The organism is Paenarthrobacter sp. 2TAF44 (assembly GCF_052114885.1).
Classification (GTDB): domain Bacteria; phylum Actinomycetota; class Actinomycetes; order Actinomycetales; family Micrococcaceae; genus Arthrobacter.
Genome location: NZ_JBFRFP010000006.1, coordinates 1 through 115,343 on the forward strand (window position 1 = coordinate 1; position 115,343 = coordinate 115,343).

Below are 115,343 nucleotides of genomic sequence, written 5' to 3' on the forward strand. Positions count from 1 at the left end.
CTTTTGGCCCATCTCCGCAAGGATGATGGGCCAAAAGTGACCCCGCGTTGTTTGTCTTAAAGGCCGATGTCTGCGGTTTGCAAAAGCGCGACGGCGTCCGGTTGGCCTTCGAAGGTGACGAGGGCTTGGCTGGTGCGCCCGTGGGCATGCATCAGCAATTCGCCGGGTTCGCCAACAATCGCTACCGACACCGGAGCGCGCTTGGCCACATGGCGGGGGCCGGAGGGCCGCACCAGAACGATGCCGAGGTCCACGCCGCGGTAAAGGAAAGCGGCCCGCTTGATGAGTTCATCCCACAGGGCGTCCGAGTACGCTTCGTCGAGGGCCCGGGGCGCCCAACGGTCACCCGCGCGGCGGATGTCCTCGGTGTGGACGAAATATTCGATGAGATTCGACGTCTCGTCCAGCGCCTTGATCTTCAAAGGGGAAAGGGCTGGCGGGCCTGCGCGGAACGTCTTGACGAGCTCCGCGTAGTCATCAGTGGTCTTCAGCTTGGCAGCAAGTTTGGCCGTTGCTTTGTCCGAAGCCTTACCGAGGCTGGGAATCAAGAGGCCAATGCCCACGGCTGCTTTACGCTCGCGCAGGTAGAGGTGCGCCGCAAGGTCCCGGGTGAGCCACCCTTGGCAGAGCGTGGGGGAGTCAGGTCCGGCCGCCAACAGGGTTTCGGCCAGTACTTCTCGGGAAGGATCGACGAAATGCATCACTTGTGAAACTAGCACGATCAGGGCAAGGTTGCGCAGTGGAACCGCCGCAGAATCCGGCTCCCATCAAAGGCACTAGACTTGATCTGATGTCAGAGCAGTCCGCCCCCAGTCCAACTCCTGCCGTGGAGCTCTCCAGCGACCCCGCGGACGCCCTGCCGCAGGAGATCGCCAGTGCCCTTAAGCGCGACTCGGCAGGTCTAGTAGCCGCCATCATCCAGCAGCACGATACCCATGAGGTCCTCATGCTTGGCTGGATGGATGACGAGGCACTTCGCCGCACCATGACCACGGGACGCGTGACCTTCTACTCGCGCTCCCGCCAGGAATACTGGCGCAAGGGCGACACTTCGGGACACGTTCAGTTCGTGAAGTCAGTCGCCCTTGACTGCGACGGTGACGCCCTCTTGGTCCGCGTGGACCAGATCGGCGCAGCCTGCCACACCGGTACCCGCACCTGCTTCGACGGGCGCGACTTTTCGGTCGTTACGGGCCACCGCGATTAAGGCATCCCCTAGTTTCCCTGACGCACCACCTAAGACCAAAGGCGGAGAACAATAGCCATGCAGGACCTTGGAATCATCAGCCCGGGCCTGGAAGAGTTCCGCGAACTCGCCGTCCACAGCCGTGTCATCCCTGTCCGACTCAAAGTCCTGGCCGACGCCGAGACCCCCATCGGCCTGTACCGTAAGCTCGCCAAGGGCCAGCCCGGAACGTTCCTCCTTGAGTCGGCTGCCGTTGGCGGTGCCTGGTCGCGCTATTCCTTCATTGGTGCCAAGTCCCGGGCCACGCTGACCACGAAGGACGGCCAGGCACACTGGATTGGCGAGCCGCCCGTCGGCGTTCCCGTGACTGGCAACCCGGTGGAAGCAGTCCGTGACACCATAGCCGCCCTGCAAACGGACCGTTTTGAAGGGCTGCCGCCCTTTACTTCCGGCCTCGTCGGTTTCCTGGGCTGGGAAGCCGTGCGCCATTGGGAGAAGCTGACGGCACCGCCGGAAGATGACCTCCAGCTGCCTGAAATGGCCCTGAACCTGGTCACCGACATGGCAGTGCACGACAATGTGGACGGCACAGTCCTCCTGATCGCCAACGCGATCAACTTCGACAACAGTTCCGAGCGTGTGGATGACGCCTGGCACGACGCCGTGGCGCGGGTTAAAGCGCTGCTGGACCAGGTCAGTACCCCTGTTTCCCAGCCGGTCTCGGTGCTGGAGCCGGCCGCACTGGATTTCGCGTCGAGCGTGCAGGAACGCTGGGACGAGGCCAAGTACTTGGAAGCCATCGATCGCGGCAAGGAAGCGATCGTCGATGGCGAGGTCTTCCAGGTGGTCATCTCGCGCCGCTTCGAAATGGAGTGCAAGGCCGACCCCCTGGATGTCTACCGCGTACTGCGCAACACCAACCCGAGCCCTTACATGTACATCTTCAGCCTCGAAGATGCTGACGGCCGCGAGTACTCGATCGTGGGTTCCTCGCCGGAAGCGTTGGTGACGGTAACCGGCGGCGAAGTCATTACGCACCCCATCGCCGGATCGCGTCCCCGTGGCAAGACTGTTGAAGCTGACAAAGCCCTGGCCACGGAACTTTTGGCCGACCAGAAGGAGCGTGCAGAGCACCTCATGCTGGTTGACCTTTCACGTAACGACCTCTCAAAGGTCTGCGTTGCCGGCACGGTGGACGTCACCCAGTTCATGGAGGTGGAGCGTTTCAGCCACATCATGCACTTGGTGTCCACAGTGGTGGGGGAGTTGGCTCCGCATGCCAAGGCCTACGACGTCCTCAAGGCAACGTTCCCGGCAGGTACCCTTTCCGGTGCCCCGAAACCACGGGCGTTGCGCCTCCTGGACGAGCTCGAACCGCACCGCCGCGGTATCTATGGTGGCGTTGTGGGTTACCTCGACTTTGCCGGTGACATGGACATGGCGATTGCCATCCGTTCTGCGTTGCTGCGGGAAGGCCGTGCCTATGTCCAGGCCGGCGGCGGGATCGTTGCTGACTCACACAAGCCGTCGGAAGCCCTTGAAACCGTGAACAAGGCTGCTGCGCCGCTTCGGGCCGTGCACACGGCCGGATCGCTGCAGAATATTTCCGCCGAGTCAGTGCGGGACGCAGGAACCATCGACGGCGGGACGCCCACCTCATGACCGCTGAAGCACCGGGACCGACGGCGACCCCATCGCCGCGTTGGGCACGGAAGTCAACTCTTGTTCTTGCAACGGCACTCCTGGCACTCGCTGTCTTTGGAACCACCACGCAGACCTGGATCGAGGTCCGTCTTGATCCCACGGCCGCCTCCAGCAGCGACCTCCACGTTCAGGGCAGCAAGGCAGCCACGGCCGTTACCGCACTGGCACTTGTAGCACTTGCCGGTGGGTTGGCGGCCTCCATCGCGGGGCGGATCGCCCGCTGGATCATCGCGGCCCTCCTTGCCCTGTCCGCTGCCGGGATTATCCTCGCAGCCGCCACGGTCCTGTCCGATCCTCTCGGCGCAGCCCAGGGTTCCATCGCTGCGGCAACCGGTATCTCGGGAGGTCAGGCGAGCGTGACCACGACGGTCTTCCCAGTGCTGGCAATCGTGGCGGGTGCCCTGCTGGCAGTCTGTGCAGTGGTCTTGCCGCTGGCCGGACGGCATTGGAAAACCCGCACCAAGTACGACGCCGCTGCCGTCAAAGAACGTGGTAGTGGACCCGTGGACGAGATCGACAGTTGGGACAGTCTTTCCCGCGGCGAAGACCCAACCTAGGCCGTCCAGCAGTCTTTCGGGCCGGTCTGGCGCAACATAAGCGCCGGCGCCGGTCCTGACGTCGGACGATGTCCCGGCCGCCGTCAATAAATGGCAGAATGTAAGCAGTATTCATCCTGAGGAGATTCCACATGAGCAAAACCACAGTGTCCGCAAACCAAGCTACCTCCACCATGGCCAGCCACGCTGATGCCATCGGCCACGGTAACAGCCCGGCTGCCTGGACCTGCGTGATTGTGATGCTGGTCGGCGCCCTGATTTCCTCCATTGCTTTCGTCATTGCCAGCACCCCCATCTTCATCGGCGGTGTCGTGGTCATGGTGGCCGGCCTCATCGTGGGCTGGGCCATGCGCAAGGCCGGCTACGGAGTGGGTGGCAGCAAGCTGCAGAACAACGGCCACTAATCGTGACCGTTCTTGACGACATCATCGTCGGCGTCAAGGAGGACATGGAAGCCCGCCGCCGGCTTGTGTCCCTCGTTGAGCTGAAGGACCGCGTTGCTGGTGCAGCCCCCGCGCGTGACGCTTGGGCTGCCCTGGGTGGTCCCTCCTCAAGCCGTGAGGATCTCAAGGTCATTGCTGAAATCAAGCGTCGAAGCCCTTCCAAGGGCGACCTCGCGCCCATTGATGACCCGGCCTCGCTCGCGGTGCACTACGAACACGGCGGAGCTTCGGTCATCAGCGTCCTTACCGAGAAGCGACGTTTCGGCGGGTCGCTGGCAGATCTCGATGCCGTACGTGCCGCCGTCGATATTCCCTTGCTGCGCAAGGACTTCACGGTGGACGATTACCAGATTTGGGAAGCCCGCGCCCACGGTGCGGACCTTATTCTGCTGATCGTTGCGGCCTTGTCCGACTCGGAGCTGGCTCACTTCAGCGCCCTCAGCCATGAGCTTGGCATGAACGTGCTCGTGGAAACGCACACCGAAGAGGAAATTGAGCGTGCCGTCGCTGCGCAGGCCAAGATCATCGGCATCAACGTTCGCAACCTGAAGACGCTCGACGTCGACCGTTCAGTTTTCGGTTCACTGGCCGGTTTGATTCCGGCTGAGGCAGTGATTGTTGCGGAGTCCGGCGTGCGGACGGCCGAGGACGTCACGCACTATGCCGCGAGCGGCGCCAATGCCATCTTGGTGGGGGAGGCGCTGGTCAGCGACTCAACCCCGCGCGAACGCATCACCGAATTCAAGGCAGCTGGAGCTGCCGCCATCGCCGTCAGGAACTGAGGCAGTACCTGAAACAAGGCGACAGCCATGAGGCAGCCCGGGCATGAGCCTGCGGCTGCCTTGTGGCACGTGGAACTACCCGATGAACTAACTTCGAACAGGACGGTGAGACTGATGGTGGACGCGCCAACAGCCAGCTCGGAAGAGAATGCGGCCGACGCATTCCTGCAAGGTGGCACTTCGCTGCGCAACGCGGCCGGGCCCTACTTCGGTAACTACGGTGGCCGTTGGATGCCGGAGTCACTTATCGCCGCACTCGACGAAGTCCAGGACACGTTCGAAAAAGCCAAGGCCGATCCCGAGTTCCTCGCGGAGTTGAAGGACCTCAACAAAAACTACTCCGGGCGTCCGTCGCTGCTGACAGAGGCCAAGCGCTTCTCCAAGCACGCTGGTGGCGCGAGGATTTTCCTCAAGCGTGAAGACCTCAACCACACCGGTTCGCACAAGATCAACAACGTCCTGGGGCAAGCCCTCCTGGCCAAGCGCATGGGCAAGACCCGGGTCATTGCCGAAACCGGCGCAGGCCAGCACGGCGTTGCCAGCGCGACGGCAGCCGCCCTCCTGGGCCTTGAATGTGTTGTCTACATGGGCGCGGAGGACTGCCGCCGTCAGGCTTTGAACGTTGCCCGCATGCAACTGCTCGGCGCCACTGTGGTTCCCGTGACCAATGGTTCGCAGACCCTCAAGGACGCCATCAACGACGCCCTGCGGGATTGGGTTTCGAACGTGGAGAACACCCACTACCTACTGGGTACCGCGGCCGGAGCTCACCCGTTCCCCGCCATGGTTCGTTTCTTCCACGAAGTGATCGGCGAGGAAGCCCGCGCTCAGATCCTGGACCAGACTGGCAAGCTGCCCGACGCCATCTGTGCCTGCATCGGTGGTGGCTCCAATGCCATCGGCCTGTTCCACAGCTTCCTGGACGACGCATCCGTGAAGATCTACGGCTTTGAGGCAGGTGGCGACGGCGTAGAGACCGGGCGTCACGCTGCAGCAATCTCCCTGGGACGTCCCGGTGTGCTGCACGGTGCCCGTTCCTACCTCATGCAGGACGAAGACGGTCAGACCATCGAATCCCACTCGATCTCTGCCGGACTGGACTACCCCAGCGTGGGACCCGAGCACTCGTACCTCGCGGACATTGGACGCGTGACGTACGAGCCCATCACTGACACCGAAGCCATGGACGCCTTCAGCCTCCTGTGCCGGACTGAGGGGATCATCCCCGCTATCGAGTCTGCGCACGCGCTTGCCGGTGCCATCAAGGTGGGCAAGCGCCTCACCGAGGGTAAAGAGGACCCGTCCGAGATCTCCGTGATCGTGAACCTGTCCGGTCGTGGGGACAAGGACGTGGAAACCGCAGCCGCATGGTTCAACATGTTGGACGAAGAAGGTCACGTCAAGGGCACCACCCTGTCTACCCGCAAGCCCAAAGGTCCTGCAGAGCGCACCTCCGAAGCAGCCGTGGACGTAAACGAGGACCAGAACTGATGACTGAACAATTCGCCAGCAAATCTGCTGCTGCCATCGACCGTGCCAAGGCTGAAGGCCGGGCAGCCCTTGTCGGATACCTTCCGGCGGGCTACCCCACTGTCCAGGACAGCATCGAGGCAGGCATTGCCCTGGCACGGAACGGTGCGGACCTCATCGAGATCGGTATTCCCTACTCCGATCCAGTGATGGACGGACCTGTAATCCAGGCTGCAACCACGGAAGCGATCAACAACGGTTTCCGGGTCGCCAATGTTTTCGATGTCGTTGCAGGGATCACTGCCGTTACGGACGCCGCCGTGTTGGTCATGACCTATTGGAACCCCGTCATGCGCATGGGCGTGGATGAGTTCTCCCGCCGCCTGGCTGAATCCGGGGGAGCGGGCCTCATTACTCCGGACCTTATTCCGGATGAAGCCAGTGAATGGTTCGAGGCCTCGGACAAGTACGGACTGGACAGGGTCTTCCTGGTGGCTCCGTCATCCACGCCCGAACGCCTGGATATGACTGTCAAGGCCAGCCGTGGCTTTGTGTATGCCGTCTCCATCATGGGTGTGACCGGTACACGCCAGTCCGTCAGCAGTACAGCCGAAGACGTCGTGGCACGTGCCCACGCTGCCGGTGCTGAACGGGTTTGCGTTGGCCTTGGTGTTTCCAACCCGGATCATGTCCGCGAGATAGCTGCCTATGCGGACGGCGTGATCGTCGGCACCGCCCTGGTGGCGGCCCTGCGCGACGGCGGCGTTGACGCCGTCGGCCAACTCACCAAGAACCTCAGCGCCGGCTTGGGCCGCGCAGCTGCAGACGCCTAGGAAAAGGAAACAGCGAAGCCCATGCAGACCGTCCTCCACGCAGCGGCAATGGTTCCACTGAGTATCCCGAGCCCGTCGTGGTCCGGTTTCGACATTCCGCTGCCGTGGGGGACGCTGCGTATCCACGCTTACGCCCTCTGCATCTTGGCGGGCATCATCATCGGCCTCTGGCTGACGGCCGCCCGATGGAAGCGCCGTGGAGCCCCGGAGGGCAGCCTGTGGGATATCGCCATTTGGGCGATTCCTTTCGGCATCATCGGTGGCCGGCTTTACCACGTGTTTTCGTCCCCGGATGCTTACTTTGGCCCTGGGTTCGATGGCACAGGTGACCTCTCCCTGATTCCGCAGATACAGCGAGGCGGCCTGGGTATTTGGGGCGCCGTGCTGCTTGGCGCCGTGGGTGCCTGGATCGGTTGCCGTCGGGCGGGCGTCAAGCTCACGGCGTTCCTGGATGCCGCGGCTCCCGGATTGCTGCTTGCCCAGGCGATCGGCCGTTGGGGCAACTGGTTCAACCAGGAACTCTTCGGCGCTCCCACCACGTTGCCGTGGGGACTCCAGATTGACCCTGCAAACGCCAACTTCCCAGCGGGTATGCCGGCAGACACGCTCTTCCACCCGACGTTCCTCTATGAATTCCTGTGGAACATCCTGGGCGTCGCCATTCTGCTCCTGCTGGACCGGAAGTTCCACTTCCGCCGCGGACGCCTGTTCTGGCTCTACGCGATGTATTACACGCTGGGCCGCGTGTGGATCGAAGCGCTCAGGATTGACGACGCCGAGCAAATCAGCCTCTTCGGGATCACCACCAGGCTGAACGTGTGGACGAGTATCTTCGTCTTCATTGCGGCGCTGGTGATCTTCCTTGTTCTCGGCAGGGGAGGACGGCCGCAGCCGGATACCCCTTATTCACCGGGCAAGGAACCTGAAGCCATGCCGGCCAAAGATGAGGCATCCGTGACGAGCGTCACCAGTCATGATGTGGACCCATCTGTCTCGGATAGTGGTTCCCGTGGTAATCTCCCAGATAACCAAAGCGATCCGGGCCACGTTGACGAGCCGCAGGATGCAGCAGGAGATTCGGCAAAGGACTCACCGTCCAAGGCGGAATCGGAATCTGCTGCGACTGCCGCAAGGAAGGCCCCCGGATCCTCGCTGGAAGCTGACGACACCAAGTAGTCGCTTCCGGCAAAGGGGCAACAGAGTCACCGCTCGTAGGGCCCAGTCCACAGCGTCGTGGCACCCCGGAAACCGGATCGCAGCATACCGATGTTCACTGGTCAAGCCGGGGCCAGTGGTCTGCGTAACTGTTCGTTGCGCTTGATTGGCTGGCCTACAATTCCAATAACTAGCGCTTTGTTGTGCCCATCACAAGGGCATGCAAGGTGGGGCCAACGTTGTCCCTTCCATACGCACGATCACGAGGAAGGACGTCTCCCATGACCCATCTTCATAACCCCGGTTGGTCCGAAAATATCGAACCGCAGGGTGCCATGTCTCCATTCAAGCGCTTTGCTGCGCTTCCGGAGGCCCGGGGTCTTTACAACCCGGACAAGGAGAAGGACGCCTGCGGCCTGGCAATTATTGCCACGCTCCGCGGGGAACCGGGATACGACATCGTGGAAGCGGCTCTGACTGCCCTCCGCAATCTCGAACACCGCGGCGCCGTGGGCGCCGATGAAGGTACTGGCGACGGTGCGGGCCTGCTGATGCAGGTTCCGGACGAGTTCTTCAGGGCCGTCACCGAATTCGAACTGCCCGCTCCGGGCCAGTACGTGGTGGGCACCGCCTTCCTTCCTGCTGAATCGCGCGAAGCAGCTACGGCCAAGGCCGGTATCGAAGCGCTTGCGGCAGATGAGGGCCTCACGGTCCTTGGCTGGCGTGAAGTTCCCGTGGTCGCGGACCTCGTGGGTGCCATGGCACGGGCATGTATGCCGTACTTCTCGCAGCCCTTCTTTGCATCTGCAACCGGCGAGCAGCTTGAGCGCAACGAACTTGACTCCCGTGCGTGGCGAATCCGCAAGCGCGCCCAAAACAAGTACGGCGTGTACTTCCCGTCGCTGTCCTCGCGCACCATTGTGTACAAGGGCATGCTGACGACGGCCCAGTTGGAGCCGTTCTACCCGGACCTTTCGGACCAGCGCTTCAAGACGAAGCTGGCCATTGTCCACTCACGCTTTTCCACGAACACGTTCCCGTCGTGGCCTTTGGCGCAGCCGTTCCGCACCATCGCCCACAACGGCGAAATCAACACGGTCAAGGGCAACCGCAATTGGATGCGCGCACGCCAGTCGCAGTTGGCCAGCCCGCTGCTGGGCGATACCCCCGAAGAGCTGTACCCGATCTGCACCCCGGGTGCCTCGGACTCTGCTTCCTTCGATGAAGTAGCCGAGCTCCTTTGGCTGTCCGGCCGGCCGATCACGCACTCGATCATGATGATGATCCCGGAAGCGTGGGAGAACCACGCCACCATGGATCCGGCACGCCGCGCCTTCTACGAGTACCACTCGCTGCTCATGGAGCCGTGGGATGGTCCTGCCGCTGTCTCCTTCACTGACGGCAACCTCGTTGGCGCAACGCTGGACCGTAATGGCCTGCGCCCGGGACGTTACTGGATCACTGAAGACGGCCTGATCATTTTCGCCTCGGAAGTGGGCGTTATCGAGGTCGAACCTTCCAACGTCGTCAAGAAGGGTCGCGTCGCACCGGGCAAGATGTTCCTGGTGGACACAGAAGCCGGGCGCATCATCGACGACGCCGAGGTCAAGGCCGAGGTCGCAGCAGCCAACCCGTGGGCCGAATGGCTCAAGGACAACCTGATCGACATCAACGAGCTCCCCGAGCGCGAGCACGTACGCCACACCGCTGCATCGGTGAACATCCGCCAGCGGACCTTCGGTTACACCACTGAGGAACTGAAGATCCTGCTCGGCCCCATGTCCCGCACGGGCGCCGAGCCCCTGGGTGCCATGGGTTCTGATACCCCGGTTGCCGTGCTGTCCAAGCGCCCGCGCTTGCTGTTTGACTACTTCGTGCAGTCCTTCGCCCAGGTCACCAACCCGCCTTTGGACGCCATCCGGGAAGAGCTGGTGACGTCACTGAAGTGCGCCATCGGACCGAACGGCAACCTTTTGGATGGCAAGCAGGTCCGCCAACCGCAGATCTCCCTGCCGTTCCCCGTGATCAACAACGATCAGCTCGCCAAGATCTCGAACATTGAAAACGCCGACGGCGACCGCATCGCCATGAAGGTACGTGGCCTTTACCGCCCGGAGGGTGGGGAAGCGGCATTGCGTGCCCGCCTGACAGAGATCTGCGAGCAGGTTTCCGGCGCGATCAACCGTGGCGTGCAGTATGTTGTGTTGTCCGACCGTGACTCGAACGCGCAGTGGGCACCTATTCCCTCGCTCCTGCTGGTCAGCGCTGTCCACCACCACTTGCTCCGCAGTGCAAACCGCACCAAGACGGCACTCGTGGTTGAGGCCGGCGACGTCCGCGAGACGCACCATGTCGCCGTACTCATTGGCTATGGCGCATCGGCAGTGAACCCCTACCTCGCCATGGAATCGGTTGAACAGCTGATCTCCAACGGCGACGTTGAGGGCGTGACTCCGGAAGACGGCGTTTACAACCTCATCAAGGGCCTCGGCAAGGGTGTCCTGAAGATCATGTCCAAGATGGGCATCTCCACAGTTGCTTCCTACACCGGCGCCCAGACCTTTGAGGCACTGGGCCTGTCGCAGGAACTCGTGGACGAATTCTTCTCAGGTACGCACTCCCAACTTGGTGGCGTTGGCCTGGACGTCATTGCCGCCGAAGTTTCCGCACGCCACCAGATGGCCTACCCCGAGGGCGGCATCGAGCATCCGCACCAGCCGTTGCTCGGTGGTGGCGAGTACCAATGGCGCCGTGACGGTGAACCGCACCTCTTCAACCCGGAGACTGTGTTCCGCCTGCAGCACGCCACCCGTGAGCGTCGCTACGACATCTTCAAGGCCTACACCAAGGGCGTTGACGATCAGTCCGAGAACCTGATGACCCTGCGTGGGTTGCTCAAGTTCAAGAGTGACGTCCGCCCGGCCGTGCCGCTTGAGGAAGTGGAGTCGGTTTCCAGCATCGTCAAGCGTTTCTCCACCGGCGCCATGAGCTACGGCTCCATCTCCAAGGAAGCGCACGAGACACTCGCCATCGCCATGAACCGTTTGGGCGCCAAGTCCAATACGGGTGAAGGTGGCGAAGACGTTGACCGCCTGCTGGATCCGGAGCGCCGTTCTGCCATCAAGCAGATCGCTTCCGGCCGGTTCGGTGTCACCAGTCTGTACCTGACCAACGCTGACGACATCCAAATCAAGATGGCCCAGGGCGCCAAGCCCGGCGAGGGTGGCCAGTTGATGGCCCAGAAGGTCTACCCCTGGGTAGCCCGGACGCGTCACTCCACGCCCGGCGTCGGACTCATTTCCCCGCCCCCGCACCACGACATCTACTCGATCGAAGACCTCGCGCAGCTCATCTACGATGCCAAGCGCGCCAACCCTTCGGCCCGTGTACACGTGAAACTGGTTTCGGAAGTCGGGATCGGCACTGTGGCCTCCGGCGTGACCAAGGCGAAGGCCGACGTCGTGCTTGTTTCAGGTCACGACGGCGGTACCGGCGCCTCGCCGCTGAACTCGCTGAAGCATGCAGGTGTGCCGTGGGAACTTGGCCTGGCCGAGACCCAGCAAACGCTCATGCTCAACGGTCTCCGCGACCGCGTGGTGGTTCAGGTGGACGGCCAGCTCAAGACAGGCCGTGACGTGGTCATTGCCGCCCTGCTGGGTGGTGAAGAGTTCGGTTTCGCAACGGCTCCGCTGGTTGTCTCCGGCTGCATCATGATGCGCGTCTGCCACTTGGACACGTGCCCCGTTGGTGTTGCTACCCAGAACCCGGAACTGCGTTCAAGGTTCAACGGCAAGCCCGAGTTCGTCGTCAACTTCTTCGAGTTCCTCGCAGAAGAAGTCCGCGAAATCCTGGCAGAGCTCGGATTCCGCAGCCTCGAAGAGGCGATCGGCCACGCCGAGGTACTGGACACCCGTGAAGCCATCGACCACTGGAAGGCCGAAGGGCTGGATCTGGATCCGATCCTGCACGGTCTTGAGTTTGACGACGACGTGCCGCTGCGCAACATGACCACCCAGAACCACGAGCTGGACAAGCACTTCGACCAGCGGCTCATCACCATGGCCGCCGAAGCGCTCAGTGACCGCATGCCTGTCAAGATCACCCTGGACGTCATCAACACGGACCGTTCCGTGGGCACGATGCTCGGCCACGTGGTGACCAAGACGTTCGGCACCGATGTGCTGGCGACGGACACCATCGACATCACGCTCAACGGCACCGCCGGCCAGTCTCTTGGCGCCTTCCTGCCTGCCGGCATCACGCTGCGTATGTACGGAGACTCCAACGACTACGTTGGCAAGGGCCTCTCGGGTGGACGCATCATCGTCCGCCCGGACCGCACCAACGTGTTCCAGGCCGAGCGCAACGTCATTGCCGGCAACGTCATCGGTTACGGCGCAACGAGCGGTGAGATGTTCCTGCGTGGCCAGGTTGGTGAACGATTCCTGGTGCGTAACTCGGGTGCGACCGCCGTCGTAGAAGGTATTGGCGATCACGGATGCGAGTACATGACCGGTGGTCAAACACTGATCATTGGCCGTACCGGACGCAACTTCGGTGCGGGTATGTCCGGTGGTACTGCTTACGTGCTGGACCTGCAGCATGAGCGCGTCAACAAGGATGCACTGGACTCCGGCGAACTTCAGCTCCTTGAGCTGGACGCCGAAGACCGCGACATCGTCCACGGCCTGCTCACCAAGCACGCCGAGGAAACCGAATCCGTCCTGGCCGGCCGTCTGCTCGAGAACTTCGACGACACCGCCGCCCGCATCACCAAAGTACTGCCGCGCGACTACGCCGCAGTCCTGCAAACCCGTCTCGACGCCATCGAAGAGGGCCTTGACCCCGACGGCGAAGAAGTATGGTCTCGAATCCTGGAGGTAACCGGTGGCTGATCCACGCGGATTTCTGAAAGTCCGGCAGCGCGAGACGCAGCCACGCCGTCCCGTTCCGGTCCGCATCATGGACTGGAAAGAAGTGTATGAAGCCCAGGAAAAGGGTGTCCTGAAGAGCCAGGCAGGCCGCTGCATGGACTGTGGCGTACCGTTCTGCCACCAGGGCTGCCCGCTGGGCAACCTCATTCCTGAGTGGAACGACCTCGTGTGGCGGGACAAGGGTGAGGAAGCCATTGAGCGCCTCCACGCCACGAACAACTTCCCCGAGTTCACCGGTCGCTTGTGCCCGGCACCCTGCGAAGCGTCCTGTGTGCTGGGCATCAACCAGCCTGCCGTGACCATCAAGCAGGTTGAGGTTTCCATCATTGACGAAGCCTTCGACAACGACTGGGTCCACCCCCTTCCGCCGACGCGCCTCACTGGCAAGACGGTTGCCGTCGTGGGGTCCGGTCCCGCAGGCCTCGCAGTTGCACAGCAGCTGACGCGCGTTGGTCACACTGTTGCCGTGTACGAGCGTGACGACAAGATCGGCGGCCTGCTCCGCTACGGCATCCCCGACTTCAAAATGGAGAAGGAACAGGTTGACCGCCGCCTGGAGCAGATGAAGGCCGAAGGCACCCGCTTCCGCACCGGCGTCGCAGTCGGTACGGACGTGACCTGGGAACAGCTGCGCCGCCGTTACGACGCCGTGGTGATCGCCACCGGCGCAACGGTTGCGCGCGACCTTCCCATTCCGGGTCGTGACCTTGAAGGTGTCCACTTCGCCATGGATTACCTGGTTCCCTCCAACCGCGTAGTGGCGGGGGAGAGCCCGGAAAATCACATTGACGCCCGTGGCAAGCATGTGGTCATCCTTGGTGGCGGCGATACCGGCGCGGACTGCATCGGTACAGCACACCGTCACCAGGCGGCTTCCGTTACCACGCTCGCGATCGGCAAGCAGCCGCCTCTTGAGCGTGCAGGGCACCAGCCGTGGCCGACGTTCCCCACACTCTTCGAGGTCGCCAGCGCCCACGAAGAAGGCGGCGAGCGTACATACCTGGCATCCACGGTGGAGTTTGTTGGCGAGAACGGCAAGCTCACCGGGGTCAAGGTTGCCGAGACGGAGTTCGTGGATGGCAAGCGCCTCCCGAAGGCCGGTACCGAGCGGATCATTCCCGCTGACCTCGTCTTCCTGAGCCTCGGCTTCACCGGTGCTGAACCGTCCGGTATCACCGAGCAGGTCAGTGCAGAATTCGACGGTCGGGGCAACGTAGCCCGCGACGGCTACTACATGACGAACACCGAGGGCGTGTTTGTTGCCGGTGACGCCGGACGTGGCCAGTCCCTGATTGTGTGGGCCATTGCCGAAGGCCGTGCATGCGCGGCGGCAGTGGACAAGTTCCTTATGGGAAGCACAATCCTTCCGGCACCGGTCGCCCCCACCGACCGGGCAATCGCGGTCTTATAGCGGCGGCAGGAATGATCTTTAACTCAATCAGCAGCACACTACTTAGGGTAGGTATATGAGACGCGCGAAAATTGTGGCAACTTTCGGCCCGGCAATCTCCAGCTACGACAACACTCTCGCAGTGCTGGAAGCCGGCGTTGACGTTGCCCGCATGAATATGAGCCACGGCGACTACTCCGTGCACGACATCACCTACGAGAATGTCCGCAAGGCTGCGGCGCAACTGCACAAGCCCGTGGCGATCATGGCTGACCTCCAGGGTCCCAAGATCCGCCTTGGCCGCTTTGTTGACGGCCCGCACGAGCTTGCTGTTGGCGACATCTTCACCATCACCACCGAAGACGTCCCCGGCACCAAGGACATCTGCTCCACAACGCTTAAGAGCCTCACCGAAGACGTCAATGTGGGCGATGCCCTGTTGATCGACGACGGCAAGGTTGCCCTTCGCGCCATCGAAGTTGACGACGTCAAGGTTGTCGCCACCGTTACGGTCGGCGGCAAGGTGTCCAACAACAAGGGCATCAACCTGCCCGGTGTTGCCGTGAACGTCCCCGCACTGAGCGAAAAGGACGAGGACGACCTCCGTTGGGCCCTCAAGCGTGGCGTGGACCTGGTTGCCTTGTCCTTCGTCCGCGACGCCTCTGACATCAAGCGCGTCCACGAAATCATGGACGAAGAGGGCCGCCGCGTTCCGGTGATCGCCAAGATCGAAAAGCCCCAGGCCGTGGAGCAGCTCCACGAAATCATCGACGCGTTCGACGCCATCATGGTTGCCCGTGGCGACCTCGGCGTTGAGCTCCCGCTCGAAGAGGTGCCGATCGTCCAGAAGCGCGCCATTGAACTGGCACGCCGCTGGGCCAAGCCGGTCATCGTGGCAACGCAGGTCCTGGAATCCATGATCGACAACCCGCGTCCGACGCGTGCCGAGGCTTCCGACTGCGCAAACGCAGTGCTCGACGGCGCCGACGCAGTCATGCTGTCCGGCGAAACTTCGGTGGGTCAATACCCCATCGAAACCGTCAAGGTTATGGCCCGGATCATCGAGTCCACCGAAGAACACGGCCTCGAGCGCGTCCCCCCGCTGGGCACCAAGCCCAAGACCCGCGGTGGCGCCATCACCCGTGCCGCCGTCGAAATCGCAGACCAGCTTGACGCAAAGTACATCTGTACTTTCACCCAGTCCGGTGACTCCGCACGCCGTTTGTCGCGTCTGCGTCCGGTCAAGCCGGTCTTCGCGTTCACGCCTGTTGAGCACGTGTGGAACCAGCTGGCCCTCACCTGGGGTATCCAGCCGGTTCTGGTTCCTTCCGTGGGCCACACCGACGAAATGACCGCACAGGTGGACCGCAGCCTCCTGGACATGAAGATCGTCGATGAAGGCGACCTCGTTGTCATCGCTGCCGGTTCCCCTCCCGGACAGGCCGGTTCCACGAACTCGCTGAAGGTCCACAAGGTGGGCGACCTCGCCGACACGTCCAAGGTTGATGCTTCGCGCAAGGAACCTGTGGGTCCGTGGCCGGAAAAGAAGAGCAAGACCAGGAGCTAAGTTTCTGGGTTTGGTTTGAACAAAGTGGGTTCCGCCGTTTGGCGGGGCCCGCTTTGTTTTTGTGTTGTCTTTTTTGTGTGGCTTCGTGCCTTGAGCGGGCACGACGGCGGCCGGTCACCTATCGCTGAGGTGACCGGCCGCCGTCGTTAATTGCTTGGTGCTAGTTGACCTGGTTGATGATCGTTTCAGCAACCTCACGCATGCTGAGGCGACGGTCCATGGAGGTCTTCTGGATCCAGCGGAAGGCCTCCGGCTCGGTGAGGCCCATCTTGGTGGTCAGGAGGCTCTTGGCGCGCTCCACGAGCTTGCGGGTGGCGAACTGCTCCTGGAGATCGGAAACCTCGTTTTCGAGGGCCTTGATCTCCTCGTGGCGGGACAGGGCGATCTCGATGGCTGGGATGAGGTCAGCGGGCGTAAACGGCTTCACAACGTAAGCCATGGCGCCGGCGTCGCGGGCACGCTCCACAAGTTCCTTCTGACTGAAAGCAGTCAACAGGACTACGGGGGCGATGCGGGCCTTGACGATCTTCTCAGCAGCCGAGATGCCATCCATGACAGGCATCTTCACATCCATGAGGACGAGGTCCGGCTTCAGTTCTTCGGCCAGCTGCACGGCCTTCTCGCCGTTGTCTGCCTCGCCGACGACGTCGTACCCTTCGCCCTTCAGGATCTCAATAATGTCCAAGCGGATGAGGGTCTCATCCTCGGCTACGACGACGCGTCGGGCCAGTTGGGCTGCGGGTGTGGACTCCGTCTGTTCGGTCACGGGATCTCCTTGAAAAGGTTCGGCGGGTTCTAGTCCATCTTAGTGTGGACCGCTGCGGCACATGATTTTGTTGCACTCGCGCGCCCAGTTCTGAAAAACAGCCTATCTGCATGTAGAGTAGTTTCGCGTGCTGGGAAAGGATCGCGTTGCTCACAGCAATGAGAGCAGTCAGCGAGAATTAACTTCCCGGTAATCCGCGCCCGAGTGGCGGAATTGGCAGACGCGCCGCACTCAAAATGCGGTATCGAAAGGTGTGTGGGTTCGAGTCCCACCTCGGGCACGGCATAACCCCTCGTCAGAGGGGTTTTTGCTTTTAAGTGTGTACAAAGCTTGACATGTACCTCTGCCTCAATGTCCCGGATGGTGCCTGGCCGCCGGGTGCGGCCTGTTCAGTTGGGGTGGGGGAGCGGGCTCAGTGCCCTGGCTGGTGGGCGCTCCGCTGGCTCTGAGCTGGGGTCATGTCGATTCCTTCTTTCGGTTCTGTCCGGTAGGTCTGGAGTGGCCTACACATGTTCATGGGCTAATGGATTAGATACGACATGACTTCGATGGATTTTTGTTTCGTCGGTTTCAGCCATGAGATTTCCGTGCCTGTGCCGGTGGCGAAGAGTCGCTTTGTCGGGCCAAAGGGGGTGTGTACAGTGTGCACACTTAAGTCTGTTTTGTTTCTGACCACGGTCTGCTCTCTTTCTTGCCGTCACGTGTTCATTCCGCTCGCCGGATATGACGACATGACCAGGCGAAAACCATGGCGCTGTTCCGGCGCTTCGCTGTCTCGAATCCGTCGGACTGTCAGGATGAGGTCTATGACCTCGGGTGTAGTGCGGCCTGACGCTTGCACCGAATCGTAATAGCCCCTGTGCTGCTATCCATTCACTGGCGGATAGGACAGCCATGCTTGATAGGCAAGCCAGAGGGCGGCGAAGTCGGCCGATGACGACGTATCTCTTCCGGTTGTCTCTTTGATTTTTGACAGTCGGTAAGACAGCGTCTGGCGGTGGATTCCCAGTTCTGCCGCCGTTTCGTTCCATCGGCGGTCATTTTCGAGAAAACTGAAGAGCGTGTTCCGCAGGGCCGTTGTTTTCGGATCGGCGGCTGCCAGTTCTCCGAGCACTTGCTGGATGATGCCAGCCGCTTCTTTCCTTGATCTGGCCAGGAGCGATATCGGTGCCCCTGAAAAGTCTACCCAGTTGTCGTTGGCCCCACCGGAGGATAGGACTTTATAAGCTTCCTCGGCTGCGACTTTTGCATCCCGGACATCCATATATGTCGAGGACGCTGCGGCGCGGATGCCGAGGTCTTCGATGAGTTTGCGCGTGTCGGAAAGAGACGGCTCGGGAGCCATCAGAAAGTATGATTTCCGTCCCGCTCCCGTAAGGACGGGCAGCGCGGCGATAGAAATCGCCCTTGCTGCTTTCGGCCCATCGTCGGTTTTGATGGCGACGATCTTGTACCCTTCAGTCATGGCGCTGGGCTTGAGGACATCATCGATATTCTCAGGAATGCGTCCTTCCAAAATCGCTTCGAGCATGATCCTGTAGCGCTCCGCGCGTTCCCGGATCGAAGTCAACAGTTGGCTCACGGCCACGTCCACGACCTGAAGAATGTGAATCAGCAGAAAACTGCTGATTTCCTCACCAGGGTATTCCCCAACCAGCAGTTTGACGCCACGCTCGCCGGGAAGTGTGTAGGAGCGTTGCCGTGCGGTTGAGGTCAGTGAGGGGAGCGGTGGTCCTTCTAGGATGGTCAGGCCGCTATGGACGTCCTGGACTGTAAGTCGAGACCTGAAAAGGGCTTGCAAGTCGTCTATGAGGCGTTCGGGGTCCGCGTGCGCGTAAGTTGAAAGCTGGTATAGCTTGCTGAGCTTGAGGACTTGAAGTGTTTGTGTGGTGGCTGTGGCAGCCGCGACGGTGCGGCCTATTGCAGCAAACGGTGTTTCCTCGGCTGTCAGAAGGACAGGAAAGCCCAATTTATCGGCTTCATCCAGGAGCTCTTGCGTCAGTGCCGGGAGACTGGGGTGGTCGCCGAGGGCCACGCCCGCAAGACCGGCCTCATGCAGCCTGCGGATGAACTCGCTTTGATCTTCAGCTCCTTGCGGAACGCACAGACCGACGGTCATGAGGAGTTCGTGGGGACCGAGCCACCGCGCCGGGTCGTTGAGTTCACAGCTGTGGGCCCAAAGGACTTGGCGTTCGAGACCGCTCGCGCCGGCGAGTACGCGGGTTCCCAAGCTTTGAGTCTCCACGAGGTCGTTGACCGTCAGCACTGACTGTTCCATCTCTAAAACATTACACCTATACTAATAGGCCTCAAAATTCTTACTTCTGTACGATACATCTCTGATGTTGCGGTCATTACTGTGAGTCACACAACAACAAAACTCATCAAAGGAGATGACTCAGACATGGCCTCAGATATTGCCCCTTCCTCCGCGGTGCGGGCCGCAGCGTGGAGAAGTGGTGTCCGGGCGCGCGTAACCCTGGCCCGTTGGATGGAGGTTGCATCATGAGCGCACTTCGTGAAGGTTCGCGCGTCGCGGTACTGGGCGCCGGACTCGCCGGTCTGGCAGCTGCCACGCAGCTGAAAGCCGATGGATTCGATGTAACCGTTTTCGAGGCTCGGGACCGGTCCGGTGGCCGTGTATGGTCAGAGACAATTACTGCCGGCCACGACCGGCCCTGCGTCATCGAGCGAGGCGCGGAGTTCGTCTTGCATGGCTACACGACGATGCGGCGGTTACTGGATTTGACCGGTCTTTCGCTCGTGGACACCGGCATGAGCTACTACGTTCGAGCGTTGGCGGACACTCCCGAAATCAGCACCCAGGACGTGGTCGAAGCAGGCCGGGCTGCTGCAACCATCGCCCGGACTTACCCATCCCCGCCATCAGCAGAAACCGTCCTGCAACGCTTGGAAGGCAACGACCGGCTCGTTGATGCACTCCGCGGGCGCATCGAAATCTCAACCGCCGTTGCGGCAGATCAAGTCAGCGCTGACACTCTTGAGCACATAGCTTCTTTCGAACCACGCCCGAGCTGGAGAATAAGCGGCGGAAACCAGGAACTCCCAAGGGCCCTGGCCGCACGTCTTGGCACTGCTGTACGCTACCGGGAATCCGTTCACTCCGTGACCGACCTCGGGGACGAAGTACTCGTGGAAACATCGACCGGCAGTGCCGTCTACGATGCAGTTGTTGCAGCCCTTCCGTTATCTATCGTGCGTGACCCGTCCGCGATTGCTATATCGGTTCCCGGGTGGAAGAAAGCTGCACTGAACCGGGTCCTGCAAGGACATGCCGCAAAGCTTCACCTTCCCTTGAAGTCCGTCCCAAAAACCAGTGCGGTTATGTCGACGAACGGTCGGTTCTGGACTTGGACTGCTTTGGATAACACAGGCACGGTCACTCCTGTACTCAATTCTTTCATGGGCTCCCCTGGGGCCTTGGATCGTGCACAAGGCGACGGGGATTTCAACGCCTGGATCACCCATGCCCGGTACATTCGCCCGGAACTGGACTTCAGCGACAGCGAGGCCGTAACCACCGTTTGGCGCAACGACCCTCTCGCACGCGGTGCTTACGGCGCTTTCGCCCCTGGCGGCGGAAAACAGGATTCAGAAGAGCTCGAACGCCCTGTGGGCAGCATTTTCTTCGCAGGTGAATACGCTGATCCGGACTTCACCGGACTGATGGAAGGTGCACTGCGCAGCGGCGAACGCGCAGCGGCCAGGATCCGAACCGCTGTTCGGGGCCCAAAGGCCGAGGCGGTCAGCGCATGACCACGGCAGTAACAACGACGGATGATATCCAGTGGCCGGCACCTGTCGCTATCAGTCCCGAACGCGTTATTTCGGGAGAGCCGGCAGCCAGCACGCTGGTGCTCTATAGCGATCCCACCACGGACTCTGGGCTTTGGAAGGTCGCTCCCGGCGAATTCACCACCAAACTGACCGGCTACCGGGAGTTCATCCACATCATAGAGGGCCATGGGCAACTCATCGAGGACACAGGGCAGGAAATAGAGCTCCGGACCGGGACCGTTGTGGCCCTCCCGGAAGGATGGACGGGCCGGTGGAAGGTACAAAGAGAGCTCGTGAAGTCGTATTCCATCGTCCGGACAAAGTAGGGCTTTCACCAACAAACCAACCATCGACACCAGCTTGGCCTCTCCACTCGCTTTACTTCTTACCTCACCAATGAACAACGTAAGGAATCACTCATGAATGCCAATCTCGAATTCGCTCGAGTCAGCAACACCTTTTTCCATAACGGGGAATACGTCCCCGCAGAGCAGGGCCGAGACGTCGTGGATCCCTCCAACAACAAAGTCATCGGCCAAATGGCCGAGGTCGGCCACGACGACATCGAAGCCGTTGTCGCCACAGCCAACGCCGCCCAGAAAGCCTGGTACGCCCGGACTGCACTTGAGCGCGCGGAGATCCTCCACGAAGTAGCCGCTGAGATCAAGAAGCTCACTCCCGAAATCGCGGAACTTCTCACCCTTGAAACCGGCAAGCCCTACAAGGAAAGCGCCGACGAATTGATGTGGTCGGTCTCGGCAGTGGACTACTACGCAGAACTTGGCCGGCACTCCATTGGCTCGGTTCTTGGCTCTACCGTTCCTGGGCAGACCCACTACACGCTGAAAGAACCCATGGGTACGGTGGTGAGCATCCTGCCCGCGAACTTCCCGATCCTGCTGTTCATCTGGTCCGCTGCCGCCGCCTTGGCAGCGGGTAACTCCGTGATCGTCAAGCCCTCGGAAAACGCCTCACTGACCACTCTTTCCTTCATGCGGGCCTTCCGTCACCTGCCAGCCGGACTGGTCCAGTGCGTCTCCGGTGGAGCCGACACCGCAAAGCAGCTCGTTTCCCACAAAAATACCCACATGATCGCCTTCACCGGCAGCGTCGCCACTGGCCAGGCCGTTTCTCGTGCCTGTGCCGAACACTTCAAGCCGCACCTCATTGAAGCCTCGGGCAGTGACGCTTTCCTGGTGATGCCGTCTGCTCCCATTGACGTCGCCGCCCGCGCGGCAACCTTTGCGTCCTTCTTTAACGCTGGCCAGGTCTGCACCTCTGCCGAGAAGATCCTCGTCCACGAAGACGTCTACGAGCAGTTCATGGAAGCCTTCATCGCCAACGTCAAGCAGCTGCGCATCGGACACGGCCTCGACAAGGTCGATTTCGGCCCCATGGAAAACGCACGAGAGGTTGCCCGTGTTGAACAGCTCGTAGCCCGGGCCGTCGAACAAGGCGCCACCGTCACTCTCGGCGGAAACAGGCTCAACCTCGGTGGGGAACTGCAGGACGGGTTCTTCTACGCACCCACCATTCTTGAAGGATTGCGCCCTGACATGGACCTCTTCACCACTGAGGTCTTCGGACCAGTCGCTCCGGTGTACAAGGTCTCCAGCTTCGAAGAGGCCCTGAAAGTCGCCAACGACTCCCCGTTCGGCCTTGGCGCCACGTTGTACTCCAAGGACGTCGAAGAAATCACCCGGGCCACCAACGAAATCGTCAGTGGCATGGTCTGGATCAACGCTCCGATTCTCGACAATGACGCAGGCCCCTTCGGTGGTCGTAAGATGTCCGGCATCGGCCGCCAACTCGGTGCCGAGGGCCTGGATACGTTCCGTCACACCAAGCTCGTCATGATCGACCCGGCAGCTTCCAGCCACGACTTCTGGTGGTTCCCCTACCAGGACAAGGAAGCCTGGCAGGGTGCCCAGACCAGCGAAGAATCTGCTGACCAGAGCTCCCACTCATATGCAGCTGCAGGAGCCTGACCCTAGGACACCTGAGGTCATCGGACCACAAGTTCTCAACCTTGTTGGCACGGCCGCACGGATGACCTCTTTGGTGCGACGGAACTGGTAAACCAGCCCAAGCTGCCGCCGTGTTCTGACTGATAAGCGCAGCCGGAACACGGCGGCGGAGTACTTTCCCGCGGTTGCCCGGACTGGTCCAACAACGGGACATTTATCCGCTTTCCCAAAGGAAGAATCCCATGATCTCCACGATCAACCCGGCTACGGGCAAACAACTGCAAACATTCGATACGCACTCAAACTTCCAGCTGGACGGGATCCTCACTGCCGCCGTTGATGCTCAGAGGGCCTGGCGGCTCATACCGGTAGAGGATCGCGTGCAAATCCTTCGGAACACAGCCAAGATCCTGCGTGAGAATGTCAACGAATATGCGCATCTGATCACCCTTGAAATGGGTAAGCCCATTTCCGAGGCCAGGGCCGAAATTGAAAAGTCTGCCGCTACGGCGGACTTCTACGCGGAAAATGCTGCGAGATTCTTGGATTTCGAATCCATTGACGCAGGTGTTCAAGAGAGCGGCGTCGCCTACGAGCCCCTGGGCGTGGTGCTGGCCATCATGCCTTGGAACTACCCCTTCTGGCAATTTTTCCGTTTCGCGCTTCCTGCGCTGGCAGCTGGAAACGGGGTAATCCTCAAACACGCGAACAACGTTCCACGCTCGGCGTTGGCTATTCAGGACATCCTGGACAGGGCAGGCTTGGCGCCCGGCCTCTGTGCCACGGTCCTGATCGAACCGGAGCGGGTCGCTGACATCATTGCCGACGACAGGATCGCCGCCGTCGCGCTGACGGGCTCCACTCAGGTTGGTGCCATCGTTGCTTCGCAGGCCGGAGCGGCGTTGAAAAAGCAGGTTCTGGAACTCGGCGGTTCCGACCCGTTCATCGTTCTGTCGGACGCCGATATCAAGGAAGCGGCCCGGACGGCAGTCAAGGCCCGTTTCACCAACGCCGGCCAGGCCTGCATCAATGCCAAACGCTTCATCATTGCCGACGACATCGCTGACGAGTTCGTTGCTGAATTTGTAATCCAAGCCCGGGAACTGATTCTCGGTGACCCGCTGGACCCTGCAACCGATATCGGCCCCATGGCCAGGGAGAACCTCCGGGCCACGCTCCACGATCAGGTCAAACGTACCCTGGAAGCCGGTGGACGGCTCCTGCTGGGAGGAGAGCTTCCTGCAGGGTCTGGCTATTACTACCCGCCAACCATCATCGATCGTGTCGTCCCGGGGCAGGCGGCTTTCGACGAAGAGACTTTTGGCCCGGTCGCTGCCATTACCCGTGCCGCGTCCACCGAAGAAGCGATCGTGTTTGCCAACCAGACAGAATTCGGACTGGCGGCCTCATTGTGGACCAAGGACACAGACAAGGCCAGGGACATTGTGCGCCGCCTCGACGCTGGAGCGGTCTTTATCAACGGCATGGTGGTCTCAGACCCACGCCTGCCATTTGGCGGCATCAAGAAATCCGGTTATGGACGCGAACTCGGTCGTCACGGCATCCGCGAATTCACCAACATGAAGACCCTCTGGATCGCTCCCCGCACAGAAGGAACCGAGCAGCCATGAGCCGAACCACGGCCGCGGATCGCGCCCGGACCAATGAAATCTCCGACTGGAAGGAGCTGACTCTTGGCCAGCCAGTACTTGTCGATCCCGGCGATGGCCGGATCACCCGCGCCGTCGTGGACGCGCTCTTCGAAGATGGAAGCATCATCTGGCTCCGGAGCGAACCCATCGGATGGAGTTCCCTGCACCTGAGCGAAGATCTGCTGACCCTCTACAGAGTCTGACACAAAACAGCAGCAGCGCGGGCCGTAAAAGACCCGCGCTGCTGCTGTTTGATCCCCAGGTTCATTTCCAAAGGCAGGAGCCGATTTATGGCCAGGGCAGTGACAACGAAAGTGCCCCGCTTCCTCAGAAGCGGGGCACTTCGCTGTGGCGGACCGATCCATGCCCGACCGCCGGTATTCGTCGTTATGCTCAGCGGGAGTAGTGAGCTTGTTGCGAGCCTGCGCAGCCGCTGGGGACGACGAAGCATGGGTTGATGGTCAAATTAGTCTGCGCTCAAGGCCATTCGTGCAGCAATGTCCACGACATTGACCAGCAACATAGCCCTGGTCATCGGTCCAACGCCGCCGGGGTTCGGGGAGTACCAGCTCGCTACAGCGTCGGCCCCGGACTCAACATCACCCTGGAGCTTGGACTTACCGGTAGCATCGTCCACTGTTCTTGATACACCAACGTCAAGGACTACCGCGCCCGGTTTGAGCTGGTTGGTCTTGACCATCCCCGGCACTCCGGCCGCGGCAACGACAACGTCAGCGCGGGAGATGAGTTTGCCCAGATCGGCCGAGCCTGTATGGGCAAGTGTCACCGTGGCGTTGACGGCGCGGCGAGTAAGCAACAGGCCAAGCGGCCGGCCAACGGTCACACCACGACCGATCACAAGCACTTCCAAGCCTTGCAACGCGATCCCATGCCGGGACAGGAGCTCAACGATGGCACTGGGTGTGCAGGGTAGGGGAGAGTCGATCGAACCTGCGACATTCAGCACGAGCCGGCCAAGGTTAATCGGGTGCAGACCGTCGGCGTCCTTTTCGGGCGAGATCTTTTCCAGGACAGCGTTCTGATCAATGTGCGCCGGCAGCGGGAGCTGGACAATGTATCCGGTCGTGCCCGGGTCAGCGTTGAGTTCATCCAGGACCGTTTCCAACTCGTCCTGTGAAATGTCAGCGGGAAGATCTTTGCGGATTGATTCGATACCCACTTCTGCGCAATCGCGGTGCTTACCGGCCACATACGAGTGGCTCGCAGGATCATCCCCGACCAGGACCGTGCCCAGGCCTACGGCCGCGCCGGCTTCCTTCAATGCGGCTACTCGTTCGGCGAGCTCGCCCTTGATGGTTCCAGCCATGGCTTTACCGTCCAGGACGCGGCCCAAACCGTGGTGGGCAACGGAGTTTTCCCGTTCCAATACGTTCTCTGACATCGGTCATTCCTTTCATGGGGCACCGGGATTCACCCGGGCAGGCATTGTGTCCGCAGCTCCTGATGGAGCTGCGGACGTGGTTGCGAGACTCTTAGCCGCGGAGACGTTCGCCCTTAGGGTCGTAGAACGGACGCCGGGAAACAGTTGCCGGGTAAAGCTGGCCCTTGCACTGCACTTTGAACGAACCAGTTAGGTCCGTGTCCGGCTCGATTGCTGCGATTCCCACGGCCCTCCCCAGCGTGTGCCCGTAGCTTCCGCTGGTCATCCTGCCAACGGGGACGTTATTGCAGTAGACGGTCTCGTCGTGGACAAACACCGGCTCGGGGTCTTCAAGTGCGATGTAGACGGTCCGATGCTCCGGGGCTGAAGGATCGAGTTTAAGCAACGCATCTTTCCCAACGAACCCGCCAGGCTTGTCCAGAGCAACGGTGAAACGAAGAGCTGCCGAATACGGATCATCGATCGGGCCGATGTCGTGGCCCAGGTGCCTGAACCCCTTCTCACTGCGGAGAGAGTCCAGCGCGTGGTAGCCGGCCAAACGGATGCCCAGGTCTTGGCCCGCTTCCCAGAGAGCGTCAAAAATGTTTACAGCCAGGTCTGCGCTGGGGTAAAGCTCGTAGCCGAGTTCACCGACGAAGCTGACCCGTAAGCTGTACGCGTATCCATCGGCGATTTCTACGGTACGGCCGTGTGTGTACCCTTGGGCTTCATCCGACCAGTCCTCCGGGGAGATACGGGAAAGCAGCTCCCGGCTCTTGGGCCCCATGACTCCGATGGTGGCCAAGGCGGCTGTGCAATCAAACACTGATGCGGCTCTGCCCTTTGCGAGACGCTTCAGATACGCCAGCGATTTTTGTTGTGTGAAGGAAGGGGTCACGACCAGGAACCGGTCCTCTCCCAGGCGGGTGATGGTGCCGTCGAGCTCAATTCCTGCGGCGTTGTTGAGGAACAGTGTGTAGACAGCTTTGTTCACCTCAACGTCAATGTCGGCTGTGGCAGCCTGCTGGCACACGGCCAACGCGTCGGGGCCGGCGACCTCAAACTTTGCGAAAGGGCTCAGGTCGAACAAAACCACACCTTCGCGCGCGGCCTTGTGTTCCTCCGCGACCCTCGAGAACCAGTTGGCGCGACCGTAGCTGTAGTCATAGGCAGGCTGTGTCCCCGGATCCCCATACCAGTTCGCGCGTTCGCCACCATTGACTTCCCCGAAACACGCCCCGAGTTCGGCCAACCGGTGGTGGAGAGGCGTCCGGCGTACATTCCGTGCCGTCTCCATCTGCAGGTTCGGCCAGTGCATGGCATAAAGCCGACCGAGACCTTCCTTGGTCCGGGCCTGCAGGTACTTGCGGCTGTTCTGATGGCGCGAAAAGCGCTGGACGTCGACACTGGAAGAATCAAAGCGGGTAGCTCCTGAGATGATCCAATCAGCAAGCTCTTTACCGACCCCAGGGGCGAAAATGATGCCCTGGGAATTGAAACCAGCAGCGACGTAGAGGCTGGCAACTTCCGAGGTCTCCCCAATGGCGAAGTTCGCATCGGGAGTGAAACTCTCTGGTGCGTTGAGGAAACGGTCATATCCGGCCGTGGACAGCATCGGGACAGTGGTTTCAGCTTTCGCCCGGATCGGTGCGAAATGATGCCAGTTAGGATCAAATTCGGCAAAACCGGTTGTCGAGATGTCTTCTACCGGGCGGGGGAGCCCGTCCGGTTCGAAGGCGCCAACCAACAGGCTGCCTTGTTCGTGGCGAAGATAGTAGCTGCTGTCGAGATCGCGGAAAACGGGCAGCTCGGGCGCGGCACCATCTATCGGGCCGGACCGGACATGTACGTGCTCGGCGGCGTACAGCGGCACATGAACTCCGGCGCTGCGGGCCAGGTCCCGTGTCCACAGTCCACAAGCCAGAACCACCCGGTCGCACTCGACAATGCCCTGAGTCGTGCGGACGCCCACGACCTTGTCGTCCTCCTGCAGGATCTTCTCGACCGTCACGCCTTCGCGGATCTGCGCGCCCAGCTGGTGAGCCAGCTTGGCGAATGCGATGGTGGCGTAGCCAGGGTTGATGTGTCCGTCATCTGGAAGCAGCAATGCGCCGAGAACCCCTGCATGGCTGGCCAAGGGCCATACGTCTGCAAAGCGTTCTTCGCTGAGCAGTTCGGTGCGGACACCCTGCTGGTCGGCGACGTCTTTGGCGTAAAGGATCTCATCGAGGCGCCCAGGTGTGCGGGCGACGCTCAGAGATCCGCATCGTTGGAAGGACACGTCAATGCCGGACATCTCCTCGAGCTGGGCGTACATCTCCAGGCCGTACTTGGCCAGCTTGGTCAGAGTGGAGGAGCCGCGCGCCCCTGTCACAAGACCGGCCGCGTGCCATGAGGTTCCGCTGCCGAGAACGTTGCTTTCGAGCAGCAGAACGTCGTTGTCACCTGCTGCTACCAGGTGGTACGCGATGCTGCTGCCTACGATCCCACCACCGACGACGACCGTCCGTACCCGTTGGGGCAGGGGATCCCGGGATGAGTCTGTAAAAGCTTTTGCACTGATGGTGCGGTCGACGAGGCGGTCCATGGTAATACTCACTTCTCTTCGGGTGGGTGCCCCCTGGAAGGGGCGCAGGGATGTCGTTGGTTCGTCAGTTGAAGACAACAGTGCGGTTGCCGTTAAGCAGGACTCGTTGTTCGGCGTGCCACTGGACGGCTCGTGCCAGGGCAAGGCGCTCGGCGTCCTGCCCGGTGATTGCCAGTTGAGCGGGGCTGTAGTCGTGGCCTACACGAAGCACTTCCTGCTCGATGATCGGGCCTTCGTCGAGTTCAGCTGTCACATAGTGTGCGGTGGCCCCGACAAGCTTGACGCCGCGGTCGAAAGCCTGGTGGTAGGGCTTGGCGCCCTTAAAGCCGGGAAGAAACGAGTGATGGATATTGATTGCCTTGCCGGCAAGTTCGCTGCAGAGGTCATCGCTGAGTACCTGCATGTACCGGGCCAGAACAGTCAAGTCCACCTGGTGTTCGGCGAGCAGCGCCAGAAGCTTCTCCTCTGCTGCCCGTTTTGTTTCTGGGGTGACCGGGATATGGAAGAACGGGATGCCGTTCGCCTCGGCCACCGGCTGCAGGGTCACATGGTTGGACGCGATGAAGGGGAAGTCAACCTTTAGCTGTCCTGCCCTCCAGCGAAAGAGCAGGTCGTTGAGGCAGTGCTCAGCCTTCGAGACAAGGAGCGCAATCCGTGGCCTGTTGGTAGCGTCGGACATGGTCCAATTCATGGCATATTCATCGGCCGTTGCTTGAAAAGCCGCCCTCAAGTCGCCGATGGCGACGGAAGACGGGTAGCTCGCTTGGACGCGCATGAAGAAGCGATTTATTGATGCGTCATCAAACTGCTGGCTGGCAAGGATGTTGCAGCCTTGTTCGACCAGAAAACCTGAAACGGCATGGACGATACCGACAGTGTCCTGACAGCTGAGAGAGAGAATCACTTCTCGTGTGGGATCGTGCTCCATAGGTTGCTCCTAGGGGAAGCCCATCAAAGCAGGGGGTACGTGAAGAAACGCCAACCGCGATGGGGGAGAATGTCGAATCAGCGAATAGTGGGCTAACAGCTGAGTACCTTCGAATTTAGATGAGCCGGAATGGCATCTCCATACTGTAAATGTCAGAATAATCGGACCTTCTTATATCAATGCAAGATGATTCGAAGAGTAGGGGTGGAACGGTTTCTCGTCATCGTCCCCGGGAAGGTGCTGCAGCAGGGGACGTTCTTTAGTCGGAAACGTCCTTAAACACCAACGGCTCCGTTATGCAGCTGGTGAAAGCGTTGCTGCACAACAGAGCCGTTCCCTGTGAAGTCAGGAGGCGACGTGGGTCTGCTGGAACGGCTCACCCACGAAGTAGCCGGCGGTGGCCCCGCCATCGATCGCGTAGACATTGCCGTTGGCATACGTGGATTCCACAAAGTGCCGAACAGTCTCCGCGATCTCCTCAGGCTTGGCGAAGCGTCCAAGCGGCACCGAGCTCTTGTAAAATTGCACCTCATCCTCGGAGCTTTGGGCGAACAGACGTCGTGCCATGGGCGTCTCCACGAATCCCGGGCAAATCACGTTGCTCCGGACACCTGCCGGTCCAAAATCCAAGGCCAGGCATCGAATCAGACCAACCACACCATGCTTGGCGGCGACGTACGCTGAGTAGCCCTGCGCGCCGTTGGTACCGGCGTCGGAAGCGATGGCTGTGAAAGTTCCATTGCTGGCGATGAGGGATTTCATGGTGGTCTTGGCCGTAACGAAAGAACCGGTGAGGTTGACCGCCAAGGAACGGTTCCATTCCTCCAATGTCAGGTCCAGGACGCTGCCTTGTACTTCGATCCCGGCGCAGGCAATGGCTGCACTAATGGGTCCCAGGAACGCTTCGCCGTCGCGTACGACGCCTTGCATCGAGTTCAAATCCGTGACGTCGGCGACGAACGCAGCCGGGCTTCCTCCGGCTTCTGAGATGAGATTCGCGGACTTCTCCAACTGATTCTGATCGCGGTCCACGAGGATGACCGTGTGGGTCCGGGACAGGTTCAGCGCCGTTGCCCTGCCGATGCCACCCGCTGCTCCGGTCACAAGAGCGACAGGCTTGTTGGTGGAAGTCATGATGTTCGGTTCCTTTATCGATGGGTTTGAGGGCGTTTAGAGGTCCTGGCGGCCGATACGTGCATAGGTTTCAGGCTTTGTGCGCTTGAAGATCAGGGCAAGGATGATCCCAAGGACGATGCATCCGTAGAACAACGCCATCAGGAATGTGGCTAGGGCTTCGTCGCCGCCGATCATGATGGCGATGTTCTGAGTGGCCAACACGCCGGCGACGATCAATCCCAGGGTTGCCAGGACGGGAGCCATCTGCGACTTCCAGCGGTTGACTTTCAGTTCCGGGCGTTTGTGGAAGTAGACCACCACGGCTGCGCTGGTGAGTATCAGCAAGAGGATCAGGGCGTATCCGCCGACGCCTACAAGGACGGCATATAGGGTGGCTCCGTCTGCTCCGGCGGCGACAACGACTGCGAGGAAGATCAAAGCGATTACGCTGGTCGACAGTGAGGCCACGTGCGGTGAGTCGTGTTTGCCATGTACGCGGCTCAGTGCGGCCGGGAACACACGGTCGACGCTCAGGGAGTAGAGGTAGCGTGCGCTGATGTTGTGTGTTGCGAGGTTGGCCGCGAAGATGCTGGAGCACAGGAGCACGATCATGACGTCCATGACGATTTTGCCCAGAAGCTGGGAGACGACCGTCAGAACGGTTCCGGTTGGGTCGGTCGCGGAGGCTTCGACAACGGTTCCCGTGCCGATGGCCGTGATCTGTGCCCAAGCGGTCAGGGCGTAGATGGCGCCCATGGACAGGATCGCGATGTAGGTGGCCCGCGGGACGGTTTTTTCGGGTTCGCGTGCTTCTTCTCGGAAGACTGCGGTCGCCTCGAATCCGGCGTAGCAGACGATGCCGAACAGCAGGGCCAGGCCGATGTTGCCGGAGACGATGTTTGCCGGTTCGAAGGGTTTGGCGCTGATGCCTTCAGGGCCCCCGTTGATGAAGGCTGCGATGTCGAAGGCGACCATCAGGATCACTTCGCAGATCATTGAGATAGTGAGGATTTTGGCCGAGAGGCTGATCTTGAAGTAGCCCAAAGTCCCGGCAGCTGTCATCAGCACCAATGTGTAGACCCACCACGGTACCTCGGGCCCTCCCAGAACGTCCGTGACGAGGGCCTCCAGGGAAATGCCCCCAAAGGCGTAACCGCCCACCAAGATGAAGAAATACGAAACAACGGCCAAGAAGGATGACCCTAGTCCCAGTGGCTTTCCGAGGCCGGCAGTGATGTAGGCGTAGAAGGCTCCCGGGTTCGGAAGGTGCCGGCCCATGGTGGTGAATCCGACAGCGAACAGCAGAATCAACGCTCCTGCGGCCAGGTAGGCGGTTGGAGCCCCTAGCTGGTTGCCGGAGCCGATGATGACTGGAATGAACCCGACGAACACCGACAGGGGCGCGTTGAACGCCAGGACGGTGAAGACGATGTCGAAGGTGCTGAGTTTGCCGGTGAGTCGGCGGCCGGAGGCTGGTGCCCCTGGTTCTGAATCGGGGACGGCCGTTAGATCGTTAACGGTGCTCATGACTGGCTCCAATTTGACTAAGGATATGAGCGCGGGATTGCGCGGGTGGAGGGAGTGCAACGAGGTCCTGCTGAGTCCCCAGAATCAAGCAGGTGAAGTTGCGTAGAAGGGACAAGGTTCTTCAGTGGGCCTGTTCCGGGGCCGGATGGGCTCCGGGTGGCGGCTGCTGCTGACGGTTGGCGAAGTTGATAAGAACAACTCCGCCTATCACGGCGGCGATGGCGGCGGCTTTCCCCCAGGAAACCACTTCGTTGTGCAGGAGGACTCCGGCGGCTGCCACGGCGACGGTGCCGATGCCCGACCATGTGGCGTAGGCAATGCTCAGAGCGACAGACCTGAGGGCATGTGTTAAGAGGTAGAACGAGAGTGCATAGAGTGTGAGCGCCGTCGTAGTTTGTACGGGGAGCTGAAATCCTTCAGAGTAATCAAGAAGTATTGTGCCGGTAATCTCGGCGCCAATTGCCCCGGAAAGGAACAGCCAGCCCCTCATCGGCATTTTCCTGGCCGGGATTCCAGTGCGCTCGTGGGGAAGGGTTTGCTCGTCAGAGTGCAAGGTATCCTCCATCCACTACTAGGTCCGTGCCGGTGACGAAGGATGATTCGCCGGAGGCCAGGAACAGGACTGCGTTGGAGATTTCCGCCGGGTCAGCCATCCGCTTCATGGGCGTGGCTGCGACGTAGGAGTCAGCGTCGACCTCCGCTTCGTTCATCGGTGTACGCACCATTCCCGGGCACACGGTGTTTACCCGGATATTGTCAGGTGCGAGCTTTACTGCGGCGCTGCGGGTCATAAGCCGCAACGCACCCTTCGTCGCGTTATACGCGAAATACTCCCCATCGCCGATGTAACCGAGGATGGAGGAAATGTTGATGATGGAACCACCCCCAGCGCGGCGCATCGAGGGGACAACCGCGCGCATGCCCAAGTAGGAACCTGTTTGGTTCACAGCAACGGTCTTGCTCCAGGCTGCCGGGTCTTCGACTTCGAAGCCTCCCGGTGCGCCAGTGATACCGGCGTTGTTGACCAGAACATTGACTTCGCCTTCGGAACCATTGATATCCGTGAGCACGTCTGCCCATGATGCTTCGTCAGTGACATCCAGGTGGACGTATCGGATGGACAGGCCCCGCCCACTTGCGGCTTCTGCAAATTCATCACCGATGCCGTCAAGGATGTCACCGATGACAATCCGTGCTCCATGCTGAGCGAGAACCTCTGCGTGACTTGCACCCATGCCGCGGGCGCCGCCGGTAATCAGGACCGTCATACCTTCGAGCCGTTTGTTGGTGTGCATGATGTTCGTCCTTACAGGGATGTTGCCATCGATTGAATGTGGGTCAATGGGATTGAAGGTTCAGTGCCACGATGCCTGACACGACCAAAACCATCCCTAGGCCATGCTTCCAACTAGCCTGCTCGCCGCGGAAAATGATCCCCACAGCCGCGATGGCTGCTGTTCCCAGGCCGGCCCAGAGTGCGTATGCGATCCCCATGTCAGTGAACCGGAGTATCTGGGCAAGCAGCGCAAAAGCGATCGTGTACAGACAGGCAACGACGAGTGTGGGTTTCAATCGTCGGAATTCTTTGGTTTTCGGCAGCAAGGTTGTTGCCGCAACCTCTGCTGCTATAGCGAGTATGAGAAGCGGCCACATCATTGCGGGTTCCTTCCAATGATCGGATGGAGCGGGATGCCGGTTTCGGGCCCGGCAGCCCCCCAGAGATCCAGGCTCCATCTCGGAGAAGTCAATTTGAAGCCTGGATTCTCGGCGGCTTTAGGCGTTGAGTTTTGCTGTCTGACGGTCAGGATCAGGGTTCAACTGGTCCAGGCCCTTGAAGCGGTGGGCGATTGGCATCCAGGTCGGATCATCAAAGCCGCGACCCCACATGTACCCGGCGTAGACGTTATCGGGATCCTCGAGTTCGATCTGCTGCCCGAGGGGCCAGTAACCGGCGAACTGGGCGTCAATGGCTTTGTCGACGGAGACAATGGGGATGGTGTCCGTAGGGTCCCACTTGGAGTGACCCCACTCGAGAGTGGCGGTGCCTTCGCGGTAGGAGGTGTACTCGTACTTGATGTCCCAAATGTTCAACAGCGGCGGGTACTGGAGGCCACGCCCGTTGGAGTGGGGGAACATCTTGATGTCGAACCCGTTGCTGTCAACAACGTGTGGTCCTTGGTCAGGGCCGGTGATGTCGGCGTTGATTTCCATGACCTGGATACCACGTCGGTCACCCGTCGCGCGGACGTTTGCACCATCCCGCCAGATCCGTCCGTTGCCGTTTTTCTTGACTTCACCCCAGAGCTCGCGTCCGATCGCCACGGGAAGTTCGGGCGAAATGATCTCGGTCAACATCCAGTAACCCTCGATGTCACCGTACTTGCAAAGGATGGAAACGATGGCTCCGTCGAAAGTTCCGCAGTAGGCGCTTTCGTACTGGGTGACGTTCGCGTATGCGTCACAAGTCCCGGCTTCTTCGTCGCCCAGGGGCTCAAAGATGGGAGGAAGGACAGACTTGGCGTAGTCCCACGTCGTCTTGAAATAGACGCCGATTTCGTCGCAAGTGAACCTGGACGGCGCAACGAAGTCCTCGATCCTCTGAACTTCTTCTTTGGTCTTCACATATCCCGGCATGAGATGCCCTTTCTTAGCTGGTGTAGCGCCCTTGGTCTAGGGCTGCAAGGGTGCTAACACCAACAAAACCACCACTCGCTGCGCCACCCAATAGTACGAAGCAATGAAATTGTGAGGGTCATCATACTCATGCAAAAATTTGTGATGGTTATCACCGTAACGGGTAGGTCCTCGTTTTGACCGTTCTGATCACTTTCGTACGTGTTGGGCAGCGGTCCGACAGCACTGACAACTCAGGGTGTGCAATAGCGCGTAACGGTGATTCACTACAGGAGACGCCGTCTCTTACCTGCGAGCAGGCGAACGTTTCATGGTCTGAGCGAACAGCGCGGGCGACAGGGAGGGGGCCGGTAGTAGAGAATGTGCGGATTACACGTGTTGAGGAACTGGCGTTCTCCATGGCCGCCGTGGCATGACATTTGGTAAGCACGAGCCCATGGGACTTGGTTCTCGACTTCCAGGTATCCGGCCGCGGGACCGCCGTCGACGACCTGATCGGTCGGTTCTGCACGAAGCATTTGGGTAGGGCGAGTAAGGCCTCAATGGACGTTTCCTCGTCTTGATCAAACTGATTGGGATGTTGCCCCGTTCGCCCTGCAAGCCGACAGGGACCGAGGACACCATGGTGTCCTCGGTCCCTGTCCTAATCACGGGCCCTTGCGTAACAAACCTGGTTCGCTGTCCCACCAGCCACAGAATGGGCTCGATTTGCTGTGGCGTTCGGTTTTCTAGCGCTGTCGCACCCGCACAGGTGGTTGACGGTTGCTACAGGAGATCAGATAGTTCGTCTTCTGCCGCGGGCCGTCGCTTGTGGGCCACCACGAAGGCCAGAAAGGCTACGGCCGTCAAGGCCAGGGCGATCCAAGGCAGGGCCCCGAAGATGCCTTCCCCTGCGCTTGTGAGGGCGTAGTACAGCAAGTAGGCACAGGCGGCTCCGCCGATCACAAACACAGCGATGAGAACCGGGTTGGATCGATCTTCACGGACGACCAACACAACGGCAGCCACAGCCCCTACGACATACGGGAGCAGGTAGCAGTAGGAGAACAGTGTATATAGATACACGGAGGATTCCAGCGGCGGTGCAGCGGAGACGAACTGCAGGGCAATGGGCAGTCCGGCCGCTATAAACGTCATGAAGAACACCGCAGCGGAAGGGGAGCGGTGACGCTTGTGGATATGTGACAGGCGGTGAGGCAGGAGACCTGCCGAGGCTGCAGTTGCCACGATGCGCGAGCCGTAGTTGAAAGTTGCGATGAGGCCGGCAAACGTCGCTGCAGCCAGAAGAAGATCCAGCGGAGCTGCCAGGTATTCAACCCCACCGAGGTGGGCCAGGACGGCGGCCGGTGACTCGCCGGCGGCCAGTTGGTCGAGGCCGGCGCCCAAGGACGGGATCTGAAACCACAAGATGAGAATGTATGCTGAACCCGTGATACCGAGGAGCCATACGACCAGGCGTGGAACATTACGCTTGGGATCTTTGGTTTCGCCTGCCATGGCGCTGAGACCCTCGAAGCCGACGAAGTAGGCCATCGCGATCAACGTGCCTTGAAGGATTGTGTCCCATGACATCGTGTCGCTGGAGAAATTGAACTGAGGAGCCAAGGAATAGCCTTCGGTTGCTCCCGCTGCGGCCACGGTGACCCAGATGACGAAGGGGATGCCGATGAACGACAGCACCGCCGAGACTTTTACGGATGCGTCCACGCCCCGATAAGCGATCGCACCTGCAGCGACTGCTATGACAACAGCCGACAGTGCCTGCCCGGCGGGTGTCGCGGCCCAGTCTATTCCCATTTCCACCAAGAAGCTGGAACTGAAGATCACGACCCCTGTCACTACCGCCGCGACTGCGATCAGGATGCCCAGAATATACCCGGCGCCGACCAGAGCGCGGGCGTACGGCCCAAGCACCGAGGCAACATACGACATCAAGCCGCCTGTTGCGACAAGACGCCGGGAAAAGGTCGTCACCATCGCCCCGATCGTGCAGGCACCGATGAGCGCAATCAGCATGGACACCCATGAGGCGTCTCCGGCGTAAACGATCATGTAGCCCCCGGCCAAGGCAACACCCGGGCCGATCTGTTGGGCGGACAATCCAAGCACGGTCACCGAGAAAAGTGACGTCTGACCGTGACGAAGTGTTGATTCATTTGTTTGCTGGGAACTAACAGCATTGTCTTGTGTCATGAGAGTCTCCATTGACTATCTTGAAAGCCCTGCCACCAATGGCTTGGCCTAAAGCATCCCGGTTGCCGCTGACCCATGGTTCAGGCCGAGGCCAATTCGGATCGAGCATCCCGGGATGCATCGATGTTGGGACGGCGGCTGTCGTCGCTGCGCAGGTCCGGCCAGTCGTCATAAAGACGACCGAGGATGTACGGAGCGTAGTCATTGCCGTCCTCGTTGAGGTTGATCACGTCGACGATGTCCCACGTCATTCGGCCCCCAGTCATGCCCCCGGTCGTGAATTCTCCCAGGGGGACAGTCCCGACGCCTGGATCCCAGGGCGAACCTTGGAGAACGACATGGGGGTTACGGAGTGGCCGGTAGCGGTTGACGGTCGAACCCAGCTTGAAGACGACTAGCTCGCGGTTTTGGAGATTGAATCCGTCTGCGCCGAAGTGTCCGCGGAGTTCGAAGTAGAACTCTTCCTGGAAGGGCTGGCTGCCCTCCTCCATGCCCATTTCGGCTTCGAACTCGATGATCCGGTGGTTCTTGCGTTCGACTACTGCAAAAAGCGTCTCACCATCGTCGAAAGAGTCGATGGTACCCAGCTTCTTGGGCATGCCCCAAAGTTCCCGCCCTGTTTCCAGATTCACTTCCTCCGTCTCCAGCACGGTGAGGTAGTAGATACCTTCGACTTCGCCAAAGTTGGCGTTGATGTGGATCATGGCGCACCGGTCCCTGCCGGTTCTGTTCGTGCGCCCATCCGCCACTTCCATGAACGACATGAACGAGACCGTGATCTCAGGGGAATTTGTCGGTTCAAGGCAGGGTGGCAGGACGGCGTGGGCGAACTCCGGCGTCGTGGAAAACGTCAGGTAGGAGTATGTGTTCCGGGTCGCGAGTCCGTCGTAGTACCCGAAATACCGTTGGATTTGTTCCGGGGTCCAAACGTAGCTCATGGTGTGGTTCCTGTTCGTAGATCAAGGCCGCATCGGTCCAGGTAATGCAGCGGATTGCATTCGACGCCTCCACCCCTACGGGAGCGGCCCACATGCCGTGGATCTGCCCGACCGGGAGGCGGGGGTGCTTCAGCCAGCTTAGATTTGCCGGAAGACCCATGAATATCGTTGATCTGTTCATACTTGTGGCACACATCCCACCCATATGTACAATCGTTCATAACGATGCAGATGCAGGAGCGAAGATGCTGACCATTCGAGAACTCATTGATTGCCCCTCGATAGGGATTTGGCTTGAAGCTGGGCGTGCGGGCGAGGGGCGGGCTATTAAAGCGGCAAATGTTTGCTCTGAACCGGAACCCTGGCGCTGGCTTGCCGCTGGCGAACTCCTTATGTTGCCCAGCACGGCTCTGCCGGTCGACAGCCATCGGCAGCAGCTTCTGGTCCAGCTTCTTGACCGTCAGGGGATGGCAGGGCTCATAGTATCGGACACAAAGGGGCGGCTCGTATTTGGAACGGCGATGCGAGAGACCGCCAACAGGCTCGGCTTCCCGTTGCTTCAGGTCAAATGGGCGACGCCCTTCGCCGCCGTAGCCGCCCACGTAGCCGAGCACGCCTGGGACGACTTGCTCAAAGTCATTGAGGTGTACAGGGCTTGCAACGGGGCCGACAGCCAAAAAGTCCGGGTGTTTTTGAGCGACGACGTATCGGCGATCGTGGGGGTGCGGATCGAACTCGTCGACCACCTCACGGGCATGTCTCTGCTGACCCGGTCACCCGCCGGTCAGGACATATGCCAGACGCGGAGAAAGTATGGGCCTTCCACAGGCGGCAAGACCGTAACACTCAATGGCCTCGATTACTTTGTGTGCCCTGTGGGCGGACACAACGTTTCCCTATGGGTCTCAACGGCACAGACGCTCTTAGGTGGGCAGGCGCTGGAGCAACTCTGCTCCTTCTTTTCTGCCGAGCTGCAGCGCAGTCGTCTCCAGGATGAACACGACGCCGATGCGCTGCGGGAGAACATGATGGAGTACTTCAGCGGCCACATCGATAGCGAAACCATGATGTCGTCATTGGCCCGGCGTGGCCTGGGTCTTGCACCATGGAGAATGATCGACTGCCGCGCTGAGGACTGTGCCACGCTTCGAAGCAGACTCGGGCAGCAGAGCATTCCTCATCTGGCACTCAAATACGACGGGGGAGCGTCGGTCCTTGTCGGAGGCGAAAAATTCGACGAGCGTTGGCTGGCATGTTCTGGCGACCACCAGTTTTTCGATAGTGAACCCTTTTGGGCGCTGGACTCGTTGATTGACGCGGCACAGTCCGCCGCATGGCGAAGGCAGCTGGACTCCGAGAGCAATAAAGAAAGAGTCCATGCGGCTCGCAGACTGGTTCCGGTTAGCCTGCAGCAAGCGAAAGAATTGGTTGAATCGGTCCTAGGCCCACTACTCCAGTACGACGTGGGCCACCGCAGTGACTTGGTGCGGTCAACGGAAGTTTTTTTGGAAGCCAACCGTTCATGGGAGTCGGCTAGCACTGAACTACGGGTTCACCGCCAGACACTGCGATACAGACTAGGCCGAGTCACCGAACTCACGGGCCTCCGACTGGACTGCATGGACGACGTCGTCGACCTGCATGTTTCGCTGAAAGTGCTCCGGATGATGGATTCCCTACCACAATTGGTTACAGCGAGAATTGTTAGCCCTGGTAAACAGTCTTCGGTGCGCGGTGCCGCCCGCCGCAGCCGGACCGGACGACGCCTGGAAACTGATGCGAGAACGGGCCGTACCGACTCAAACAAGCCAGTGACCGCCGCAGGTGCAGGAGATCAACTCGATGGGAAATGACTCGGGTCAACTGAGCTCCGCCAAGCCACCCCGCACTCCGCCTGTGGAAGCAAACACAAACCCAGCAAAAGCCGTGCGCCGTCCCAGAAGGCATGATCCGGACCGGAGGAAACGCCTGACCCAAGCCGCGGCTGAAGTGCTTGAGCGTGATGGGATCTTGGCCCTCAACCACAGAGCCGTTGCTGCCTACGCCGACGTGCCTCTGGGATCCATTACCTACCATTTTGATGATCTGGATGGCCTGCTGGCCGCCGCGTTGGAGTGGATCAGCGAAGGCGAACTGCGTGTCCTTGAGCAGTGGCGCCTTTCATGGGACCTGCGCGAAGACCTCGAAAACGCGCTGGTGGACCTTGTGCTTCTCTACACCAACGACAGGCGGGATGTGAGCATCCTTGAATATGAAGTGCATGTTCTGGCCTACCGGCGACCGGCCTTGCGCCCCTTAAATCAAAGGTGGGAGATCGCGTTTGCGGGGATACTGAGGCCTCACCTTTCTGAGGACGACATCAGACTGGTGATTGCGATGTTCGACGGAATCATGCTGTACGGCCTGGGCCTGGACGAACCGTTGGATGAAGGCTGGGCCAGAGCGTCACTGCGAAAAGTGCTACCTTTGTCTTCCTAAATCACGGAAAAATACCAGTTTGGCCGTTCCGGTTGCGGTGGAAGGCGTGCCTGCCCACATTGCGTCTGGTGAAAATGTGAGTTTGTTGCGGCTCTGCCCGTGGCGGAATGTTGTTTGCCGGGGGCTGTCGGTTATTAAGGTAGTCCTCCCCCGGACGGGTCCCGGGCCGCAAATATCCTTGCTTCTCCCGATATAAGTGTGAACGCCACATCCCGGCAACACTCGAACTCATGCCCCACGCTGGACACTGTCCAAGGCCTTGCCAAATACGGACACGATCTCCTGGATGTCGGCCGTCGTGTGTGCTCTGCTCAGGAAGATGAGGCCCTTGCGGGTCATGTAAATGCCGCGGCCGATCATGGCTTCACAGATTTCGGTGACGAAGTCCCGGTCAGAGGCGTAGGCTCCTTCGACTGATCGGGGATCCTCGATCAGCCCGCATAGGATTTGGACGAGTGATCCGATTTGGTTCACTCTGATGGAAATGGACCGTGACTGTCCTTCTTGTTCGAGCCCTTGGCGCAACTGTGAGCCGATGCGGTCGAGATAGGCGTAGAAGCTGGGTCCTTCTTCAGCGATCTCGGCCAGTGTTGCTCTTGCGGCGGCGACGGAGGCCGGTGTGCCGCTGTAGGTTCCTGCCGCTGGCACGGTTCCGTCTTCGAGGCATGCCATCGCTTCCTGCGTCCCAGCAACCATACTGATGGGGAAGCCGTTGCCCATGGCTTTGGCGTAGGTGCCCAGATCCGGGGAAACGCCAACGATGCCCGCGGCCCCAGACGGGGACACCCGGAAGCCGGTGACAATCTCGTCATAGATCACCAGCGCCCCGTGGTCATGGCAGATGTCCTTCAAGCCCTGGAGGTAGCCGGGGGCGGGTTCGAAGGTTCCGAAACCGGTGAGGAAGGGCTCCATGATGACCGCAGCTGTCCGGTCTCCGATCTCATCCATGAGGCGGGCGAAGCCGTCCAGGTCGTTCCAGGTCGTGACCAGTATGCCTTCGGGGATAGCCGAGCCGTCCACTGCGGGCTGGATTGCCAGGCTTCCGGGAGCTCCCCCAGCGCCGTCCTGCGTGGACGGGCCCTGGACGTCGTAGCCAGGGATGTTGACGTAGACCGGGTCAATCCACCCATGGTAGTGCCCGTGGAATTTCACTATGAGGTTTCGGCCGGTGGTTGTCCGGGCCACCCTGATGGCTAGCTGGACGGCTTCGGTGCCGGTGGTCATGAAGGTGACCTTGTCGGCGTATCCGAGTTGCTTAAGGACTGCCTCCGCCAGCGCAGTTTCCCCCGGGGTTGATCCGCCGAACTGGATGCCGTTGTCAAGGGAGCGGGCGGCGGCACGGTTTATTTCAGGGTGGGCATGTCCCAGGAGCACGGGACCGTGCGCCATGACGCAGTCAATGTATCGGTTACCGTCAACGTCCCAAAGGTAGGCTCCCTCGCCCCGTTCGAAGACCACCTGGTGGTCCCTACGCCGGACGAGAGAGACCAGCCCGCCGGGGATCACTGCCTTGGCGCGGTTGTGTTCATCGGTGGAGGTACTGATGTCCAGTTCTTTGTTCTTGAGCGACGTCTTTGTCATGGCTGAACCATTCCTTTCGGGCTACCGTGTATGTCGGTCCGTGGTTAGTTAGGGCTGTGCGTGTGTTGGCTGCGGGTCAAGCACTGCGCCGTCTACGGAATGGATGGCCCGGTGGTGGTCCCCGTGCGGCAGTATCGAAAGGACAGTGGAGTCTTCGGTCTTGGCGTCAATGGTCGCTGGGTATTTCGGTCGTCCATGTTCTTCTACGCCTACGAGCTGGTTGGTCTCGAGGCTGCTCGAGTCCTGTTCTTTGCGGTGGGTGTACATCGAGGAGAGGTTCCTTATTGAGGCGAGGGGGCGGTTAGTTCTGGGGCGACGTGGAGGATTGGAAGTAGCCGGCGGTGGACCCGCCGTCCACCGCGTACGTCATGCCGTTGGCGTAGGTGGATTCGGTGAGGTGCCGGGCAATTCCTGCGATTTCGATGGCCTGCGCGAAGCGTCCGAGCGGCACGGTGTTCCGGTAATAGTCTTCGGTGCCTTCAGGGGACTCTTTGAAGATGTGCTTCATCATTGCTGTTTCGACGAAGCCGGGGCAGATAGCGTTTGACCGCACTCCGTCGGGTCCGAAGTCCAGTGCCATGGACTTTATGAGCCCGACAACTCCGTGCTTTGAGGCGACGTAGGCAGCAAGGTCCTGGGCGCCGGTGGTTCCTGCATCGGAGGCGATGGCGATGAAGGAACCTTTGGATTTCTTGAGGGACTGGATGGTGGTGCGGGCGGTGACGAAGGCGCCGGTGAGGTTGACCGCGAGGACCCGCTGCCAGTCCTGAAGTGTAGTGGTTTCAACAGTGCCGCTGGGGGCAATGCCGGCGCAGGCGATGACGGCGTGCAGTGAACCGAAGGCCTGCTCCGCTTCCGCGACGATGGTGATCAGGGCTTGTTCATCGGTGACGTCCGCGCCGCGGGTGAGCGTTTGAGCACCTCGGAGGTCGGCCTCAGTTGCCAGGTCCGCGAGCCGGGCTTCGTCCCGGTCGATGGCCACGATGTTGTGAGTCGTTGCGAATTCCAGTGCGACGGCGAGGCCGATACCTCCGCTTGCTCCCGTGATGAGCGCGGTGGGCCTGGGGCTGGCGGTTCGGTCCGAGGGGTGCTCTGCGGGGTTAGTCATTGAGTGGTGTCCTGAAGGTCGATGGCTTTGAAGGCCTGCAGCGTTGCTTCTACGTCTGCAGCGGTGTGGGCGACGGAGAGGAACAATCTGCCGTGCGGCAGGAGGAACAGACCGTGAGCAGACAGGGAACGTGTCCACCGGTCCCAGGTACTCCAGTCGGTGCTGTCGAACCTGTCCGCTGTGGTCGGGCTCGTGTCGGCGAATAGAAGCTGCACGATTGGGCCGAGATGGTGGACGTTGACGTTTATCCCTTCACCCGCGAAGATCTCCTGCAGACCTGTGGCCAGGGACTTGGCTGTCGCGCGGAGATTATCGTATGTACCTGGTTCGGCGAGGGTATCCACAGTCGCGATCGTCGCGGCGGTCGCGGCGGCGTTGCCGTTGTAGGTTCCCGCGTGGACCACGCCTTTGGTGACGAGATCGATCACGTCTGCCCGGCCGGCGATGGCGCTGATCGGGAAGCCGTTGCCCATGGCTTTGGCATAAATGGCGAGGTCGGGCACGACTCCATAGACTTCCACCGCGCCGCCGAGGCCGACGCGGAAGCCTGAGATGACTTCATCGAAGATCAGAAGCGCACCGGCCTGGTTGCATTCCTCCCGCAGGGCGTGAAGGAAGTCAACGGTGGGTGCAATGACGCCGCTGTTGGACATGATCGGGTCGATGATGACGGCTGCGATGTCTTGTCCGTGTCGGGAGAAAACGTCCGAGAGGGTTGCGGGGTCATTGAATTCGACGACGAGGACGTCATCAAGGCTGCGCGGGTTTTGCCCGAGGCTGTTGGCGACGGGGCGGTGGCCGCCTGGGTGGCCGTGGTAGCTCAGGAGCATGGTGTCGTGCCAGCCATGATAAGCGCCGGCGCATTTGACGATGAGATTTTTTCCCGTGGCTGCGCGTGCCAGGCGCAGTGCCCCCTGGACTGCTTCGGTGCCGGTGTTGTTGAACAGTATGCGTTCGAACGCGGGAAGGCAGTCCAGGAGACGTTCGGCTGCGCGGCGCTCCCCAGCGTGGATGGCTCCGAAGACCTGGCCCTTGTGGAGTTGATGCTGAACGGCCTCAGTCACTGCTGGGTGGTTGTGGCCAAGTATCGCCGGGCCCCAACCCAGCACGTAGTCGATGTAGTCGTTTCCGTCGACGTCGGTCAGGTGGCTCCCCGAGCCATGATCGAAGGAGAGGGGCTGGGGCTGCAGAGCCCGCCTGAGCCCGGATGCCACGCCACCGCCGATAAAGCAGGCGGCTCTGTCCAGTTCCTCGGCAGAGCCGTGAATAGTGTGGGCGGTGCTGCTGGTGGTCATGCGGGATTTTCCTTTAGGAGAGGTGGCGGGCTTTCTGCAACCCTCAGTTACAGTTCCTGGCGCCCGATGCGAAGGTAAACAGCATTGTTCTTCTTGCGCAGGACGAGCGCGTAGACGATCCCTACGACGACGGAGCCGTAGAAGAGAGCCATGAGAGCGGCTGCGAGGGTTTCGTCGCCACCGATGAGGACCGCGACATTTTGTGTCGCTAGAACGAGCGCAACGACCAGTCCGAGGGCGGCAACTGCCGGGGCGACCGTGTGCTTCCATATCGAGACAGGTTCGGCTGATGGGATCCTGAAGTATCGGACGACGGCGACGCTGGTCATCAGGAGCAGGAGGATCAGGGCGTAGCCTCCGATCCCGATGAGCACCGCGTAGATGGTGAGGCCGTCAACATTGGCCAGGACGAGTGCCATCAGGAAGAGCACGGCAATCACCGAGGTCACGATGGAGGCGCGGTGGGGTGAGCCGTGTTTGTGGTGTACCTCGCTCAACGCGGCCGGGAAGATCCGGTCCATGCTGAGGGAGTACACGTATCTTCCGGTGACGTTGTGCGTGGCGAGGTTGGCGGCGAAAATGCTGGTTACCAGCAGGACGTTCACGATGTCGGCCACGGTCTTGCTCAGGAATGCAGTGACCGAGGCCAGAACGGTTCCTGTGGGGTCGGTCGCTGCCTGGTCCACGATCTGGCCTGCCCCGACTCCAGTAATCTGCGCCCAAGCTGAAAGGGCGTAGAGGCCCGCCATCATGGCAACGGCGATGTAGGTGGCCCGGGGGATGGTCCGCGCGGGGTTCCGGGCTTCTTCCCGGAAGACCGCCGTCGCCTCGAATCCCGAGAAGCAAACGATGCCGAACAGCAAGGCGAGACCGACGTTGCCGGAGAGGATGTTGCTGGCTATAAACGGTTCGGCGGAGACGCCTTCGGCTCCTCCGGTGGCGAAGACGACAGCGTTATAGGCGATGATGACGATCAGTTCGGCGATCATGAAGTAAGTCAGGATTTTGGCTGACAGGGTGATGCGGAAGTAGCCGAAGGTTCCGGCCAGTGCCATGAGCACCAGGACCCAGACCCACCAGCTGATGTCGGGCCCGTTGAAGACGTCCCTGACCAGGGTTTCGAGGGCTATGCCACCGAAGGCATAGCCGCCGACAAGGATGAAGAAGTAGGAGATTACGGCTAGGAAAGCCGCACCCAGACCGGTCGGGCGGCCGAGGCCGGCTGTGATGTAGGCGTAGAAAGCGCCGGGGTTTGGAAGCCGTCGGCCCATGGCGGTGAAACCGACGGTGAAGAGCAGGATCAGGGCGCCGGCAACGGCATAGGCCATTGGTGCGCCGAGCCCGTTGCCGGCGCCGATGATAACGGGGATGAAACCGATAAAAACGGACAGCGGGGCGTTGAAGGCCAGAACGGTGAAGACGATGTCTGCGGTGTTCAGTGTCCCGGTCAGCTTGTGAGAGCCTTGGGGTTTTTTCAGATCGGTCGCTGCCGGGAATATCTCAGTCATAGCTGTATCCCTTGAACATGTTGGGGAGGGGTAGGGGTTATTGCTTGAGGCTGGCAGGTTGGGGGGTGGGGGCGCTGCCTGTTGCGACAAACTGTTCCAGCCAGTCCTGCAGTTCGCGGACGGCATGGGGTTCTGACCAGTGGACGGACAGCGGGGTGAGGCTGACACGTCCCTGGGCCAGGGCCGCGAAATCGGTGCCTTCTTCTTCGATGAAGGGGGCACTTCCTTCGTGGTTGACGCCAAAAGTGAAGTAACCACGGAGTGAGCCGTAGGTCTCGACCTGGAGTTCATTGCGCTTCCATGCACGTTTTCCGAGTCGGGTCAGCAGGGGGGCTGCGTCACCGCTGGGTTGGCCGGGAACGTTGACGTTGATCACGGTTCGGGTAGGCATTCCGGCCTTGAGGACTGCCTCGGCCAGCCAGATAGTGAAGTCGACGCCGAAGTCCCAGTCGTAGCCGTCAAGGTCGACGAGACGAAACAGCCCGTCTCGGGACTGCTGGGAAGCTGCGATCGCGGGCAAGCCGAAGAGCGAACCTTCGATGGCTGCACCGACGGTGCTGGAGTAAGTCGAGTCATCGCCGAGGTTTCCGCCCTCGTTGATTCCTGAGAGGACGAGTTCGACGTCACGTGCGAGGTCGGACATCAAAGCCACCCGGACGCAGTCGGTCGGGGTACCGTCGCAGGCGTACACGGGGTTCGTTTCGTCGCCGTCGACCTGGGTGAACAGGACCGGGGGCCGAAAAGTGGCGCTGCGGGAGGTCCCGCTGCGGGGAACGGCCGGGGCCATGGTGATGACGCGGTGCCCTGCCTTGATGAGTCCGTTCCGGAGGGAATGCAGTCCGGGGGACTCTACTCCGTCGTCGTTGACCAGAAGAATGCTCATTTGGTGGTTCCTTTCAGGCTCTTGCGGCCCGGCAGCCATCGTGTGGCGCCGGGAACGGTTGTGGGCTGGCCGGTGACGGCCCATTCGGCTGCGCTGTAGCCGGCGATTGCACCGGAGGTCACGCCTACGCCGCCCAGACCGGTGCAGGTGATCACGGAGTTGTCGCCCGGTTCGGGACCGATGATGAATTCCTCGTCGGCGGTGCAGGGGTAGAGGCCGGTCCAGCCTGCGTGGGCGGTCATGCCGGGAACATGGAAGCGTTCGGTGATGGCCTCCTGGACAGCGGCCACGTAGCTCGGTTCCACTTCGCCACGGAAGTTGTTCGGGTCGGCGATGGGGTGGCCTTCGACGACCTTATAGGTGTGGAAGCCGGCCAGTAGGGTGGTTTCGTCGAACTGGCGGAAGTACAGGGCTTCCTCGTCGGAACCGGGCATGTACAGATTGACCATTGGCACGGTGTAGCTCAACGGCTTTTCCAGCGTTACCTTGACGATGTCGTGGACCTGGGGAAGGACCGGGACGGGATGTCCGAGCATGTCGCCGACAATGCCGGCCCATGCTCCTGCAGCGTTGATGACTACGTCAGCGACCACATGGCCGTCGGATGTGCTGAGCAGGTGTGTGCCATCGTCCTGCCGAACGTGTCCGAGGATTTCTGCCTTCTTGTAGACGGCGCCTAGTTCCACGGCTTCGGTCACGAGCGCCTGGCACATGATTTCACCGTTGACGGTGCCGTCCCTGGGACCGAAAAGACCGCCGGCCAGGTCGGTGGTGTCCAGATCGGGGACAAGCTGCTGAAGTTCCTCGCGATTGATCAGCAGGGCATCTTCGGGACCGAGGCCAAGTTCCCGCTGAACCTGGTTGACAGCTTCGAGGCGCTCGAGGTCAGCATCGCTCCAAGCCACACGGACGTTGCCGATTCGTTTGAGCGGAAGCCCGTGCTCGGCTTCGAGACGGAAGAACAGTTCGCGGGCCCGCATCCGCAGTTCGATGTGCAGGGGATCGACCGTCTGGACGTTGTAGATGGCCGCGGAGCGCCCGGACGAGCCGCTGGCCGGGGCATCACGTTCGATGAGGGTAACGGAGGCGCCGAGTTCCACTGCCCGGCGGGCTGCTCCGGAGCCGGCTGTTCCGGCACCGATGACGGCAATTCTGATAGTCACGGAGTAGATCCTTCTTCGCTGGGTGTTCCTGTCTCGAGGGACTCGAGAATGTAGAGGTTGGCCCTGGTTCCGGCGTCCACGAGAATGTCTTCTCCGGTGATGCCGGAGGCCAGGTCGCTCAGGAGGAACAGGACGGTGTTGGCGACTTCGTCGCTTGTGTTCATTCGGCCCAAGGGTGTGCGCTTGAAGTTGGTGCGCATGCTGTGCAGCATTTCCGGGGTCACCGACTCTGCCGCCATGTCCGTCAACGTCCAGCCAGGACTCACCGAGACCACCCGGATGCCAAGGGGCCCGAGCTCGACTGCTGCGGCCCTGGTGAGTCCGAGGAGGCCTGTCTTGGCTGCGACGTAGCTCGCGTAGGGCCCGTCGGCTCCATGGGCGTCGACGGAAGCGATGTTCACGATGGCGCTGCCCGGGCCCATGGCGCGCGCTGCGTGCTGCATACAGGTGAACGGTGCGGTGAGGTTGATTTCCAGGACACGCCGCCAGCTCTCCGCGGGGGTATCGAGAAAGGCGTATTCCTCCGCGATGCCAGCGTTGTTGACCAAGCCGTCGAGTCGTCCATGATGGTCAAGGATCCCAGCAAAGGCGTCCCGGACCTGTGCGTCATCTGCGACGTCAGCAACATGGATGCTGATCCTCGAGCCTTTGCCAAGTGGCGTACCTGCTCCGGCTGAGAGTCTTCCGGCCGCTTCTTCAAGTGTCGCTTTGGTGCGTCCGATCAGCGCTACTGCCGCTCCGTGTGCAAGGACGGTCCGGGCCATCTCAAGGCCAAGGCCCCGCGACCCTCCAGTGATGGCAATCGTTTTACCCGTAAGGTCCGTCATATCTTCTTACCAACCCTGCAGCCCGCAACGGGGGTGCATTCAGATGCGTGCTTGTGGCGAGACATTCCGTGCCTCTTTCAGGTACCGTGCGAAGTCGCCGCTATCGATGACGGCGCGGGCCTGCGCGAAGTTGTTCTGGGCGTACTTCTGGTATGTCCACCCATCGAGCGGGACGGTCTCGTTTCCGAGGATGGGTTCTGCCATTAGTGCCCAGGCCCCGTCACGCACCCCGGCGACCAGCCGCATGAGTGCGACGCGGGCCCGCTCGCCATCGCCGAATTTCGGGTCATAGCTGGAAAGGAACAGCTCGGTTTCCTCATCGCTCAGCTCGGCCTGGCAGGCGAAAGAGCCCAGCTCAAAGGCTACCCATCCGTTACCCGCGTAGTCGAAGTCGACCATCATGAGCCGGTCCTGGAGGAGGAGGAAGTTCTGCGGGACCAGGTCGCTGTGGCAGAAACCACGCGGCGCCTGGGAGTTGGCGAAAAGGGCTTCGATCCTGAAGCAGGCAGCCAGCAGGATTTCCAGGTCCTCGGGAGCATTTGCTCCTTCGGCGTCTCCGAGCTCCACAAAGGTGCGGAGATCATCGAACGGTGAGAAGTCACGGGCTGTCGTGGATCCCTTCTTCAGTTCCAGCAGAGTGTGGGCCACCAGGGGGATCAGCTTCTCTGTGCGGACCACGTCGGAGTTCACCGGAGTGGAGGCGATGTACTCAGAAAGGAAGTGCCCTTCCGGGAGCAGCGAGGCCACGATCGTGGGGGCCAAGCCCAGCGCTGCTGCGTCGTGCTGGGCGATGAGGGCCGCCTTTCGGTCCACTCCCCAGCGCTGGGCATCGGGAGCGCAGACCCGCAGCACGTAGGAACCGGCAGGCGAGTCGATGCGGACGTTGACATTGCTTGCCCCGCCGGAGAGGGAAGTGATTTTCAGGTCACCCCGCAGCTCCGGCGTGTCCATTTCAGCGATGATCTTATTGATTCGGTCTTGGGTAGAAGGGGACAGGGATGGGTCATTGGTGATGCTCATGAGGTCTACCCCTTCCGGAAGCTCAGAGTGCGCGGCCATGGGAGATCGCTACGTGTTTGAGGTGCATGTGCTCTTCGATAGCGTGGATCGACAGGTCGCGGCCGACCCCGGACTGCTTGTATCCGCCGAAGGGCATTTCCGCAGTGGTGGGGCCGTGGTCGTTGACCCAGACCGTGCCCGCCTCGATCAGGGCGGAGCTGACGAGTGCCCGGTCCACGTCCTTCGTCCAGACAGACGCGGCCAGGCCGTAGGCGACGCCGTTGGCTTTGACGACGGCTTCCTCGTCGGTGGAGAAGGAGCTGACCGATACGACCGGCCCGAAGATTTCTTCCTGGACGATCTCGTCCTCCTGTCGCACGTTGGTGACAACGGTGGGGGAGTAGTACGCGCCGCTGAGATCCGGCCTTCCGCCGCCGGCAGCTACCCGGATGTGTCCGGTGGCCCGTGCCCGGTCAACGAATCCTGCCACGACCTCCTGCTGCCGCTGGGAAACCACGGGGCCCATCTCCACCGACGGATCAACAAAGCCGTTGCCAATCACAAGGGAATTCGCGATGTGAGATACGCGCTCCACGACTTCGTCCTTAATGCTCTCGTGGGCGTAGATGCGGGTCGCCGCGGTGCAGTCCTGGCCGGAGTTGCGGTAGATGGCGCCCTTCATCGTTGCGGTGAACTTCTCCAGGTCCGCGTCGTTGAAGACCAGGACCGGGGCCTTGCCGCCGAGTTCGAGGTGGACAATCTTCATGGTGTCGGCGGCCTGGCGCATGATGGTCTTGCCAGTTGAGGTTCCGCCTGTGAGGGAGACAAGGCCGACGTCCTTGTGTCCGGCGAGGGCTGCGCCCACTCCGGAGCCGCGGCCCGTGACGACGTTCAGGACGCCGGCGGGGAGAATGTCGGCGATGAGCCGGGCGAGGAAGAGCGTGGTCAGTGAGGCCTCTGTCGGCGGCTTAAGCACGACGGTGTTGCCTGCTGCCAGGGCAGGGGCGATTTTCCAGCTGGTAAGGCCCATAGGGTAATTCCACGGAGTCAGGGCGGCCACGACGCCGACAGGTTCGCGGCGGACGAAACTGGTAATGCCGGGCTTGTACTCGCCGGGGGCAGGAGTGGTCATCGATCGGGCCGCGCCTGCAAAGAACCGGTACTTGTCGGCTGCGGAGTGCATTTCCGCGATCGCGTCAGCCAAGGGCTTTCCCACGTCGCGGGATTCCAACGTGCCCAGCTGCTCGGCGTTGGCGTCGATGGCGTCGGCGATGGCGAGCAGCTTGACTGCACGATCCTTCGGTGTGGTTGCCCGCCAGGAGAGGCCGGCCTTCTTGGCGCTGGCCACGGCTGCTTCCACGCCCTCAACGCCCACATCCAGAATGCCACCGATAACGTTGCCCGTGGCCGGTTCGTAAACGTCCAGGTCGGAACCCGACTGGTATTCGTCCCCGCTGATAATGGGCTTCAAAGTGGCTATGTCGATCATGGTGATGCTCCTCACAGATTCAATGCTACGTAAACAAACGTACAGTTAGATGGGTCTCGTGTAAAGGCCCGGTTTCGAATGAGATTTTTCATGAAGCAGCCACCGGGAGGGCCTTGCCTTACGGTGCTGTAGCGGCTAGAACTTAAACATACGTTTGTTTAGATACTTTAGCCGCTTGACCTCGAGGAGAAGCAATGAAAATACTGGCATTGGGGGGATCCGGGGCCATGGGCCACCTGGCCCTCAGCACCCTTGCGCAGGTGTCCACGCCGGACGAGATCGTCGTAGCGGACCGGAACAGGGCCGCAGCCGAAGCCGTTGCCAACGAGCTCAAGCTCGCCGGCATTAATGCATCCGCCCTTGAACTGGATGTAACTGACGATGCCCGGCTTCGTGAAGTCCTCGCCGGCTTTGACGTGGTCATGAACAGCGTGGGTCCGTTTTTTCGCTTCGGTGTCCCGATCCTGAAGGCGGCGATCGCCACCGGGACCAGGTATTACGACATTTGCGACGATCCGGAGCCAACCCTGGAGATGCTGGGGTTGGACGCCGAGGCCAAGGCCGCCGGCGTCACGGCGATCGTCGGCGCCGGGGCGAGTCCGGGATTCATGAACATGCTCGGCGTCCTGGCAACCCGAGGACTGACCGACATCGAAGACGTAACCTCAGCATGGTCCTTCAACAGTAGTTACCAGGACTGGGACCTTCTGCGGTCCTTCAAAGGCCAAAGCCAGGCTGCACTTGAGCACTTCTTTGAACAAATCACCGGCACGGTGACAGTTCTGGACGGCGGTGAATACGCCCAGATGCCCGCACTCGTCCCGTACCCCATCGACATCCCGGGCCTGGGTAAGGGCAGCGGCTACATCGTGGGCCATCCCGAACCCATCACCTTCCGCGGCAGCTTCAGGCTGAAGGGGGATTGCCGAAGCCTCTGCCTTGTGACCCCAGAGCGGGCCGCCGAATTCAGCATCTACAAAGCACGCATTGAATCCGGCGAGCTGACGGTGGGTCAGGCCGTCGACCTCCTGGTCGCCCGCGACGCCACGGTCCGGGCCCAGGCCTCCCGGGATGCGTCGCAGTACCCTGGGGTGGAGGACCTTCCCATCTACTTTGTCGCTGCGACTGGGCGCAGCGATGGGCAGCGTGTCACCCAGTTCGCCGCTACCCGCAACAAACCCGAACCGATGGCCATCGGCACCGGTGTCCCTTTCGCAGTCACCGTGGCCACCACCATGGGACGGGATCTGCCGGCAGGAGTATTCCCGCCCGAACGCATCCTCTACACCGAACCGTTCTTTTCCCTGGTCGCTGAACACTGGAACGTCCCGCGCGCGGAACTCCTCTACGAGGGCTCCACGGTTCTTGCCTGAGCACTAAGTTCACCCCGACACCTTCTCCACCGTTGAGGAGCCCCCGCGTCCGCAAAATGCCGATGCAGGGGCTCCTCATTCCTTATCCCTCTTTCACTACCGGGCGACCGGCTCTTTACATGCCCGCCACCACAAAAGGAGCGACAATGTCCCAACGTCAAAACATCTCATCAGGATCAACAGGGGAGTCCCTACTGGGCTATTCCCGCGCCGTCAGAATCGGTAAGCACGTCGCCGTTGCCGGCATCACGGCCAATACCGGCACGGGGCCCGTGGGCGGCGACGATGTCGCAGCCCAGACCCGCGAAATATTCAACCGCATCGGGGACGCCCTGAAAGAGGCAGGTGGCTCCTTTGAGGACGTCATCCGCACTCGGATCTACCTCACCAACATGTCCGACCTCGAAGCCGTGGGGCGCATCCACGGGGAGGTTTTCAGCGGAATCCGGCCGGCAACCGCAGTCCTGCATGTCCAGTCCCTGGCCACGGCCCAGCTCCTGGTGGAAATCGAAGCGGACGCCGTGCTGAGCTAAACGGAACGGCGGATGCCGGACACGGCTTCACCCAACAGAAAGTCTCCGCACCCACATAGGGTGCGGAGACTTTCTGTTGATCACCTGGTAGCGCACTATACGGCACTGACCTGGTTGCGGAGCGCCTTCTTGTCGACTTTGCCCACAGACGTGAGCGGCAGACTGTCGATGACCTCAAACGTGTCAGGGATCCACCAGCCGGGAACGCGACTCTTGAGGCAGCCCCTGAGCTCGGCGACATCGATCGAGGATCCCGCCTGTGCGACCACGAAGGCCACCGGGCGCTCCCCCCATCGTTCATCGGGCCGGGCTACGACAGCGACATCGACGACTCGGGGACTGGAACGGATGACTTCCTCTAGTTCAGCGGTCGGAATCCACTCGCCTCCGGACTTGATAAGATCCTTCATCCGGTCTTTTAGCCGTACGTACCCGCAGGAGTCGATCGTCGCGAGATCACCGGTGCGGAGCCACGGCCCGTCCATTAGCTCGTCTCCCGCGGCCGGGTTGCGGAAGTAGCCGGACGCGGCATGGGGGCTGGACAGCTGGATTTCCCCGGCCGAGGAGCCATCCCAGGGCAGCTCCTTCCCGTCGGCATCGACCAAACGGGCATCGACCATGGCGTTCAGCCGTCCGGCGCTCAGCAGGTAGGGAATTGCCTGGGCAGTCCCGTCCGTTTCCCGGGGCGGCCTGGAGAGCGACACGTTGGGGCTGGTCTCCGTCATACCCCATCCCTGCAACACAGTCACTCCATGGCGGGCAAACCCGTCAAACAGCGACTTCGTCATCGGCGCACCGCCGGTAACGGCGGTTTCCAGTGAATCCAAAACCCCGGGATTCCGGTTGGCCGCTTCCAGCAGCGAGCTCAGTACCGTGGGAACACCAGCGGTAAACGTGACCTTTTCGGCATGGATGAGGCGCGCCAGGGCGTCCCCGGACGTGTCCCTGCCCGGCAGCACGATGTTGGCGCCCGTCAACCCCGCTGCGTGGGGCAAGCCCCAGGCGTTGGCATGGAACAGAGGCACGATAGGCAGGATGGTGTCCCTGCTTCCCACGCCCATTCCGTCAGCCAGACAGATGCCGAGTGCGTGCAGGAAATTTGAACGGTGAGAGTACAACACACCCTTCGGCAACCCGGTCGTGCCGCTGGTATAGCAGAGTGCTGCTGCCTGCCGCTCATTCAGCGGCACCGACGCTCCGGGATTTGAGCGTGCAGAACCAAGGAACTCCTCGTATTCGTCGGTTTCGATTTGTATGATCTGTTCGACCCGGGGTGATCGCCTAAGTAACGGGATGACCTGCCCGGCGACCAGGGCATCGACGAAGACCAGGCGGCTGCCCCCGTGCCCTATGACGTATTCGAGGTGATCTTCGCTCAGCCGTGGATTCACCGTGTGCAACACCGTTCCATTGGCGGGCACCCCCAGGAACAACTCCAGATGCTGGCGGGTGTTGAAGCCGATGGACGCCACCCGCTCGCCCTGTCCGATACCGTACCCGTGAAGTGCCGCGCCAAGCTGCCGTGCCCGGAGCGCTGTTTCGCGGAAAGAATATCGTGCTGTTCCTGAATCCGTTGCAACGGACAGCGTCGCAGATGCGGTTGCGGTTTCCATTCGCCGCAGAATCCGGTCCAGCGTCAGGGGCCAGTCCTGCATCAACCCGCTGAGTGGTTGGCCTTGCGGGACTTCCTCACCGTTGTAGGCAGCACCGTTCATGGTGGTTCCTTCCTCTGCCGGGTGACCGCGATAAGCGGTCACTGCTACCTGCCGTCATGCCGGTCCGGGTTGCGCATCCGCAAGGCCCCGTCGAGTCGGATGACCTCCCCGTTTAGCATTTTGTTGTGGACGATGGCCGCGGCCAGCTCAGCGAATTCGTCACCATGCCCCGCACGCCGGGGGAAAGGCACGTCGGCAACCAGGTGCTCCAGTGTCTCGTCGGGGATGTTGTCCAGCAATGCGGTACTGAACATGCCAGGAGCGATGCTCATCACCCTGATCCCGTGCACTGCAAGTTCGCGGGCAAGCGGAAGGGTCATAGCTGCCACACCGCCCTTGCTGGCTGCATAAGCAGCCTGGCCCGAAAGGGCATCCCACGCTGCGATCGAAGCGGTCGTAATGAGGACCCCCCGTTCTCCGTCCTCCAGTGGCGGAAGCGTCTGCATGTGCTCCGCGGCCAGCCGAATGCTGTTGAAGGTGCCTGTGAGGTTCACGGCGATGACGTCGGCGAACCGTTGCAGCGGCAGGGTTCCCCTGCTGGGGCTCAGCACTGCGCCGTTGCCGAGGACCCCGGCGCAGTGGACGAGGATCCGGATCTCGCCGCAGGCGCTAGCCGCCTGCTCGAATGCCGCCTCCAGCTCATCAGCGGACGTAACATCTGCAGCGATAACAGCTTTCAGGTCCGCCCCGATGTCCTTCAGCCCGTCAATATTCCTGTCGATGGCCACCACGTCGCAGCCCTCGGAGAGGAGGCGGCGCAACGTGGCAAGTCCGAGACCCGAACCTGCCCCCGTGACAATTGCGGCCGTTCCCTTTAGTTCCATATCTATCTCCTTTGAAAGACAGGGGGATGCATGAGCCTCTACTGAGCGGGCTGCGCTGTTGCGGTCCGTTCCTTCAGGCCCATGATGGCCCGAGCTTCGGAAGGCGTTGCGACCCGGCGGCCGACGACTTCCGCTAGCTGCTGCGCCAAACGGAGAGCCTCAAGGTTGCTTTCAATGCGGTCATCGCGGTGTGGCCACTTGAAATAGGTGTCTTCCATGCCGACGCGGATGTGCAAGCCCATGACGGCGGCCAGGGTGGCCAGGTACGTCGAGGCCCGGCCGGCGGCGCAGACCATGATCACAGCCTCCGGATCGACGTCGCGGATGGCTTCAACAGTACGGGTAAGGCCGGAGATCATCTGGCGCGGGTTCTCCATGGGGCTGCATCCCGGCAGGGCAGGGAGGACCAGCCACACTGCACCGCTCTTCAACAGTCCCGATTTGAACAGGTACCTGTCGGCGTTGGAAACGTCGGCATCGGTGTAAACAGCGATTTCCGGCACCGATCCTGCTTCAAGGATCCTGCGGGTCTTTTCCAACAGGATCGGAGTGGGCTTGACGAAAAGGGAATCGCCGACGTAGGTGGCAGTGGTGTTAATGGGGGCTGCATCAAGAAGCCCGGACTCAAGTACCTGGTTCATCTTGTCCCATTCACCATCCAGCGCCGGGACCAAGCAGGCGTCCACGGGCACATCAGGAAACTCATCGTGCAGGGGCTGGATTACGGCTTCAAAGCGTTCCGGGGACAGGACATTGTAGCCGTCATCGTCACGGACGTGGATATGCACGGCACTGGCACCGGCAGCAGCGACCTCACGGGCCGAAGCCAGAATGGCCTCGGTGGTCAGGGGCTGGTTCGGGTTCTGGTCGTGGCGGAAAAATGCCCCAGTAATGGCTACGGATACAATCATTTCCTGCGGCACTTCGCTCCACGGCTCAGAAATCGGCGCATCGTGGAAACACGTGGATTCCAGGTCCATCACCGTCGGGATGCCGTACGGCCGCCAGATCATCTTTTCGTTCTCACGGGAAACGCCTTTGGACACCCGATTCCAGTCAATGTTCGCCATGATGCTCCTTTGCTTCACGAGGGGGATCGTCGACCTACGCCTGGGCGACTCAAACTAATTGAACATTAGTTTAGATAGCCCGTCAATGGTCGATGGCGAATGTCCGGACGCCGTCAGCGGCCGGGTTCCTTGTGCCTCGTCGGCCGGGCCGGGGGCTATCCTGTACTTGAACGCATGTTCGGTTAGAAACAAAAGGAAGCAATGTTATGACTCTTGACGCAATTGCCGAAGAGGGCTTGCAGGGGGTAAGTGACGAGCTCTCATCGCTGATCACAGGCTTGACTGAGGCCAGCGCGGGGTCAGTTGAAGAGCGAAAGGACACCAGGGAGAGGCTCCTCGCTGCAGCTATGCCGGCTTTCGCCTCCGACGGCTTCAAGGCAACTACCATACGGTCCCTGGCCGCCGCCGTGAAAATCACCCCGGGGGCCGTCTACGCGCATTTCGACTCCAAGGAAGCGATCCTTTCTGCAGCCCTCGCCAGGGCTTACCGGAAGTTTCTGCTGGACGTGGTGGTCCCTCAGGATTCGCCAGGCCGGGATGCGCGACTGAAGGGCCTATGCCGGAGGCATATCAAGTTTCAGATGGAGAACCGCGCCGTCGCCGCGGCAAGTGACACCCTGCTCATGAACGAGACCATTCTGCAGGTTGTCGACCCCAACACTGTCGCCCTCCTAAGGCAGGCCAGAGCCAGCTACTACGAGGCGATTCGCGCTGAAGTTGCCCAACTAAGAAGCGAAAACGCCGCTGCCCGTACGGAAATTCAGGCACGAGCAATCCTCGTCCTCTGTGACTCAGCAAGTGCTGAACCTCGCCCCGAAACGGCATCACTCGATCCGGAAACGGTAGTCAGAGAATATCTCCAGGTCATCTGGCACATTCTCGGACACTAGGAATCACCGACACCCGTCTTTGCTGACTCCGGCCTGCTCAACGTGAAGTCGGCGCTGGGCGTCGCCAGGTTCAAGGGCTCACGCGTCCATGGACGGTTCGCACCAGCCTCACGAAGTATTCGGACCGGGCAAAGCCCCTGTGGACGGGAAGCGAAATCGCTGTCGCCCGTTCCTCTCCCTGCATCGCACTTGTGCGATCGTGGGGCACGCAAAGCAAACTGCATCAGGCCTGGCATGCCGACAGCCCAATTTCCAGGCACCAGCCGAACTCCTGCTTCCCCGGCCATCAGCTCCAAGGATTCCCAGCGCCTTGCCTGGCGGGAGGACGGTGATCAGTAACCCTCATGTCCGCGAGGGCTAGGCGGAGCAATCGATGAGTGCTAGTCTCTAAACAACTGTTCATTTATGTTGATTTTTAGGATGAGTGTCGTGCCAATAGATGATTCCCTTTCTGCACCCTCGGGTCTTCGGGGGGAGCGCGTGGAGTTCTCTGTCGAGGAGGCAACAGTCCGTGGAACTTTCTACTCTCCAGATGCTTCAAGCAGCCCGTGGCCGACCATAGTTTTGGCGCACGGTTGGGGCATGGTCTCCGGCGGAGACTTGGAAGAGTATGCCGCCGCCTTCGTAGATGCCGGCTTTGGTGCTTTCACCTTCGACTTCCGCAATCTGGGCGCCAGTGGCGGAGAGCCCCGGCAGGAAATTGATCCTTACCGTCAGGTTGAGGATTTCCGGGGAGCTATCAGTTATGTTCGGTCCCGGGGTGATGTCGACGGCGAGCGTATCGGCCTGTGGGGCAGCAGCTACAGCGGCGGACATGCCCTGGTGGTTGCAGCCATAGACCGGCGGGTGAAATGTGTTGTTTCCCAGGTTCCAACGATCAGTGGCTGGCAGGCGGCGCGGCAACGTACTTCGGCCACAGACCTTATTGCCCAGCAGCAGTGGTTTGAAGAAGACCGGGAAGCGCGGTTCCGCGGCGAGCCGGCCCAGTCCATTCCTATGATCAGCGCAGATCCACATGCTGCTGTTGCCTACCCCGGTCCTGACTCCTATGAATATATGGGGGGACAGTCCGAGGTCTGTGACACATGGAGAAACGAGGTGACGGTACGATCTCTTGAGCTTGCCCGAACCTATGAACCCGGCACGTACGTTACCAGAATCGCCCCCACGCCTCTCCTCATGATCGTCGCAGACTCGGATGTCACCACCCCATCCGGACTACAGCAGGAGGCATATCAAAGGGCCCACCATCCCAAACGACAGCTGTTGGTACCCGGTGGCCACTACTCCGTTTACACGGACCATTTTGAACAGACCCGCAAGGCCGCGACGGATTGGTTTAAACAGCACCTCAGTGGACCCACCCCACTGTGGACCGACAACTCAGGCTCACTGGACATGGAAGGTGCCGTACGATGACCGCGCCGCAGGCTAGAACTCAACAATTTGAAAGCCACACAGTCGTCGTAACGGGTGCTAACGGTGCCATTGGCGCCGCTGCAGTCGAAGCTTTCGTCAACCAGGGCGCTTCAGTTTTCGCCGTTGACCGGGACACTCCCCGGGAAGCGAACAACGGAAGGGACTCAGTTACCAGCATACAAATCGACATCACCGATATAGACGCTGTTGCGGCCTTGGCAGGTGAGATTGTGGCGCAAACCGGACGGCTGGATTGCTGGGTCAACAACGCGGGAATGCTCAGGCGGTCCCCGGCAATCGATATCACTGCTGAGGCCTGGGACCTCACGATGGGAGTGAACCTGCGCGGCGCCTTCTTCGCAGCACAGGCCGCCGCGCGGGTAATGATCAAGATCGGCCAGGGAACCATCATCAACGTCTCCAGCTATGCGGGATTGAAGGGCAGGCCGAACTGTGCCGACTACGCCGTGTCAAAGGCGGGCATCTCGCACCTGACTTCATGCCTCGCCGTCGAATGGGGTCCACTGGGACTGCGGGTCAATGCGATTGCCCCTGGCTACATCGAAACTCCGATGAGCAGTTGGATGCGGTCTTCGTCGGAGGTCTACGACGAATACATGTCGCGGACACCAAGCCGACGGCTCGGAACACCAGAAGAAATAGCCTCTGCCATGGTGTACCTGGCATCAGACGCTTCGTCGTACGTCAACGGACACACCCTGGTCGTGGATGGGGGCATTTCACTCGCTTAACGTTCCTCGATCCAAACCGCCCCGTGATCGATAGGCAACGTGACGGCCCAGCCCCGAACGAAAGTGGGCTCGATTCGCCAACCTTCATCAGGTCATCGTGCAGGATCCGAGCCCGGGCATCTACTACTCCGTCCTGAAGGGGACGAGTCAAACGGTGCGACCAACAAGCCGTGGCCGCGCGGAGACAGGATTGGTCCTCGACGGCGGGGCCTCGATCGGTCACTTCTGCACTGCTCGACCCCGTTCACGATACTGCCGGACTTAGCCGCGACCACACCGCCGAGACGTCGGTGCGGCCACTATCGGGAGGTGGGGCAACTCCCGGGCCGCCTGCGACGTTGGACGCTGACCTGCACCAAGATCCACAAGGTGCTAAATCCATCCTGAATTTCTGCGACCCGACTTTCCGATTAATCAGACTAGTGCTTGCTTCGGTCTAGCCGTGCCCGTTCTACTAGTTAGACCATCCATGGGCGTCATCCTCGATTCAAGGCCATCCCTTCCGGCACGTCATATCGCATCAAGCTTGTGATTAGTGGACGGGTGTGGTCGCTGTCCAGGCTTGGGGGGAACATGCGGTGGGACAGGGGCGCCGGGGCGACTAAACGATTCCGATCAAAGCCACAGAACAGTTCTGGCAATCGACCGCACGAGTACTCGGCGGGTTCAAAGAGTGCAGGGGACTGCCCCGGGTTTTGTTGACTCCTTGACCTAGCGAGCCTGTGCTCGTGGAAGGATGTTGACCATGCCCACGGCTTATGGGGCGGAGTTCAGCCAGGCTGTTATTGATGTGGCTCTTCGGCCGAGATGCGCGAGCTGAAGAAGCGCAACCGTTTGCTGGAGCAGGAGAACGAGGTCCTGCGCCGAGCAGCTGCCCATCTGGCCAGGGACATCAACCCAAAATGACCACTACAGATCTACCCGCTGATCACGGATCTTGCCGCCGACGGTGGTCGATGGCTGTGGTGTCGGCCATGAGCTGGTCCCGAATACGGGCCGACTGGAAGTAGGCGACGAATTTCAGGGCGTCCTAATCGGTCGGGTAGTCATTGCTGCCCAGCATGACAGTCCAGAGCCGGTATGCGTCCTGGATCGCTGCCGCAGGAGGCCGGTTGCCACAGGAAACACTTTGAAGTTGCTGATCGCACGAGGCCATCGGGCTTGGGGCGATGCGTCGTAGCATGGGAGGAAGTTGAGATCAGGAACGTACGGCTGAATCGTTGGGGGAGGAAGATAGTGGCAGGACGGGAATGGTCGGTTCGCCCGGAAGAAGAGCACGCGAGAATCGTTTTGGAAGCCGAGCTTGGCTTGGGTCTCCGCCATTACGATGACGGCTCTGCGAACAACATGCCCGATCTCCTGTCCATGGAGGGACGGCACGTTGCTGAGGTGATCACTACTGTCCCTGGCAAGGCCCGGGAAGCGCGGCAGCATCTGACCGCCGTACCTGTTTTGGATCTACCGCACTGCGTTCGGGTTGCTGTGCCGTTCACGCTCTTGGGAATGACGGGTAAAAAGCGATGGCACGAGATCCAGGAAGAAGTCGTGGCGCTCACAGCGGCCGACTGTTGCAAGGAACACTGGCCGCCGTTAGCGGAGCATTCGTTGGGCCCCGCCAGGGCTTCAAACCCACTGCTTTTCCTTGGTGCGCTCGACGGTGGCGTCACGGCGTACTGCATTCAACAATGCCGGCATCCAGCCGACGGGCGCCACCGCGTCGAATGGTCTGTTGTGCACCGTCCTTCTTCAGTTGATCCTTGGCAGTTACTTGGACAGTCGCTGCAAAAAGCCAGGAAGCAGCACGGCGGAATCCAAGCGTTGGCCGAAAAGCTCAGTGGGTACCCGCACAAGCATCTGGTGATGTACCCGTTTGGGCCTCCGGAGAATCTGACAGCCGAGTTCAGTCACTACATGCCGCCGTCGAATGTGAACGATTTTTTGCCGCCCTTCCTGGATCCGCCTCTTTCGGACTTACATGTTTGGATTCTGTATCAGTACGGGAACGGCGACTACGAGGGTCGCCATCTGTGCGGCGGGCAATGGGCCAGATTTGGTACCAGCATCCCCAAAGTGGACGGGCAACTGGCTGCCCTTCTGCAGCAACTGCACTACGGTAACTCTCCTGAGGGACCAGGCGGAGGTATGTCGTAGCTCGGGGGCAGTGACAGGGTCTGCGTTCATGCCAGTTGCTCCCACGTACACCTGGAGGGTGACGCTTCGGGCCATGTCGATGCGGATCTGAAATGTGTTGTCGGCGCGCATGCGGGCGAGCCCGTCAGCTAACCGTTGTTCGCTGAGCCGCCAAGTCATGTCGCCGTCTGTTCGAACCGCTATGAACACGCGAAAGGAGGAAATCTGATGCCAATGTCTTGCTCGGCAACAGCCAGCACCGGCAACCAATGCGTACTTTCCGCGTGCCCCGCTGTGCGCTGCATCCCCATGCCAGGGACGTCGTCCAGCCGGCTAACCGTATGGGTAAAAAGGAGGTGTGCACAATGTGCACACCTTTGGCCCCGGACTGGCTCGTACAGCGGCCGGACTGCCCCGGATTCCGCAGGTTTCCGCGACTTCCCAGCAATGACAAGGCAGGGAATCGCGTTCGAGTCCCACCTCGGGCACGGCATAATCCCTCGTCAGAGGGGTTTTTGCTTTTAAGTGTGTACAAAGCTTGACACGTGCCTCTGATTAGTCGTCCCGGATGGTACCTGGCCGCCGGGTGCGGCCTGTTCAGTTTGGGTGGGGGAGCGGGTTCAGTGCCCTGGCTGGTGGGCGCTCCGCTGGCTGGGTTGTGGGGTCATTCAGTCATCCTTTGTGGGTGTTGCGGCGGCCCCTGTTGGCCGTTCACGACTTCATGGTCCGTGCATGTACCGATGACATGACTTTGACAAATGTTTTGTGAGATTCTGCTCCGAACTGGTCCAGTGTCAGTCAGCAACGATTGCCGGGTTGCCGGGTTTGTCCGGCCAAAGAGGGTGTGCACATTTTGCACACTTAAATCTGCTTTTCTAAGTGCAGGGTGCGCCTCGGATTGTTTGCTCACATACCTTCATTGGCGGGCATGCTTAGAACAACATGACTGGTCTTGGACGCAGCGGGTCTGAGCGGCCCGTCCAGGTCCTGGGGTATCTTTCCTGGGCCGGGGTGGGTGCTTGCGGTGCAGCCGGCGCGGAAGATCTGCGGGGCTTTCTGAGCGTGATGACGCGGCCATGGCGATAACCTGGTTAATGAGGGTGTGGGTTGAGTGTCAGGTGACGTTGCAGCACCCAAGCGGGTAGCGAGTATTGCCGGGACCAGCGACGCTAAAAGTGCAACAAGCTGTTGCACTCTTGACTGTTGCTGCGGTGCCTGCGCCGAAGCACGATCCGACCCAAGGAAGCACCGAGTGAGATGAAGATCCCATTAATGTCACGGGCTGTCAGGATGAGTAGGGGTGGTCACGCAACGTGCTGTTGAACCCGATCATGAATCGGACTTTGGAACGCAACGGGAACGCCCCGTCAAACTTCACGCAGCAGCTTGCTCGCTGGCAGCGCCTGGCCGTTCTGGTCGCACAGTTCGTCAGGCTGAAGTCTAAGAGCATGCACGGGACCCGTCCATTAACGCCTCCGCGGACCCTGTTCTGACCCGCGTTCACACCCAAACCTGATGTCGGGTTGGGGTGTAGTTGGCCAGACTCGTCACGTCTTTCCGGATACCGCTGAACCCGACTCCGGAAAGACGGTGCTCCTGTTTGGCTACGCCACGCAAACATGCTTTGGGGTGGAGAACAGTGTCCAATCAGGAAGCTCGCTGGCCCGTCGGGAGTTATCAAGAGATGCAGGCACGCCGTGAGACGGGCCGCCAGAAGCCACCTCGATATGTGGTCGAAATGGGGTCACCAACCCTGCACCTGATTAGCGTCTGAGGTGGAGGTGCTGCCAAGCGCGGCTATAATTGCGCCCTTCACACTGCCAAAGAATTGAACAAGATAGCGCAGATTCCTAGTAATGACAGGGTGATGACACTGGCCGCTAAGGCAGTCACAGTGGCGGCGGGGGGTTGCACGATGCCTTGATGGATGCCTTCGATGGCCCGTTGTAATCGTCGTTTCCGTCCCAGTCCGATTGCCACCGTGGTGATTGTGGCGGTTGCTATCAGGCATCCGGCGAACCAGCCGTGTTGGGGAAGCCAGCGTAGAAAGACGCCGGCCGACGCCATCATTGAAAGCATTGTCCGGTTCCACGCGAGGTCAGTTCGTTCAGGTTGCAGGCCGGGATCGTCGTGGCTCGGGCGGGTGGAGTCGGTAGTCAATGATGCCTTCTAGCGGATCGCCGCGAACGTGATCATGCCTGCGGCTACGCCGGCGCCACCCAGCGCTAAAAAAGGAGTGATAAGAGGTAGCGGCAAAGGTGCCTTCCGACGCATTGCGCGCTCGACGTTCAGCCATCTGAACAAGGACCCGGCACTGATCAGCAGTGCCATCGTGAGCAGAACGATGGAGAGGGTCTTCCGCAACTCCGGGGCAAACAGCCCGGACATGAATGCTTCGACCGCGACACCGCCAGCGAGCAGGGCCAGTGATGTTCGGATCCATGCCAGGAAGGTTCGTTCGTTGGCTAACGTGAAACGGGGGTCAGGCTCCGCGCCACCCTTAAGGAGCCAAGAAGAGAAGCGTGCTCTGTTTTGGAAGGGCTGGTCGGTGGGTTCGTTGATCACAGTTGAGTCTTCCATTTGTTCGCCAGCTCAGGCCGGTGGTTCCGGAGGCAAGGCTACGGTTCGGAATCCGCAGTTACCGCTGGAGGAATCAGGAGTGTTTGAGCTCCGGGATGACACTCTGTATCTGTTGCAATACGAGTCGTGACACAGATAGGAACCACCGCGCATCACGCGTCCTGCGCCGATGATTGGTCCTTGAGGATTTGTCGCGGGCGAGTTCTGGTAGTAGCCCGGCAAGAACCAATCGGCGCACCATTCCCATACGTTCCCGGCGACGTCGTAGAGCCCATACCCGTTGGCGGGGAAGGATTTGACGGGTGATGTCCCGGCAAATCCGTCCTCGGTGGTGTTTTCGATGGGGAAGGTGCCCTGCCAGATATTGCAGAGGTGTTCACCTGAGGGGCCGCGGAGGTCGTTCCCCCAGGCGTAGCGTTGGCCCACCAAGCCTCCTCTTGCTGCGTATTCCCATTCGGCCTCGGTCGGAAGACGTCGTCCTGCCCAGCGGCAATATGCGAGGGAGTCGTTGTGTGAGGCGTGTACAACGGGGTGATCCGCTACGTGCTTCCAGTGTGATGCGGGCCCGGCCGGGTGGGCCCAGTCAGCCCCCTGGATGTTTAGCCACCAGGGAGCGCCGGAGGCAAAGCCAAGAATGCTGGAACGCGGCGCACGTTTGAGGAGGTGGAAAACGGCCGAGGATCCGAAAATTTCGGCATCCGTGCGGTATCCCGTGTCGGCCACAAATTCGGCAAACATGGTGTTGGTGACGGCGGTGGAATCGATGCTGAAGGCATCTATGTGAACTGCGTGTACTGGCCTTTCTCCGTCGCTCGAATAGCCCTCATCAAAGGCATCGCCCATCAGGAAGGTTCCAGCGGGGATGCGCACTTGTGGCGGACGCTCTGCAAATCGGCCTGCCGCTCCGGCAAGGGGCGGTTGCCCAGCGGTTAGTGTTGCATTCTTGCGGGACGGGGCGCAGCAGCTTTTTCCTATGGACTGCGATCCGGATCCGGTCACCATCATGGTTCCTCCGTGCACTGATATGAAATGTCTCTGCCGGTAGTAGCGATGAGATGCTCCGGCGCTTACTAACTGGAAAAATTCGCAGACGTCGTTGGCTGGTCAAGGGAGTGGATGATGGACGGTTTGAAGATGCGGCGCGGACCTACGCTCCTGGTTGCCCGCTGGTTCCGGCATGCCCGGTGCAGGGCCCTTTGAAGCCGTTCGCTTTTCGATGAGGCAGCGCAAAAGTTCATCATCGATGATCGTTTCTTCGGTGTTGTAATTTCGAACGGCGGCGTCGATCCGGCCTGCAGCTGTCTCCAGCAACCGGTAGCGGGTGTGAATACCCTCAGCGCTGGCCGCGACAAGCCCGTGGCTGCGCATTCTTGTCAGATCGTTGGATACGTGACCCTGTGTACAGTGAAGCAGCCGAGCCAGTTCGGTCGGGGTGAGAAGTCCGTGTTCCTCCAGGAGTAAAGCAATTTTTAGGCGGTTCTTACCGCTAAGGACTGGCATGACAGTTGGTTTCATTGCGCTTCAAGCCCTGGGACTGCAGTTCTTCACAGACGTCATGAGGGCGGGCCTTTCACTAAGAACGAGGTATCCACGTCTGATTTTCCTTTCCAAGGTGCGGTCATCAGGCTATGTAGGTCCCGGATCCCTGCTTGCGATGCACGAGATGGTTGTCTTCCAAGCGTTGAAAGGCATGCCGGACTGTTCCGAGTGAGACTCCCAGTTCCCGTGCGAGTTCCCGCTCGGTCTTGAGCTTGTCACCGTGGTTCAGATGGTTCAGCTGTATCTCTGCGGAGATAGCCTCGGCGATTTGAAAGTACAACGGCACCGGTGAATACTTGTGGACTCTGATCTTCAGGTCCTGGGCTTCTTTGGCCGGCGTAAGGCATCCTGTTCGTGGTGCTGGCGCGCTCATCATGACTGTGGGCTGGATCTGGATGGGGCGATTTTGCGCTTGGGAGCAATGTACCGAACAGATTCCAGCTCCCGGCCCAGCACCTGTGCCACTTCGGGTTGGTCCGAGTGTTTGTTATCGCGTTGCGAGATGTCTTCGGTCAGGTTGTAAAGGCCGGCTTCGCTGTCATCGTCCGGGTAGCCGCGTTCTGTGTGGAACCATTCAGGTTCCGTATTTTCTGAACAGGGCGGCGAGTCGATGAAGACCCATTCGTCCTTCCGGATGGAGAACTTCCCGTTACGCGAGTGGCCGACTAGTGAGCCCCGCAACGGCTGGTCAGCGTTGCCTTGCAACAGAGGCAGCATGGAGATGCTGTCCCGGCCGGCTGAGGAAGGCAGCGGGGCGTGGAGTATGTCGGCGCACGTGGCCATAAGGTCCATGAGGCTGACCAGCTCACTGCATACCGTGTTGCTCGGAATTGTGCCGGGCCATGAGGCAATGAAGGGGACTCGGTGGCCTCCTTCCCAAACGTCATGCTTGATCCCCCTGAGATCTCCCATGCTGTAATGCCCGGTGCGCCGGGCGCGTTCGAAAGCCCCCTCATCGTCCTTGGTGCCCAGCTCAGGTCCGTTGTCGCTGGTGAAGATGAGCAGTGTGTCATCGGCCAGTCCTGAGCGCTCCACCGCGTCCAGGACCTGACCAACAAGCCAGTCGATTTCGGAAACGAGGTCACCGTAGGGGCCGATGCCGCTGCGACCTCTGAATTCTGGCCCCGGGCTGACGGGGGAGTGGGGAGCGGTCAGGGAAAGGAAGAGGAAGAACGGATTTTTCCCTATCGTGCTGGCATCGCTGCTGTGTGACTCGACGTACTCCACGGTCCGCCGTGTGAACTCCGGAAGCATCGCTTCGTGGGACCAGTTTTCAACGGAGGGACCGATGTCACCGTAGATGACGGCGGATTTGGGCCTAGTCGGCTGAGCAGTCAGCCGGTCGTCCTGGAACCACGAATAGGGCGGGTAATTTGGTACGTCTACACCGAAGTAGGTGTCGAAACCATGCTCAATGGGACCCCCGGCGATCGGTGCAGAGAAGTCAATTTCTTTCCAGAATTCGTCCCGGCGCAGCTCAACTTCAGGGGTGTCGATTGCATAGGGCAAAACCTGGTTGGGGCTTCGACCTGTGGTTGTTGGCCAGTTCCAGCCCAGATGCCATTTGCCGATGCACGCCGTGTCGTAACCCTGAGACTTCAGGAAACTGGGGACGGTGACTTCGCCATCCTCAAAAACGGGGCCGTCCCACCGGCAGATCACCCCGGACTTGAGGCGGGATCGCCAGTTATATTGGCCACTGAGCAGACTGTAGCGGCTGGGAGAGCAGACCGATGATGTTGCGTGGGCGTCGGTAAAGCGCATGCCCTGTGCTGCGAGTCGGTCAAGGTTGGGAGTGGGAATCTGTGATCGGTTGTTGAAGCACGGCAGGTCTCCGTACCCCATATCGTCGGCGAGGATATACACAATGTTTGGTCCTGGCATTGGGCTTAACCTATCTGGCTGGAGCTGCGTTGCTCCTGATGTTTTGTTCGTCCAGTCCGAGCCGTTCATGGCACGCACTAGGGGAGGCGGTACGCCCATCCCGCTGGCCGTCCACCGGGGGTGTCGGCGCTACGGGAGTGCTGCCCTCTTTTCAAGTGTGGGCAACGGTGACACCGGCACTAGCTAGTGCGACGGTCTGCGGATAAGCCTGAACTTCATGACATCCGAACGGTTGTAGATCACACTATGCATAAAGGGCCGTTCCTCGTCTGTGAAGTTGAGCTGGGTTAGCTTCAGGAGCGGGGTGTCTGGCTTGATATCAAATACTGTTGCGAGTTCTTCGGAAGCGGGTACGACGTCCAGGTCACCGTCCTGAAGGAGCACAGGGCACCGGGCCTGTTCCTGGAGGAGGTGAATCATGTCCACGTCAATGTCTTTGAGTGGTTCAAGATCGAGAGCGACGCCGTTGATGCTAACGGGCAGCGTGTCAGTGATTTTTACTGCACGAATGCCGTCGACCGAGAAGACCCTTTCGACTTTCCACGCTTCTTCGCCGTCTTCCAGCGCAATCAGCGACGAGATGTCTCGCGAAGGCACTGATCGGGTCAACACGAATTCGGCGATGGCTGGCTCGTGCCCGGATGCAAGGATCACGTCCCTGTGGGCTACGAGGTCGGAAAGACTCACCAGTACGGGCCCTCCTGTCTCGCGGATGAAGGTTCCGATGCCATGGCGTCGGACAACGATTCCCTCCTTCCATAGCAGTTGGAGTGCATCTCGAAGGGTTGTCCGGCTGACACCTAACTCGACGGCCAAGTCCTTTTCCCCTGGAAGCCTGTCTCCGGGGTGCAGGTCCTCGCCGATTCGCTGACGAAAGGAATCAGCGACCTGGGCGGCCAAGCTACGGCGCTCAAACATCGGTGAACTCCTTGGGGTACGTGTCGTTCAGGGGGCGGTCAACCGCATATTTGGAGAGCAGTGTTGCTCCTGCGCGTTCGTCCGTCATTCAGCACCGACCGGCAGTCCGAAAGTGGTGCCTGGCGCCGTCTCCTGTTGGTAAGGGACTGCCCAAGCATAGTGACTGCTTCTCATAGCGATACTCCTTCGTTGCTCTGTCATCAGCAATTTATGTGAACTCTATCACAGGTTGGACCTCTAGAGGTCTAATGTGTTAGCTTGTGAATAGCAGCTGTGACGGCTGCCACAAAAACAGATGCGGCGACGCAACATGGACGATCACAGACGATCCCATGTAGGTGCCACCGGCCTCCGAAATTTGAACCCCGATAAAGCGCAGTTAATGTCGCGACCCGCCCACGAGCCAGCAGGCCGAAGCAGTAAAGGGATTGGAATCATAGTGAAACTTCTGGAGAGAGCCCCAATCGGGCTCCATTTCGACGACGCAGCGCCGTTGCTGGCTGTCGAGAGTCTCAGCGTGGACTTTCGCCTACGCAACAATGTTGCGCATGCACTGAGGAAAGTAAGCTTCAGCCTCGAAGCGGGCGAGACGCTTGCCCTGCTGGGAGAATCCGGGTGCGGCAAGAGTGTCACGGCCAAAACCATCATGGGCATCCTGGACGTGCCGCCTGGCGAAGTAAAGTCAGGAAGCATCCGCTTCCATGGTGTGGACCTGCTGAAACTGCCCGAAAAGAAGCGACGCTCCTTGCGCAGCACGAAGGTAGCGATGGTCTTCCAGGACGCGTTGTCCGCGCTGAACCCTGTCTTTACGGTGGGTTTTCAGCTCAGCGAGATGTTCACCGTTCACCGTGGAATGTCCCGCCATGATGCCCGCCTCAAGGCAGTTGAGATGCTCGAAGCTGTGCGGATTCCGGATGCCAAAAGTCGCTTGGATGACTACCCGCACCAGTTCTCGGGCGGTATGCGTCAACGTGTAGTTATTGCCATGGCTTTGGCGTTGGACCCCGAGGTCCTCATCGCGGATGAACCGACAACAGCTCTTGACGTTACAGTCCAAGCGCAGATCATGTCCTTACTCGACGACCTCCGGCGCGATCGAAATATGGGGCTAATCCTCATAACCCATGATATGGGCGTGGTGGCGGAGATAGCAGACCGGATTGCCGTGATGTACGCCGGTCAGATCGTCGAAAGCGCCGACGCTATCGATGTCTACCGCCGGCCCGCCCACCCGTATACGAAGGCCCTCCTGGAATCCATCCCGCGACTGGACGACAGAGGTACGGAACTGGCTGCGATCGGCGGGCTGCCACCTGATCTAAGTAGGCTCCCCGCAGGTTGCTCGTTCGCGCCACGGTGCCGTTTCGCCCGCGAAGAATGCCGGGTAGACTCACCACCTCTTTACGACATTAGCTCTGAACGCAGCAGCCGCTGCCACTACTGGGAAGCGGTCGTGGCCTCATGAAAACGACCCATCCACACACCCTCGCCGACCACCAGGCCTTCCAGGATTCACCCGCAACGGTCCTGCGCACCTCGGGGCTCCAGATGCACTACCCGATACACACGGGAACGATCGTGAGGCGGCTGAGTCATTCAGTGAAAGCCGTTGACGGAATAGACCTGGAACTGCGGGAAGGCGAGACGCTCGGACTCGTCGGCGAGTCCGGCTGCGGAAAATCCACTCTTGCCCGGATGCTGATGGGCCTGGAGCATCCCACCGCAGGCAGTATCTCCGTCCTCGGCCACGAAATCGCCGGCCTCGGAGCGAAAGCGATGCGCCGGCACCGCCGGGACATCCAAATGGTCTTTCAGGACCCGTACACGTCCCTGAACCCCAAAATGACTGTCGGACAGATCGTTATTGAACCCTTTGAGATCCATTCCGATCTGGTGCCAGCAAAGGAACGACGGGCAAGGGTCCGGGAACTGCTGGAGCTCGTGGGCATTAACCCGGACTACGCAAACCGGTACCCGCATCAATTCTCCGGCGGACAACGACAGCGGATTGGTATCGCACGGGCCTTGGCCCTGAATCCGAAAGTCCTCATCTGCGACGAACCGGTCTCAGCCCTGGACGTCTCTGTCCAGGCACAGGTGATGAATCTGCTTGCCGAACTGAAAGACCGGCTTCAGATGTCGTACGTCTTCATCGCCCACGATTTGTCCGTTGTTCGGCACATCTCGGATCGGGTAGCGGTGATGTATCTGGGCAACATTGTTGAGATCGGCGACGCGGATCAGATTTACGAGCATCCGACCCACCCTTACACTCAGGCTCTACTTTCGGCCGTGCCCATTCCTGACCCAAGCGCACGCGGCAACAGGACCAGAATCATCCTCGAAGGTGACCCGCCCAGCCCTTCCAACCCGCCCTCGGGTTGCAAGTTCCGCACCCGTTGCTGGAAGGCGCAGGATATCTGCGCCGAGAAGGTCCCGGCGTTGATCCAACGTGACGACTCGCCGCATCCTTCGGCCTGTCATTTCGCAGCACCCCTGGCGACGCCGGTCATCTAATCCACCATCGGCAGACGCCACCTCATCTCACCGACTAAATCTCACCGACTCAACGAGGAGTTTCAACCATGAAAGAATCGAACATCTTCCGCTCCGAGGCAGCTCTTTCCCGCCGCGGCTTCATCGGTTTCACGGCGACAGCCGGAACCCTTCTTGCCCTCACTGGATGCGGCCCCTCGGGGGGAGCCTCCACCGCCGGCAACAGCAATGCGCTCAAAAAGATCGTGATCGCAACCTCGGCGGACCCCCAGCCTCAGTTGGTCATGCAGGCCAACCAAACAAACTGCCCGTGGCAGCGACTGGTCTTCAACCACCTGACAGACCTTGATACCAGCGGAAAGCCCCAGCCAGTCCTGGCCCAAAGCTGGGAAACCAGCGCGGACGGACTGACCACGACGCTGAAGATCCGTCAGGGAGTCAAATTCCATGACGGCAGGGAAATGACCGGAGAGGACGTCGTCTTCTCGCTGAACCGGGCAAAGGAAGAAGCCGCTGGCTGCCAGTTGCGCTCGGTGGCCAATCTGATCCAGGAAGGTTCTGCTTCGGGGAACACCGTCACTCTCAAGCTAAGCAAGCCCACGAGCCAGCTGTTCGACCTGTTCCAACTCGTTCCAGTTGTGGACCAGAAAACACTGGACGGTCTTCAAGGCGGCAAGCAGGTAGTCGGTACCGGGCCTTACAAGTGGAAGAGCTTCAGCCCGGGTGCCTCCGTCCAGCTTGAGAAGAACCCCGATTACTGGGTCAGCGGCGCCCCGCACTTCGAAGCAGTCGAAATCGCCATCATCACCCAATCCCAGGCCCTGATCGCCGCCGCCCGGTCCAACCGGTCCCAAATTACCCAGGGCTTGAGTCCGTTGGATCTGTCCACCATCTCCGGAGGCGACGTCCAAACCCCGAACAGCGGAGGTATCGAAGCCTTCGTCGTCGGTTTGGATGCCAGCACGGCGCCGTTCAACAATCTCAAGGTTCGCAAGGCAATAGCCAAGGCCATCGACAGGAACCGCATCAACGATCAGGTATTCAAAGGCTCTGCTGAAGTCAGCAACCTATGGTGGGGAAAGGGAACCCCCGGTTGGGATGAGAAGACGGCAAATACCTACACGTACAAACCGGACGAAGCCAAGAAGGAGCTCGAGGCACTGGGTCTGGCGGGCACAGAGGTTCCATTCACGGTCAATTCCGGAGACCTCGTGGCCCGTGCCATCCTGGACATTGTCAGGAACAACTTCGAAGCAGCCGGCTTGAAGGCTACGCCAAATGTCATCGAAACCACAGACTTCGTCGCCCGCAACTCCAAGGGCGCCCTGGGCCCGATGTTCCTGCACCGGACAGGATTCGGAAGCCTTTCACCGGCAACGACAGCAACTGCAACAGCACATCTGCGTCCCAACGGCGGCACCCATTTCACAAGCCCGGAGTATGAACGGCTCATCTCCGCTGCCCAATCGGCCAACCAGGATAACGTCGCCGCCGCCAACGCTGCACTTGGGGCCTACATGGTGGACCAGGCCTTCAACCTCGCCCTTGTCCAGCGGGCACCGGCCCTGGCAGTCAATAAGTCCATCAAAGACTTCAAGACAACGAACGCGTTCCAGTACATCATCCTGGACCAGACAACGGCTGGGTAACGATGGGCAACTATCTGATACGCCGCTTGCCGGCGATGCTCGTGACGCTGTTCGCCGCGTCCATCCTCATCTTCCTCATCCTCCGTCTCGCCCCCGGCAGCCCCGCAGCCACCATTGCAGGACCTGATGCCAGCGCAGAGCAGATCCACGCCGTCGAAGAAAAGCTGGGGCTCAACGCCCCACTGCCCCAGCAATACGGAACATGGCTTATTGGACTGGTCACCGGCAATCTCGGCGTTTCGATCATCAACGACCAACCGATCACGACACTTATCGGCAGCAGGGTCGAGAGCACCCTGCTGCTGGCTCTCGCGGCCACGGTCCTTATGAGCCTTCTAGGAATAACACTTGGCGTGCTGGGCGGTTCCTCCCGCTCAGCACGGCTCCGGTCCTACCTCGATGCTTTCTACTCCGTCCTGCTGAGCCTTCCCACCTATGTCACCAGTGTCCTCCTGCTGGTCCTCTTCGGTGTCCTGATCCCCGTGCTGCCGATCAGTGGAGAAGCGACCTTCGAAGACGGCATCGGGGAAGTGCTCACATACCTCGTCCTCCCGGCCACCGCATTAGCCATCCCGCATGCAGCCGTCATCGGACGACTCCTGCAAAACAGCATGCAGGAGGCCATGCACGAGGACTACGTCCGCTTCGGCATCGCCAAAGGCCTTTCCCGGGCACGCATCCTCTGGCTACACGTCCTCCGCAATTCCATGGGCACCGCGATTGTGGCCATCGGCATCCGTTTCAGCGGACTGCTCGGCGGTGCCGTCGTCGTTGAGGCGCTCTTCAGCCGCAACGGTCTCGGTCAACTCATGATCGGCAGCGTCCTTTCACGCGACTACGTCGTGGTTCAGGACCTCATTATGCTCGCTGTCGCCATTGCCGTGATCGTCCAGGCTCTCTCCGAAGTTGCGCTGGCCAGCATGGACCCGCGCATCCGACTGAGCTGAACGAAAGGCAAACCCCACGCATGACTGCACCAACAGCCCACACAGCCGAAGACCTCGAACGTGGCCAAAGTATCGGCGGCAGGATTCGAGCCAGTGCCCTGCTGGGCACGTCCCGAGGCCTGGTCTCCACCATCCTCGCTGTCCTGATGATCGCCATCGCCATACTTGCCCCGGTCATCGCCCCCTACAGCTCTGACCAGCAAGGCGCCCAGTCCTTCCTTAGCCCCGGAGCCGGGAACCTGCTTGGAACCGACGAGTTCGGCCGCGACATCCTCTCCCGAGTCATCTTTGCCGTGCGCCTTGACCTGGTCCTTGCCGTGCTCGCGATTCCCGTCGGTGCCATCATCGGCACGCTCCTTGGACTGTCGGGGATCTGGGCGAAATCTCTGGGACAGGTCTCGGCCCGCGTCTTCGATCTGATCCTTGGCTTTCCCACCTTGATCCTGGGAATCGCGGTAGCGCTTCTTCTCACCCCGGGCCTTCCGGCGGTCGCTGTGGCGATCGCAATCATCAACATCCCGGTGTTTGGCCGGCTCGCCCGCGGTGGGATGCTGGCCCAGCTCAACCGCGATTACGTCATGGCGGCAAAGTCACTCGGCGCATCCAATACGCGTATTCTCCTCAAGCAGGTTCTGCCGAATATCCGCGGAGCCCTCCTCGTGCAGTCGGCGATCTCCATCGCCGACGCAGTCTTCATCGAAGGCGGCCTCAGCATCCTCGGACTGGGAGTCCAACCCCCGACGCCATCCCTCGGCGGATTGGTCCAAAGCGGACTGCCATACATCACCACCTCCCCGATGTACGTCCTTGGACCCACGATCGCCCTCGCCCTCATCATCCTCGGATTCGGGCTCCTCGCCGACACTCTGAACAACCGGTCCGAGACGTAGACCGGACCCACGGCAACCGCCCAATTCCTCCGGTCAAGTAAGGAGAGCAAGTCTTGAAGGTCATTATGGTCATGTTCGATAGCCTCAATAGGAGGTTCCTGCCACCGTACGGAGGTGACTGGACCGAAGCCCCGAATTTCTCCCGCCTTGCCCGCCGCGCCGCCACCTTCGATAACTGTTACGCCGGCAGTATGCCCTGCATGCCCGCCCGCAGGGAACTTCACACCGGACGTTACAACTTTCTCCACCGCTCCTGGGGACCGCTCGAGCCATTCGATGACTCGATTCCCGAAATGCTCAAGGAGAACGGGGTGTATTCCCACCTTGTCACCGATCACCAGCATTATTGGGAGGACGGCGGAGCGACCTATCACAGCCGATACTCCAGCTTCGAGTTCTTCCGCGGACAAGAAGGAGACCCGTGGAAAGGCCAGGTGCAGGATCCGCCGGGAATCCCGGGCGACCTCAAACGGCAACGCGATAGCACCTACCGCCAAGACCTGGTCAACCGGCAGTACATGAAGAACGAGGCCGATCACCCCCAGACCCGCACCTTCGATGCAGGACTTGGATTCATTACAACCAACAAGGACAGCGACAACTGGTTTCTTCAGATCGAGACCTTTGACCCCCACGAGCCCTTCTTCAGCTACGACCAATACCGCAAGTACTACGAACATGAATACACCGGCCCGCACTTCGACTGGCCCGACTACAAACGCGTAATCGAAACCCCTGAACAGGTCCAGCATGCCCGTTCCGAGTACGCCGCACTGCTCACCATGTGCGACCGTTCCCTGGGACGGGTCCTTGACGCCATGGATGAACACGCCATGTGGGAAGACACCCTCTTGCTCGTGTGCACGGATCATGGATTCCTACTCGGCGAGCACGGATGGTGGGGGAAGAACGTTCAGCCCTGGTACGACGAAACCATCCGCACCCCCCTGTTCGTCTGGGATCCACGGTCCGGAATAAAGGACCAACGACGGGAAAGCCTTGTTCAAACAATCGACCTGGGCCCCACCGTGCTGGATGCCTTTGGCATTCCCCCCACCAGCGACATGCAAGGCCTCTCACTCTCCGAAACCGTGCGCCGTGACTCCCCGGTGAGGGAATCAGCGCTCTTTGGAATATTCGGTGGCCACGCGTGCATCACCGACGGCCGGTACGTCTACATGAGAGCAAGCGTTGATGAGTCGAATGAGCCCCTGTTCGAGCACACCCTGATGCCGAACAACATGCGTCAGCGGTTCCCCGTCGAAGTGCTGCGCCAAGCCGAACTCGTCGAACCGTTCCCCTTCACCAAAGAAGCCCCACTACTGAGGATGCCCGGAGAGTCCGTGACCAGTCCTTGGGCGTACGGAACACTTCTGTTTGACCTCCAGGAGGACCCCCACCAGCAGCACCCGATCATCGACGACACCCTGGAACAAATGATGGCCGAAAAGCTCCGCGACCTTCTGGTCGAATCCCAGGCGCCGCCCAGCCAATTCCACCGGCTCGGCCTTCCTCCGAACGGACCCCTAACCCAAGACGACCTTCTCATCAGAAGACACTGGGCACAGACGGCCTCCACGAGTTCGGGGCTGGGCGGACGGGCACAGTTTCCACAGGGAGCGGCTGTGGCAGAAGCCCCGCCACAAATATTCGCCAAAAAACTATGAGTCCAGTTGGACGAACACAACTAGTTCCTAACCGATGAAAACCCACCCCACTGGAAGGTCATGAATTGACTCAGGCAACGACGCCTCACGGCGTGCATCTCGAGTACGACACATTCGGAGACTCCGAGAACACACCTATGCTCCTCATCCAAGGATTAGGGGCTCACATGCTGGGCTGGCACGTCGACTTCTGCCGCGAGCTAGCAGGGCATGGATTCTTCGTTATTCGGTTCGATAATCGCGATGTAGGTCTCTCGGATAAATTTCCGGACCAGCCCTATGGTCTGGCTGAGATGGCGAACGACACGGCCGGCCTTTTGGAGGCACTGGGTATTGAGGCCGCGCACGTTGTAGGTCAATCGATGGGAGGCATGATCGCCCAACAGCTCGCCACCCACTTTCCATCTCGCGTCCTATCCCTCGCCCTTATCTACACCACTCCAAATATTGAGCACCTAATTGGTGCCCAGAGGCTAAAAGAGCGGTCAGAAAACCCACCCGCAACCAATCGCGAGGAAGCCGTCGAGATGCATGTCCGATATCAGGAGCCTTGCGCCGGGCCAGCGTACCCAGCCGATATTGACTGGCTCCGCACCCTCGGAGGACTCATGTATGAACGAGACTACTATCCAGATGGCGCCGAGCGGCATCGACAGGTCATAACAGGGGTGAAAGATATGCGTGACGATCTAGCCCGCATCAGAGTTCCAACGACCCTCATTCATGGTGATTCCGACGCAGTTATAGATATGGGAGGGTCCCTGGCCATTGCCGAAGTAGTTCCCCAAGCCACGCTTGTGATCTACCCGGGCATGGGCCACCAGCTTCCACGTCCGTTGTGGCCAGACATTGTCGCCCGCATCGCCGAAAACACAACATCGGAAGAGCCCGGACGCGGAAGCTGACAACACACATGGAGCATAGGCAAGCGGTGCCACTCTTATCACGTCTAATGAGAGCTTCGAGACGCCGGTATTTGACATTTCATCAAGCCATATGCCGTGTTTACCGCCATCAAAACCTTACGCCCGAGAGAACTTCGCGCTCCTCCAACACGTGCACGAAAGAATGTCTGGCAGCCAATTCGGCGACCTGAACTGCACTCCCTAAGGGGTAAATTCATGGAAACTTATACCGCCAAACCCTATTCTCGGTTCGTCTCAATAGCTCGGCGTCAAGACTTGGAAGCTGCACTGGATAAGGCCGTCTATCGGGCAATTGCTGAAGCCATAGTTTCCCCATCCGGGGCATACTCGTAACCCGGCACGACGACAAGTCGTTCACGGTGGCACTGAGCGACTCTGTTCCGTTCGGCGCTACCCGCGAGCTGGACCTCAGGGAAAAACTAGGTTCGGCACCCAAGGCCGAGCCTCCTCGTTCTCCGACGAGCCGGCCACGCTACTAAACAGCAAGGATTAAGAATCGAATGTGTGGACGATCGGGATTGTCCGTCGCGCGGTGTGTGGGTCCGGCGCTTTCATTATTGGGTGGCTCCTTCGAACCGACCGGCGAAGGTAATCGCGAACGCGTTCAGCGCAGGCTTCCACCTCATCACCAAACGTGCCCGATCGCCGCCGCGCGGTTCAAGAGACCTGGTGACCAGATACAGGCATTTCAGAGCAGCGGCCTCGTTTGGAAAGTGCCCGCGGCCCCCACGGTCCGCCGGTAGCGGGCATTGATGGACTCGATCGCATTCGTTGTGCAGATCACCCGCCGGATCTCCACGTCGTACTCCAAGAACGCCACGAACATTGCGCAGAAGGACTCCCCAGAGGCGCACGATTGCCGGATCTCGCTGGCCCCAATCGGCCGTGAACTCGGCGAACCGGTCCCGCAAACCATCCACGACCAAGGACGTCACCATGCCAATCGATCCGATCCTCGCCCAGTTCCTGCCGAGGCCTGCGCTCGAAGCCGGGACAGACTTCACGAATCTGCGCGAACAGCATAATGCCGACGGGGACGCGATGACGCTCCAAGTCGCGGAACCGGGGCCAGAGGTAGCCGACCGTCGGGTGGTCACGATTCCCGTCGCGGACGGCACGATCGAACTGATCGTCTTCCGTCCAACACTGGAGGAAGCACTCCCCGCCCACATATACATCCACGGTGGCGGATGGGTGGCCGGTACGGCGCACAGTCTGATCGTCGACATCGTGTGCCGGGAGCGAGCGGTCGGAGCGCATTGCGTCGCCATCGCGGTCAACTACCGCAAGGCGCCTGAATTCCCGTACCCCATCGCTCTCATGGACTGTGAAGCTGCCCTGACCTGGGTGCACGAGCACGCAGAAGAAATCGGTGTAGACCTCTCAATCATCACTGTCGGCGGAGGCTCCGCCGGCGCGAACCTCGCCGCTGCCCTGACCCTCAAGGCTCGGGATAACCGTGGCCCGAAGATCGCGTTCCAGCTGCTCGAGGTTCCCGCCCTCGACTTGACCCTTTCGCTGCCCTCCCACTTGGACCCGGATCTAGGCACGAACTACGCACTCCATCGTTCAGACGGCGATGTGCTGATCGATGCCTACCTCGGCGAAGATGGCGACCGGCAGGATCCCTATGCCTCTCCCCTTTATGCGGGGAACTTCAGCGGGCTCCCGCCGGCACGGATTCTATCCGCTGAATTCGACATGCTCAGGGACGATGGCGGCGAGTACGCCCAACGGCTCCGCGAAGCAGGGGTCCCAGTCGAGTTCACCCTCGAGCCGGGACATGTGCACAATTCAGCTAGTTTCACGAAGATCATGCCAGCAGCACGTGCGTGGCGTGAGTCCGCCGTCGCTGCCCTTCGAGCTTTCTTCTGGTCAACGGAACCCCGACCATCCGGTGGCGAGGAGTTCCAGGAGCTTGAAGACGAGCTCAACTTCACCACTTCCGCCGCACTCCAGCAAGAACTCTGAGCAGATCGCCGAGGCGCCTTTTCGGTGGCCGAGAGCGACCAGCGGGTGACGCAGGAATCCGCCTGCGGCACCCACAACCCAATAGACCGCCCATCCGTTCTGCGAGGTCTAAGAAGAAGGGAACAGGGATGTTCGCGAGCCATATCCTTCACCAGATGGCATCAAGCCCTGCCAGGTCCCGCGTCCTGCGGCTACTCTTCGAAGGACCACAGTCGCCGGGCACCATCGCAGCCGCACTCAACATAGCCCCAGGGACCGCATCCAATCACTTGGCAGCACTGCACGGACTCGGTCTGGTCACTGCCGAAGCGTGTGGACGCAGGCGGTTCTACTCGGCTGTTCCCAATGGCGCCCAAGCTCTGCTCGAAGAAATCCGTGGGCCTGCCAATGACCCTGCTGCCGACCTCGATAGGAGGTGAAGGATCCCGCAAGGAGCCGAATATATCGGACCTGGTCGCCCTGCCCGTTAAGCCGATTCATCGCCGGACGCGCCGCGTTCGCCTGAACAACACATCCGCAATGCTGCGGAACCCCGTTCCACCCCACGCTTACTACCCCATCCCAAAGGCAACCCCATGACCTCAGGCAACAATGTTCCCGTCATTCTCGGCGGCGCGCGTACCCCCTTCGGACGCTTCCGCGGCGGACTCGCCTCCCTCTCCGCCAGCGACTTGGGCGCCCATGCCATCCGCACTGCGCTGGAACGCTCCGGCGTCGCCGCGCACCAGATCGAAGCCGTAATCATGGGGCAGGTCATCCAGGCCGGGGCAGGCCAAGGCCCCGCCAGGCAGGCAAGCCTCGTCGCCGGCATTGGCTGGGACGTGCCCACCGTGACGGTCAACAAGCTTTGCCTCTCCGGTCTCACAGCCGTGATCGACGCGGCTCGGATGATCCGGGCCGGTGAGGCCGACTTCGTCGTGGCCGGAGGCCAGGAATCCATGACCAACGCCCCGCACCTGGTCAAAGGCATTCGCGGAGGCGTCACCATCGGCGACACGCCCATGGTGGACTCCCTGAACCATGACGGCTTGCAGGATCCCTTCAGCGGTGAACTGATGGGCACCGCCACGGACGCCGGAAACACCACCCGCGGCATTAGCCGTAAAGAACAGGACGAGGTCGCCGCCCGCTCCCACCAACGCGCCGACGCCGCCCGCACGGCCGGAATCTTCGCCGAGGAAATCGCCCCCCTCGAAATTGCACAGCGCAAGGGGCCGGCCTTGGTGCTCGACTCCGATGCGGGCATCCGTCCGGGAACGACGGCGGAGCTGCTGTCCCAGCTCAAACCCGCCTTCGCGAAGGGCGGGGAGGCGACCATCACCGCCGGTTCCTCATCTCCGCTCTCCGATGGAGCCGCAGCGGTGATCATCGCCAGCAAGGCGGCAGCCCAAGCGGCCGGCCTGGAATGGATCGCCGAAATCGGCGCCCACGGACAGGCGGCCGGCCCCGATGCCTCCCTGCACTCCCAGCCCTCCCGGGCCATCGAACACGCCCTCAAGCGTGAAGGGCTCGCCGCCGAAGACCTGGACCTTATTGAGATCAATGAAGCTTTTGCCGCCGTCGTCATCCAGTCCGCCAGGGACCTCGGAATCAGCACGGACCGCATCAACACCGAGGGCGGCGCCATCGCGCTCGGACATCCGGTAGGCGCCTCCGGTGCCCGGCTGGTCCTCCACCAGGCGCTGGCACTCAAGCGCCGCGGCGGCGGCACCGGCGTCGTTGGCCTTTGCGGCGGCGGCGGACAGGGCGACGCCCTGGTCCTGAAGGCATAAACCAACTGCACTATCCCTAACCAAGGACAATCCACCATGACAAACCCGCCAGCCAATGACGGCTACGGCACCATCTCCGCCGCGGCCATCCTCGCCGAGGCTGCGGCTCGCATTCCGCACGTTACCGCCCTCGTCGTCGGGGATGAAGAGACCACCTACGGGGAACTCTGGGAGCAAACCCGCGGCTACGCCGGGGCACTGCGTGCCCGCGGCATCGGACCGGGAGACCCCGTCGCCATCCTCATCCCCAACGTGGCGGACTTCGCCCGCGTCTACTACGCCGTCCTCGCGCTCGGAGGGGTCGTGCTCCCCATCCACGCGCTGCTGAAGGGCAGCGAAATCGAGTACGTGCTGCGCGACAGCGGAGCCAGGCTGCTGATCTGCGCCGCCCAACTGCTCGGCGAGGGCGCCCCAGGCGCCGCAGCGGCCGGCGTCGAGGTGCTGACAGTACTGGCACCGGAGAGCGCTGAACGTCCCGCCCGCCTGGAAGCCGAAGTAGCGGCCGCAACCCCCATCCAAAGCTATGTCCCGCGCAGCGCACAGGACACCGCGACCATCCTGTATACATCCGGGACCACCGGGAAACCGAAAGGCGCCCTCGGGACGCACTTCGCCCTGGTGGAACAGGTCAATGTGCTGCTGACCGGCACTTTCGACCTCCGGCACGGCGATAAAGTGTTCGGCGGCCTGCCGCTCTTCCACACCTTCGGCCAGACCTGCGTGCTCAACGCCGGCCTGCGCGCCGGCGCCACCATCGTTTTGTGCCCCCGGTTCACCGGGGAGGCCGCGCTGCGGCTGCTGCACAAACACGAAATCAACGTGTTCTTCGGCGTGCCCACCATGTATGTGGCGCTGCTCGAAGCCGCCAAGGCCAATCCAACCCGGCCCCAAGGACTTCGCTACGGAATCTCCGGCGGCTCCTCGCTGCCAGTAGCCGTACTGGAAAAATTCCGTGAGCACTTCGGGGCGGAGATCCACGAAGGCTACGGCCTGACCGAGACCTCCCCGGTAGCCAGCTTCAACCACGTGGGCACAACACCGAGACCCGGTACCATCGGCACCCCCATCTGGGGTGTCGATGTCGAGATCGCCCGTCCGGAAATCACCGACAGCATTGAACTGCTGCCCCGTGGCGAACTCGGAGAACTGGTCGTGCGGGGCCACAACCTGTTCAAGGGCTACCTGAACCGCCCCGACGCCACCGCCGAAGCCGTCGTGGAGGGATGGTTCCGCACCGGAGACCTCGGAGTCAAGGACAGCGACGGCTACCTGAGCATCCTGGACCGCAAGAAGGACATGATCATCCGGAACGGCTACAACGTCTACCCACGCGAAGTCGAAGAAATTCTCAACCAACACCCCCAGGTAGTCAGTGTCGCCGTCTTTGGCGTTCCCCATGAGGTCCACGGACAGGAAATAGCCGCCGCAATCGTTCCAGCCCCGGGCAGCACCATCACAGCGGACGAACTCGGCGCTTACGCAAAAGAGCGGCTGGCAGCCTACAAATACCCCCGCATCATCGAACTCATGACCGAACTGCCACTGGGCCCCAGCGGGAAGATCCTCAAACGCGAACTCGCCACCCACTATGCAGAAAACCCAGCCTCCCCTGCTGTCCTTCCGGAAAGCGCAACAAATTGAGCTACACCGATTACCGGGAACTGGCCGGACACGCCCCCACGAGACCATCATCCAGTCCCGACTGCGCGAGATCCCGCTCCCAGGAGCAGGGACCTGAGGAAAAACCAGGGGCGGGACTTCGCTTTCCTGCCGTGTTGCCGCAGGTACTCTCCTCGGTCGTCGCTGGCGGCCACATCACGTGGCTCGGAGGCTACCCGGCCCCCTTGATCTTCGGCACGCTCTGCGCTGCCGTCGCCGGAATCATGGCGATGCGCGCATCCTGTCCGTTCTCTGACATACAAACCACCGCTCTTGAAAGAACCGTCTGCATGACGATCACGATGAGGAAGGTATGTACAAAGATGTTCAATTTTCTGCCCACCGGCGCGAGGGCCACGTCAGGCTCACACACGGTTCCCCGAAAGCCTGTCGGGGAGCGCCTTAGCGACCTGCTCTTCCGTGGTCGACGACGACCACCCAGGTCCATGGATGGAGGAAGGCGTCTAACCACGGCCCCAAGGCTACGGACGGTGACCAAAGTTGTCGCCATGGTCACCGCAGGCCTCCTAGTAGCAGGGACTGCCGTACCCGCCGCCCATGCCGATGTCGGCTTCTCGGTGCAGACTCTGCATTCAGGGTCACAGGCCTGCAGAACGGATCCAGCTGTGACATCATTGGTGACCTCTACCTCCCTTACGCGAGCCGCACGAAGCGGGTTCCCGCGCTGCTGATGACCAACGGTTGGGGTAACTCGAAGGACACGCAGGATCCGGCCAATCTCGCCATGGTTTTCGCCAGGCGCGACTACGCAGTGCTTGCATACTCGGGGCTCGGGTTTGGCGGTTTGAGCTGCTCAGTGACCCTCGACGATCCGGGCATCGACGGCCAAGCTGCCAGTCAGCTCGTCAGCTACCTCGGGGGCGCCCCGGCGATCGCCTACACTAACGCGGCTCACACGATTTCCGCACCTCCGCTCAACGTCGTCGTCCACGACCAAAAGGACCTTGATGGCATCGCCCGGGCCTACGACCCGCGGGTCGGTATGTTAGGTGCCTCCTATGGCGGTGCGATCCAGTTTGCAGCGGCAAGCGTCGACCATCGCATCGATGCGATCATTCCCATCGACACGTGGAACGGTCTGCCCTCCGCACTCGCTCCGAACAGCACCGCCCAGACTGCGGGTGTCACAGCCTCCACTCCGGGAGCGGCGAAGTCTGTCTGGCTTGCCAGGCTGTTCGCAGTAGCAGAAAAGAGTTACCTCACTAGTCCAGTGGATCCGTCGACCATTGATTCCTGCCCTGGCTGACCGACGTCTTCTGCTCGGCGGTCAACTCCGGTCTTGCGACGGGCTACTTCCCACCGGACGTTACGGGCGCTCTCGAACGCATCTCGGTGGCCTCCTTCTACTCAAGCATCAAAGGCACCGGCGATGCTGGTCCAGGGAGAACACGACTCCTTGTTCCCGCTCAACCAGGCCGTTGCCACGTACCAGGCCCTGAAGAGGCAAGGCACACCGGTGAAGATGATGTGGATCTCACATGGCCATGACAGCACCAGCATGGACGCTCCCGGAGAGCTCACAAAGAGCAACCCCAGTTTCACTACCGACTACGTCATGGTCCGCTTCGCTTACTGGTTCGACCACTACCTCAAGGGAGGCCCGAAAAATACAGGGCCCGAGTTCGAGTACATGCGCGACTGGGTCGCCTTCGCCGGCTCGGCCGCCCCGCCTACGGCAGCGCATCCTCCTACCCAGTGGCGAACGCCCTCAACCTATATCTGGCGGGCAGCGGAACACTCGCCTCCAACCCGGACGCTGTAGTGAATGGCACACAAGAATGCCTCGCACCTGCAGCCGGCGTCCCCACCGTCATCGAACCGCTCAACGCAAGCAATGCCGCCTCCACACTGGCAGGCGGGCACCGATACCCGCACCGAAAGCAGATGTCCCAGGCACAACGGCCACATGGACGACCCCGACAGGAGCCCCTGCCGTCGTGCGCGATCTCGCCGGCAGGGCCCTCCCTGGCTGCTGCCCGCAGTCGGGCCGCCGCAACACCGCGCGGACGCTCGCCTCCGGCAAGGCGGTTGATCCGGCCCGCCATAACTTCTAGACCACGGTAAAAATTGAAATTTCGGCTCAGGGCTCCGAGTGGATGAATCGACTCGAGGAGGACACCCGAGGGACCGTGGCTGTACCAGCAACGCGCGCAGTTCAAAAAATTTGGCATGTTCGTCGCGCATCGTGAAGATGGCGTTGATGCTTGCGGAACCGCCCGGAGACAAGGGGCAGCGGGAACCGCCCTGTCGGGAGCGCCACATGGCTGGCTGATCCGACAAACTGCAGCCGGGGTGACTATCGATGCGACAGTCACCCCGACTGCTTTTTCCCACCGCCGTTGCTTCTTATCCGCGGCGCTGGTGTGATTTGAAGAAGTCCCACATCGTCTGGGATGCGTTGATCTCCGGGGTCGAGTAACCGGCGCCGTAGGCTTCGAAGGGAACAGCGCTGCCCGGCCAGGTGTGGCCACCATTGGCAACTTCGTAGAGCACTACGTCGGCCTGCTTCGAGCACTTGCTCCAGGTGTACTGCTTGACGTCGGGGCTGTACTGGGTGACAACAGGACCTACACGACAATCGTTCAAGTGAGCCCATTCCTGCGCGGCGGCCTGCGTGCTGTAACCCCAGCGCGGATCGGTATTGCCCTGATACGGATTGACCGGATCCGCGGTGCCATGGAAGGTCACCACCGCAACCGGATGAGTCGGCTCGCAGGTGCCCGGCGCGGGCACCAAATAGTCCGGCGCGGCGCTGCGTCCTGCACGAAGCCCGGCCACCGGTGCGATGGCCGCGAAAACATCGGATGCCTCGCATGCCAGTGCTGATGCCATGCGCCCACCACCGGAATAACCGGTCGCGTACACCCGGCGTCCATCCACGCACGCGGCACCGTCTATCTGTTTGACTACGGCTCGTAGGAACGCCACATCATCACGTGCGTCAGGGGATGGCAAATTGCCCAGCGTGAGTGGGACCCCCGGCACGTTCCATCCCCAGGTGGCTCCGGATGGTCCATCTGCTGCGAAGGGAATGTTCCCCTCCGGGGTGGCGACGATGAAGCCTTCCGCATCTGCGATCTCCGCGAGTCCGGATACGTAGGACTGTGAGGCGGCATTGCTATCGGACCCATGGAGGTCAAGCACAAGGGGGAGCTGCTTATGCGAAGGAGCGGAGGGCACGTGCACCTGCACGTTGAACGGCTCACCGCCGAAATCCACCACAAAGTTGGAGCTGCCGATGGGTAAGGCACGGGTGCACGCCGACGGGCCGTTGCCCGCAGGTTGCCCGGCGCTCGAGGCAGGGGCAGCGGTGGCAGCGGGCACGGTGAGCAGACTCCCGATGGAGACGGCGACGGCTACCGTCGCACTGACGAGCGCTTTGCGTGCCGCTGACCCCCGTGTGAGGGATATTTTCCGAACCGACATATGATCTCCTTTGGTCACGCGATGTATGTGAATGTCAATCAAGGCGGGCGCAGAGGTGCATGAGCTGGCTCATGACATTGAGGTCCAGCGGAAAAGACCCGACAATTTGCATGCTTGATTTTATAAATCAATCAAAACTTGCGCGCGCTAGTCCTGAAGGTACGCTCTCCTGAGCCAGCTGACAACCGTGCGTTCTTCCCAAACAGCTTGACGATGAAGTCTTCGATGGACACACAGCCAGGCGATCTTCCCGCCGCATCGCAACCTCTCAGGCGACGTTTGTTGTCGGAATGATCGTGTGTAGAGCCTGGTCTTCGTCCGTGTCCAACGATTTCGTCCGATTCCCCTGCCAGCCTCCTACGCGCCTAGTTAAAGCCGAAAAAGGGAAATTCCGCCAACCTGGGGGTTTCTCGACCTGCCCGCCTCCCCACGCGGATAGTCGCGCCCCACCTGTTGTCAAACACCCAGCGTTCGACCTTGTCTGCGCCTGCCGTTCCTACCCACGAAGAAGGCTTGGGCCGGGAGGACTGTGACAGCAGACAGGTCGTTGGCTGCGAAGACAAAAGGCGGTCAGCTCAAGGGAGGACATTTAACGGGACAGCCATGTCTCGCGCCCGGAGTTTCGCCTTGCTTTGCTCCAATGTACCGGCACCCCAAAACTCATACGCGTGAGATCGGTGCCAGTGTCGGGTCACCCGCAGTGGGCGGCCTGTTCGTAAGCCGTCTCACCGAAGCCTCGGCACGAGAAGTCATGACGCCGGCAGCTCTGCCCCAGTTGCACACTCTTCTCCCAATCGAAAAGGCCGGGTGGTCGCTAATAGGCGCTGAACCAACGACGGTCACGACAACGGAGCCAGGACCACCAGCATCTGAGGGACCGCCCCTGGCAGGCGGTCCCTCAGATCGTTCATACGGCCTGATGCTTGTCTTGTGAGGAACGGGGATTCCAGTCCTGTGCGCTGATATTCGCCGCGGTTACGTCGTCGTCATACACCCCGATTCCCGTCATCCCCGCGTGCGCCTCCGCCCCCGCGATGCGCTGTCGTGTTTAATTCCTGCCGGGCCGGGCCCCATAGGAGCCGAGCCCTGAGCCTTTGCAAGCGTCACCGGCGCGTCAAGCCCTGGCGAGCCAGCCGTCACCTCCATCGTCGCCGCTCGTGTGTCCGGTTAGGCTGGACGGCCACAAACACTTTCCGGTATGCATCGAATTCATCAAAGAGCACGGCCGCTTCAGGCGCGCAAGCCACCATCACGCCCGGTCGTGCCGCAACCCGCACGACTGGAGGGAGGTAGGGCACGTCCTGGCGACGTTGTTGGTCCTAGACGTTCCGTCTGTCGCAACCCTCTGCGCGCGGGGGACAGTGCATCGCCCGCTGCTAGCTGACCACGGCCACTACGAGGTCGACTCAGGAGCACCCGCTACGCCCGGGTGTGAGAAATTTCACGTCTTAACTTGCGCGCGCTAACTGGCGTCCGTATAGTCGGATGAGCTACGCAGATAGCGCGCGCTAGCGTGTGCGTACATCGCGCGACGCCGACGGCCTCGCCGGTAGCCATCCAAAGCAGACAAGGAAGTCAACGTGAACATGAGATACAGGCGTCTCGCGGCGGTTGTTGCCGCTGTTACAGCGCTCGCGCTCGGAGGATGTTCCTCCACAGGTGACACCGGACCAGATGCAAATAAATCCGCGATTAAGACGCTTCGGTTGCCACTCTCAACCGCGCCCGGGAACTTCCAGATCGGGAACTGGCCAGGCGGCGAGGCCTACATGTTCCTCTCGGTGTACGACACCCTTGTCGGTCGCGGCCTCGACGGAAGCGTCGTCCCTGCGGTTGCAGAGTCGTGGAAATACTCGGAGGACCAGAAGACACTGACGTTCAAGATTCGTGAGGGTATGACCTTCACAGACGGGGAGCCCGTCGACGCCAATGCGGTTGTGGCCTCGCTCGAGGTGGCCAGAACAGGCCCCGCCTCGGCCAGTTCCCTTACAAAGATCGCCGGTGTGGAAGCTCCGGATGAGTCAACTGTGGTCCTGGACCTGTCTGAACCGGATGCGGCGCTACTTCCCATCCTGAGCAGCAATATCGGGGGCATCGGTTCTCCGAAGGTACTCACCGATGAGAGCTCGAAGCTAAAGCCCGTCGGATCCGGACCCTACGTCATCGATGACGCTGCAACCACAGTTGGCGCTGTCTACACCCTGAAACGCAACCCTGGCTACTGGAACTCCAAGGCATACCCTTACGACACCGTTGAGTTCCGTGTGATCGAAGACCCGGTTGCACAGCAGAACGCGATGCAGGCCGGCCAGCTGGATTTCGTCAACATCTCCGCTGACCAGAGGAGCCAGTTTCCTGAGGACAAGTTCACCGTTGGAGAAGGCACACCATCGGGTATCGCCGCGCTGTGGTTGATCGACCGAAACGGGGACATCATTCCCGCACTGAAAGACAAGCGCGTCCGCCAGGCAATTAACATGGCGTTCGATCGATCACTGATCGCGAAGTCTCTCGGTGAAGGCGGCACCTACCCCTCCAATCAGTTGGTGAGTCCACGCGGCAAGGTCTTCAGTGAAGATCTTTTGAAGGTCAATGACTACGATCCCAAACAAGCCAAAGCGCTTCTGGCCGAAGCCGGCTACGCCGACGGGTTTGAGATGAAAATGCCCAGCACTGCCCTGACGACGACCTACGAGTCAGCGATCGCGCAGGCGCTCGGTGATATTGGCATCACAGTGACGTGGGAACCCATCCAGTTCCAGGATCTGTTCCCCAAGATTTTTGCGGGTAACTACGGTGCGTACTTCTTCTACAACGGCCTCACAAGCAATGATGCCCAGGACTTGGCGGGAAGCCTGGTCGGAATCTTCAACCCCTCCAACAACACGTCTCCCGAGTTGACCGAGCTTATGAAGGCTGCGAACAGCGCACCTATTGAGAAACAGGCCGATGCATTCCGAGCGGTCAACGAGTACCTGGTAGAGGATGGCTGGGCTGCACCGATCGGCTACACCTCGGGGTTCTACGCCACGACGAAGGATGTCAAGTACACCCCGCCCTTGGTAAATGGACAGACTGTCCTGCCCTTCGCCCCGGCAGGTTCATAGAAACATCAGTTAGGTGGCGTGGAGCGTCGCTCCACGCCACCCTTCATAGGAGCGAATGAATGTTCTCTTTCATGATTCGGCGATTAGGGCATGGCGTGGTCTTGATCCTCATCGTTACTGCAATCACGTTCTTTCTTACGTACGGCGCGGGTATCCCTGTAGCCACCAACATCCTCGGTAAGAACGCAACACCTGAAGCAATCGCCAAGTTGGAAGCCCAGCTGGGCCTTGACCTTCCAATGGGTCAGCAGTACCTCAACTGGCTTATCAATGCGGTGCAGGGGGATTTGGGCCGGTCGTATTTCTCGAATGAACCCGTGGTGGATGCCATGGCAACGCGGCTGCCGGTCACGCTGTCCATAGTCTTCGTCGCTGCCGCCCTCATGCTGATCCTCAGCACAATCCTCGGGGTGGCCTCGGCCGCACGTCCGGGCATCCTTGACAACATCCTGCAATTCATCTCGGTAATTACCTTCATTTTCCCGACATTGATCCTCGGTCTCGGAATGGTATTTCTCTTCGCGGTCTCCTTGAAATGGGTTCCAGCAGTCGGCTATACGGACCTGAGTGATTCGCCAACGCGTTGGTTCGCGGGAGTCATTCTGCCCGCCATCGTCCTGGCAATCGGCGGGATTGCAGCCCTCGCCGCCCAAATCCGCGGTTCGATGATCGACGAGCTTGAAAAGGACTACATCAGGACGTTGCGCAGTAGAGGAGTACCCGAACGCTCACTGTTGTTGAAGCACGCACTGCGAAACGCTGCCAGCCCAGCCTTCACCACCTTCTCCCTTCAATTCATCGGCATGTTTGGAGCAGCTCTCTTCGCCGAGAAAATTTTCGCTCTGCCGGGGTATGGAACATATGGCTACCAAGCGACCGTCACCGGAGACCTTCCTGCGCTCCTTGGCGCATCCCTCTTCGGAATCCTTATCGTCGTTGTTGTCAACCTCCTGGTCGATCTTGCCAACGGCTGGCTCAACCCCAAAGCGAGGCTCACATGACAGTCCCCGAACGCCAGGCAACCCTCGATGCAAATCACGTTGAAGAACGTCGCAAAGGATCGTTTGCCCGTATGCTCAGAAACCCACTTGGCCTAGGGGCACTTGTCCTTCTGACCGCTGTGGTCATGCTCGGGTTACTGGAACCTGTGCTGAGCGCGCACGACCCAAATTTCAGTTCCCTGACGGCGGTCAACACACCGCCTTTCTCCCCGGACTACTTACTCGGTGCTGACCAGTACGGACGCGACATCTGGTCACGCAGTCTGGTCGCAATCAACGTCTCCGTCATTTCAGGGCTGCTCGGGGCAGGTGTGGCAGTATCCATCGGTACGGTGTTCGGGCTCATTTCCGGCTATGTAGCCAAACGCACAGACGCAGCCTTGTCCTGGCTGTTCAACCTGGTCATGACCTTCCCGGCACTGATCCTTGTCATGATTCTCTACCCCATCACCGGCGGCGACTACAAGATCATGATGGGCGTCTTCGGGATCTTCATCTCGGCTGGCATTTTCCGTCTGGTCCGCAATCTCGTCCTCGGCGTGCGGAACGAACTATACGTGGACGCCGCGCGCGTAGCGGGGCTCTCCAACGTCCGCATCCTTTCCCGTCACGTTCTCTACGCCGTTCGAGGCCCCATCATCATCGCCTCCGCGTTTCTCGCCGTCGCCTCCATTGGCATCCAGGCAGGCCTGGCATTCCTTGGGCTAGGGTCCAGCCAGCTACCGAGCTTCGGCTTGATGGCGGGAGCTGCGTTCTTGAACATTTACCAGCATCCAATTCAGATGCTCTGGCCCTCCCTCTTCCTGGCCGTCATGACCGGCGCTTTAGTGATGCTCGCCAACGCCTACCGGGACTCCCTCGCAGCTCCAAACGCCGTACCCAAGAAGCCGCGCACGCACACAGTAGTGCCGCCAATAGAAGAGACTGGTGCCACTGATAGCGCTGCAAGCATTGATGGCAACCAGGATCAAGCCAGAAGCAAAGGCAACCTGCTGACGGTTCGAAATCTTCGAGTCGAGTATCCGCAGGCCGATGGCACCTACAGGAGTGTCGTCAAAGGAGTGTCGTTGGACGTCAACCTGGGTGAAGTCGTGGGTGTCGTCGGAGAATCCGGGTCAGGAAAGACCCAGACAGCCTTCTCCATTCTCGGCCTATTGCCCCGCCAAGCCCGGGTCAGCGCCGATTTACTCGAAATTGCAGGCGAACCGATTTCCGCGCAGGATGACCGCACACTACGGCGCATGCGGGGCAGTGCCCTTGCATACATTCCCCAGGAGCCTATGTCGAACCTGGATCCGTCCTTCACCGTCGGTAGCCAACTCATAGAACCCCTGACAGCTGGTATGTCGAAGAAAGAAGCGCGGGCCACCATTCTGGCCCTGCTGGCTCGGGTCGGCATTCCCGATCCTCTACGAACCTTCAAGTCCTACCCTCATCAGATATCCGGTGGCATGGCCCAACGCGTCCTTATCGCCGGGGCTGTTTCATCGCGGCCAAAGCTGCTCATCGCTGACGAACCCACCACTGCCCTGGACGTGACGGTGCAAGCTGAGATCCTTGACCTTCTGCGTGATCTCCAAGGCGAGTTCGGCATGGGAGTCCTCTTGGTAACGCACAACTTCGGGGTTGTCGCCGATCTCTGCAATCGAGTGGTTGTTATGAAGGACGGGGAAATGGTGGAGTCGGGCGACGTGAGATCTATCTTCCACGCGCCGTCCAAGGAATATACCCAACAACTCATCGCCGCGATTCTGGATGAGAACACGACCCGCTCTGACCCGCCCGCAGCGGCGCCGTCTGCACTGAACAAGGAGCATGCTCGATGAGCAACCCACTGCTAAAAGTCTCCGACCTCCGTCTCCGATACCCTGGCACCGGGTTCCGCACAGCGTCACCGGAGGTGCTCCGCGGCGTTTCCATCGAAATCACCCCCGGTGAGACGCTCGGCGTCGTAGGGGAATCCGGCTCGGGAAAAACCACCCTTGGGAGGGCGGTATTGGGTCTCGCTAGACCGACCGGCGGAACGATTAAGTTTGACGGGCGCGACATCACCCACATGAACCCCCGCGAACGGCGACCCCTCGCCCGCGACATTCAGGTGATTTTTCAGGATCCGTACACGTCCCTGAACCCCTCCCTTCAGATTGCTGACATCCTCACTGAGCCGCTCATCGCCCAAGGAACGTCCTCACAGGCGGCTCGCAACTCCGTGCGGCAACTGCTGGACTCGGTCGGACTGCCGGCTAACGCCGCCCAACGCTACCCGAAAGAGTTCAGCGGCGGGCAACGGCAAAGAATTGCTATTGCCCGAGCTGTGGCTCTTAAACCACGCCTTATCGTGTGTGATGAACCCGTTTCGGCTTTGGATCTGACCACCCAGTCACGAGTGCTCGATCTACTCATCGACTTGCAACGCCAAACCGGCGTCGCCTACCTGTTCATTACGCACGACCTGTCAGTGGTACGGCATATCAGCCACCGCGTCACGGTGATGTATCAAGGCGAATTGGTCGAGACCGGTCAAACCCCAGAAGTCACCACCAACCCGCAGCACGAATATACACGGAGCCTGTTGCTCGCCTCGCCGACAGCTGACCCCGACCGCCAAGCTGAGCGACGTGCTGCACGACGCCTCCTTCGTTTGGCGAACTCCTAGTCAATAATTCATATGTAGGTTGGGGCGCCAAGGGCAGTGGGGAGCGGCCCGCATGGTGGTTGCGAGGGCCGCTTGAAGGGGTGGCGCCCGGTGTTGGCTGCTGGCGAGTCTTTAGCGACTGCAATGGTCAGACTGAAATGCGCTGGATGGGTGTCGCATGACGATTGTGCGAGCAGGAGCGTGGCGGTGTCTAAGTTCGAAGCATCGGCAATGGTTCAGGTTCACCAATGCCGGGCACAGGTGCGCCCAGAGAGGAGCGGGCTACTCCAGCCTGGCGTGGCGCAGGTTCTTGGCGTGCGGTCTTCCCACCAACCCCGCATCGCCGGCGGGTCGCTGCTGTGGCAATTGTTGCATCGAGGCGAAAGGCCATGCTCGTTCTGCCGGCCGCGCTTCACCGGTGTGGACACAAAGGCAAAAGACCTCATCGCAATGAATCGATACAAAGTTACTTGCGCGTGCTAGCTCTGCGGGTGTACGCTCTCGTAAGCCAGCTCACAGTTGTGCATCCTTATTAGTAGACATTGACGATGGAGTCTTCGATGGCAATACGCCCAGGCGATCTTCCCGCCGCCCCTCAGCCTCTGCCGACCGCGCCGGGGGCGCTGGCGGAGGTTATGCAGAACGCACCGCAACCTCCGGCTGAACAGAAAGCCAGCACCTCGTACATCTGGTTCCAAGTACTGGGTCAATTCGGTGTATTCGTAGCATTCATCACGCCTCTGGCGATTTCATTGGCCATTCGTTTGGCGGAGCTGGCGCCGGGCCGTGACGAGTATCTGGGATACATCACCGGCGCTGGATCCTTGGTAGTGATGGTCACAGCTCCGCTTCTGGGTGTGCTCAGCGACCGAACGCGCTCACGAATTGGACGTCGTCGTCCGTTCATGATCGGCGGCATGCTGGTGGGCATCCTTTCACTCTTCGTTATGGCGATGGCACCAAGCGCGCTGGTTCTCGGCATCGGCTGGGTCCTCGCGCAGCTCGGCTGGGGTCAAGTCCTTCAGGCCCTGCTGACATCCATGGCCGATAAGCTATCGGAAACCCAGCGAGGGAAAGTCGCCGGCCTTGCAGGTTTCGCCACCCAGGTGGCGCCCGTTGTAGGTGTTGTAATCGCTGGCAGCTTCGCTGCTGATGCGCTTCTGCTCTTCCTGCTGCCCGGTTTGGTCGGCGTGATCTTTGTGACCCTCTTTGTGTTGTTCACGAAGGAAAACGACACCCGAAACGCCCGGTTCGACGAGAAACTGTCCCTGGGTACGCTGTTCAGCAAGTACCTGTACAACCCCCGCTCGTACCCGGACTTCTCATGGGTATGGCTTGGCCGGTTCCTCTTCTACTTCGGTCTTACCTTGAACACCACGTTCACGGCGTTCTTCTTCGCTGAGCGTCTCGGCGTCAGTGTTGCCGATTCCGCACCCATCATCGCCACCATCAGCCTGATCGGGATTGTTGCTACAACCGCCGGTGCCATTGGAGGCGGATTCCTCTCAGACAAGCTGCGTCGCCGGCGCGTCTTCGTCCTTTACTCAGGTGTTCTTTTCACACTGGGCACGGTTGTCATGGCCGTTGCCTCCGACTTCACTCTGCTGGTGACTGGTTCGATGATCGTGTCTGCGGGAATCGGCATGTTCTCGGCAATCGACCAAGCCCTCATCCTGGATGTTCTGCCGGAGAAGGACACCAACGCCGGACGATTCATGGGCATCATCGGCTTCGCAGTGTCGATCCCGCAGGCAGTTGCACCCTTTATTGCACCGGCATTCCTCGCAATCGGAGTCGTAGCGGGTGGCGAAAAGAACTACACCCTGCTCTACCTCATCGCCGGCGTCTTCACCCTCATAGGCGGCATGGTGGCCATGCGCGTCCGCTCAGTCCGCTAACCCAACCAGCCAGCCAATACCCAGCGTTACAAGGAGTTCCACAATGACCGCCGACTGGTCCGCATCTTTCATCACCCCCAAGCATTCAACAGGCGAACCCGGAGAGCCCGCTTCGTATCTTCGTCGTGAATTCGAAGTACCCGAACTGCCGGTCAAAGCAACGCTCCACAGTACAGCTGTAGGCCTGATCGAAGCGCACGTCAACGGGAACGTTGTGGGAGATGAGGTCTTGACGCCCGGCTGGACTTCTTATCGCCATCGACTCGTTGTCAGCAGCCACGACGTCACGTCGCTGATCACCCCGGGAGTCAATGCGCTGGGCGCAATTATGGGGGAGGGGTGGGCGCTGGGACGCCTCGGCTGGGAGGAAAAACGCAACCACTATTCGGAGCGGCCAGCCGCCTGGTTGCAGCTTGATGTGGAGTACGCCGACGGCCGGACAGAACGGATCACTACAGATGGTTCGTTCCGGGCCGGAACCGGTGCTGTGCTCGCGAACAGCATTTACGACGGCGAAACTTACGATGCGCGTCTGGAACCCTTCGGGTGGGACAAGCCTGGGTTCGACGATTCGCAGTGGGCCGCTGTTGAAATCTTCGACTGGCCGCTCGAAGCACTCGTGGAGCCCACAGCTCCGCCCATCCGGCGGATCGAAGAGCTGGCTCCCGTGGAAATCCTGACAACGGCCTCAGGGCGCACCGTGGTGGACTTCGGCCAAAACATCTCAGGTTGGGTACGGCTCGACGTCCAAGGTCCAGCCGGTACGACAGTGACGCTTAAGCACTCGGAGGTGATGATTGCCGGCGAAGCGGACTTCGAGACGATCCGGACAGCAGCGGCCACTACCCGGTACACGCTGCGCGGAGAAGGACGCGAAATCTGGGAGCCCCGCTTCACGTTCCATGGATTTCGCTACGTCGAGATCGACGGTTGGCCCGGAGTGTTGACCTCCGAGTCTCTGCGGGCCGTTGTTGTCCACTCCGACATGACCCGCATCGGGTGGCTCGAGACATCAAATCCGTTGCTGAACCAGCTGCACTCCAACGCGGTCTGGTCCATGCGGGACAACTTTGTTGGCGTCCCCACCGACTGTCCCCAGCGCGACGAACGCCTTGGCTGGACCGGTGACATCAACGCGTTCGCCCCCACTGCGGCGTTCCTCTACGACGTCCGCGGTGTCCTCGGATCCTGGTTGAGCGACCTCGCCGTTGAACAAAAGGAAAGTGGCTATGTGCCATGGGTTGTCCCTGATGTGCTCTCCACGCCATCTTCCCCGACGGCGCTGTGGAGCGATGTCGCAGTCAGCCTTCCCTGGGCGCTCTACAGGGAATATGGCGATGAACAGATCCTTGCGGACGCTTATGGTTCGATGACCGCCTTCATCCGTCAGGTTGCCGGCCTGCTGGATGACAACGGATTGTGGAGTACTGGCTTCCAGTACGGTGACTGGCTCGATCCGGACGCACCGATCGACAACCCGGCCGGTGGTAAAACCGACAGGCATCTTGTCGCTGCAGCCTACTTGTGCCGCACCACCCGGGAGATGGCTGACACCGCAGCCATCCTCGGACACGAGGCAGACGCCGTCGAATTCAATGCCCTTGCTTACCGCGTCCGCGGAGCGTTCCTGGACGAGTTCGTCAGCAAGACCGGCAGGGTTGTCAACGAGACCGCCACAGCATACGCATTGGCGATCACCTTCAATATTCTCGACGACACCCAGAAAGCGCATGCAGGTGACCGGCTGGCGGAAATCGTAGCCCGCGCCGGCTACCGCATCTCAACAGGCTTCGCCGGCACGCCGCTGGTCACCGATGCCCTCTCTGTCACAGGTCACCTCGACGAGGCTTACCTTATGCTTCTGGAAACGGGCTGCCCGTCCTTCCTGTACCCGGTGACGATGGGCGCCACCACCATTTGGGAGCGTTGGGATTCGGTACAGCCTGACGGGACCATCAACCCCTCCGGAATGACCTCCTTGAACCACTACGCCCTCGGGGCGGTTGTGGACTGGATGCACCGAACCATTGGTGGGCTGAACGCCGTCGAACCTGGCTACCGACGCATGCGAATCGCACCCCAACCGGGCAAACATCTCACTTCCGCAGACCTGAAACATGTCACCCCGCACGGGGAAGTGCGCGTGAATTGGAGCGTGAAAGAGGGCACAGCCCTGCTGGACGTGGCCATTCCGGAGGGGACCAGCGCCGAGGTGGTCCTGCCCCTGCACCCGGATGGGCTGAGAGTAGAGATTGCAGCTGGTGAGCATCAATGGAGTTATGCGGCTGAAATTGCCTCGGCCCGGACCACCTTTGACCTGGACTCAACCATTCGCGAGGTTGCCGAGGATCCGGCCGCATGGCGGCTGTTCAGCAACACCTTCGCTAGCCATTACCCCGGTGTTCCTCTGGACGGCAAGGACCCGGAAGCCGCTGCCATGTCCATCCGCACGCTGCTCGAATACATCCCCGGTGCCTCGGACCAGTTCCGCTCTGACCTTTCAGAGTCACTGGCAGCTGCATCGAACGGAGACAACTGATGACCCTCCACGACGATGCAGCCGGCGCCACCAAACAAGAACGAACAGAGGACCCATTGCCTGTACTGCCCTTCCGTGAATCCACACTGCCAGTGGAGGTCCGCGTCAAAGACCTCCTTGGCCGGCTCACTCTTGAGGAAAAAGCCGGTCAGCTGACACAGTATTTCTACACCGGGGACGGGGAGCCGATTCCGGACGATTTTGACATCGAGTCCCTTCCCCCTGAGCACCGTGTCCACATCAAGCTGCCGCAACTGATTGAGGAGGCCGTAAGCGCAGGAAAGGCCGGTTCCCTTCTCTTTATCCGGAACCCGGAACTCGCGAACCGCCTGCAGCGCCGCGCTGTAGAGGACAGCCGGTTTGGCATTCCGCTCCTCTTTGGGTTCGACGTCGTGCATGGGTGGCGGACCATTTTCCCCGTGCCAATCGCCATGGCTGCTACTTGGTCCGAAAATGTGATCGAAGCGGCGCAGACAGTGGCAGCACGGGAGGCCCGTGCCGCGGGCGTGCACTGGACTTTCGCCCCCAATGTCGACATTGCCCGGGACCCTCGCTGGGGACGCATCGTCGAAGGAGCAGGCGAAGACCCTGTCCTTGGTGCCGCCGTAGCCGGCGCTAACGTGCGCGGCTTCCAAGGTGACCTCGGCCCCGAGCGGATTCTCGCCGGGGTGAAGCACTTTGCAGGCTACGGGGCGGCCCGCGGGGGCAGGGATTACGACGACGTCGACATCTCCGACGCTGAACTTTGGAACGTGCACATCCCGGCGTTCCGCGCCGCTATCCACGCCGGGACGTCGAACGTGATGAGCGCCTACATGGACTTCAACGGGGTTCCAGTCTCTGGAAACCGCCAACTGCTCACCACCATCCTTCGGGACCAGCTCGGCTTCGATGGCTTTGTGGTTTCTGACGCAAACGCCGTGCGGTCTTTGGAGACGCAGCACTTCGCCAAGGATCAGGCAGATGCCGCCGTGCGAGCGGTGACGGCGGGCCTGGATATGGAAATGGCCATGATGGAACCCGCGTACACACGGCTTCCGGAAGCAGTCCAAAACGGTACCCTCAGTGAGAACGTGCTGGATGCCGCCGTCGAACGCGTCCTCACTGCCAAGTTCCGGCTGGGCTTATTCGAGAACCCCTACACTGAGGAATCTGCCACAGAGGCGGTCCTCGCTGCGCCAGAGCACCGCGAACTGGCCCTGACCGTTGCTGAGCAGTCCATGGTGCTGCTCAAGAACGATGCGGATGCGCTTCCCCTGGATGGCGAATCCCTTCGCAAAATTGCTGTCATCGGCCAACTGGCCCAGGCCTCACGGGACGCTCTTGGACCTTGGGTCTTTGACCATGACGTGACGGAGACCGTGACCATTGTGGACGGTCTCCGCTCGGCGCTGGAGGGGTCCGCAGAAGTGCTGCACGAACCCGGAGCGGGTATTCCTGAGCGTTTTTACCCCACGCCTTTCGATCAGTTGGACACCTCCATCGAGCGGACACCGGATGATTACGACGACGACGCCGCGATCGATCACGCCGTGGAGCTCGCCTCCAGTGCCGACGTCGCAATCGTGGTTGTTGGCCAGCGGCAGAACCAGATTGGCGAACGGGCGTCCACAAGTACGCTGGATTTGCCGGGTCGCCAGCTTGAACAACTGCAGCGCATCCACGACACGGGCACCCCTGTGATCCTCATTGTCATGTCTGGCCGGCCGCTGGACTTGCGATGGGCGGATGAGCATATCCCTGCCATCGTTCAGACGTGGTATCCCGGTACCCGGGGCGGGGACGCGGTGGCCCGTACGCTGCTTGGCGCTGTCAGTCCGGCAGGGCGGTTGCCCTTTACGTGGCCCCAACACGTAGGTCAGGTGCCGCTTATCTACTCCCATCACCGGACCTTCGAACCGGAGCATCAGCAGTCCCGCTACTTCGAAGGATCCAATGCGCCGTTGTATCCCTTCGGCCACGGCCTGTCCTATGCCAGCTTCAAGTACGGCAATCTCTCAACCGGGCAGGCGGCAATCGCCCGAGGCGATGTTGTTACCGTCAACTGCGACGTGACCAACGTGTCGGACCGGGACGCCGATGAAGTGGTCCAGCTGTACATCCACCAACGCTACGGGACCTCCTCCCGACCCGTCCGGGAACTCAAGTCCTTCCAGCGGATCTCGCTTAAGGCAGGCGAAACCCGCACCGTGGAGTTTGAGCTGGGACCGGACCAACTCCGGTACTGGAGTGCAGCCACCCGCGACTACGTTCAAGACGCTACAACGATCGATATCTGGGTCGGCGGAGATTCCGAGGCTGACCTGGCGGCAGTACTGGAAATCACGTAAGCCGTTGCTTCGACCTGCGGAAGGTCCGGGACCGACAGAGCCCCGGACCTTCTTTTCCGTGCCCTGTTCCTGTTGTTGGTCGCGGCAGGGCCAATTGTTAAGGGAACGGATAAAAACCGAGATCCTCGATTAACCCTCTGCTGCGAAACAGCCCGAGCTGGTGCAGACAGTTTGCTGCGGTGTTGCCGTTTCGGCTTGATCGTGGGGTTGCCGTAGTAACTGTCGTCAGCGCTTCGGCCTCGCCAAAAGACATCATTGCTGCCTCGCTTCGGCCAAGTCATTGAAGCGTTGTCCGGTGCGCTCCACGACAGAAGGGGGTACTAGCTCGCGCAAGGTACGATTTTTGGATGAGCACGGAGAATAAAGGCCGTAGAGTTACCGCAGCGGATGTCGCGAAGTCTTTGGGTATTTCCAGGGCTACCGTGGGTTTCGTCCTGAATAAAACGCGAGGCCAGACCATTTCGGAGGCAACCCGTAAGCGGGTCATTAACGAAGCTGCGAGGCTCGGGTATCGTCCGCACACGGCCGCTCAAGCTTTGGCCCGGGGTCGAAGCCGCATCATCTTGTTGGTCCTTCCCGATTGGCCTCTCGAATACAGCATGCGCCGTCACATCGCCGAGGCCTCCGGTTTTCTGGAAGAGGCCGGGTACTCTTTGGTCACCTACACAATTCACGAAACATCCAGGCCGCTGTGGGAGTCCCTTGATCCGGACGTCGTTATTGGGCTTCTCCCGTTCTCGGAGGAGGAAGTGGAATCGATACGGGCGAGTGGTATCACCAACATTGTCCCGGTTCCGGATGCGCATACGCCCGCCTGGCAGACAGGGCCGAGTATTGTCGCGGGGCCGGAACTGCAGGTGGAGCACCTCGTTGAACGCGGCCACCGCAAAATAGCTTTCGCGGCGCCCGGAGACAACCGTCTGCGCTCCTTTGGTGAGGCCCGTCGCAATATCGTCACCAACAAGGCGCTGGAGCTTGGTCTTGGTGAAGTGGATTGCCGTCAGATCGACCGCCAGGACGATTCGCCCCAGGTTGCCGTCCGAGAGTGGGTGAATGCGGGTGTGACCGGGGTGGTTGCCTTCAATGACGAGATCGCGGCAGTTGTTACCAGTGCCGCATTGCGCCAAGGCCTGGCGGTCCCCGGTGACCTTGCTGTCATCGGGCATGACGATGACCCGTGGGGCGAGATTCTTGTGCCCGCACTCTCGACTATCCGTATGGACGTCGAAGGACTGGGCCGGCTGTTGGCACTGACAGCACTGAACGCCGTGGACGGCAGGGACGTGCCCCAAGGGGAGCCCAATGCGGTGGCCACTCTCGTCCGACGGGCGTCGACCTAAAACACCGCCTGGCCTTTGTGCGGCCCGTGTGGAGCCGATCGCAGGGCTCGCGATCTGAACTTCTGATTGTGCCGGCATATCGGCGGCGGCACCTACTTGCGCGTGCTAGTCTTTTCAGCACACACCAAGAAGCACCTCTTACCGCCTCGACGATGGAGTCTCATGCCCACCGAAGCTATCAACCTCATTGACTGGGAATTCGCCAATACCAGTGCTGGCTCCTGGACTTCAGTCAGGCTCCCGCACGATGCCATGATCCACGAGACCCGCACACCTGACGCGCCCGGAGGTGCGGATGTGGCCTACTTCCCCGGTGGCTTCTACACATATCGGACCACGTGGAGTGCTCCGAAGGATCCGGCTGCTTGTGCGGCACTGCGCTTTGAGGGTGTCCAGGGCGACGCCACGGTTACCGTCAATGGCAAAGCAGTGGGTTCCATACGCGGCGGGTACACCGAATTCGAGTTCGCAGTGCAGGACCAGGTCCTTTGGGGTGCTGCCAATGAAATCGTCGTCACCGTAGATAATTCACTTCAGCCGGGAAGCAGATGGTACCCGGGCTCAGGGCTATATCGCGGAGTTTCCGTTATTCTGCGACCTGCCCTCCATTTCGCCAATGACGGTCTACGGGTGCGCACGCTGGCCCTCACGGCCAAAGCCGCAACGCTCGAAGTGCAATATGACCTGAACACACCCCACGACGCTGCAGGCATCTATGTGGAATTGTTCGACGGCGGCACTCTGGTCGCCGCCGCGAAGGCAAATGGAGCGGCGGGAACACTAGATTTGCACGTCCCGAACCCCAAACCCTGGAGCGCAGAAACACCGCACCGCTATGAACTCGTGGCAAAGGTTTATGCAGCTGAAGGGCTGATTGATGAACGACGCGAGAAGGTGGGGCTCAGGACGATCACGGTTGATGCCCAGCGGGGCCTGCGAATCAGCGGAGTCAGCACTTTGCTTAGGGGTGCGTGCATTCACCATGACAATGGAATTCTGGGCGCCGCTACGCACCGGGCAGCAGAATACCGGCGCATCCGGTTATTGAAGCAGGCGGGCTTCAACGCTATCCGCAGTGCCCATAACCCGATGTCACGGCACCTCCTGGATGCCTGCGACGAATTGGGCATGTACGTCCTGGATGAACTCGCCGACTACTGGTTCGCTTCCAAAACCCGGTACGACTCGGCAAGCAGGTTCCGGGACACCTGGTCCGAGGACGCGGACCGCATGGTGGAAAAAGACCGCAACCGCCCGTCGGTCATCATGTATGCCGCCGGAAACGAGATCCCGGAAACTGCAACGCCTGAAGGGGTCACTGTGGCCCGGGAGATCACGGAATACCTGCATCGTTTGGACCCGGACCGGCCGGTCACCCTTGCAACGAACCTCTTCCTGAACGCGATGGTGGTCTTCAAGCAGTCCCCTTACAAAGAAACTCCTGAGGCTGAGGGCGAGACATCGCTGGCCGGAAGTACCGAAGCGAATGTTTGGATCAACCAGATCGGACGCATGATGGACCTCGTTTCGAGGCTCCCACAGGCGGACAAGGCATCCAAGGATGGGTTCGCTGCAGTTGATGTCGCGGGTTACAACTACGGCCTGGCCCGGTACAAGCGGGACCTGCGCGTCTACCCGCAGCGGGTGATTCTCGGCTCGGAAACGTTGCCCGGGGACGTTGCCCGCTCCTGGCACTTGGTGGAGGAAAACACCGCGGTCATAGGGGACTTTGTGTGGGCAGGCTGGGAGTACCTGGGCGAAGCCGGAGTCGCGGTTTGGGTTCCTGGGAAACGAGCGGGCTTTTCCAAGCCCTATCCCCACATCCTGGCGGGCCCTGGCATGTTCGATCTCATAGGCCAGCCGGACATCACCCTGCGCCTGGCGCAGGCTGCTTGGGGTGTCCTGGACGCCCCGGCGATCGGTGTGCGACCCCTGGACCGCAGCGGAGTGCCCATGGTGCGGTCGGCATGGCGCGTAACAAACGCCGTCGAAAGCTGGTCGTGGCGCGGGTGCGAGGGACGCAAGGCAGAGATCGAGGTCTATTCAGCCGATGACCATATAGAGCTATTCCTCAACGGCCGCCGGATCGGGCGCCGCAGAGCCGGCCGAAGCCGGGGTTACGTCGCCAGGTTCACAGTGCCATACGAGCCGGGGTCGCTCACCGCTGTGAGCTACCGAGGCGGCAATGAAGTTTCCAGGACCACCCTTCAAAGCGCCGAAGGCCGGTTGGGCCTGCGTCTCACCGCTGGTAGCGCGGACGTCGCAGCGGACGGAGCTGACCTGGTTTTCGCGGAACTGGCCGTCGTCGGCGCCAACGGTCAGGTGGAGATGCTCGGCGACGAGGAAGTGCGACTGACTGTCACCGGTCCGGGTGAACTTATCGGTTTCGGGACCGGAGCACCGGCGCCAACTGAAGCATTTACAGGCACCACAACCACCACGTATCGCGGCCGCGCGCTCGCCATCGTGCGCCCCACCGGGGCAGCTGGAGCCATCACCATCACCGCACACGCACAGAATGCCGGCTCAGCCGAGCTGGTTGTCCAGGCAGTCGTTTCAACAGCTACGCCTGCCCTTTTGGAGCCGTCGCTCCGCTAAACCCCAACCACGCATGTAACGAACGGCCGGGCATTCCGGTGGAAAATCGAAGGAGAACACATGAACCGCTATGAAGGACGTCGAGTACTCGTTACCGGTGGAGGGTCGGGGATCGGGCAGGCCACAGTTCTGCGCCTGCTTTCCGAGGGAGGGACCGTGGTTGCTGCCGACATCTCGGAAGCAGGCTTGGAGGACACCACGACGGCGGCTGTTCACCTTGGCGGGCAGCTCACAACGGTGGTCATGGATGTCGGCAACGAAGCGTCCGTGAATCACGGCGTACGTCAGAGCACGGAGGTTCTGGGTGGGCTGGATGTCTTAGTAAACGCTGCAGGGATTCTGCGCTCTTCGCACACAGAGGCGACATCGCTCGAACAATTCGAACAAGTCATCCGGGTGAATTTGACAGGGACTTTCTTGGTCATCAGACAAGCCGTTCCCCATCTCAGGGCCGGCCGCGCAGCCGCCGTGGTGAACTTCTCATCCACATCGGCAACGTTCGCCCACCCTTACATGAGCGCATATGCAGCGAGTAAAGGTGGCATCCAATCGATGACCCATGCACTCGCGTCTGAATATTCAAAAGACGGTATTCGCTTCAATTCCGTGCAGCCCGGCTCCATCTCGTCGGGGATGACGGACGGGTCGGGGCAGAGCAAGCAGAATCAGGGTCCCGGCCTCCCCGACGATATGGACTACAGTTTGGCCAGCAAGCTGGTCCCAGCGCTCGGAGAAGGATTCGCCGGACCAGAAGCTGTTGCCAGTGTTGTCGCCATGTTGGCCAGCGATGACGGTAAATTCATCACCGGCACCGAAGTTCGCATCGACGGCGGGACCCACTTCTGACGCGTGGTCTGTCCGGGAATTCGGGTACTCACCTCTATGACGTACCTTCCACCCCGGGGCCGGTCAGGGGCACCTCTGGATCCCCGGACCGGTCTCACGCTGCAGGTCATCGACAAGCTGCCACATTTTCGGCGTAGCGGCTGAGTAGGAGATGGCTCGCGCCGCACGTTGGCTATTTGGACCAACGGGCCAGGCGTGAGTGAAAAATTCCCTGGTCCCGCACGCGTCCAGGGGCGGCGTCACGCCCATTACCGCTGAAATCCAATAGTCCCATCAACAAGGACTCTGATCATGAATCGACCCTTTAGTCTGCGCCCATCGTCGAAGCAGCGAACCGTTTCCGCCGAAGAACCCGGTGTCGCCGAACGAGTGATGAATGCGTTTGAGTCCATCCTCGTAAAGGCGGGCGAGCGGGCTGCCACTCTGGAAGCTGTGGCAAAGCTCGCTGGCGTATCGAAGGGGGGCTTGCTCCACTATTACCCAAACAGGGAAGATTTGGTTTCTGCACAGCTTGAGCGCTTTGATGAATTGGTGCTGGAAGACATCCGCGCCATGAAGGCAGCCGCCGGAGGGGCGGTCATGCACTTTCTCCAAACTTCTCTTTGGAGCAATTCGCCCTTGGACAAAGCGTTTGTGGCCGTGAATCGCCTTGCGCCCATAGCACCCGCTGAGACGCAGCGCAGGCTGGCCGACGTCCAAAAGCAGTGGCTAGAGGTCCTGGAAGCAGAAGTCGGCCCAGACCTTGCCCTAGCGATCCGTTATATAGGAGTCGGCTTGTTTTTCAACGCCGTGTTCCACCATGGCGAACCAGGCAACCGGCATCGCCGGGAAACCGATGTGGCCGACTTGGTAAGTCTTTTGCGAAATGTGCGAGGGTTCTAATCCTGGGTGCAGGTGCGCGTCCTTCACACGCCCCGAAGGTCCTGCTAACGGCGTGGTGCTGCATGCGAGCCGCTGGTATCACCGGGACACACGCGCGGCTGGGGAATGAGCAAGGCAGCCTTACGACGCCAAAGTCCTCGCGGTCTGGAAGTCGACGGCCAAAATTGCCCGGGACAGGGTGACGGCGCGGTCCGCTAGCGTTTCAAGCTCGGCGTCGGTGCAATCGGCGGGGGCCCAGCGCGTGGCGCCCTCCAGGAGCGTGATCACCACCCGCACGTGCTCCGCCGGATTAGGACAGCCCATGTCGCGGGCAGCTGCCTCGTACATCCGTTCGTGTAGCGTCACCCAATCGTCCACCTGTGCTCGGAGATCCTGGGGCAGGACTTCTGCCATCCTGTCGGTGGCTACGAGCAAATCCCACAGGTTGCTTTCCGGGAGCCGCACCTGTCGCGTGAAGTGAAGCCTCACCATGGCGTCCCAGAACTCGTCCGCATTTGTGGCCGGCGCTACCGCCTCAAGCAGGGCGACGCCGAAGCGGTGGAAATGCCAGCGGAGCGATTCGGCAACGATTTCGTCCCGGCCGTCGGGGAAGTGGGAGTAGAGGCTGGGTGGCTTGATGTTGACCGAATTTGCGATGGTCCGCATCGAGACAGAGTTGAAGCCGTTGGCAATGGCGAGCTGAAGGAACGCCTCAAGAATGTTCTGCCTGGCGGCTTTCTGGCCCGCCCAGTTCCACTCCTCGAGTCTAGTCTGGAGGGCTGCCTTCGCGGCTTCGTAGGACGTCATGCTCATAATCCGCCATCCTAACAGTCGTTAGGTAAATCGGGATGAGCGCTTCCCTAACGTCTGTTAGTTAGGTAGTCTGGAAGTGGCGTGGAGCACATGCACCCACCAACCCGGATGGTTTGAGCGGAAGAGCAAACAATGGTCACCGAAAACACGAGCCTGGGGGCCCCTCGGAACAACAACACCATCATCCTCGGAAGTGGTCTTTCGGGAATGGTTGCCGCGTACATCGGCGCACGTGCGCTGGAGGAAAACGCATCACAAGATGAGAACTGGACCGCCGAGCGGGTGTTCCGTCCCAAGCTGCCGAGGTGGCGGCCACGAAAGTCCAGGCCAGATGGATCTGGCCCGGCGTTGGCGTCCTGAACCGCATACTCAGAGAGAACCTCCCATGTCTGCAGAAGTACTGTCACCGTGGCCGAATGAAACCCCACGTGAAACCAACCGCGTCCGCGAGCTCTTCCTCATGCAACCCCAAACCGACCTCAGCGGCATCCGTCCCATGGTGGCCCGTTCGTGGTACCGCAGCCGTGCTGCGGGCGTCGATGCCTTCGCGGACCGCGGGTTCTACGACGAAGGGCGGGTGGACGAGTACACGATCGCGGCGGCGGGACCGCACCTGCAGAAACTGGATGAAGTGGCTGCCGACTTGGGCGGCTACGTCAACATCACCGCCCCTAACGGTGTCCTGGTCAAGGCCAGCTTCCTGCGGGATGACGGATTCCCCGCTGGGTATTCCCTGCTGGAGGAGAGTTGCGGAAGCAATGGCGAAGGTTTGGCCCTGGAAGAAGGGCGCGGCATCTGGCTGGCCCCGGAAGAACACTTTCGGGAGGACATGAGGGGCAACTGGTGCTTTGCTTCCTTGGTCCGGGACCCGTTCCATAACCGTGTGCGGGCCGTGATAGGTCTGACGCTCCCGGCAAACCGGGTCAGCACGCTGGAACCATCATCGACCCTGCTCATGCTCGAAGGCGTCGCTTCCCGGATTGAGCGCGACATCGAAGTCCGCACCTCATCGAAGGAGCGGGCACTGCTCAGTGAGTACCTCAGGATCTCACGCCGAAGGGGCAACCGGGCGGTCATTGCCGTCGACGGTAAAAACGCGCTCCAGAACGCATCCGCGACTGCCACGCTGGTGGACAGCGACTTTTCGATCATTTCCGGTTATGCCAAGGCCGTTATGGCGTCCGGCCGCGACATGAACTGCGAAGTTATGCTGCAAGGGCCGGGGCGTTCCACGCTGGAAATTTCACCGGTAACGCTTTCCGCGGCCAACGTCGGAGCAATTGTGGTGGTCCGGCCGCACGCGCCCGCCAAGGAGCGGGCAAACGCCGCCGCCGGTGCTGCAATAACGCTGGAATCGGCGCCGCAAGGAACTGCGGATCGCTTATTGAAGCACGTGGACGGCACCAGCACGGAGTTTAAGCGAACCCTTAACCTGGCGCGGAAGGCTGTGGACCAGGACCGGTCCGTGGTGCTGATCGGTGAATTGGGCAGCGGGAAATTGCGGCTGGCCGATGCAATCGGGTCACTGCGGGGTGGCCGCGCGATAGTTGACGCACGCAACGGTGACCTCAGGAACCCCAACTTCAGGGACGTCCTGCACCGGGTGGCCACGGAGCTTCCAGCCACGTTGATCGTGGAGCACGCTGACGAGCTCTCACAGAATGAAGCAGTCGAGATCGCCCGGAACCTTCGCGGCCATTCCACCACCAAGCTGATCTTCACCATTACCCGCCCCACGGACGCGACCCTGCTGCTTTCCGAGGCGTTCGACGTCCTTGAAATCTCGGTGGCACCACTTCGCAACAGGAGGGAAGACATCCCACAGCTGGCGAATGCGATTGCCGGGGAGATGGGGGAGCGGCGGCTTTCCCGCAGGCTGCTCACGACGCTCACGCAAGCCGACTGGCCACGTAACATCGACCAGTTGAGGGCCGTCGTCTCCAACGCCGTGGAACGGGCAGGCGGTGCCGAAGTAACAGTGGATGACTTGCCACAGGGATTCCACCGAGTCCTGACGAAGGGTCGGCTTTCCCGCCTGGAAGACGCGGAACTCAGCGAACTGCGCACGGCGCTCCAGGAAGCAAAGGGCAATCGCAGCCTTGCCGCGGAGACCCTGCAGATCGGGCGCTCCACTCTGTACCGGCGCATGGACTACTTCCGCAGCCGCGGCTTCGACCTCTGATTCCACGCAGGCAGCAGCCGACCTCCTAAAGAGGCCGGCTGCTGCGCGCTGCCCAGGCGGCGAAAGCCGGACGGCGGGTGGCCGCTTGTGCTGCCCGGCCCTCCCCAGTCGGTGGGACACAGTGTCCCACTGTGGTGTCTCGATATGGCACGGATGGCCGCCGCGATATCGCGTTGTACTGGAAATCACCCGGCACCGGCACCCGTCCCAAGGAGTGTCCGGCAGCGACCGAGGGTACGAACACGAACAGGACGACTGACTATGACCCGCGATGCCCAGGGAACCATTCTTGTGGCCCCTCACCATTTCCCGGACCTGGACCGTGAGCACGCGCTCGCGGAGGAGTTCGGCTACACACTCAACCCCGCGGCAGACACCGATGCCTTCCGCGAAGGGCTTCCCGAAGCCGACATTGTGATGATCACGCCCTATGCCAAGCTCACTGCCGCCGACTTCCCGTTGATGAGCAGGTGCCGTGCAGTGATCCGGTACGGAATCGGCTACGACAACATCGACGTCGCCGCGGCTACCGAAGCGGGTATCCCGGTCTCGATCGTTCCGGGCACGGCCTCGGAAGAAGTCGCCTCCCATGCCTTCGCCATGGGCCTGGCGTTGGCCCGCCGCCTACCTGCCGGAAACGCCGCCATCGACAACCTTGGCTGGGCCGGAACCATCGGCTACGACACCCCTGTCCTCTCCGAGCTTGAGGTCGGCGTACTGGGCATGGGCCGCATCGGGCAGCACGTGGCCCGCATGTACTCGGCTGTTGGAGCCCGCGTCCGCGCCTACGATCCCTTTGTCACGGAGAGTTTCGTGGAGATGACCGGGCTGCAAGACATCTTGGAGAATTCCGACGTCGTCTCCCTCCACCTGCCGCTGAACAACGAAACGGCGAACCTCATCTCCACCGAAGTGCTCGTCAAAATGCGCAAAGGCACGGTGATCGTCAACGTGTCCCGCGGCGGCCTCATCGACGAAGCCGCGCTCGCGGAGGCACTAGTCTCCGGACACATCGCAGGCGCCGGCATCGACACCTTCGCCCAGGAACCACTCGGGGCCGAACACCCCCTGCGGACGGCGCCAAACGCCATCCTCACGCCACACATCGCATGGCGTTCCAACCGGTCCACGGGCGCCCTGCAGGACGGTGCCGTGGAGCGCGTACGCCTCGCGCTAACCGGCCAGCCGCTCATCGACCTCGTGAACTGAAACGACTCGTGAACTGAAACGACTCGTGAACTGAAAAGACTGGAGAAACCCGACTTGGCTACCACCAATCATTTGGAAGACCTCGCTGCGTTGCAGAACCCTGCGGAGGATCCGCATCTGCGCCGTGGGCCGCGCGGCTTCCCGCTGCTGCCTGGCGGCTACGGCCGGTCAACCTACTACACCGGCGCACCAAGCCCTTACGCCATCAAGGGCGAGGGCTACCGGGTGTGGGATGACCGCGGCCGTGAACTGATCGACGCGAACAACAACTTCACGTCCCTGATCCACGGCAATGCCCACCCGGAAATCACCGAAGCTGCAACCAAGGCCCTCACCACTGGTGCAAGCTGGGGTATCCCGAACCTCTACGAATGGGAACTCGCCGAACTCCTGCTCGGCCGTCTTCCCGAATTGGACCAGGTCCGTTTCGCAAACTCCGGCACCGAAGCCGTCATGTCCGCGATCCGCATCGCCCGTGCCAGCACTGGCCGAGAGCGCGTTATCGTCACCAAGGGCGGATACCACGGAACGTCCGAGGTTGCCCTGGTTCCCGGTGGACCGTCCTACCAGCGCGGCGTCACCCGCGGCGTGATCGACGACGTCACAGCGGTTCCGCTGAACGACGTCGAATTCCTTCGCCAAGCGGTCGAGGCCGCTCCGGACGCCTACGCTGCCATCATCCTGGACCTGCTGCCCAACCGTGCCGGCCTCCTTACCATCAACGAGGACTTCGTCCGGACTGCCCGGGAGCTGGCCACCCGTTACGGCATTGTCCTGATCATTGATGAGGTCATCAGCCTCCGCCTTGGCTACAGCGGCTTCAGCGGCGAATACGGGGTTACCCCGGACCTGCTGACCACGGGCAAGCTCATCGGCGGCGGATTCCCCGTTGGAGCTGTCTGCGGCACGGCCGAGCTGATGGCCGAAGTGGACCCGACGCTCCCTGGCAGCCTGCCTCACGGTGGCACCTTCTCCGGCAACCCAGTGAGCATGGCAGCGGGTTCCGTCGCCCTGCGCCTTTACACGGAAGATGAGGTCAAGCGCCTGAACCAGTTGGGCGACACCGCTCGCGACACGGTCAACGCCAGTGTTGCCGAAGCCGGCTGGGAGATCCGCGGCCGCGGCTCACTCCTCCGCGCGGTTCCGGCCGGTGCAGAGAAGGTGGACGAACACACCCAGCACAAGCTGTGGTGGGCCTCTTACGAGCGCGGCCTGCTGGGCTCCCCGGCCAACCTGTTGTCGCTGTCCACGCCCATGGACGAAAAGGTTGTCGCTGACATTACGGACCGCCTGGCCGACGCTGTCCTGGCAGTCGCCGCAGGGGCTCCCACCACGGAAGGCGCAAAGTAGCCATGAAGATTGTTTCCTACGAACACGAGTCCGGCGTTCGCGGCGGCGTCCTGATCGATGACACCGTCTATGACCTGGAGTTGCTGCTGCAGGGTTCCCGCCAGGCGGTGCACGGAGCCACGACGTCCGTCCGGGAGTTCCTGGAATTCTACGGTGACAGGCTTGAGGCCATTTCGGCCGAGGTCAGCGCATTGGCTGGTCAGGACCCCGAAGCCCATGTGGGTACCCGTTCCGAAATCCGTTTGACCACCCCTGTACCCAATCCTTCCAAGGTGCTGTGCATCGGACTGAACTACAAGGACCACGTTGCCGAGACCGGCCGAGCGTTCCCGGAGTACCCGGACGTTTTCGCCAAGTTCGCCTCCACCATGGTTGGACCCGAGGACGAGATCGGCGGTGCGAAGGTCAGCGATAGCCTCGACTTCGAGGGCGAGCTGGCAGTCATAATCGGGCGCAAGGCCAGCGGAGTCACCGAAGAAGAAGCGCTGAACTATGTTGCAGCACTTTCCCCGCTGAACGATGTCACCGCCCGCGACCTGCAGTACCGCGGGACCCAGTGGCTGGCAGGCAAGGCTGTGGACGGGTCAACCCCGTGGGGCCCTGCTCTGGTCACCCTGGACGAAGTGGGCGATCCCCAAAACCTGGGCCTCGCAACGCGTGTGAATGGCATCGAAGTGCAGCGCTCGAACACGAGCCACCAGATCTTCCCGATCGCGCGGATCGTCTCCTACCTCTCAAGCTTCCTCACCTTGGAACCGGGCGATGTCATTGCCACAGGGACCCCGCAGGGCATTGGTGCCAAGCGGAATCCGCCTGTCTGGCTGGAACCGGGAGACACGGTGGAAATCGAGATCGACAAGGTGGGGCTGCTCCGCAACACCGTGGGCAAGCCCCAGGTATAACCCCCTGCAAACTCTACGAAAGTAATGAAGACCATGAGTGATGTACAAACACAAGCAAGTGAGGCCAGGTACCGCATCGCCGTCGACACCGGCGGTACGTTTACCGACGTCGTGGTTGGTTCCAACAGCGGTGACATGGCGGTCGGCAAGGCGTTGACCACCTACGACCGCGTGTTCACCGGCTTCGAAGCGTCCGTACGCCGCGCAGCCGAGTCCGTTGGCTGGAGCGGTGACGAGGTCCTGCGCAACGCAGACGTTATTGTCTATGGCACCACCCACGCCACCAACGCAGTGCTCACCGGGAAGGTGGCCAAGACGGCACTGCTGACCACGGACGGTTTCGCCGACACCCTGCTGCTGCGCGAAGGCGGCCGCCGTGACGCGTTCGATTCTAAGGCTGCCTACCCGCCGCCGTACATTCCCCGCCAGCTGACCTTCGAAATCACCGAACGCATCTCTGCCGAGGGCGAAGTCCTGGTGGCACTGGACGAAGAACAGGTCCGCGAAGTCCTCGGATCCTTCAAGGAACAGGGCATCGAGGCCGTTGCGGTTTCCTTCCTGTGGTCCATCATCAACGACCTCCACGAGAAGCGCGTTGCCGAGCTGATCCAGGAAATTCTTCCCGGCGTTCCGTACACGCTCTCCAACGCGGCAAATCCCACCATCCGCGAATACCGCCGCTCCTCGGCAGCCTCGATTGACGCTTCCCTGAAGCCGTTGATGGCCGACCACCTGGGCAAGCTCCGCTCCGACCTCCAGGAATACGGCTTCGCCGGGGACCTGCTGGTGGTCACCTCAGAAGGTGCCGTCCTCGACGTCGCCGATGTCCTTGACCGTCCCGTCCTGCTTCTGAACTCCGGCCCGTCCATGGCACCGCTGGTGGGTGCGGCAGCTGCTCCAGACCACGACACCGTGGTGGTCTGCGACATGGGCGGCACCACCTTCGATGTGTCCTTGGTGGAGAACGGCGTGGTCCGTCACACCCGTGAAGCGTGGCTGGGGGAGCCGTTCGTCGGTCACCTCACCGGCCTGTCCTCCGTAGCGGTGTCGAGCATTGGCGCCGGCGGCGGGAGCATCGCCTGGATCGACGGCGGCGGGCTGCTTCGCGTGGGCCCGCAGAGTGCGCGCAGCACCCCCGGTCCGGCAGCCTACGGCCGCGGCGGCGAAGAACCAACCGTCACGGACGCTTGCGTGGCGCTCGGCTACCTCGACACAGAGGGCTTCGAAGGTGGCTTCACCCTGAACCGCGAGGCTGCCATCAAGGCCATTGACACCCGGATCGCCGGGCCGTTGAAGATGGACACCCTGCAGGCCGCCCAGGCCATCCTGGATGTCTCCGCCAACCACATGGCCACCGCCATCCGACAGTCTGCCCTCGAACAGGGCGTTGATCCCCGGGGCGCGCTCATTGTTGCCGGCGGTGGCGCAGGTGCCATGGTCGCAGCGATCATCGGCAGGCTTCTGGAAGCCGACACCGTCCTTGTCCCGGCGACCGCCGGCGTCCTGGCCGCCTACGGCGCCCACCGCGCCCCGATCGCCACAGAGTTCCTCTCCCCGCTGCACAACGACACCCGCAGTTTCGACGCCGGTTCGGCCTCCCGCGCTGTGGAGGACCTGACAGCCAAGGCTGAGGCCTTCGTGAAGCGCTTCGATGGCGTGGGCGAGGCACCCAAGGTCACCTACTTCGTGGATGCCCGATACCCCGGCCAGGCCTGGGACCTCCGCGTCTACCTCGACGCCGCCCCGGACACCACCGGCGATGCGGCAGGCATCATCGAGCGCGCCTTCCACGAAGAGCACGACCGCCGCAACGGCACCCACGACCCCGACAGCCGCGTGGAGATTATCACCTGGGGCGTCCGCGTGGAGATCCCGCGTCCGGAGAACGCCAAGTCTGAAAGCGAACTCAGCCGAACGGCGGAAATCCACCGCACCGACGACATCGTGTTTGGCGGCGAACCTTTCAGCACCCAGCGCTACCGCGGCGTGACGCTCGCCCCCCGCGACAAGATCATCGGGCCTGCCGTCATCGACCAGCCAACCACCACCATCGTCGTGCCGCCGGAGTGGGACGCCACGCTCGATGAACGATCCAACATCTACCTCACCCGTAAGGAGGCGTAACCGTGACCCGCGTATTCGACCCCGTAAAGCTCTCGGTCCTTGCCAACGCATTCGACGGCATCGTCCGCGAAATGACCAACGGCCTGCTCCGCTCCGCCCGCTCATCAGTCATCAACACCGCCCGCGACTTCTCCTGCGCCGTACTGACTGCAGACAACCAACTGCTCGCCGCGGCCGAAGGAGTCCCCGTGCACGTCTTCGGTGCCGGTCCGCTGGGCGAAGACATGGTGGAACTGCACAAGGACATCCGGGAAGGCGACGCGTTCCTGCACAACGATCCCTACATGGGTAACTCGCACGCTGCAGACCACGTGATCCTGGTGCCCATCTTCATCCAAGGACGCCACCTCTTCACCGCCGTGACGAAGGCCCACCAGGCCGACTGCGGCAACTCGCTTCCCACCACGTTCTTCGCAACAGCGCGGGATGTCTATGAGGAAGGCGCGCTGATCTTCCCCTGCGTCCGGATCCAGCGCGACTACACAGACATCGACGACATCATCCGCATGTGCAGGTCCCGCATCCGTGTGCCCGACCAGTGGTACGGCGACTACCTCGCATCCGTGGGTGCTTCCCGTATCGCCGAGCGCCGCATCCACGAGCTCGCAGAAAAGTTCGGAGTCGATGACCTGGTGGACTTTGTGGACGCCTGGTTCGACTACTCCGAGCGACTGACCGCCGGCGCAATCGAGAAGCTGCCCGAGTACGTCCTCCACGGCACCTCTGCCCACGATCCCTTCCCCGGCACCGGACCGGACGGCGTGCAGCTGCAGGCGACCCTCGAGGTGAAGCCCAAGCAGGGCAAGATTGTGATCGACCTGCGCGACAACCCGGACAACCTTCCCAACGGCTTAAACCTCACCAAGGCAACGGCCACCGGCGCCGCATTGGCCGGCATCCTTTCCGGTATTCCGGAGAACCTGCCGAGCAACGCTGGAACCTTCCGCCGGGTGGAAGTGCTGCTGCGTGACGGCTGCGCCGTCGGTGTTCCGAAGCACCCGTACTCCTGCTCCTCGGGCACCACCAACCTCGCCGACCGCGTAGTGAACATCGTCCAGGCCGCGTTCTCCCAGATCGACGACGGATACGGCACCGCCGAGGGTGCGGCCGGCCAGGCACCCGCCAAGTCGGTCATCTCCGGCACGGACGAACGCAACGGCAACGCCTATGTAAACCAGATCCTGGTAGGCGGTGTCGGCGGGCCGGCTACCCCGTTCGTCGACGGATGGCCCACCTACCAGCGTCCAGTGTGCGGCGCCCTGCTGTACCACGACAGCGTGGAAGTGGACGAGCAGCGCTACCCGATCCTGGTTCACGAACGCACCCTGGTAGCAGACACCGGCGGAGCCGGCCGCCAGCGCGGCGGACTCGCAACCCGCGTCACCATGGAACCCCGTGGGGAGAGCGTCACCCTCACCTACGGCATCGAAGGCAAGATCAACCCGCCCAAAGGTGTCCGTGGTGGCCACGACGGGGCAGAACCGTCCGCCTGGGTAGAGGACCTCAAGACCGGCGAGCGGCGCGAGATCCCGGTAGTAGGCCGCTACGACCTGCAGTCGGGCGAGAAGGTCGTATCCATCACCCCCGGCGGTGGCGGCTACGGCGATCCGCTGGAGCGTGACGTCCTCGCAGTCCTCGACGACTACCGGGAATCCCGCGTCACTGCCGAGGCAGCAGCTGCCGATTACGGCGTGGTCATCACCGACGGCGCAGTTGAC

Annotated in this window: 92 protein-coding genes, 1 tRNA gene and 1 pseudogene (1 of these 94 running past the window's edge); 56 read left to right on the plus strand and 38 right to left on the minus strand. The window is 60.9% G+C overall.

Going from position 1 to position 115,343, the window contains the following annotated elements; genetic code table 11:
• Positions 1 to 56: 56 nt before the first annotated feature.
• The gene (locus AB4Z15_RS07830) at positions 57 to 701 is read right to left on the minus strand and encodes a TIGR03085 family metal-binding protein (RefSeq protein WP_216923805.1); all 645 of its coding nucleotides are present in this window, start codon (positions 699 to 701) and stop codon (positions 57 to 59) included.
• An 89-nt stretch (positions 702 to 790) separates the two neighbouring features.
• Here AB4Z15_RS07830 and hisI point away from each other — a divergent pair, with 89 nt between their 5' ends.
• The 11 genes from hisI to pyk all read left to right on the plus strand — a co-directional run bounded on the left by hisI (position 791) and on the right by pyk (position 16,021).
• Complete coding sequence (gene hisI, locus AB4Z15_RS07835) at positions 791 to 1,207, plus strand: phosphoribosyl-AMP cyclohydrolase (RefSeq protein WP_442016822.1); 417 nt, start codon at positions 791 to 793, stop codon at positions 1,205 to 1,207.
• A gap of 57 nt (positions 1,208 to 1,264) precedes the next feature.
• Positions 1,265 to 2,848 (plus strand): anthranilate synthase component I, encoded by a 1,584-nt coding sequence (locus AB4Z15_RS07840; protein WP_442016823.1) that lies wholly within the window; start codon positions 1,265 to 1,267, stop codon positions 2,846 to 2,848.
• Positions 2,845 to 3,447, plus strand: a complete 603-nt coding sequence (locus AB4Z15_RS07845; protein WP_442016824.1) for a Trp biosynthesis-associated membrane protein — start codon at positions 2,845 to 2,847, stop codon at positions 3,445 to 3,447. Before AB4Z15_RS07840 ends, AB4Z15_RS07845 begins: the two co-directional genes overlap by 4 nt.
• 131 nt (positions 3,448 to 3,578) lie before the next feature.
• Complete coding sequence (locus tag AB4Z15_RS07850) at positions 3,579 to 3,851, plus strand: HGxxPAAW family protein (RefSeq protein WP_216923214.1); 273 nt, start codon at positions 3,579 to 3,581, stop codon at positions 3,849 to 3,851.
• Between the two features lie 2 nt (positions 3,852 to 3,853).
• Complete coding sequence (gene trpC / locus AB4Z15_RS07855; RefSeq protein WP_442016825.1) at positions 3,854 to 4,672, plus strand: indole-3-glycerol phosphate synthase TrpC; 819 nt, start codon at positions 3,854 to 3,856, stop codon at positions 4,670 to 4,672.
• 114 nt (positions 4,673 to 4,786) lie between these two features.
• On the plus strand, positions 4,787 to 6,163 hold the full coding sequence (gene trpB / locus AB4Z15_RS07860; protein ID WP_442003158.1) for a tryptophan synthase subunit beta: 1,377 nt from the start codon (positions 4,787 to 4,789) through the stop codon (positions 6,161 to 6,163).
• A complete protein-coding gene (gene trpA, locus AB4Z15_RS07865; RefSeq protein WP_442016826.1) occupies positions 6,163 to 6,975 on the plus strand; it encodes a tryptophan synthase subunit alpha in 813 nt (270 codons plus the stop codon). The genes trpB and trpA overlap by 1 nt, the downstream gene beginning before the upstream one ends.
• A 21-nt stretch (positions 6,976 to 6,996) precedes the next feature.
• Entirely contained in the window at positions 6,997 to 8,151 is a 1,155-nt protein-coding gene (gene lgt / locus AB4Z15_RS07870) for a prolipoprotein diacylglyceryl transferase (protein ID WP_442016827.1), read from the plus strand.
• 260 nt (positions 8,152 to 8,411) lie between these two features.
• Entirely contained in the window at positions 8,412 to 13,025 is a 4,614-nt protein-coding gene (gene gltB / locus AB4Z15_RS07875; RefSeq protein ID WP_442016828.1) for a glutamate synthase large subunit, read from the plus strand.
• Complete coding sequence (locus AB4Z15_RS07880) at positions 13,018 to 14,475, plus strand: glutamate synthase subunit beta (protein WP_442016829.1); 1,458 nt, start codon at positions 13,018 to 13,020, stop codon at positions 14,473 to 14,475. The genes gltB and AB4Z15_RS07880 overlap by 8 nt, the downstream gene beginning before the upstream one ends.
• A 55-nt stretch (positions 14,476 to 14,530) precedes the next feature.
• Positions 14,531 to 16,021 carry a pyruvate kinase gene (pyk, locus tag AB4Z15_RS07885; protein ID WP_442016830.1) on the plus strand — a complete coding sequence of 497 codons (1,491 nt, stop codon included), beginning with the start codon at positions 14,531 to 14,533 and terminating at the stop codon, positions 16,019 to 16,021.
• 160 nt (positions 16,022 to 16,181) lie between these two features.
• Here pyk and AB4Z15_RS07890 read toward each other — a convergent pair whose 3' ends face one another.
• On the minus strand, positions 16,182 to 16,787 hold the full coding sequence (locus AB4Z15_RS07890; RefSeq protein ID WP_431119893.1) for an ANTAR domain-containing response regulator: 606 nt from the start codon (positions 16,785 to 16,787) through the stop codon (positions 16,182 to 16,184).
• A gap of 198 nt (positions 16,788 to 16,985) precedes the next feature.
• Here AB4Z15_RS07890 and AB4Z15_RS07895 point away from each other — a divergent pair.
• A tRNA-Leu gene (locus tag AB4Z15_RS07895) sits at positions 16,986 to 17,067 on the plus strand.
• 585 nt (positions 17,068 to 17,652) lie between these two features.
• Here AB4Z15_RS07895 and pmfR read toward each other — a convergent pair.
• Positions 17,653 to 19,065 (minus strand): transcciptional activator PmfR, encoded by a 1,413-nt coding sequence (gene pmfR, locus AB4Z15_RS07900; RefSeq protein WP_442016831.1) that lies wholly within the window; start codon positions 19,063 to 19,065, stop codon positions 17,653 to 17,655.
• Positions 19,066 to 19,292: 227 nt separating this feature from the next.
• Between pmfR and AB4Z15_RS07905 the strand changes: the two genes are divergently transcribed.
• From AB4Z15_RS07905 to AB4Z15_RS07925, 5 genes are all read left to right on the plus strand, one after another.
• Positions 19,293 to 20,564, plus strand: a complete 1,272-nt coding sequence (locus AB4Z15_RS07905) for a flavin monoamine oxidase family protein (RefSeq protein ID WP_442016832.1) — start codon at positions 19,293 to 19,295, stop codon at positions 20,562 to 20,564.
• Positions 20,561 to 20,911 carry a cupin domain-containing protein gene (locus AB4Z15_RS07910; RefSeq protein ID WP_442016833.1) on the plus strand — a complete coding sequence of 117 codons (351 nt, stop codon included), beginning with the start codon at positions 20,561 to 20,563 and terminating at the stop codon, positions 20,909 to 20,911. The genes AB4Z15_RS07905 and AB4Z15_RS07910 overlap by 4 nt, the downstream gene beginning before the upstream one ends.
• Before the next feature lie 93 nt (positions 20,912 to 21,004).
• Positions 21,005 to 22,573 (plus strand): aldehyde dehydrogenase family protein, encoded by a 1,569-nt coding sequence (locus AB4Z15_RS07915; protein WP_442016834.1) that lies wholly within the window; start codon positions 21,005 to 21,007, stop codon positions 22,571 to 22,573.
• 221 nt (positions 22,574 to 22,794) lie between these two features.
• Positions 22,795 to 24,183 carry an NAD-dependent succinate-semialdehyde dehydrogenase gene (locus tag AB4Z15_RS07920; protein ID WP_442016835.1) on the plus strand — a complete coding sequence of 463 codons (1,389 nt, stop codon included), beginning with the start codon at positions 22,795 to 22,797 and terminating at the stop codon, positions 24,181 to 24,183.
• The gene (locus AB4Z15_RS07925; RefSeq protein ID WP_442016836.1) at positions 24,180 to 24,407 is read left to right on the plus strand and encodes a hypothetical protein; all 228 of its coding nucleotides are present in this window, start codon (positions 24,180 to 24,182) and stop codon (positions 24,405 to 24,407) included. The genes AB4Z15_RS07920 and AB4Z15_RS07925 overlap by 4 nt, the downstream gene beginning before the upstream one ends.
• 263 nt (positions 24,408 to 24,670) lie before the next feature.
• Here AB4Z15_RS07925 and AB4Z15_RS07930 read toward each other — a convergent pair whose 3' ends face one another.
• From AB4Z15_RS07930 to AB4Z15_RS07980, 11 genes are all read right to left on the minus strand, one after another.
• Positions 24,671 to 25,606 carry a bifunctional methylenetetrahydrofolate dehydrogenase/methenyltetrahydrofolate cyclohydrolase gene (locus tag AB4Z15_RS07930; RefSeq protein WP_442016837.1) on the minus strand — a complete coding sequence of 312 codons (936 nt, stop codon included), beginning with the start codon at positions 25,604 to 25,606 and terminating at the stop codon, positions 24,671 to 24,673.
• Between the two features lie 91 nt (positions 25,607 to 25,697).
• Entirely contained in the window at positions 25,698 to 28,184 is a 2,487-nt protein-coding gene (locus AB4Z15_RS07935; RefSeq protein WP_442016838.1) for a GcvT family protein, read from the minus strand.
• A 52-nt stretch (positions 28,185 to 28,236) separates the two neighbouring features.
• Positions 28,237 to 29,100: a formyltetrahydrofolate deformylase gene (gene purU / locus AB4Z15_RS07940; protein ID WP_442016839.1), complete on the minus strand. Its 864-nt coding sequence runs from the start codon at positions 29,098 to 29,100 to the stop codon at positions 28,237 to 28,239.
• A gap of 345 nt (positions 29,101 to 29,445) precedes the next feature.
• The gene (locus AB4Z15_RS07945) at positions 29,446 to 30,234 is read right to left on the minus strand and encodes an SDR family NAD(P)-dependent oxidoreductase (protein ID WP_442016840.1); all 789 of its coding nucleotides are present in this window, start codon (positions 30,232 to 30,234) and stop codon (positions 29,446 to 29,448) included.
• A 36-nt stretch (positions 30,235 to 30,270) separates the two neighbouring features.
• On the minus strand, positions 30,271 to 31,743 hold the full coding sequence (locus AB4Z15_RS07950) for an APC family permease (protein ID WP_442016841.1): 1,473 nt from the start codon (positions 31,741 to 31,743) through the stop codon (positions 30,271 to 30,273).
• Between the two features lie 121 nt (positions 31,744 to 31,864).
• The gene (locus AB4Z15_RS07955; RefSeq protein WP_442016842.1) at positions 31,865 to 32,233 is read right to left on the minus strand and encodes a DMT family transporter; all 369 of its coding nucleotides are present in this window, start codon (positions 32,231 to 32,233) and stop codon (positions 31,865 to 31,867) included.
• A 52-nt stretch (positions 32,234 to 32,285) separates the two neighbouring features.
• A complete protein-coding gene (locus AB4Z15_RS07960) occupies positions 32,286 to 33,038 on the minus strand; it encodes an SDR family NAD(P)-dependent oxidoreductase (protein ID WP_442016843.1) in 753 nt (250 codons plus the stop codon).
• A gap of 43 nt (positions 33,039 to 33,081) precedes the next feature.
• Positions 33,082 to 33,399: a DMT family transporter gene (locus AB4Z15_RS07965; protein ID WP_442016844.1), complete on the minus strand. Its 318-nt coding sequence runs from the start codon at positions 33,397 to 33,399 to the stop codon at positions 33,082 to 33,084.
• Positions 33,400 to 33,516: 117 nt separating this feature from the next.
• Positions 33,517 to 34,377 (minus strand): acetoacetate decarboxylase family protein, encoded by an 861-nt coding sequence (locus AB4Z15_RS07970; RefSeq protein ID WP_442016845.1) that lies wholly within the window; start codon positions 34,375 to 34,377, stop codon positions 33,517 to 33,519.
• A 765-nt stretch (positions 34,378 to 35,142) separates the two neighbouring features.
• Positions 35,143 to 36,570, minus strand: coding sequence for an APC family permease (locus tag AB4Z15_RS07975; protein WP_442016846.1), 1,428 nt, complete (start codon positions 36,568 to 36,570; stop codon positions 35,143 to 35,145).
• A gap of 80 nt (positions 36,571 to 36,650) precedes the next feature.
• Positions 36,651 to 37,508: an acetoacetate decarboxylase family protein gene (locus AB4Z15_RS07980; RefSeq protein WP_442016847.1), complete on the minus strand. Its 858-nt coding sequence runs from the start codon at positions 37,506 to 37,508 to the stop codon at positions 36,651 to 36,653.
• 245 nt (positions 37,509 to 37,753) lie between these two features.
• Between AB4Z15_RS07980 and AB4Z15_RS07985 the strand changes: the two genes are divergently transcribed.
• On the plus strand, positions 37,754 to 39,361 hold the full coding sequence (locus tag AB4Z15_RS07985) for a helix-turn-helix domain-containing protein (protein ID WP_442016848.1): 1,608 nt from the start codon (positions 37,754 to 37,756) through the stop codon (positions 39,359 to 39,361).
• A 43-nt stretch (positions 39,362 to 39,404) separates the two neighbouring features.
• On the plus strand, positions 39,405 to 39,986 hold the full coding sequence (locus tag AB4Z15_RS07990; RefSeq protein ID WP_442016947.1) for a TetR/AcrR family transcriptional regulator: 582 nt from the start codon (positions 39,405 to 39,407) through the stop codon (positions 39,984 to 39,986).
• Positions 39,987 to 40,214: 228 nt separating this feature from the next.
• On the opposite strand, the gene AB4Z15_RS07995 is transcribed toward AB4Z15_RS07990, so the two are convergent.
• Genes AB4Z15_RS07995 through AB4Z15_RS08040 form a run of 10 tightly spaced genes read right to left on the minus strand, consistent with a single transcriptional unit; the run spans position 40,215 to position 50,839 of the window.
• Positions 40,215 to 41,567 carry an aspartate aminotransferase family protein gene (locus tag AB4Z15_RS07995; protein WP_442016849.1) on the minus strand — a complete coding sequence of 451 codons (1,353 nt, stop codon included), beginning with the start codon at positions 41,565 to 41,567 and terminating at the stop codon, positions 40,215 to 40,217.
• Between the two features lie 48 nt (positions 41,568 to 41,615).
• On the minus strand, positions 41,616 to 41,834 hold the full coding sequence (locus tag AB4Z15_RS08000; RefSeq protein WP_442016850.1) for a hypothetical protein: 219 nt from the start codon (positions 41,832 to 41,834) through the stop codon (positions 41,616 to 41,618).
• Between the two features lie 34 nt (positions 41,835 to 41,868).
• Positions 41,869 to 42,675 carry an SDR family NAD(P)-dependent oxidoreductase gene (locus tag AB4Z15_RS08005; protein WP_442016851.1) on the minus strand — a complete coding sequence of 269 codons (807 nt, stop codon included), beginning with the start codon at positions 42,673 to 42,675 and terminating at the stop codon, positions 41,869 to 41,871.
• On the minus strand, positions 42,672 to 43,970 hold the full coding sequence (locus AB4Z15_RS08010; protein WP_442016852.1) for an aspartate aminotransferase family protein: 1,299 nt from the start codon (positions 43,968 to 43,970) through the stop codon (positions 42,672 to 42,674). The genes AB4Z15_RS08005 and AB4Z15_RS08010 overlap by 4 nt, the downstream gene beginning before the upstream one ends.
• 47 nt (positions 43,971 to 44,017) lie before the next feature.
• Positions 44,018 to 45,478 (minus strand): APC family permease, encoded by a 1,461-nt coding sequence (locus AB4Z15_RS08015; protein WP_442016853.1) that lies wholly within the window; start codon positions 45,476 to 45,478, stop codon positions 44,018 to 44,020.
• A 37-nt stretch (positions 45,479 to 45,515) separates the two neighbouring features.
• Entirely contained in the window at positions 45,516 to 46,361 is an 846-nt protein-coding gene (gene surE / locus AB4Z15_RS08020; protein WP_442016854.1) for a 5'/3'-nucleotidase SurE, read from the minus strand.
• Positions 46,358 to 47,524 carry an NAD(P)/FAD-dependent oxidoreductase gene (locus AB4Z15_RS08025; RefSeq protein ID WP_442016855.1) on the minus strand — a complete coding sequence of 389 codons (1,167 nt, stop codon included), beginning with the start codon at positions 47,522 to 47,524 and terminating at the stop codon, positions 46,358 to 46,360. The genes surE and AB4Z15_RS08025 overlap by 4 nt, the downstream gene beginning before the upstream one ends.
• Positions 47,521 to 48,351 carry an SDR family NAD(P)-dependent oxidoreductase gene (locus tag AB4Z15_RS08030; RefSeq protein WP_442016856.1) on the minus strand — a complete coding sequence of 277 codons (831 nt, stop codon included), beginning with the start codon at positions 48,349 to 48,351 and terminating at the stop codon, positions 47,521 to 47,523. Before AB4Z15_RS08030 ends, AB4Z15_RS08025 begins: the two co-directional genes overlap by 4 nt.
• A gap of 39 nt (positions 48,352 to 48,390) precedes the next feature.
• The gene (locus tag AB4Z15_RS08035) at positions 48,391 to 49,371 is read right to left on the minus strand and encodes a phosphotransferase (protein ID WP_442016857.1); all 981 of its coding nucleotides are present in this window, start codon (positions 49,369 to 49,371) and stop codon (positions 48,391 to 48,393) included.
• A 22-nt stretch (positions 49,372 to 49,393) separates the two neighbouring features.
• Positions 49,394 to 50,839 carry an aldehyde dehydrogenase family protein gene (locus AB4Z15_RS08040; protein WP_442016858.1) on the minus strand — a complete coding sequence of 482 codons (1,446 nt, stop codon included), beginning with the start codon at positions 50,837 to 50,839 and terminating at the stop codon, positions 49,394 to 49,396.
• A 194-nt stretch (positions 50,840 to 51,033) separates the two neighbouring features.
• Here AB4Z15_RS08040 and AB4Z15_RS08045 point away from each other — a divergent pair, with 194 nt between their 5' ends.
• Together AB4Z15_RS08045 and AB4Z15_RS08050 are read left to right on the plus strand one after the other, a co-directional pair.
• Positions 51,034 to 52,212, plus strand: a complete 1,179-nt coding sequence (locus tag AB4Z15_RS08045; protein WP_442016859.1) for a saccharopine dehydrogenase family protein — start codon at positions 51,034 to 51,036, stop codon at positions 52,210 to 52,212.
• Between the two features lie 146 nt (positions 52,213 to 52,358).
• Positions 52,359 to 52,745, plus strand: a complete 387-nt coding sequence (locus tag AB4Z15_RS08050; protein ID WP_442016860.1) for a RidA family protein — start codon at positions 52,359 to 52,361, stop codon at positions 52,743 to 52,745.
• Between the two features lie 95 nt (positions 52,746 to 52,840).
• On the opposite strand, the gene AB4Z15_RS08055 is transcribed toward AB4Z15_RS08050, so the two are convergent.
• Genes AB4Z15_RS08055 through AB4Z15_RS08065 form a run of 3 tightly spaced genes read right to left on the minus strand, consistent with a single transcriptional unit; the run spans position 52,841 to position 56,354 of the window.
• Positions 52,841 to 54,460: a long-chain-fatty-acid--CoA ligase gene (locus AB4Z15_RS08055; protein WP_442016861.1), complete on the minus strand. Its 1,620-nt coding sequence runs from the start codon at positions 54,458 to 54,460 to the stop codon at positions 52,841 to 52,843.
• A 44-nt stretch (positions 54,461 to 54,504) separates the two neighbouring features.
• Positions 54,505 to 55,284, minus strand: a complete 780-nt coding sequence (locus AB4Z15_RS08060; protein WP_442016862.1) for an SDR family NAD(P)-dependent oxidoreductase — start codon at positions 55,282 to 55,284, stop codon at positions 54,505 to 54,507.
• 38 nt (positions 55,285 to 55,322) lie between these two features.
• Positions 55,323 to 56,354, minus strand: coding sequence for a 3-keto-5-aminohexanoate cleavage protein (locus AB4Z15_RS08065; protein ID WP_442016863.1), 1,032 nt, complete (start codon positions 56,352 to 56,354; stop codon positions 55,323 to 55,325).
• Between the two features lie 206 nt (positions 56,355 to 56,560).
• Here AB4Z15_RS08065 and AB4Z15_RS08070 point away from each other — a divergent pair, with 206 nt between their 5' ends.
• From AB4Z15_RS08070 to AB4Z15_RS08085, 4 genes are all read left to right on the plus strand, one after another.
• Entirely contained in the window at positions 56,561 to 57,244 is a 684-nt protein-coding gene (locus AB4Z15_RS08070) for a TetR/AcrR family transcriptional regulator (RefSeq protein ID WP_442016864.1), read from the plus strand.
• 429 nt (positions 57,245 to 57,673) lie between these two features.
• On the plus strand, positions 57,674 to 58,663 hold the full coding sequence (locus AB4Z15_RS08075) for an alpha/beta hydrolase (protein WP_442016865.1): 990 nt from the start codon (positions 57,674 to 57,676) through the stop codon (positions 58,661 to 58,663).
• Entirely contained in the window at positions 58,660 to 59,415 is a 756-nt protein-coding gene (locus AB4Z15_RS08080) for an SDR family NAD(P)-dependent oxidoreductase (RefSeq protein ID WP_442016866.1), read from the plus strand. Before AB4Z15_RS08075 ends, AB4Z15_RS08080 begins: the two co-directional genes overlap by 4 nt.
• A gap of 1,236 nt (positions 59,416 to 60,651) precedes the next feature.
• Entirely contained in the window at positions 60,652 to 61,566 is a 915-nt protein-coding gene (locus AB4Z15_RS08085) for a hypothetical protein (RefSeq protein WP_442016867.1), read from the plus strand.
• A gap of 1,791 nt (positions 61,567 to 63,357) precedes the next feature.
• Here the strand turns inward: AB4Z15_RS08085 and AB4Z15_RS08090 are convergent.
• The 7 genes from AB4Z15_RS08090 to AB4Z15_RS08120 all read right to left on the minus strand — a co-directional run bounded on the left by AB4Z15_RS08090 (position 63,358) and on the right by AB4Z15_RS08120 (position 68,466).
• Positions 63,358 to 63,705, minus strand: coding sequence for a DUF202 domain-containing protein (locus AB4Z15_RS08090; protein WP_442016868.1), 348 nt, complete (start codon positions 63,703 to 63,705; stop codon positions 63,358 to 63,360).
• Between the two features lie 9 nt (positions 63,706 to 63,714).
• Positions 63,715 to 64,125 (minus strand): YidH family protein, encoded by a 411-nt coding sequence (locus AB4Z15_RS08095; RefSeq protein ID WP_442016869.1) that lies wholly within the window; start codon positions 64,123 to 64,125, stop codon positions 63,715 to 63,717.
• Between the two features lie 12 nt (positions 64,126 to 64,137).
• Positions 64,138 to 65,127 (minus strand): formylglycine-generating enzyme family protein, encoded by a 990-nt coding sequence (locus AB4Z15_RS08100; RefSeq protein ID WP_442016948.1) that lies wholly within the window; start codon positions 65,125 to 65,127, stop codon positions 64,138 to 64,140.
• A 102-nt stretch (positions 65,128 to 65,229) separates the two neighbouring features.
• Positions 65,230 to 65,625, minus strand: coding sequence for an ArsR/SmtB family transcription factor (locus AB4Z15_RS08105; protein ID WP_442016870.1), 396 nt, complete (start codon positions 65,623 to 65,625; stop codon positions 65,230 to 65,232).
• 121 nt (positions 65,626 to 65,746) lie between these two features.
• Positions 65,747 to 66,040 carry a GntR family transcriptional regulator gene (locus AB4Z15_RS08110; RefSeq protein ID WP_442016871.1) on the minus strand — a complete coding sequence of 98 codons (294 nt, stop codon included), beginning with the start codon at positions 66,038 to 66,040 and terminating at the stop codon, positions 65,747 to 65,749.
• Positions 66,037 to 67,548 (minus strand): sulfatase family protein, encoded by a 1,512-nt coding sequence (locus tag AB4Z15_RS08115; RefSeq protein ID WP_442016872.1) that lies wholly within the window; start codon positions 67,546 to 67,548, stop codon positions 66,037 to 66,039. Before AB4Z15_RS08115 ends, AB4Z15_RS08110 begins: the two co-directional genes overlap by 4 nt.
• 183 nt (positions 67,549 to 67,731) lie before the next feature.
• A complete protein-coding gene (locus AB4Z15_RS08120; protein WP_442016873.1) occupies positions 67,732 to 68,466 on the minus strand; it encodes a GntR family transcriptional regulator in 735 nt (244 codons plus the stop codon).
• Between the two features lie 439 nt (positions 68,467 to 68,905).
• Here AB4Z15_RS08120 and AB4Z15_RS08125 point away from each other — a divergent pair, with 439 nt between their 5' ends.
• The 7 genes from AB4Z15_RS08125 to AB4Z15_RS08155 all read left to right on the plus strand — a co-directional run bounded on the left by AB4Z15_RS08125 (position 68,906) and on the right by AB4Z15_RS08155 (position 77,020).
• Positions 68,906 to 69,931, plus strand: coding sequence for an ABC transporter ATP-binding protein (locus AB4Z15_RS08125; protein ID WP_442016874.1), 1,026 nt, complete (start codon positions 68,906 to 68,908; stop codon positions 69,929 to 69,931).
• Positions 69,928 to 70,983, plus strand: a complete 1,056-nt coding sequence (locus AB4Z15_RS08130; protein WP_131134362.1) for an ABC transporter ATP-binding protein — start codon at positions 69,928 to 69,930, stop codon at positions 70,981 to 70,983. The genes AB4Z15_RS08125 and AB4Z15_RS08130 overlap by 4 nt, the downstream gene beginning before the upstream one ends.
• A gap of 68 nt (positions 70,984 to 71,051) precedes the next feature.
• On the plus strand, positions 71,052 to 72,611 hold the full coding sequence (locus AB4Z15_RS08135) for an ABC transporter substrate-binding protein (protein WP_442016875.1): 1,560 nt from the start codon (positions 71,052 to 71,054) through the stop codon (positions 72,609 to 72,611).
• A gap of 2 nt (positions 72,612 to 72,613) precedes the next feature.
• Entirely contained in the window at positions 72,614 to 73,558 is a 945-nt protein-coding gene (locus tag AB4Z15_RS08140) for an ABC transporter permease (protein WP_442016876.1), read from the plus strand.
• A 20-nt stretch (positions 73,559 to 73,578) separates the two neighbouring features.
• Positions 73,579 to 74,448: an ABC transporter permease gene (locus tag AB4Z15_RS08145; RefSeq protein WP_442016877.1), complete on the plus strand. Its 870-nt coding sequence runs from the start codon at positions 73,579 to 73,581 to the stop codon at positions 74,446 to 74,448.
• 53 nt (positions 74,449 to 74,501) lie between these two features.
• On the plus strand, positions 74,502 to 76,115 hold the full coding sequence (locus AB4Z15_RS08150) for a sulfatase (RefSeq protein WP_442016878.1): 1,614 nt from the start codon (positions 74,502 to 74,504) through the stop codon (positions 76,113 to 76,115).
• Between the two features lie 137 nt (positions 76,116 to 76,252).
• Entirely contained in the window at positions 76,253 to 77,020 is a 768-nt protein-coding gene (locus tag AB4Z15_RS08155) for an alpha/beta fold hydrolase (RefSeq protein ID WP_442016949.1), read from the plus strand.
• A gap of 575 nt (positions 77,021 to 77,595) precedes the next feature.
• Here AB4Z15_RS08155 and AB4Z15_RS08160 read toward each other — a convergent pair.
• Positions 77,596 to 77,943: pseudogene (locus tag AB4Z15_RS08160) on the minus strand (transposase); the annotation flags it as partial.
• 34 nt (positions 77,944 to 77,977) lie between these two features.
• On the opposite strand from AB4Z15_RS08160, the gene AB4Z15_RS08165 reads away from it, so the two are divergent.
• From AB4Z15_RS08165 to AB4Z15_RS08180, 4 genes are all read left to right on the plus strand, one after another.
• Positions 77,978 to 79,012 carry an alpha/beta hydrolase gene (locus tag AB4Z15_RS08165; protein ID WP_131134368.1) on the plus strand — a complete coding sequence of 345 codons (1,035 nt, stop codon included), beginning with the start codon at positions 77,978 to 77,980 and terminating at the stop codon, positions 79,010 to 79,012.
• Between the two features lie 155 nt (positions 79,013 to 79,167).
• Positions 79,168 to 79,431, plus strand: coding sequence for a helix-turn-helix domain-containing protein (locus AB4Z15_RS08170; protein ID WP_165478337.1), 264 nt, complete (start codon positions 79,168 to 79,170; stop codon positions 79,429 to 79,431).
• A 156-nt stretch (positions 79,432 to 79,587) separates the two neighbouring features.
• On the plus strand, positions 79,588 to 80,784 hold the full coding sequence (locus AB4Z15_RS08175) for an acetyl-CoA C-acyltransferase (RefSeq protein ID WP_131134370.1): 1,197 nt from the start codon (positions 79,588 to 79,590) through the stop codon (positions 80,782 to 80,784).
• A 36-nt stretch (positions 80,785 to 80,820) separates the two neighbouring features.
• Positions 80,821 to 82,425, plus strand: coding sequence for a long-chain-fatty-acid--CoA ligase (locus AB4Z15_RS08180; RefSeq protein ID WP_442016879.1), 1,605 nt, complete (start codon positions 80,821 to 80,823; stop codon positions 82,423 to 82,425).
• Positions 82,426 to 82,615: 190 nt separating this feature from the next.
• Here the strand turns inward: AB4Z15_RS08180 and AB4Z15_RS08185 are convergent, their stop codons facing one another.
• Positions 82,616 to 82,801 carry a hypothetical protein gene (locus AB4Z15_RS08185; protein WP_442016880.1) on the minus strand — a complete coding sequence of 62 codons (186 nt, stop codon included), beginning with the start codon at positions 82,799 to 82,801 and terminating at the stop codon, positions 82,616 to 82,618.
• A 276-nt stretch (positions 82,802 to 83,077) separates the two neighbouring features.
• On the opposite strand from AB4Z15_RS08185, the gene AB4Z15_RS08190 reads away from it, so the two are divergent.
• Both AB4Z15_RS08190 and AB4Z15_RS08195 read left to right on the plus strand, forming a co-directional pair.
• Entirely contained in the window at positions 83,078 to 83,710 is a 633-nt protein-coding gene (locus tag AB4Z15_RS08190) for a CocE/NonD family hydrolase (RefSeq protein ID WP_442016950.1), read from the plus strand.
• Positions 83,711 to 83,743: 33 nt separating this feature from the next.
• Positions 83,744 to 84,226: an alpha/beta hydrolase family protein gene (locus tag AB4Z15_RS08195; protein ID WP_442016881.1), complete on the plus strand. Its 483-nt coding sequence runs from the start codon at positions 83,744 to 83,746 to the stop codon at positions 84,224 to 84,226.
• A gap of 584 nt (positions 84,227 to 84,810) precedes the next feature.
• Here the strand turns inward: AB4Z15_RS08195 and AB4Z15_RS08200 are convergent.
• Positions 84,811 to 85,890 carry an extracellular catalytic domain type 1 short-chain-length polyhydroxyalkanoate depolymerase gene (locus AB4Z15_RS08200; RefSeq protein ID WP_442016882.1) on the minus strand — a complete coding sequence of 360 codons (1,080 nt, stop codon included), beginning with the start codon at positions 85,888 to 85,890 and terminating at the stop codon, positions 84,811 to 84,813.
• A gap of 1,586 nt (positions 85,891 to 87,476) precedes the next feature.
• On the opposite strand from AB4Z15_RS08200, the gene AB4Z15_RS08205 reads away from it, so the two are divergent.
• The 11 genes from AB4Z15_RS08205 to AB4Z15_RS08255 all read left to right on the plus strand — a co-directional run bounded on the left by AB4Z15_RS08205 (position 87,477) and on the right by AB4Z15_RS08255 (position 105,066).
• A complete protein-coding gene (locus AB4Z15_RS08205; RefSeq protein ID WP_242633469.1) occupies positions 87,477 to 88,997 on the plus strand; it encodes an ABC transporter substrate-binding protein in 1,521 nt (506 codons plus the stop codon).
• Positions 88,998 to 89,056: 59 nt separating this feature from the next.
• Complete coding sequence (locus AB4Z15_RS08210; RefSeq protein ID WP_131134376.1) at positions 89,057 to 89,998, plus strand: ABC transporter permease; 942 nt, start codon at positions 89,057 to 89,059, stop codon at positions 89,996 to 89,998.
• Between the two features lie 71 nt (positions 89,999 to 90,069).
• Positions 90,070 to 91,824, plus strand: a complete 1,755-nt coding sequence (locus AB4Z15_RS08215) for a dipeptide/oligopeptide/nickel ABC transporter permease/ATP-binding protein (protein ID WP_442016883.1) — start codon at positions 90,070 to 90,072, stop codon at positions 91,822 to 91,824.
• Positions 91,821 to 92,654, plus strand: a complete 834-nt coding sequence (locus AB4Z15_RS08220; protein ID WP_131134378.1) for an ATP-binding cassette domain-containing protein — start codon at positions 91,821 to 91,823, stop codon at positions 92,652 to 92,654. The genes AB4Z15_RS08215 and AB4Z15_RS08220 overlap by 4 nt, the downstream gene beginning before the upstream one ends.
• 539 nt (positions 92,655 to 93,193) lie before the next feature.
• Positions 93,194 to 94,531, plus strand: coding sequence for an MFS transporter (locus tag AB4Z15_RS08225; RefSeq protein WP_442016884.1), 1,338 nt, complete (start codon positions 93,194 to 93,196; stop codon positions 94,529 to 94,531).
• A gap of 43 nt (positions 94,532 to 94,574) precedes the next feature.
• The gene (locus tag AB4Z15_RS08230; RefSeq protein ID WP_131134379.1) at positions 94,575 to 97,070 is read left to right on the plus strand and encodes a glycoside hydrolase family 78 protein; all 2,496 of its coding nucleotides are present in this window, start codon (positions 94,575 to 94,577) and stop codon (positions 97,068 to 97,070) included.
• Positions 97,070 to 99,400: a glycoside hydrolase family 3 N-terminal domain-containing protein gene (locus AB4Z15_RS08235; protein WP_442016885.1), complete on the plus strand. Its 2,331-nt coding sequence runs from the start codon at positions 97,070 to 97,072 to the stop codon at positions 99,398 to 99,400. The genes AB4Z15_RS08230 and AB4Z15_RS08235 overlap by 1 nt, the downstream gene beginning before the upstream one ends.
• A gap of 347 nt (positions 99,401 to 99,747) precedes the next feature.
• The gene (locus tag AB4Z15_RS08240; protein WP_131134381.1) at positions 99,748 to 100,740 is read left to right on the plus strand and encodes a LacI family DNA-binding transcriptional regulator; all 993 of its coding nucleotides are present in this window, start codon (positions 99,748 to 99,750) and stop codon (positions 100,738 to 100,740) included.
• 162 nt (positions 100,741 to 100,902) lie between these two features.
• Positions 100,903 to 103,338: a glycoside hydrolase family 2 TIM barrel-domain containing protein gene (locus AB4Z15_RS08245; protein ID WP_442016886.1), complete on the plus strand. Its 2,436-nt coding sequence runs from the start codon at positions 100,903 to 100,905 to the stop codon at positions 103,336 to 103,338.
• A 60-nt stretch (positions 103,339 to 103,398) separates the two neighbouring features.
• Positions 103,399 to 104,184 carry an SDR family NAD(P)-dependent oxidoreductase gene (locus tag AB4Z15_RS08250; protein ID WP_442016887.1) on the plus strand — a complete coding sequence of 262 codons (786 nt, stop codon included), beginning with the start codon at positions 103,399 to 103,401 and terminating at the stop codon, positions 104,182 to 104,184.
• A 291-nt stretch (positions 104,185 to 104,475) separates the two neighbouring features.
• Positions 104,476 to 105,066, plus strand: coding sequence for a TetR/AcrR family transcriptional regulator (locus AB4Z15_RS08255; protein ID WP_442016888.1), 591 nt, complete (start codon positions 104,476 to 104,478; stop codon positions 105,064 to 105,066).
• 120 nt (positions 105,067 to 105,186) lie between these two features.
• Here AB4Z15_RS08255 and AB4Z15_RS08260 read toward each other — a convergent pair whose 3' ends face one another.
• Complete coding sequence (locus tag AB4Z15_RS08260; protein ID WP_442016889.1) at positions 105,187 to 105,858, minus strand: TetR/AcrR family transcriptional regulator; 672 nt, start codon at positions 105,856 to 105,858, stop codon at positions 105,187 to 105,189.
• 132 nt (positions 105,859 to 105,990) lie between these two features.
• On the opposite strand from AB4Z15_RS08260, the gene AB4Z15_RS08265 reads away from it, so the two are divergent.
• The 7 genes from AB4Z15_RS08265 to AB4Z15_RS08295 form a co-directional block, all read left to right on the plus strand.
• Complete coding sequence (locus AB4Z15_RS08265) at positions 105,991 to 106,218, plus strand: hypothetical protein (protein WP_442016890.1); 228 nt, start codon at positions 105,991 to 105,993, stop codon at positions 106,216 to 106,218.
• Between the two features lie 25 nt (positions 106,219 to 106,243).
• Positions 106,244 to 108,040: a sigma-54-dependent Fis family transcriptional regulator gene (locus tag AB4Z15_RS08270; protein WP_442016891.1), complete on the plus strand. Its 1,797-nt coding sequence runs from the start codon at positions 106,244 to 106,246 to the stop codon at positions 108,038 to 108,040.
• Positions 108,041 to 108,301: 261 nt separating this feature from the next.
• Positions 108,302 to 109,249, plus strand: a complete 948-nt coding sequence (locus AB4Z15_RS08275) for a C-terminal binding protein (protein WP_442016892.1) — start codon at positions 108,302 to 108,304, stop codon at positions 109,247 to 109,249.
• Positions 109,250 to 109,303: 54 nt separating this feature from the next.
• Positions 109,304 to 110,599 carry an aspartate aminotransferase family protein gene (locus AB4Z15_RS08280; protein WP_207307799.1) on the plus strand — a complete coding sequence of 432 codons (1,296 nt, stop codon included), beginning with the start codon at positions 109,304 to 109,306 and terminating at the stop codon, positions 110,597 to 110,599.
• A gap of 2 nt (positions 110,600 to 110,601) precedes the next feature.
• A complete protein-coding gene (locus AB4Z15_RS08285; protein ID WP_442016893.1) occupies positions 110,602 to 111,501 on the plus strand; it encodes a fumarylacetoacetate hydrolase family protein in 900 nt (299 codons plus the stop codon).
• Between the two features lie 33 nt (positions 111,502 to 111,534).
• On the plus strand, positions 111,535 to 113,625 hold the full coding sequence (locus tag AB4Z15_RS08290; RefSeq protein WP_442016894.1) for a hydantoinase/oxoprolinase family protein: 2,091 nt from the start codon (positions 111,535 to 111,537) through the stop codon (positions 113,623 to 113,625).
• A 2-nt stretch (positions 113,626 to 113,627) separates the two neighbouring features.
• On the plus strand, positions 113,628 to 115,343 hold the 5' portion of the coding sequence (locus AB4Z15_RS08295) for a hydantoinase B/oxoprolinase family protein (RefSeq protein ID WP_442016895.1). The gene runs 45 nt beyond the window's last position; 1,716 of the gene's 1,761 nt are visible here — the first part of the coding sequence; it begins with the start codon at positions 113,628 to 113,630; its stop codon lies beyond the right edge, outside the window.

Coding starts and splice junctions, on each gene's coding strand:
- AB4Z15_RS07830 (WP_216923805.1), bottom strand. CDS start 701: ATGCATTTCGTCGATCCTTCCCGAGAAGTACTGGCCGAAACCCTGTTG.
- hisI (WP_442016822.1), top strand. CDS start 791: ATGTCAGAGCAGTCCGCCCCCAGTCCAACTCCTGCCGTGGAGCTCTCC.
- AB4Z15_RS07840 (WP_442016823.1), top strand. CDS start 1,265: ATGCAGGACCTTGGAATCATCAGCCCGGGCCTGGAAGAGTTCCGCGAA.
- AB4Z15_RS07845 (WP_442016824.1), top strand. CDS start 2,845: ATGACCGCTGAAGCACCGGGACCGACGGCGACCCCATCGCCGCGTTGG.
- AB4Z15_RS07850 (WP_216923214.1), top strand. CDS start 3,579: ATGAGCAAAACCACAGTGTCCGCAAACCAAGCTACCTCCACCATGGCC.
- trpB (WP_442003158.1), top strand. CDS start 4,787: ATGGTGGACGCGCCAACAGCCAGCTCGGAAGAGAATGCGGCCGACGCA.
- trpA (WP_442016826.1), top strand. CDS start 6,163: ATGACTGAACAATTCGCCAGCAAATCTGCTGCTGCCATCGACCGTGCC.
- lgt (WP_442016827.1), top strand. CDS start 6,997: ATGCAGACCGTCCTCCACGCAGCGGCAATGGTTCCACTGAGTATCCCG.
- gltB (WP_442016828.1), top strand. CDS start 8,412: ATGACCCATCTTCATAACCCCGGTTGGTCCGAAAATATCGAACCGCAG.
- pyk (WP_442016830.1), top strand. CDS start 14,531: ATGAGACGCGCGAAAATTGTGGCAACTTTCGGCCCGGCAATCTCCAGC.
- pmfR (WP_442016831.1), bottom strand. CDS start 19,065: ATGGAACAGTCAGTGCTGACGGTCAACGACCTCGTGGAGACTCAAAGC.
- AB4Z15_RS07905 (WP_442016832.1), top strand. CDS start 19,293: ATGAGCGCACTTCGTGAAGGTTCGCGCGTCGCGGTACTGGGCGCCGGA.
- AB4Z15_RS07910 (WP_442016833.1), top strand. CDS start 20,561: ATGACCACGGCAGTAACAACGACGGATGATATCCAGTGGCCGGCACCT.
- AB4Z15_RS07915 (WP_442016834.1), top strand. CDS start 21,005: ATGAATGCCAATCTCGAATTCGCTCGAGTCAGCAACACCTTTTTCCAT.
- AB4Z15_RS07920 (WP_442016835.1), top strand. CDS start 22,795: ATGATCTCCACGATCAACCCGGCTACGGGCAAACAACTGCAAACATTC.
- AB4Z15_RS07925 (WP_442016836.1), top strand. CDS start 24,180: ATGAGCCGAACCACGGCCGCGGATCGCGCCCGGACCAATGAAATCTCC.
- AB4Z15_RS07930 (WP_442016837.1), bottom strand. CDS start 25,606: ATGTCAGAGAACGTATTGGAACGGGAAAACTCCGTTGCCCACCACGGT.
- purU (WP_442016839.1), bottom strand. CDS start 29,100: ATGGAGCACGATCCCACACGAGAAGTGATTCTCTCTCTCAGCTGTCAG.
- AB4Z15_RS07945 (WP_442016840.1), bottom strand. CDS start 30,234: ATGACTTCCACCAACAAGCCTGTCGCTCTTGTGACCGGAGCAGCGGGT.
- AB4Z15_RS07950 (WP_442016841.1), bottom strand. CDS start 31,743: ATGAGCACCGTTAACGATCTAACGGCCGTCCCCGATTCAGAACCAGGG.
- AB4Z15_RS07955 (WP_442016842.1), bottom strand. CDS start 32,233: ATGAGGGGCTGGCTGTTCCTTTCCGGGGCAATTGGCGCCGAGATTACC.
- AB4Z15_RS07960 (WP_442016843.1), bottom strand. CDS start 33,038: ATGCACACCAACAAACGGCTCGAAGGTATGACGGTCCTGATTACCGGC.
- AB4Z15_RS07965 (WP_442016844.1), bottom strand. CDS start 33,399: ATGATGTGGCCGCTTCTCATACTCGCTATAGCAGCAGAGGTTGCGGCA.
- AB4Z15_RS07970 (WP_442016845.1), bottom strand. CDS start 34,377: ATGCCGGGATATGTGAAGACCAAAGAAGAAGTTCAGAGGATCGAGGAC.
- AB4Z15_RS07975 (WP_442016846.1), bottom strand. CDS start 36,570: ATGACACAAGACAATGCTGTTAGTTCCCAGCAAACAAATGAATCAACA.
- AB4Z15_RS07980 (WP_442016847.1), bottom strand. CDS start 37,508: ATGAGCTACGTTTGGACCCCGGAACAAATCCAACGGTATTTCGGGTAC.
- AB4Z15_RS07985 (WP_442016848.1), top strand. CDS start 37,754: ATGCTGACCATTCGAGAACTCATTGATTGCCCCTCGATAGGGATTTGG.
- AB4Z15_RS07995 (WP_442016849.1), bottom strand. CDS start 41,567: ATGACAAAGACGTCGCTCAAGAACAAAGAACTGGACATCAGTACCTCC.
- AB4Z15_RS08000 (WP_442016850.1), bottom strand. CDS start 41,834: ATGTACACCCACCGCAAAGAACAGGACTCGAGCAGCCTCGAGACCAAC.
- AB4Z15_RS08005 (WP_442016851.1), bottom strand. CDS start 42,675: ATGACTAACCCCGCAGAGCACCCCTCGGACCGAACCGCCAGCCCCAGG.
- AB4Z15_RS08010 (WP_442016852.1), bottom strand. CDS start 43,970: ATGACCACCAGCAGCACCGCCCACACTATTCACGGCTCTGCCGAGGAA.
- AB4Z15_RS08015 (WP_442016853.1), bottom strand. CDS start 45,478: ATGACTGAGATATTCCCGGCAGCGACCGATCTGAAAAAACCCCAAGGC.
- surE (WP_442016854.1), bottom strand. CDS start 46,361: ATGAGCATTCTTCTGGTCAACGACGACGGAGTAGAGTCCCCCGGACTG.
- AB4Z15_RS08030 (WP_442016856.1), bottom strand. CDS start 48,351: ATGACGGACCTTACGGGTAAAACGATTGCCATCACTGGAGGGTCGCGG.
- AB4Z15_RS08035 (WP_442016857.1), bottom strand. CDS start 49,371: ATGAGCATCACCAATGACCCATCCCTGTCCCCTTCTACCCAAGACCGA.
- AB4Z15_RS08040 (WP_442016858.1), bottom strand. CDS start 50,839: ATGATCGACATAGCCACTTTGAAGCCCATTATCAGCGGGGACGAATAC.
- AB4Z15_RS08045 (WP_442016859.1), top strand. CDS start 51,034: ATGAAAATACTGGCATTGGGGGGATCCGGGGCCATGGGCCACCTGGCC.
- AB4Z15_RS08050 (WP_442016860.1), top strand. CDS start 52,359: ATGTCCCAACGTCAAAACATCTCATCAGGATCAACAGGGGAGTCCCTA.
- AB4Z15_RS08055 (WP_442016861.1), bottom strand. CDS start 54,460: ATGAACGGTGCTGCCTACAACGGTGAGGAAGTCCCGCAAGGCCAACCA.
- AB4Z15_RS08060 (WP_442016862.1), bottom strand. CDS start 55,284: ATGGAACTAAAGGGAACGGCCGCAATTGTCACGGGGGCAGGTTCGGGT.
- AB4Z15_RS08065 (WP_442016863.1), bottom strand. CDS start 56,354: ATGGCGAACATTGACTGGAATCGGGTGTCCAAAGGCGTTTCCCGTGAG.
- AB4Z15_RS08070 (WP_442016864.1), top strand. CDS start 56,561: ATGACTCTTGACGCAATTGCCGAAGAGGGCTTGCAGGGGGTAAGTGAC.
- AB4Z15_RS08080 (WP_442016866.1), top strand. CDS start 58,660: ATGACCGCGCCGCAGGCTAGAACTCAACAATTTGAAAGCCACACAGTC.
- AB4Z15_RS08095 (WP_442016869.1), bottom strand. CDS start 64,125: ATGGAAGACTCAACTGTGATCAACGAACCCACCGACCAGCCCTTCCAA.
- AB4Z15_RS08100 (WP_442016948.1), bottom strand. CDS start 65,127: ATGGTGACCGGATCCGGATCGCAGTCCATAGGAAAAAGCTGCTGCGCC.
- AB4Z15_RS08105 (WP_442016870.1), bottom strand. CDS start 65,625: ATGCCAGTCCTTAGCGGTAAGAACCGCCTAAAAATTGCTTTACTCCTG.
- AB4Z15_RS08110 (WP_442016871.1), bottom strand. CDS start 66,040: ATGATGAGCGCGCCAGCACCACGAACAGGATGCCTTACGCCGGCCAAA.
- AB4Z15_RS08115 (WP_442016872.1), bottom strand. CDS start 67,548: ATGCCAGGACCAAACATTGTGTATATCCTCGCCGACGATATGGGGTAC.
- AB4Z15_RS08120 (WP_442016873.1), bottom strand. CDS start 68,466: ATGTTTGAGCGCCGTAGCTTGGCCGCCCAGGTCGCTGATTCCTTTCGT.
- AB4Z15_RS08130 (WP_131134362.1), top strand. CDS start 69,928: ATGAAAACGACCCATCCACACACCCTCGCCGACCACCAGGCCTTCCAG.
- AB4Z15_RS08135 (WP_442016875.1), top strand. CDS start 71,052: ATGAAAGAATCGAACATCTTCCGCTCCGAGGCAGCTCTTTCCCGCCGC.
- AB4Z15_RS08140 (WP_442016876.1), top strand. CDS start 72,614: ATGGGCAACTATCTGATACGCCGCTTGCCGGCGATGCTCGTGACGCTG.
- AB4Z15_RS08145 (WP_442016877.1), top strand. CDS start 73,579: ATGACTGCACCAACAGCCCACACAGCCGAAGACCTCGAACGTGGCCAA.
- AB4Z15_RS08155 (WP_442016949.1), top strand. CDS start 76,253: ATGCTCCTCATCCAAGGATTAGGGGCTCACATGCTGGGCTGGCACGTC.
- AB4Z15_RS08165 (WP_131134368.1), top strand. CDS start 77,978: ATGCCAATCGATCCGATCCTCGCCCAGTTCCTGCCGAGGCCTGCGCTC.
- AB4Z15_RS08170 (WP_165478337.1), top strand. CDS start 79,168: ATGGCATCAAGCCCTGCCAGGTCCCGCGTCCTGCGGCTACTCTTCGAA.
- AB4Z15_RS08175 (WP_131134370.1), top strand. CDS start 79,588: ATGACCTCAGGCAACAATGTTCCCGTCATTCTCGGCGGCGCGCGTACC.
- AB4Z15_RS08180 (WP_442016879.1), top strand. CDS start 80,821: ATGACAAACCCGCCAGCCAATGACGGCTACGGCACCATCTCCGCCGCG.
- AB4Z15_RS08200 (WP_442016882.1), bottom strand. CDS start 85,890: ATGTCGGTTCGGAAAATATCCCTCACACGGGGGTCAGCGGCACGCAAA.
- AB4Z15_RS08205 (WP_242633469.1), top strand. CDS start 87,477: ATGAGATACAGGCGTCTCGCGGCGGTTGTTGCCGCTGTTACAGCGCTC.
- AB4Z15_RS08210 (WP_131134376.1), top strand. CDS start 89,057: ATGTTCTCTTTCATGATTCGGCGATTAGGGCATGGCGTGGTCTTGATC.
- AB4Z15_RS08215 (WP_442016883.1), top strand. CDS start 90,070: ATGCTCAGAAACCCACTTGGCCTAGGGGCACTTGTCCTTCTGACCGCT.
- AB4Z15_RS08220 (WP_131134378.1), top strand. CDS start 91,821: ATGAGCAACCCACTGCTAAAAGTCTCCGACCTCCGTCTCCGATACCCT.
- AB4Z15_RS08225 (WP_442016884.1), top strand. CDS start 93,194: ATGGCAATACGCCCAGGCGATCTTCCCGCCGCCCCTCAGCCTCTGCCG.
- AB4Z15_RS08230 (WP_131134379.1), top strand. CDS start 94,575: ATGACCGCCGACTGGTCCGCATCTTTCATCACCCCCAAGCATTCAACA.
- AB4Z15_RS08235 (WP_442016885.1), top strand. CDS start 97,070: ATGACCCTCCACGACGATGCAGCCGGCGCCACCAAACAAGAACGAACA.
- AB4Z15_RS08240 (WP_131134381.1), top strand. CDS start 99,748: ATGAGCACGGAGAATAAAGGCCGTAGAGTTACCGCAGCGGATGTCGCG.
- AB4Z15_RS08245 (WP_442016886.1), top strand. CDS start 100,903: ATGCCCACCGAAGCTATCAACCTCATTGACTGGGAATTCGCCAATACC.
- AB4Z15_RS08250 (WP_442016887.1), top strand. CDS start 103,399: ATGAACCGCTATGAAGGACGTCGAGTACTCGTTACCGGTGGAGGGTCG.
- AB4Z15_RS08255 (WP_442016888.1), top strand. CDS start 104,476: ATGAATCGACCCTTTAGTCTGCGCCCATCGTCGAAGCAGCGAACCGTT.
- AB4Z15_RS08260 (WP_442016889.1), bottom strand. CDS start 105,858: ATGAGCATGACGTCCTACGAAGCCGCGAAGGCAGCCCTCCAGACTAGA.
- AB4Z15_RS08265 (WP_442016890.1), top strand. CDS start 105,991: ATGGTCACCGAAAACACGAGCCTGGGGGCCCCTCGGAACAACAACACC.
- AB4Z15_RS08270 (WP_442016891.1), top strand. CDS start 106,244: ATGTCTGCAGAAGTACTGTCACCGTGGCCGAATGAAACCCCACGTGAA.
- AB4Z15_RS08275 (WP_442016892.1), top strand. CDS start 108,302: ATGACCCGCGATGCCCAGGGAACCATTCTTGTGGCCCCTCACCATTTC.
- AB4Z15_RS08285 (WP_442016893.1), top strand. CDS start 110,602: ATGAAGATTGTTTCCTACGAACACGAGTCCGGCGTTCGCGGCGGCGTC.
- AB4Z15_RS08290 (WP_442016894.1), top strand. CDS start 111,535: ATGAGTGATGTACAAACACAAGCAAGTGAGGCCAGGTACCGCATCGCC.